Annotated in this window: 81 protein-coding genes, 1 tRNA gene and 2 pseudogenes; 45 read left to right on the forward strand and 39 right to left on the reverse strand. The window is 71.1% G+C overall.

The genetic code is table 11. From position 1 onward, the window contains the following. The 3 genes from ABZT93_RS31395 to ABZT93_RS31405 all read left to right on the forward strand — a co-directional run. Positions 1-796, forward strand: a 796-nt coding sequence (locus ABZT93_RS31395) for a CoA transferase (protein WP_356111055.1), incomplete at its 5' end; no start/stop codon positions are given. A 29-nt stretch (positions 797-825) separates the two neighbouring features. Beyond that, positions 826-1,347, forward strand: coding sequence for a carbonic anhydrase (locus tag ABZT93_RS31400; RefSeq protein ID WP_356111057.1), 522 nt, complete (start codon positions 826-828; stop codon positions 1,345-1,347). A 574-nt stretch (positions 1,348-1,921) separates the two neighbouring features. Next, positions 1,922-2,743 carry an acyl-CoA dehydrogenase family protein gene (locus ABZT93_RS31405; protein WP_356111060.1) on the forward strand — a complete coding sequence of 274 codons (822 nt, stop codon included), beginning with the start codon at positions 1,922-1,924 and terminating at the stop codon, positions 2,741-2,743. 18 nt (positions 2,744-2,761) lie between these two features. Here ABZT93_RS31405 and ABZT93_RS31410 read toward each other — a convergent pair whose 3' ends face one another. Beyond that, positions 2,762-3,451: a GntR family transcriptional regulator gene (locus ABZT93_RS31410; RefSeq protein ID WP_356111062.1), complete on the reverse strand. Its 690-nt coding sequence runs from the start codon at positions 3,449-3,451 to the stop codon at positions 2,762-2,764. A 278-nt stretch (positions 3,452-3,729) separates the two neighbouring features. Between ABZT93_RS31410 and ABZT93_RS31415 the strand changes: the two genes are divergently transcribed. From ABZT93_RS31415 to ABZT93_RS31435, 5 genes are all read left to right on the forward strand, one after another. Beyond that, positions 3,730-4,230, forward strand: coding sequence for an NAD(P)H-dependent oxidoreductase subunit E (locus ABZT93_RS31415; protein WP_356111064.1), 501 nt, complete (start codon positions 3,730-3,732; stop codon positions 4,228-4,230). An 8-nt stretch (positions 4,231-4,238) separates the two neighbouring features. Next, positions 4,239-5,852, forward strand: a complete 1,614-nt coding sequence (locus ABZT93_RS31420) for an NADH-quinone oxidoreductase subunit NuoF (RefSeq protein ID WP_356111065.1) — start codon at positions 4,239-4,241, stop codon at positions 5,850-5,852. Further along, complete coding sequence (gene fdhF / locus ABZT93_RS31425; RefSeq protein ID WP_356111067.1) at positions 5,849-8,665, forward strand: formate dehydrogenase subunit alpha; 2,817 nt, start codon at positions 5,849-5,851, stop codon at positions 8,663-8,665. Before ABZT93_RS31420 ends, fdhF begins: the two co-directional genes overlap by 4 nt. Before the next feature lies 1 nt (position 8,666). Further along, positions 8,667-8,879, forward strand: a complete 213-nt coding sequence (locus tag ABZT93_RS31430; protein ID WP_356111069.1) for a formate dehydrogenase subunit delta — start codon at positions 8,667-8,669, stop codon at positions 8,877-8,879. An 83-nt stretch (positions 8,880-8,962) separates the two neighbouring features. Next, entirely contained in the window at positions 8,963-9,895 is a 933-nt protein-coding gene (locus ABZT93_RS31435; protein WP_356111071.1) for a LysR family transcriptional regulator, read from the forward strand. Between the two features lie 633 nt (positions 9,896-10,528). On the opposite strand, the gene ABZT93_RS31440 is transcribed toward ABZT93_RS31435, so the two are convergent. Next, positions 10,529-12,115: a FadD7 family fatty acid--CoA ligase gene (locus ABZT93_RS31440; protein WP_356111073.1), complete on the reverse strand. Its 1,587-nt coding sequence runs from the start codon at positions 12,113-12,115 to the stop codon at positions 10,529-10,531. A gap of 254 nt (positions 12,116-12,369) precedes the next feature. Between ABZT93_RS31440 and oxc the strand changes: the two genes are divergently transcribed. Next, on the forward strand, positions 12,370-14,118 hold the full coding sequence (gene oxc / locus ABZT93_RS31445) for an oxalyl-CoA decarboxylase (RefSeq protein WP_356111075.1): 1,749 nt from the start codon (positions 12,370-12,372) through the stop codon (positions 14,116-14,118). Between the two features lie 56 nt (positions 14,119-14,174). Continuing rightward, positions 14,175-15,431: a formyl-CoA transferase gene (frc, locus tag ABZT93_RS31450; protein ID WP_356111077.1), complete on the forward strand. Its 1,257-nt coding sequence runs from the start codon at positions 14,175-14,177 to the stop codon at positions 15,429-15,431. Positions 15,432-15,490: 59 nt separating this feature from the next. Here the strand turns inward: frc and ABZT93_RS31455 are convergent, their stop codons facing one another. Further along, a complete protein-coding gene (locus ABZT93_RS31455) occupies positions 15,491-15,916 on the reverse strand; it encodes a PAS domain S-box protein (RefSeq protein ID WP_020123843.1) in 426 nt (141 codons plus the stop codon). Between the two features lie 160 nt (positions 15,917-16,076). On the opposite strand from ABZT93_RS31455, the gene ABZT93_RS31460 reads away from it, so the two are divergent. Further along, positions 16,077-16,161, forward strand: a tRNA-Leu gene (locus tag ABZT93_RS31460). A 145-nt stretch (positions 16,162-16,306) separates the two neighbouring features. Here ABZT93_RS31460 and ABZT93_RS31465 read toward each other — a convergent pair. Continuing rightward, positions 16,307-16,435, reverse strand: coding sequence for a hypothetical protein (locus ABZT93_RS31465; RefSeq protein ID WP_356111079.1), 129 nt, complete (start codon positions 16,433-16,435; stop codon positions 16,307-16,309). Positions 16,436-16,526: 91 nt separating this feature from the next. Further along, complete coding sequence (locus ABZT93_RS31470) at positions 16,527-19,595, reverse strand: BTAD domain-containing putative transcriptional regulator (protein WP_356111081.1); 3,069 nt, start codon at positions 19,593-19,595, stop codon at positions 16,527-16,529. Positions 19,596-19,888: 293 nt separating this feature from the next. Here ABZT93_RS31470 and ABZT93_RS31475 point away from each other — a divergent pair, with 293 nt between their 5' ends. Next, positions 19,889-22,261: a tetratricopeptide repeat protein gene (locus ABZT93_RS31475; RefSeq protein WP_356111083.1), complete on the forward strand. Its 2,373-nt coding sequence runs from the start codon at positions 19,889-19,891 to the stop codon at positions 22,259-22,261. Here ABZT93_RS31475 and ABZT93_RS31480 read toward each other — a convergent pair. After that, positions 22,209-22,499, reverse strand: coding sequence for a hypothetical protein (locus ABZT93_RS31480; protein ID WP_356111084.1), 291 nt, complete (start codon positions 22,497-22,499; stop codon positions 22,209-22,211). The two genes, ABZT93_RS31475 and ABZT93_RS31480, sit on opposite strands and share 53 nt — an antisense overlap. Beyond that, positions 22,496-23,758, reverse strand: coding sequence for a hypothetical protein (locus tag ABZT93_RS31485; RefSeq protein WP_356111086.1), 1,263 nt, complete (start codon positions 23,756-23,758; stop codon positions 22,496-22,498). The genes ABZT93_RS31480 and ABZT93_RS31485 overlap by 4 nt, the downstream gene beginning before the upstream one ends. Before the next feature lie 185 nt (positions 23,759-23,943). Here ABZT93_RS31485 and ABZT93_RS31490 point away from each other — a divergent pair, with 185 nt between their 5' ends. Together ABZT93_RS31490 and fusA are read left to right on the forward strand one after the other, a co-directional pair. Continuing rightward, positions 23,944-25,056: a serine hydrolase domain-containing protein gene (locus tag ABZT93_RS31490; protein WP_356111087.1), complete on the forward strand. Its 1,113-nt coding sequence runs from the start codon at positions 23,944-23,946 to the stop codon at positions 25,054-25,056. A 301-nt stretch (positions 25,057-25,357) separates the two neighbouring features. After that, positions 25,358-27,394 carry an elongation factor G gene (fusA, locus tag ABZT93_RS31495; protein WP_356111089.1) on the forward strand — a complete coding sequence of 679 codons (2,037 nt, stop codon included), beginning with the start codon at positions 25,358-25,360 and terminating at the stop codon, positions 27,392-27,394. Positions 27,395-27,478: 84 nt separating this feature from the next. Here fusA and ABZT93_RS31500 read toward each other — a convergent pair whose 3' ends face one another. Continuing rightward, complete coding sequence (locus ABZT93_RS31500; RefSeq protein ID WP_356111091.1) at positions 27,479-27,871, reverse strand: SCO5389 family protein; 393 nt, start codon at positions 27,869-27,871, stop codon at positions 27,479-27,481. Positions 27,872-27,913: 42 nt separating this feature from the next. Next, a complete protein-coding gene (locus ABZT93_RS31505; RefSeq protein ID WP_356111093.1) occupies positions 27,914-28,873 on the reverse strand; it encodes an AAA family ATPase in 960 nt (319 codons plus the stop codon). A 117-nt stretch (positions 28,874-28,990) separates the two neighbouring features. On the opposite strand from ABZT93_RS31505, the gene ABZT93_RS31510 reads away from it, so the two are divergent. From ABZT93_RS31510 to ABZT93_RS31530, 5 genes are all read left to right on the forward strand, one after another. Continuing rightward, positions 28,991-29,527 (forward strand): GNAT family N-acetyltransferase, encoded by a 537-nt coding sequence (locus ABZT93_RS31510; protein ID WP_356111094.1) that lies wholly within the window; start codon positions 28,991-28,993, stop codon positions 29,525-29,527. A gap of 5 nt (positions 29,528-29,532) precedes the next feature. Then, complete coding sequence (locus ABZT93_RS31515) at positions 29,533-31,014, forward strand: ABC transporter substrate-binding protein (protein ID WP_356111095.1); 1,482 nt, start codon at positions 29,533-29,535, stop codon at positions 31,012-31,014. A gap of 3 nt (positions 31,015-31,017) precedes the next feature. Then, a complete protein-coding gene (locus ABZT93_RS31520) occupies positions 31,018-32,805 on the forward strand; it encodes an ABC transporter permease subunit (protein WP_356111096.1) in 1,788 nt (595 codons plus the stop codon). Continuing rightward, a complete protein-coding gene (locus tag ABZT93_RS31525) occupies positions 32,805-34,019 on the forward strand; it encodes an MFS transporter (RefSeq protein WP_356111098.1) in 1,215 nt (404 codons plus the stop codon). The genes ABZT93_RS31520 and ABZT93_RS31525 overlap by 1 nt, the downstream gene beginning before the upstream one ends. Positions 34,020-34,355: 336 nt before the next feature. Continuing rightward, entirely contained in the window at positions 34,356-34,805 is a 450-nt protein-coding gene (locus tag ABZT93_RS31530) for a GNAT family N-acetyltransferase (protein WP_356111100.1), read from the forward strand. A gap of 5 nt (positions 34,806-34,810) precedes the next feature. Here ABZT93_RS31530 and ABZT93_RS31535 read toward each other — a convergent pair whose 3' ends face one another. Then, positions 34,811-35,593, reverse strand: coding sequence for a CDP-alcohol phosphatidyltransferase family protein (locus ABZT93_RS31535; protein ID WP_356111192.1), 783 nt, complete (start codon positions 35,591-35,593; stop codon positions 34,811-34,813). 120 nt (positions 35,594-35,713) lie between these two features. On the opposite strand from ABZT93_RS31535, the gene ABZT93_RS31540 reads away from it, so the two are divergent. The 5 genes and pseudogenes from ABZT93_RS31540 to ABZT93_RS31560 form a co-directional block, all read left to right on the forward strand. Further along, a complete protein-coding gene (locus ABZT93_RS31540; protein ID WP_356111101.1) occupies positions 35,714-36,694 on the forward strand; it encodes a zinc-binding alcohol dehydrogenase in 981 nt (326 codons plus the stop codon). A 115-nt stretch (positions 36,695-36,809) separates the two neighbouring features. Then, positions 36,810-37,208 (forward strand): 6-carboxytetrahydropterin synthase, encoded by a 399-nt coding sequence (locus ABZT93_RS31545; protein ID WP_356111103.1) that lies wholly within the window; start codon positions 36,810-36,812, stop codon positions 37,206-37,208. Beyond that, positions 37,205-38,389, forward strand: coding sequence for a glycosyltransferase family 4 protein (locus tag ABZT93_RS31550; protein WP_356111105.1), 1,185 nt, complete (start codon positions 37,205-37,207; stop codon positions 38,387-38,389). Before ABZT93_RS31545 ends, ABZT93_RS31550 begins: the two co-directional genes overlap by 4 nt. After that, on the forward strand, positions 38,386-39,393 hold the full coding sequence (locus ABZT93_RS31555; protein ID WP_356111107.1) for a class I SAM-dependent methyltransferase: 1,008 nt from the start codon (positions 38,386-38,388) through the stop codon (positions 39,391-39,393). The genes ABZT93_RS31550 and ABZT93_RS31555 overlap by 4 nt, the downstream gene beginning before the upstream one ends. Next, positions 39,390-40,562, forward strand: a pseudogene (locus ABZT93_RS31560) (lysylphosphatidylglycerol synthase transmembrane domain-containing protein); the annotation flags it as partial. The gene ABZT93_RS31555 and the pseudogene ABZT93_RS31560, both read left to right, overlap by 4 nt. 113 nt (positions 40,563-40,675) lie before the next feature. Here the strand turns inward: ABZT93_RS31560 and ABZT93_RS31565 are convergent. Further along, positions 40,676-41,437 (reverse strand): creatininase family protein, encoded by a 762-nt coding sequence (locus tag ABZT93_RS31565; RefSeq protein WP_356111109.1) that lies wholly within the window; start codon positions 41,435-41,437, stop codon positions 40,676-40,678. A 38-nt stretch (positions 41,438-41,475) separates the two neighbouring features. On the opposite strand from ABZT93_RS31565, the gene ribA reads away from it, so the two are divergent. From ribA to ABZT93_RS31585, 4 genes and pseudogenes are all read left to right on the forward strand, one after another. After that, entirely contained in the window at positions 41,476-42,135 is a 660-nt protein-coding gene (ribA, locus tag ABZT93_RS31570) for a GTP cyclohydrolase II (protein ID WP_356111111.1), read from the forward strand. 110 nt (positions 42,136-42,245) lie between these two features. After that, positions 42,246-42,383: pseudogene (locus tag ABZT93_RS31575) on the forward strand (sarcosine oxidase subunit beta); the annotation flags it as partial. Further along, positions 42,380-43,444 carry a saccharopine dehydrogenase gene (locus ABZT93_RS31580; RefSeq protein WP_356111113.1) on the forward strand — a complete coding sequence of 355 codons (1,065 nt, stop codon included), beginning with the start codon at positions 42,380-42,382 and terminating at the stop codon, positions 43,442-43,444. The pseudogene ABZT93_RS31575 and the gene ABZT93_RS31580, both read left to right, overlap by 4 nt. Beyond that, positions 43,437-44,591 carry a saccharopine dehydrogenase family protein gene (locus ABZT93_RS31585; RefSeq protein WP_356111114.1) on the forward strand — a complete coding sequence of 385 codons (1,155 nt, stop codon included), beginning with the start codon at positions 43,437-43,439 and terminating at the stop codon, positions 44,589-44,591. The genes ABZT93_RS31580 and ABZT93_RS31585 overlap by 8 nt, the downstream gene beginning before the upstream one ends. A 15-nt stretch (positions 44,592-44,606) precedes the next feature. Here ABZT93_RS31585 and ABZT93_RS31590 read toward each other — a convergent pair whose 3' ends face one another. Continuing rightward, positions 44,607-45,833 (reverse strand): serine hydrolase domain-containing protein, encoded by a 1,227-nt coding sequence (locus ABZT93_RS31590; protein WP_356111116.1) that lies wholly within the window; start codon positions 45,831-45,833, stop codon positions 44,607-44,609. Positions 45,834-45,991: 158 nt separating this feature from the next. Between ABZT93_RS31590 and ABZT93_RS31595 the strand changes: the two genes are divergently transcribed. Both ABZT93_RS31595 and ABZT93_RS31600 read left to right on the forward strand, forming a co-directional pair. Further along, positions 45,992-46,441, forward strand: a complete 450-nt coding sequence (locus ABZT93_RS31595) for a PPOX class F420-dependent oxidoreductase (protein WP_356111118.1) — start codon at positions 45,992-45,994, stop codon at positions 46,439-46,441. Positions 46,442-46,754: 313 nt separating this feature from the next. Continuing rightward, the gene (locus ABZT93_RS31600) at positions 46,755-47,165 is read left to right on the forward strand and encodes a VOC family protein (RefSeq protein ID WP_356111120.1); all 411 of its coding nucleotides are present in this window, start codon (positions 46,755-46,757) and stop codon (positions 47,163-47,165) included. Between the two features lie 25 nt (positions 47,166-47,190). Here ABZT93_RS31600 and ABZT93_RS31605 read toward each other — a convergent pair whose 3' ends face one another. Together ABZT93_RS31605 and ABZT93_RS31610 are read right to left on the reverse strand one after the other, a co-directional pair. Further along, a complete protein-coding gene (locus tag ABZT93_RS31605; protein ID WP_356111122.1) occupies positions 47,191-48,549 on the reverse strand; it encodes an MFS transporter in 1,359 nt (452 codons plus the stop codon). Positions 48,550-48,674: 125 nt separating this feature from the next. Continuing rightward, positions 48,675-49,340 carry a TetR/AcrR family transcriptional regulator gene (locus ABZT93_RS31610; RefSeq protein ID WP_356111124.1) on the reverse strand — a complete coding sequence of 222 codons (666 nt, stop codon included), beginning with the start codon at positions 49,338-49,340 and terminating at the stop codon, positions 48,675-48,677. A 129-nt stretch (positions 49,341-49,469) separates the two neighbouring features. Here ABZT93_RS31610 and ABZT93_RS31615 point away from each other — a divergent pair, with 129 nt between their 5' ends. Continuing rightward, positions 49,470-50,345 (forward strand): shikimate dehydrogenase, encoded by an 876-nt coding sequence (locus ABZT93_RS31615; RefSeq protein WP_356111125.1) that lies wholly within the window; start codon positions 49,470-49,472, stop codon positions 50,343-50,345. A 7-nt stretch (positions 50,346-50,352) separates the two neighbouring features. Here ABZT93_RS31615 and ABZT93_RS31620 read toward each other — a convergent pair whose 3' ends face one another. The 8 genes from ABZT93_RS31620 to tkt form a co-directional block, all read right to left on the reverse strand. After that, on the reverse strand, positions 50,353-51,816 hold the full coding sequence (locus ABZT93_RS31620) for a membrane-associated oxidoreductase (RefSeq protein WP_356111127.1): 1,464 nt from the start codon (positions 51,814-51,816) through the stop codon (positions 50,353-50,355). A gap of 99 nt (positions 51,817-51,915) precedes the next feature. Then, positions 51,916-52,503, reverse strand: coding sequence for a histidine phosphatase family protein (locus ABZT93_RS31625; protein WP_356111128.1), 588 nt, complete (start codon positions 52,501-52,503; stop codon positions 51,916-51,918). Between the two features lie 7 nt (positions 52,504-52,510). Beyond that, entirely contained in the window at positions 52,511-53,389 is an 879-nt protein-coding gene (gnd, locus tag ABZT93_RS31630) for a phosphogluconate dehydrogenase (NAD(+)-dependent, decarboxylating) (RefSeq protein ID WP_356111130.1), read from the reverse strand. A gap of 1 nt (position 53,390) precedes the next feature. After that, positions 53,391-55,043: a glucose-6-phosphate isomerase gene (gene pgi / locus ABZT93_RS31635; RefSeq protein ID WP_356111132.1), complete on the reverse strand. Its 1,653-nt coding sequence runs from the start codon at positions 55,041-55,043 to the stop codon at positions 53,391-53,393. Then, positions 55,036-55,971: a glucose-6-phosphate dehydrogenase assembly protein OpcA gene (gene opcA, locus ABZT93_RS31640; RefSeq protein ID WP_356111134.1), complete on the reverse strand. Its 936-nt coding sequence runs from the start codon at positions 55,969-55,971 to the stop codon at positions 55,036-55,038. Before opcA ends, pgi begins: the two co-directional genes overlap by 8 nt. After that, complete coding sequence (gene zwf, locus ABZT93_RS31645) at positions 55,968-57,503, reverse strand: glucose-6-phosphate dehydrogenase (protein ID WP_356111136.1); 1,536 nt, start codon at positions 57,501-57,503, stop codon at positions 55,968-55,970. Before zwf ends, opcA begins: the two co-directional genes overlap by 4 nt. Further along, the gene (gene tal / locus ABZT93_RS31650) at positions 57,500-58,645 is read right to left on the reverse strand and encodes a transaldolase (RefSeq protein ID WP_356111137.1); all 1,146 of its coding nucleotides are present in this window, start codon (positions 58,643-58,645) and stop codon (positions 57,500-57,502) included. Before tal ends, zwf begins: the two co-directional genes overlap by 4 nt. Before the next feature lie 19 nt (positions 58,646-58,664). After that, a complete protein-coding gene (gene tkt / locus ABZT93_RS31655; protein WP_356111139.1) occupies positions 58,665-60,740 on the reverse strand; it encodes a transketolase in 2,076 nt (691 codons plus the stop codon). A gap of 146 nt (positions 60,741-60,886) precedes the next feature. Here tkt and ABZT93_RS31660 point away from each other — a divergent pair, with 146 nt between their 5' ends. From ABZT93_RS31660 to ABZT93_RS31675, 4 genes are all read left to right on the forward strand, one after another. Then, a complete protein-coding gene (locus ABZT93_RS31660; protein WP_356111140.1) occupies positions 60,887-61,801 on the forward strand; it encodes an AraC family transcriptional regulator in 915 nt (304 codons plus the stop codon). Positions 61,802-62,063: 262 nt separating this feature from the next. After that, positions 62,064-62,954, forward strand: a complete 891-nt coding sequence (locus tag ABZT93_RS31665; protein WP_356111142.1) for an alkaline phosphatase family protein — start codon at positions 62,064-62,066, stop codon at positions 62,952-62,954. 5 nt (positions 62,955-62,959) lie between these two features. Further along, the gene (locus ABZT93_RS31670; protein ID WP_356111144.1) at positions 62,960-64,252 is read left to right on the forward strand and encodes an MFS transporter; all 1,293 of its coding nucleotides are present in this window, start codon (positions 62,960-62,962) and stop codon (positions 64,250-64,252) included. Next, on the forward strand, positions 64,249-65,271 hold the full coding sequence (locus ABZT93_RS31675; RefSeq protein WP_356111146.1) for a TolB-like translocation protein: 1,023 nt from the start codon (positions 64,249-64,251) through the stop codon (positions 65,269-65,271). The genes ABZT93_RS31670 and ABZT93_RS31675 overlap by 4 nt, the downstream gene beginning before the upstream one ends. 55 nt (positions 65,272-65,326) lie before the next feature. Here ABZT93_RS31675 and ABZT93_RS31680 read toward each other — a convergent pair whose 3' ends face one another. Together ABZT93_RS31680 and ABZT93_RS31685 are read right to left on the reverse strand one after the other, a co-directional pair. After that, positions 65,327-66,712: a glycoside hydrolase family 16 protein gene (locus ABZT93_RS31680; RefSeq protein ID WP_356111148.1), complete on the reverse strand. Its 1,386-nt coding sequence runs from the start codon at positions 66,710-66,712 to the stop codon at positions 65,327-65,329. Positions 66,713-67,848: 1,136 nt separating this feature from the next. Further along, on the reverse strand, positions 67,849-68,658 hold the full coding sequence (locus ABZT93_RS31685) for an SDR family oxidoreductase (RefSeq protein WP_356111150.1): 810 nt from the start codon (positions 68,656-68,658) through the stop codon (positions 67,849-67,851). A gap of 64 nt (positions 68,659-68,722) precedes the next feature. Here ABZT93_RS31685 and ABZT93_RS31690 point away from each other — a divergent pair, with 64 nt between their 5' ends. Then, positions 68,723-69,508 carry a helix-turn-helix transcriptional regulator gene (locus ABZT93_RS31690; protein WP_356111152.1) on the forward strand — a complete coding sequence of 262 codons (786 nt, stop codon included), beginning with the start codon at positions 68,723-68,725 and terminating at the stop codon, positions 69,506-69,508. A gap of 3 nt (positions 69,509-69,511) precedes the next feature. Here the strand turns inward: ABZT93_RS31690 and ABZT93_RS31695 are convergent, their stop codons facing one another. Beyond that, positions 69,512-70,747, reverse strand: a complete 1,236-nt coding sequence (locus tag ABZT93_RS31695) for an Ig-like domain-containing protein (protein ID WP_356111154.1) — start codon at positions 70,745-70,747, stop codon at positions 69,512-69,514. A 230-nt stretch (positions 70,748-70,977) separates the two neighbouring features. Continuing rightward, the gene (locus ABZT93_RS31700; protein WP_356111156.1) at positions 70,978-73,080 is read right to left on the reverse strand and encodes an MMPL family transporter; all 2,103 of its coding nucleotides are present in this window, start codon (positions 73,078-73,080) and stop codon (positions 70,978-70,980) included. A gap of 197 nt (positions 73,081-73,277) precedes the next feature. On the opposite strand from ABZT93_RS31700, the gene ABZT93_RS31705 reads away from it, so the two are divergent. Next, the gene (locus ABZT93_RS31705; protein ID WP_356111158.1) at positions 73,278-73,697 is read left to right on the forward strand and encodes a VOC family protein; all 420 of its coding nucleotides are present in this window, start codon (positions 73,278-73,280) and stop codon (positions 73,695-73,697) included. Here the strand turns inward: ABZT93_RS31705 and ABZT93_RS31710 are convergent. From ABZT93_RS31710 to ABZT93_RS31725, 4 genes are read right to left on the reverse strand one after another with little or no spacing between them, the layout of a single operon-like run. Beyond that, a complete protein-coding gene (locus tag ABZT93_RS31710; protein ID WP_356111160.1) occupies positions 73,694-74,362 on the reverse strand; it encodes a response regulator transcription factor in 669 nt (222 codons plus the stop codon). The genes ABZT93_RS31705 and ABZT93_RS31710 overlap by 4 nt on opposite strands. Further along, on the reverse strand, positions 74,359-75,555 hold the full coding sequence (locus tag ABZT93_RS31715) for a sensor histidine kinase (RefSeq protein WP_356111162.1): 1,197 nt from the start codon (positions 75,553-75,555) through the stop codon (positions 74,359-74,361). The genes ABZT93_RS31710 and ABZT93_RS31715 overlap by 4 nt, the downstream gene beginning before the upstream one ends. A 58-nt stretch (positions 75,556-75,613) precedes the next feature. Next, positions 75,614-76,399, reverse strand: a complete 786-nt coding sequence (locus ABZT93_RS31720) for an IclR family transcriptional regulator (protein ID WP_356111164.1) — start codon at positions 76,397-76,399, stop codon at positions 75,614-75,616. Next, positions 76,396-76,815, reverse strand: a complete 420-nt coding sequence (locus ABZT93_RS31725; RefSeq protein ID WP_356111167.1) for a MarR family transcriptional regulator — start codon at positions 76,813-76,815, stop codon at positions 76,396-76,398. Before ABZT93_RS31725 ends, ABZT93_RS31720 begins: the two co-directional genes overlap by 4 nt. Positions 76,816-77,012: 197 nt before the next feature. Between ABZT93_RS31725 and ABZT93_RS31730 the strand changes: the two genes are divergently transcribed. From ABZT93_RS31730 to ABZT93_RS31745, 4 genes are read left to right on the forward strand one after another with little or no spacing between them, the layout of a single operon-like run. Next, positions 77,013-77,930, forward strand: coding sequence for an SDR family oxidoreductase (locus tag ABZT93_RS31730; RefSeq protein WP_356111168.1), 918 nt, complete (start codon positions 77,013-77,015; stop codon positions 77,928-77,930). Next, complete coding sequence (locus tag ABZT93_RS31735; protein WP_356111170.1) at positions 77,930-78,805, forward strand: amidohydrolase family protein; 876 nt, start codon at positions 77,930-77,932, stop codon at positions 78,803-78,805. Before ABZT93_RS31730 ends, ABZT93_RS31735 begins: the two co-directional genes overlap by 1 nt. 10 nt (positions 78,806-78,815) lie before the next feature. Beyond that, entirely contained in the window at positions 78,816-80,321 is a 1,506-nt protein-coding gene (locus ABZT93_RS31740) for a long-chain fatty acid--CoA ligase (RefSeq protein ID WP_356111172.1), read from the forward strand. A gap of 14 nt (positions 80,322-80,335) precedes the next feature. Beyond that, positions 80,336-80,791, forward strand: a complete 456-nt coding sequence (locus tag ABZT93_RS31745; RefSeq protein ID WP_356111174.1) for a MaoC family dehydratase — start codon at positions 80,336-80,338, stop codon at positions 80,789-80,791. An 86-nt stretch (positions 80,792-80,877) separates the two neighbouring features. On the opposite strand, the gene ABZT93_RS31750 is transcribed toward ABZT93_RS31745, so the two are convergent. From ABZT93_RS31750 to ABZT93_RS31790, 9 genes are all read right to left on the reverse strand, one after another. Next, on the reverse strand, positions 80,878-82,548 hold the full coding sequence (locus ABZT93_RS31750) for a histidinol-phosphatase (RefSeq protein WP_356111175.1): 1,671 nt from the start codon (positions 82,546-82,548) through the stop codon (positions 80,878-80,880). A 24-nt stretch (positions 82,549-82,572) separates the two neighbouring features. Beyond that, the gene (locus ABZT93_RS31755) at positions 82,573-84,399 is read right to left on the reverse strand and encodes a LamG-like jellyroll fold domain-containing protein (RefSeq protein WP_356111176.1); all 1,827 of its coding nucleotides are present in this window, start codon (positions 84,397-84,399) and stop codon (positions 82,573-82,575) included. 39 nt (positions 84,400-84,438) lie between these two features. Next, entirely contained in the window at positions 84,439-87,387 is a 2,949-nt protein-coding gene (locus tag ABZT93_RS31760) for a glycoside hydrolase family 2 TIM barrel-domain containing protein (protein ID WP_356111178.1), read from the reverse strand. Next, positions 87,384-88,334 (reverse strand): alkaline phosphatase family protein, encoded by a 951-nt coding sequence (locus ABZT93_RS31765; protein WP_356111179.1) that lies wholly within the window; start codon positions 88,332-88,334, stop codon positions 87,384-87,386. Before ABZT93_RS31765 ends, ABZT93_RS31760 begins: the two co-directional genes overlap by 4 nt. Next, on the reverse strand, positions 88,331-88,552 hold the full coding sequence (locus ABZT93_RS31770; RefSeq protein ID WP_356111180.1) for a hypothetical protein: 222 nt from the start codon (positions 88,550-88,552) through the stop codon (positions 88,331-88,333). The genes ABZT93_RS31765 and ABZT93_RS31770 overlap by 4 nt, the downstream gene beginning before the upstream one ends. Positions 88,553-88,579: 27 nt before the next feature. Further along, on the reverse strand, positions 88,580-89,449 hold the full coding sequence (locus ABZT93_RS31775) for a carbohydrate ABC transporter permease (RefSeq protein ID WP_356111182.1): 870 nt from the start codon (positions 89,447-89,449) through the stop codon (positions 88,580-88,582). Next, positions 89,446-90,420, reverse strand: a complete 975-nt coding sequence (locus ABZT93_RS31780) for a sugar ABC transporter permease (RefSeq protein ID WP_356111194.1) — start codon at positions 90,418-90,420, stop codon at positions 89,446-89,448. Before ABZT93_RS31780 ends, ABZT93_RS31775 begins: the two co-directional genes overlap by 4 nt. Positions 90,421-90,454: 34 nt before the next feature. Further along, positions 90,455-91,732 (reverse strand): extracellular solute-binding protein, encoded by a 1,278-nt coding sequence (locus ABZT93_RS31785; protein ID WP_356111183.1) that lies wholly within the window; start codon positions 91,730-91,732, stop codon positions 90,455-90,457. Between the two features lie 65 nt (positions 91,733-91,797). Then, a complete protein-coding gene (locus ABZT93_RS31790; protein ID WP_356111185.1) occupies positions 91,798-92,814 on the reverse strand; it encodes a carbohydrate kinase family protein in 1,017 nt (338 codons plus the stop codon). Between the two features lie 128 nt (positions 92,815-92,942). Between ABZT93_RS31790 and ABZT93_RS31795 the strand changes: the two genes are divergently transcribed. The 4 genes from ABZT93_RS31795 to ABZT93_RS31810 all read left to right on the forward strand — a co-directional run bounded on the left by ABZT93_RS31795 (position 92,943) and on the right by ABZT93_RS31810 (position 99,419). Next, positions 92,943-93,707, forward strand: coding sequence for a DeoR/GlpR family DNA-binding transcription regulator (locus ABZT93_RS31795; RefSeq protein WP_356111195.1), 765 nt, complete (start codon positions 92,943-92,945; stop codon positions 93,705-93,707). Then, positions 93,704-95,041, forward strand: coding sequence for a 6-phospho-beta-glucosidase (locus ABZT93_RS31800; protein ID WP_356111187.1), 1,338 nt, complete (start codon positions 93,704-93,706; stop codon positions 95,039-95,041). Before ABZT93_RS31795 ends, ABZT93_RS31800 begins: the two co-directional genes overlap by 4 nt. Before the next feature lie 76 nt (positions 95,042-95,117). Further along, positions 95,118-98,165 (forward strand): glycoside hydrolase family 38 C-terminal domain-containing protein, encoded by a 3,048-nt coding sequence (locus ABZT93_RS31805; protein WP_356111189.1) that lies wholly within the window; start codon positions 95,118-95,120, stop codon positions 98,163-98,165. A 3-nt stretch (positions 98,166-98,168) separates the two neighbouring features. Continuing rightward, the gene (locus tag ABZT93_RS31810) at positions 98,169-99,419 is read left to right on the forward strand and encodes an alpha-L-fucosidase (RefSeq protein ID WP_356111191.1); all 1,251 of its coding nucleotides are present in this window, start codon (positions 98,169-98,171) and stop codon (positions 99,417-99,419) included. Positions 99,420-99,457: the final 38 nt, after the last annotated feature.

Consider the following 99,457-nt stretch of genomic DNA (forward strand, 5'->3'; position numbering starts at 1 on the left):
CGGTTCGATGGCCACGACCGGGTTCGAGGACGGGCCGCCGCTGGCGACCGGAGCGCAGATCGGTGATTCGGGCACCGGGATCCATGCGGTCGCCGCGATCCTGGCCGCGCTCTACCAGCGGGAGAGGAGCGGGCGCGGGCAGCGGGTGAACGTGGCGATGCAGCACGCAGTGCTCAACCTGTGCCGGGTCAAGCTCCGTGACCAGCAGCGCCTGGCCCGCGGGCCGCTGGCCGAGTACCCCAACAACGACTTCGGTGACGAGGTGCCGCGCTCCGGGAACGCCTCCGGCGGCGGCCAGCCCGGCTGGGCCGTCCGCTGTGCGCCCGGCGGGCCCAACGACTACGTGTACGTCATCGTCCAGCCCGCCGGCTGGACCCCTCTGGCCGCGCTGATCGGCCGCCCCGAACTCGCCGAGGACGCGGAGTGGTCCACTCCCGAGGCGCGGCTGCCGAAGCTGGCGAAGATGTTCCAGCTGATCGAGGAATGGACCGCGACCCTGCCCAAGTGGCGGGTCCTGGAACAGCTCAACGCCCACAACATCCCCTGCGGGCCGATCCTGTCCCCCAAAGAGATCATCGAAGACGCCTCTCTCGCCGACAACGACATGATCGTTGAGGTCCCGCATCCCCACCGCGGCACCTTCACCACCGTCGGCAACCCCCTCAAACTCTCCGACTCCCCCACCACCATCACCACCCCACCCCTCCTCGGCCAACACAACGAAGAGATCTACGTCCAGGAACTCGGGCTGTCCCGAGCCGAGTTGCCGCAGCTCAAGGAGCAGGGCGTCATCTGACCGACCCGACCGGAGTGAGGTAGCCCCACATGTCGACTTCCGTACCCCGAACCGCGACGGTCACCGACCGGCTCGTGGAAGCCAACCGCGCCTACGCCGCCCGATTCACCGACCCCGGCATGGGCGCCCGACCCGTTCTGCGCGTCGCCGTCGTGGCGTGCATGGACGCCCGCCTCGACCTGCACGCCGCGCTCGGCCTGGAACTCGGCGACTGCCACACCATCCGCAACGCGGGCGGTGTGGTCACCGACGACACGATCCGCTCTCTGACGATCAGTCAGCGTGCCCTCGGCACCCGTAGTGTGGCGCTCATCCACCACACAGGCTGCGGTCTGCAGACCCTGACCGAGGACTTCCGGCACGAACTGGAGCTGGAGGTCGGTCAGCGTCCCGCGTGGGCGGTGGAGGCGTTCCTCGACGTCGACCAGGACGTCCGGCAGTCCATGCAGCGGGTGCGCACCTCGCCGTTCCTGCCGCACACCGACGACGTGCGCGGCTTCGTCTTCGACGTCATGACGGGGCTGTTGCGGGAGATTACGCCGAACTCCTGAGCGAGCCCGACCCGTTGGCGGGGATCGGCGGTCGGCCGGGGTCGGTCGCCCCGGCCGACCACCGCGCCGATCTGCCGGCAGTGGAAGTCGGTGGTGCTGTGGGTATGCCGACCCATCAGCTCCTCCGCGCGGTCGGGTGAGCCCTCGCCGATTGCCTCGATGATCCTCGCGTGCTCGTTCCAGGCGATCTGCGCGTCCTTGCCGCGAGGTCTGTCGATGGGCATGGGGTACCAGCGCACACCCGTCGGTCGACCTGGGGATGAGTTCGGCGAGGACCGCTTTGCGGGACAGCAGGGTGATGTGACCGTGGAGGGCGGCGTTCGCCTCCACGATGGCCCGGGCGTCTCCGGCCGCCAGGGCGGTCGGACCGGTCTGCTGCGGCTCCCACAGACGGGCCCCGTCTCCGTGAACCGACTGGTGGGTCGAGCCGTCCCTCAATTTCCGTGTCTCACACAGTGCCGAGTTCCGGAAATTGCCCCGCTTGACCCCTGGCGCGGGTACCTTTCCATGCAGAATACTGTATGCAATCATCGTTCGACAGTGGACCAGCAGCCACGCCCGAGGGGGATGCCCCGTGTCGTACCGCACCGCTCTCTCCGAAGTCCTGACCGGCCTTGCAGGACCCGTCGCCGAAGCGGCGGCCGTCCGGGGCCGGTTCCCTCGCGGCGCCGTGACGGCCCTCGGTCGCGCCGGACTCCTGGGACTCTCCGTCTCCACCGAATTCGGCGGCGGGGGACGGGGGTTGCCGGAAGCCGTCGACGTGGTCGCGCGGACCGCACGCGTCTGCCCGGCGACCGCGGCCGTGCTCCGGTCCCACTATGCGGCCGTCGCCGTCGTCGAGGCGCACGGCGGCCCCTGGCTGCGCGCCGAGATCGCCGCCGGACGCCATCTCGCCAGCCTCGCCCTCGCGGAGTCGGAGGAAGAGAGGGTGGGGGAGGGGCCGAGGGCGGACTCCGAGTTCCTCGTGCCGCGCTCGGTTGCCACCCGTTCCGGTGAGGTGGTGGCACTGCGGGCCCGAAAACAGCGGGTGGTCGCGGCGGGGGAGGCCGACCTCTACGTCTGGTCCTCCCGGCCCCTCGCCGCCCCCGAAGGGCTGACGCTCTGGGCGGTCCCGGCACACGCCCCGGACCTGTTCGTCCCCGCACGGCCCGGCACCTCCGGACCCCGGGGCAGCGCCACATCCACGGTGTTCGCCGACCCCGTACTGGTGCCCGCCGAGGTGATGCTCGGCGCGGACGGCGCCGGACTCGACGTCGTGCTGCGCACGGTCCTGCCGTGGCTGCTCGAACTGCGGGCCGCCGAGACCCGCCGCCCAACACTCCTCGACCCGGCCATGGACCCGGCCCTCGATCCCGGGAGCTCCCGGCGGCCCGCCGGGTCCCTCGCCGCGTCCTGAACCATGCCCGGTCGGATGTCAGTCCTGGTTCGCCCTGGCCGCGATCTGCTTGCGGTAGAAGTCGGTCGTACGCTCGGTGTGCTTGCGCATGACCTCGCCCGCCTGGTCCGCGTCGCCCTTGGCGATGGCCCTGATGAGCTGGGTGTGCTCGTTCCAGGCCTCCTTGCCACGGGGCTTGGCGATGGGCGTGTAGTACCAGCGGACCTTCTGGCCCACCTGGGCGATCAGTTCGGCCAGCACGGCGTTGTCGGCGACAGCGGTGATGAAGTCGTGCAGCGCGGTGTTGGCGGAGACCAGCCGCTCGACGTCGCCGTCGGCGAGGGCGGCGATGCCTTCGAGCTGGAGCTCGTCGAGATGCGCGATGTCCTCGGGCTTCGCGTTCTTGGCGGCGAGCTGGGCCGAGTAGGTCTCCAGGACCGCCCGGACGCCGAGGAGTTGAGCGGCCTCCTCCTCGGTGGGGGAGTGGACGAAGGCCCCCTGGGCCGGCCGCAGATCCACCCAGCCGGCGGTCTGGAGCCGCTGGAGGGCCTCGCGGACCGGCTGGCGGCTGACGCCGAGGTGTTCGGCGAGCTCGGCCTCGACCAGATGCTGGCCGGGCTTGAGGGAGCCGTTGATGATCAGCTCGGTCAGGGCGTCGTACACGGCCTGACGCAGCGGTGCCGGGCGGGTGACGCGCCGGGACGCTGCGGCCGTGAGTGCCTCGCGCATGGTTGTCCCGTTCTGCCGCCGGTGTCGACGGGCGGCGGCTTTGCCGAGTGGGGGCCGTGCGGAGGGTCGCCGACGGCCGCGTCAGCATACAGGTTTTGGTATGCAACATGGCGGGCGTCGACGTCGACTCGGCCCTGGTCCGGGCCCGCGGTGTCGGGGTTCCGTGACTCCGCCCTTCATGCATGGCAGGACTCCGCCCCCGTGCGGCAGGGTTGTGTATACAGAAGTCTGTATGGAGTATTGTCCGAGTCTCCTGCACCTCTCGCCGGGGACTCCGCGTGACGGAAGGCGAAGCGATCATGACGACCAGCGGGAATGACGTGACGGTCGAGAGCGTGGTCCGGAGGGTGGTGGCCCGTCACCGGGGCGAGCGCGGGACGCTGCTGCCCGTACTGCACGCCGTCCAGGCCGAGTTGGGACATGTGCCGCAGGAGGCCGTGCCGGTGCTCGCCGAGGAGCTCAACCTCTCCCGGGCGGACGTCCACGGAGTGGTGACCTTCTACCACGACTTCCGTCGCGAGCCCGCTGGCCGCACCACCGTGCGCATCTGCCGCGCCGAGGCCTGCCAGGCGCTGGGCGCCGACCAACTGGTCCGCTACGCAAGCGAGTCCGGGCTGACCCTGGGGGAGACGACGGCGGACGGCTCGGTCACCGTCGAGCAGGTCTTCTGCCTCGGCAACTGCGCGCTCGGACCTTCTGTGGAGGCGAACGGGCGGCTCTACGGTCGCGTCGGCCCGGCCCGGCTGGGCTCGATCCTCAACGGGACGGTCTCCTCATGAACAACCTCATGAGCAACCCAGCGCACTCCACGGCCACCGTCTACGTTCCACGCGACTCCGCGGCCAGGTCCGTCGGCGCGGACGAGGTCGCGCAGGCCCTCCAACACGCCTCCAGCCGCGGCGACTTCGCCCTCGACGTCGTACGCAACGGATCGCGCGGCATGCTGTGGCTGGAGCCCCTGGTCGAGGTGGTGACCCCCCAAGGGCGCGTCGGCTACGGCCCGGTGGCCCCCGAGGACATCGACGGCCTCCTCGCCGCCGGGATGCTCGACGGCGCGGACCACCCCCTGCGGCTCGGCATCGTCGACGAACTGCCCTGGCTGGCGAGCCAGAACCGTGTCACCTTCGCCCGGGTCGGCGTGACCGACCCCCTGTCCGCCGAGGACTACGAAGCCCACGGCGGCCTCGCCGGACTGCGCGCCGCGCTGGAACTGGCCCCCGCGGACGTGGTCGCCGAGGTCACCGCGTCCGGACTGCGCGGCCGCGGCGGCGCCGGATTCCCGGCCGGCATCAAGTGGAAGACCGTGCTCGACTGCGCCGACGAGCTGAAGTTCGTCTGCTGCAACGCGGACGAGGGCGACAGCGGGACCTTCGCCGACCGCATGGTCATGGAGGGCGACCCGTTCATGCTCATCGAGGGCATGACCATCGCCGCCCACGCGGTCGGCGCGAGCGAGGGCTACATATACATCCGCTCGGAGTACCCGGACGCGGTGGCCACGATGCGCCGGGCGATCGGCATCGCGCGCGAGCACGGCTGGCTCGGCAGCAACATCCTCGGCTCCGCCCTCGACTTCGACCTGCATGTCCGCGTCGGCGCCGGCGCGTACATCTGCGGCGAGGAGACCTCCATGCTGGAGAGCCTGGAGGGCAAGCGCGGCATGGTCCGCGCGAAACCGCCCATCCCGGCGATCGAGGGCCTGTTCGGCAGGCCGACCGTGGTGAACAACGTCCTCACCCTCGCCACCGTGCCCGTCGTCATGGCCGAGGGCGCGCAGGCGTACGAGCGACTCGGCGTCGAACGCTCCCGCGGCACCCAGGTGTTCCAGCTCGGCGGCAACATCGCCCAGGGTGGCATCGTGGAGACCGCGTTCGGCATCACCCTGCGCGAACTCATCGAGGGGTACGGCGGCGGCACCCACTCGGGACGCCCGGTGCGCACCGCGCAGGTCGGCGGCCCGCTCGGGGCCTACCTGCCGGAGTCGATGTTCGACCTGCCCATGGACTACGAGGCGTTCGCGGCCGCCGGGGCGATGGTCGGCCACGGTGGCGTGGTCGTGTTCGACGACAGCGTCGACATGGCCGCCCAGGCCCGCTTCGCGATGGAGTTCTGCGCCGAGGAGTCCTGCGGCAAGTGCACACCGTGCCGGGTCGGCGCGGTACGCGGCGTCGAGGTGATCGACAAGATCGTCGCCGGCACCCACCGGGACGAGAACCTGGCCCTGCTCGAAGACCTCTGCGACCTGATGACCGAGGGCTCCCTGTGCGCGATGGGCGGGCTGACCCCGCTGCCCGTGCGCAGCGCCCTCACCCACTTCCCCGACGACTTCCTCGGTGGCCGTCGACTCCTGGACATCCAACCCGTACAGGCGACTGGCCCGAAGACGGAGGGCACGGCATGACACTCCTCAAGGAACCCGACTTCGGAACCCCCGAGAGGCCAGGACCGGCGACGGTGTCCGTGGAGGTGGACGGTCTGCCGGTGACCGTCCCCGAGGGCACCTCGGTGATGCGCGCCGCCGCACAGGCCGGTGTCGACATACCCAAACTCTGCGCCACCGACAGCCTGGAGGCGTTCGGCTCCTGCCGGCTGTGCGTGGTGGAGATCGACGGCCGACGCGGCACCCCCGCGTCCTGCACCACCCCATGCGCCGACGGCATGAAGGTCAGCACCCAGACCCCGAAGGTGGAGAAGCTCCGCCAGGGCGTCATGGAGCTCTACATCTCCGACCACCCCCTGGACTGCCTGACCTGCCCGGCCAACGGGGACTGCGAACTCCAGGACATGGCAGGGGTGGTGGGCCTGCGCCAGGTCCGCTACGGCTACGAGGGCGAGAACCACCTAGACGCCGAGAAGGACACCTCCAACCCCTACTTCGACTTCGACCCGTCCAAGTGCATCGCCTGCTCTCGCTGCGTCCGCGCCTGCGGCGAGGTCCAGGGCACCTTCGCGCTCACCATCGAGGGACGGGGCTTCGACTCGAAGGTCTCGCCGGGCGCGGGGGAGTCCTTCATGGACTCCGAGTGCGTCTCCTGCGGAGCCTGCGTCCAGGCCTGCCCGACCTCCACGCTCCAGGAACGCTCGGTCGTCGAACTCGGCATGCCCACCAGGTCCGTTGTGACCACGTGCGCGTATTGCGGGGTCGGATGCTCCTTCAAGGCCGAACTGCGCGGCGACGAACTCGTCCGTATGGTCCCCTACAAGGACGGCGGCGCCAACGAGGGCCACTCCTGCGTGAAGGGCCGCTTCGCCTTCGGCTACGCCACCCACCCCGACCGGCAGCTCAAGCCCATGGTGCGCGACCGGATCACCGGCCCCTGGCGCGAGGTCGAGTGGGACGAGGCGATCGGCACGGTGGCCCGGCGGATGCGCGAGATCCAGGACCGGCACGGTTCCAGCGCGATCGGCGCCATCACCTCCTCGCGGTGCACCAACGAAGAGGTCTACGTCGTACAGAAGATGGTCCGCGCGGCCTTCGGCAACAACAACGTCGACACCTGCGCCCGCGTCTGCCACTCCCCGACGGGGTACGGCCTCAAGCAGACCTTCGGCGAGTCCGCCGGCACCCAGGACTTCCGCTCGGTCGCCGAGGCCGACGTCATCATGGTGATCGGCGCCAATCCCACCGACGGGCACCCGGTGTTCGCCTCCCGGATGAAGCGACGGCTGCGCGAGGGCGCCAAGTTGATCGTCGTGGACCCGCGCCGCATCGACCTCGTACGCTCCCCGCACATCGAGGCCCAGCACCACCTTCAGCTGAGGCCCAGCACCAACGTGGCCGTCGTCAACGCCATGGCGCACGTGGTCGTCACCGAGGGCCTGGTGGACCGGTCCTTCGTGGACCAGCGCTGCGAGGGCTTCGACGAGTGGGCCGAGTTCATCGCCCGCCCGGAGAACAGCCCGGAGGCCGTCGAGGAGATCACCGGCGTCCCGGCCGCCGAACTCTGGGCCGCCGCACGCCTGTACGCCGAGGCCCCCAACGGAGCCATCTACTACGGCCTCGGCGTCACCGAGCACAGCCAGGGCTCGACCATGGTCATGGGAATGGCCAACCTCGCGATGGCGTGCGGGAACATCGGCCGCGACGGCGTCGGCGTGAACCCCCTGCGCGGCCAGAACAACGTGCAGGGCTCCTGCGACATGGGCTCCTTCCCGCACGAACTCCCCGGTTACCGGCACGTCTCCGACGACGCGGTCCGGACCGTCTTCGAGAACCTGTGGGGCGGAACCCTCCTCGCCGAACCGGGACTTCGCATCCCCAACATGTTCGACGCGGCCATCGACGGCACCTTCCGCGGCCTGTTCGTGCACGGCGAGGACATCGCCCAGTCCGACCCCAACCTCAAGCACGTCACCGCCGCCCTCGAAGCCATGGAACTGGTCGTCGTCCAGGACCTGTTCCTCAACGAGACGGCCAAGTTCGCCCACGTCTTCCTGCCCGGCGCCTCCTTCCTGGAGAAGGACGGCACCTTCACCAACGCCGAACGCCGCATCAACCGAGTGCGCTCGGTGATGAAAACGAAGACCGGCAAGCACGAGTGGCAGATCGTCAGCGAGATCGCCACCGCCATGGGCTACGAGATGTCCTACGACCACCCCGGCCAGATCATGGACGAGATCGCCTCGGTCACGCCGACGTTCACCGGGGTCTCCTTCGACCTCCTCGACAAGCTCGGCAGCGTCCAGTGGCCGTGCAACGAGGAGGCACCCGAGGGCACGCCCATCATGCACGTGGACGAATTCGTGCGCGGCAAGGGCAAGTTCGTCGTCACCTCCTACGTGCCGACCACCGAGCGCAGCACCCGGCGCTTCCCGCTGGTCCTCACCACGGGCCGCATCCTCAGCCAGTACAACGTCGGCGCCCAGACCCGCCGTACCGGCAACGTCGCCTGGCACCCCGAGGACATCCTGGAGCTGCACCCGCACGACGCCGAGGTCCGCGGCATCAACCACGGCGACATGGTCACCCTGGCCAGCCGTGTCGGACAGACCACCCTGCGTGCGGAGATCTCCGACCGCATGCCGACCGGGGTCGTCTACACCACGTTCCACCACCCCGTGACCGGGGCCAACGTGGTGACCACGGAGAACTCCGACTGGGCGACCAACTGCCCCGAGTACAAGGTGACCGCCGTACAGGTCGCGCTCGCCCGCCCGGACCGGTCGAGCGGGGCCGAGGCCACCGGGAACGACCTCGTGACGGTGGTGGACTGAGATGACAGCGACCGTGCCGGCCGAGTGCAGGATGGCCAACGACATCGCCAGGAACCTCGGACACCTGCCGGGGGAGGAGGCGGCCGAGGCGATCGCGGGCCACATCGGGAAGTTCTGGGACCCCCGCATGCGCACGCGCCTCTACGAGTTCGTCGACGCCGGAGTGGAGGGGCTGGACCCGCTGGTGGTGGCCGCGGTGAAGCATCTGCGCTGACCTGTGCGGTCTCCTCCCTGTACATCGCTCCACACTGCATACAGTATGGAGTCAGTGATCCCGCGGGCAGGGAGGAGTCGCTCATGCTGTTCCGGCAGCTCGAATACTTCGTGGCGGTGGCGAGGGAACGGCACTTCGCCCGGGCGGCGGAATCCTGCTACGTCTCCCAGCCCGCGCTCTCGGCGGCGATCGCCAAGCTGGAGCGTGAGCTGAACGTCACGCTGATCAACCGCGGCCACAACTACCAGGGCCTCACCCCCGAGGGCGAGCGGCTCGTCGTATGGGCCAAGCGGATCCTCGCCGAACAGGACGCCTTCAAGGCCGAGGTGGCCGCCGTGCAGTCCGGCATCACCGGCACCCTCCGCCTCGGCACCGACCCCACCGCGTCCACGACCCTCGCCCTCCCCGTGGCCGCCTTCTGCGCGGCACACCCGCTGGCCAAGGTCCAGGTCCGCTCAAGACTGTCGACCAAGGAACTCCACCGCCAACTCCGCGACTACGAACTCGACGTGGCAATCGCGCACTTCGACCCGGACGACCAGGAGGGCCTCCAGATCGTGCCCCTCTACCAGGAGAGGTACATGCTGCTGGTCTCCGACGAACACCTGGTGGCCCAGTCCGCCACCGTGTCCTGGGCGGAAGCGGCCCAGTTGCCGCTCGCGCTGCTGACACCGGACATGCGGATCCGGCAGATCGTCGACACCGTGTTCGCGGAGAAGGGGTACATGGTGACTCCGCAGGTCGAGACGGACTCCATCGCCTCCCTCTACGCACACGTGGGCGGCGGCGGCTGGGCGAGCATCGTGCCGCACACCTGGCTGCGCGCCATGCCGGTGGTCGGCCGGACCCGGGCCTTGCCCCTGGTCGACCCCGAGGCCGGCGCCCAGGTCTCGGTGGCCATCCACGCGGCGACCCCCGGCTCGGTCGCCGCCCGCGCTTTCGTCAACGCGGCGACGGGCCTGTCCCTGGACGACTTCTTCGCCCGCCCCCTCCCGGCGGGACAGGGCGTGCGCTGAACCTGCGGACGGCTGCGGTGAGGACGTGGCGCTGGGCTTGGCATTCTGGCCGGGCCCCTCGCACGCAGGGGCGCGTGCCGAACCCGTACCCCCTTCTGGTCCGGCCGCTCCTGGCGGTGTGTCCCAAGATGGTGTCCGGCCTGTCGATGGACGGCTCCTTCGTGGCCCCGCCCCCGTCCTACGACCGCCGCGCTGCGCGAAGTCTGCCGGGAGCTCCCGTGCCCGGTCCGTTCCGGTCCCGTACCGTCTCCCGGTCCGGCTTGCCGTGGAGCGACTTCCTGGCCGGGCACCGTTCGCCCGAGCACCCAGAGCCCCGAGCCTGCGGGCAGGTCTCGTCGCGGCGGCGTGCGAGGGCCCCTTCTCGATCCTGCCGCTCCTGGTGGTCCAGGCCATCGTGGCGGCCGGGCTGTCGTCGGACTTCCTCGGCGCCCGCCACTTGGCGGCCCCGCCCCCGTTACCGCGCCTCCCGCCCCCGTCGAGGTGCGTACCGCGCGCCTGTGGTGGTCCAGGGCATCGTGGCGGCCGCCCGGCCGTCGGTCCACCTCCGCGCCCGCCACCCGGCCCCGCCCCAGACACCTCGCCCGCGCCCCAGACACCTCGCCCGCGCCCCAGACACCTCGCCCCCGCCCCCGGTCAGGGTGCGTACCGTGCCTGTACCGCCTTCCGGTCCAGGCCCCCCTTCGCGGTGTACGGCAGCGCGGTGACCAGTTCGAGCCGGTCCGGTATCTCGAAGGGGGCCAAGTGGTCGCGGCAGTACCGCAGGATCTCCTCTCGCCCGAGGCCGTCAGGCTCACGCAGCACCACCGCGGCACCGACCCGCTGCCCGTACACCACGTCGGGCACCGCGAACACGGCTGCGTCCGCGACCCCCGGGCACCCGGCGAGGACGTCCTCGACGTGTTCGGGCGAGATCTTCTCCCCGCCCCGGTTGATGAGGTTCTTGATCCGACCGGTCAGCGACAGGTATCCGTCCTCGTCCAGCGCGCCCAGATCACCGGTGCGCAGCCACCCGTCGACGAAGGTCCGCGCCGACGCGTCCCCGTCGGCCAGGTAGCCCCGGGCGACGGTGGGCCCCTGCACCCACACCTCGCCCTCCACGCCCACCGGACAGGCACGTCCGTCGCGGTCCACGACCCTCACCTGGACCCCGGTGGGCCGGCCGACCGACCCCTGCCGGAGGGCTCCCCGTTGCGGCAGCGGTTCACTGGTCGCCTGGTGCGAGGACTCTGTCATCCCGTACGCGGACAGCAGCGGGGCGCCGAACGTGCGCTCGAGCGCCCGCTGGGTCGCCGTGTTGAGGGGCGCGCTGCAACTGCGGACGAACTTCAGCGGCGGTGCCTGCGGGCCCGGATACTCCCGCTCCGAGCGGTCCAGAAGGATCTCGTGGATGGCCGGCACCGCCGTGAACCACGTGGCGTTCACGGCCCGCATGTCGTCCCAGAACGTGCCCGCCGAGAACCGCCCCCGCTCGGGCAGCAGTACGCAGCCCCCGCTCGCCAGGGAGGACAGCAGTGCCGCGAACAGCCCGTGGCCGTGGAAGAACGGCATCACCGCGACCGTCGCGTCCTCGGGGCCCAACTCGTAGGTGACGCAGATGTTGCGAAGGGAGGCGGCCACATTGGCGTGGGTCAGCGGGACCATCTTCGCCCGGTCCGTGGTGCCGGCGGTGAACAGGACGAGAGCGTCCAGCTCCGACAACCCCCCTGCGGCACCCCGTAGTTGGTGCGGTTCGCAGACGTCGGGTTCGAGTGACACCGCAGCCGTCCCCGCCGCCGCGACGTCCACCCGCACCGACCACGCGGGTACCGCATGCGCGACGCCACCACCGGACGCCGACGCATCGAGAAGTACCGCCCGAGCTCCCAACGCCGCGAGCCGCGCGGAGAGTTGTGACGCCGGGAGTGCGGGATCCAGCGGAGCCGTGACCAGCCCGGCCCGCGCCGCGCCGAGCAACCCGACCACGAACTCCGCCGTGTTGGCACAGATCAGACCGACCGCGTCACCGCGCCGCAGACCCGCCCCACCGAGCCGGGCGGCCACCTGGTCGGCGAGGGAAGCCAGCGCCCGGTACGACAGCTGCACCCGCTCGCCGGTCACCACCAGGGCGCGGGCGTACGGGCGTTCACGCACCTGCCGGTCGAGGAGGTCGACCAGACCTGTGACCTGCGGAGGCCGGTAGCGGTTCGCGTCACGCACGGATGCCGCGGCCGGAACGGCCATGACCCCACCCCCTCGCACAGGCCCGATGAAACATCCTCTGCGAGCGTGCGACGGCGCCCGGTGGACGTCCAATACCCGCTGGCGAACGGCCGATAGCAGCTGTCTATCAAGGGAGTTGCCGGGCCGCTGACCAGCCCTCGATAGACACCGTTTATCGGCTGGTCGCCGATGGGTCTTGGACGCGGACGAGCGCGCTGCGGATGGTGAGAGAAGTAGCCGCTCCGGCAGGACCTGCCCAAGGAGGACCTCGGACCATGACCGCTCCCTCGACCCTGGAGACCGCGGCAGCAGCCGACGTTCCGACCGAGCTCACCGACGGGTACCACCTGGTCGTCGACGCGCTCAAAATGAACGACGTCGACACCATCTACGGGGTGGTCGGCATCCCGATCACCGATCTGGCCCGGCTCGCCCAGGCGCAGGGCATCCGCTACATCGGCTTCCGCCACGAGAGCAACGCCGGACACGCGGCCGCCATCGCCGGCTACCTCAACAAGAAGCCCGGCGTGGCCCTCACGGTCTCGGCCCCGGGCTTCCTCAACGGCCTGGTCGCGCTGGCGAACGCGACCACCAACTGCTTCCCCATGGTCCAGATCTCCGGCTCCAGCGAGCGCCACCTCGTCGACCTCAGGCAGGGCGACTACGAGGAGATGGACCAACTGGCCGCCGCGCAGCCGTTCGTTAAGGCCGCCTACCGGGTCAGCCGGGTGGAGGACATCGGCCGCGGCATCGCCCGAGCCCTGCGCACCGCGATCTCCGGGCGCCCCGGCGGTGTCTATCTCGACATCCCCGCCGCGGTGCTCGGCGCCATCATGCCCAAGGCGGAGGGCGACCGGACGCTGAGCCGCCTGGTCGACCCCGCCCCGCGCCAGCTCCCGGCGCCGGAGGCCGTGGACCGGGCGATCGAGCTCCTGGCGTCCGCCGAACGCCCTCTGGTGGTGCTGGGCAAGGGAGCCGCCTACGCCCAGGCGGACGCCAAGGTACGGCAGTTCATCGAGTCGACCGGCATCCCCTACGTACCGATGTCGATGGCGAAGGGCCTGCTGCCCGACGACCACCCCCAGTCGGCCGCCACCGCACGCTCGCTCGCGCTGAAGAAGGCCGACGTCGTGATGCTGATCGGCGCCCGCCTCAACTGGCTCCTGGGACACGGCCAGACGGGCTGGAACCCCGACGCCAAGTTCATCCAGATCGACATCGACCCCAAGGAGATGGACAGCAACCAGCCCATCTCCGCGCCGCTCGTCGGAGACATCGAGTCGGTGCTCGACGCGCTCGCCGAACGCACCAAGCCCGGCCAGATCACGGCCCCTTCGGCCTGGCGCGAGGAACTCGGGGCGCGCTCGGCGCAGAACGTCGCCAAGATGGCCGAGCGGCTGGAGGCCGACCCGCACCCCATGCAGTTCATGGGCGCCCTGAAGGCCGTACGGGACGTCGTGCACGCGCACCCGGAGACGTACATCGTCAACGAGGGCGCCAACGCCCTGGACATCGCGCGCAACGTCATCGACATGCACGTGCCGCGCCACCGCCTCGACAGCGGCACCTGGGGCGTCATGGGCATCGGCATGGGCTACGCCATCGCCGCCGCCGTCGAGAGCGGCGCCCCGGTCGTGGCCATCGAGGGCGACAGCGCCTTCGGGTTCAGCGGCATCGAGATCGAGACGATCTGCCGCTACAAGCTGCCCGTCGTCACCGTGATCATGAACAACGGCGGTGTCTACCGCGGCGACGACACCAACCCGTACGACGACGCGCCCTCGCCCACGACCCTCATGTCGGCGGCCCGCCACGACCTGCTCATCGAGGCGTTCGGCGGCAAGGGCTACCGGGCCACCACACCCGCCGAGGTCACCGCCGCCCTCACCGAGGCCCTCGCCGCCGGCGGCCCGGCACTCATCGACTGTGTGATCGACCCCTCCGCCGGCACCGAGAGCGGCCACATCTCGCACCTGAACCCCAAGGGCATCACCGTCGGCAACATCACGCCGGCCAAGAAGTGAACGCCTAGACCTCCTGTACCTCCTAGACCGCGCACCTTCACGAAAAGGAAGCACACATGAGTGAAAAGCCGCTCGCCGGAATCAAGGTGATCGACTTCACCGGGGTCCAGGCCGGTCCCGCCTGCACGCAGATGCTCGCCTGGTTCGGCGCCGACGTCCTGAAGGTGGAGCGCCCCAACGGCGGCGACGTGACGCGCCGTCAGCTGAGGGACATCGAGGAGCTGGACGCGCTCTACTTCACGATGCTCAACAGCAACAAGCGCTCCCTCGCCATCAACACCAAGACCGCCGAGGGCAAGGAGGTCCTGGAGAAGCTCATCAAGGACGCCGACGTCCTGGTGGAGAACTTCGCGCCGGGCGCCCTGGACCGCATGGGCTTCACCTGGGAGCGCATCCAGGAGCTCAACCCGCGCCTGATCTTCGGCTCGGTGAAGGGCTTCAACGACCAGTCGTCCTGGAACGACCTCAAGGTCTACGAGAACGTCGCCCAGTGCGCGGGCGGCGCCGCCTCCACCACCGGCTTCTGGGACGGCCCGCCCACCATCTCCGGCGCCGCCATCGGCGACACCAACACCGGGATGCACCTGGCGATCGGCATCCTCACCGCGATCATCGACCGCGGGAAGACCGGCCGGGGCCAGAAGGTCTCCGTCTCCATGCAGGACGCCGTGCTCAACCTCTGCCGCGTCAAGCTGCGCGACCAGCAGCGCCTGGAGCGGGTCGGCTACCTGGAGGAGTACCCGCAGTACCCGAACGGCGAGTTCACCGACGTGGTGCCGCGCGGCGGCAACGCGGGCGGCGGCGGCCAGCCCGGCTGGGTGCTCAAGTGCAAGGGCTGGGAGGACGACCCGAACGCGTACATCTACTTCACCGTCCAGGAGCAGAACTGGAAGCGCACCGCCGAGGTCATCGGTCGTCCCGAGTGGGCCGAGGACCCGGAGTACGCCACCGCGCGCGCCCGCCAGTCGCACATCTTCGAGATCTTCGAGGAGATCGAGAAGTGGCTCGCGGACAAGACGAAGTACGAGGCGGTGAACATCCTGCGGGAGTGGGAGGTGCCCTGTGCCCCGGTGATGAGCATGAAGGAGATCGCCTACGACGAGGACCTGCGCAAGAGCGGCACGGTCGTCGAGGTCGAGCAGAAGGGCCGCGGCACCTATCTGACGGTCGGCAGCCCGGTGAAGTTCTCCTCCTTCAAGCCGGAGGTCGTCGGCGCCCCGCTCCTCGGTGAGCACAGCTCCGAGGTCCTGGTGGAGCTGGGCTACGACGAGGAGACCATCGGCCGGCTGAAGGAGAGCGGGGTCATCGTCTGAGCGCTGCGCGGAAGGGGCCGTGACCTCGCGGGTCACGGCCCCTCGGTGTGTTCCGGGGTTCAGACCGAAGCCTCGGCCCGGCGCCGCATCAGCTCCCGCTCCCGCTCGCGCCGCGCGGTGACGTCCCGGACGACCGCGCCGCAGTAGGGGCTGCCGTCGGGGCCCGACAGCAGGACCACGCTGAACTCGATGGACAGCTTGCGGCCGTCCGCCGCCAGCGCGGGCACGTTCAGCAGATCCGCGTCGCCGTACTTGCTGGACCCCCGCTCCATGGCCGCGTCGAAGCCTTCCTGGTGCCGCTTGCGGTGCCGCTCGGGAATGATGACGTCCAGGCTTCGCCCCGTCACGTCGGCCGCCGCGAACCCGAAGATGCGCTCCGCACCCCGGTTCCAGTAGCGGATGAGCCCTTCCCTGTCGGTGATCACTATGCCGTCGGGTGCCTGGTCTGCCATGCCCAGCACCACCGCGGAATCCAGATCTTCCATGTCGCCTCCGAGCCGGGGCCATTGGGGTGACGACAGTATACAGAATACTGTCGTCACGGCCTCGCTGCGGAGGGATATGCAGGTGAAGGGCACTCCGAAAGCTTGGTATTGTTGTGCGTGTCGCCCCGGGGAACACCCCCGTCAAGGCGGCAGACACCTGGTCCGGGTGGCGGAATGGCAGACGCGCTAGCTTGAGGTGCTAGTGCCCTTTATCGGGCGTGGGGGTTCAAGTCCCCCCTCGGACACACAGCTGAGACCCCACGTCCCGTGGGGTCTTTCGCGTTGTGCGGCGACGTACGTCGATCGTGGCCGGACCTGTCGCCCGGCGTCCCCCTCGGGTCGGAGAGGGGTGGTGCGGCGATAGAAAGCACATCGCCGCACCGGACTTGCTCAGGCGGGAGAGGTCGCGGCGGCGACGCTCGGAATGCAGATGGTCGTTCCGAGCGCGAAGGTGGAGAAGCCGATGAGTACTGCGGCCGCACCCGCGAGGGCGACCTTGAGGGTCTTGCCTTGGGGCATTTTGCTTCCTGCTCTATTTACTCGTGAGTAGACAGACTATGCCGTCTGTCCTGGCAGGAAGTGAATACATGTCGGCTGTCGATTACGCAAATCACGAGGCTTTCTCGCGCGAGGGGCTATTCGGCGGGCCCTCGGTCTGATAGACGGTCTGTACCGACCGCAGGCTCTCCCGTGCTTGTGCCGCTTCGTGTGCCGCGCCCACGCGGTCGGCTATCTCGACGGCCTCGCTGAGGTGTGCGAGAGCCGAGGCCCGACGGCCGAGCCGGTGTTCGGCGAGCCCCAGCGCGTGCAGCGCCTGTCCCTCCTCATGGGCGGCGCCCACGCTTCTTGCGAGGTCCAGGGCGTGCTGCTCACGGGCGGCCGCCTCCCCGAAGCGCCCCGCCGCGTACAGCGCCCTGCCCATGGCGTGCAGAGTCTCCGAGGCGTTGCGACGGTCGCCGAGCCGACGGAAGGTCGCGAGGGAGTCGTTGAACAGGTCCAGCATGTGAGCCAGATCGTCGGGTGATTTCATCGTGCTGGCCAGATTCACCTGGGTGATGGCCCGCTCCGACGGAACTCCCGTTTCCGTGAGGACTTCGAGGCCGTTCTCGAGCAGATGGCGTGCGCGTTGTGGATCGCCCTTGCGGAGAAAAAGGTCGGAGAGGTTATTGAGGACATGTGCGTATTCACGTCTGTCCGCGACGGTCTGGAAATCCGTGAGCGCCGTGTCGAAATACTGTTGGGACTCCTCGAAATTTCCCAGATACAGGTGGGTGATTCCGAGGTTGTTCCGCGCGCGGCCCAGCTGCCACGGATCTCCCGACAGGAGGCGTTTGCGCAGGGTCTCCCGCTGGAATTCGAGTGCCTCGGAAAGCCGGCCTAGATTCCAGTGCAGTACACCGAGCCGGTGCAGGGCCTCGGCCTCCGCTTCGGCCGCACCGAGCTCCCCGGCGTCGACGAGCGCCCGGCGCAGAGCGCTGTGCGCCTCCTCGTAGCGGCCCGCGTGTGACAGTGCGTTGCCGAGGTCGATCGACGCGAGGACCGCGCGGTGCCGTGCCCGGGTGTCATGCCAGTACTGGACCGCGCCTGCGTGCAGGCGTTGGGCCTCGCCGGAGTGGCCTTCGTCGTCGAGGAAGGCGGCCAGCGCGCTCGCGAGCAGTGCGGCAGGCTGTGGGTGCCCGCTCGTGCGGCAGTGACGTTCGGCGGCCAGGAGCGCCGAGCACTCCGCCGACAGCCACCTTCGGGCCGCGGGCGCGTCCTCCCATGGAGGCAGTGGGTGCCGGGAAGGGGCGACGGGACGGTCCAGCCGCAGACGCCGTGGATAGATCATCCGGTCTGCCGCCTCGGATGCCTGTACATAGAAATCGATCAGTCGGCCGACCGCCCGGCCGCGTACCGGTTCCGGATCTTCGGACAGCGTGAGGGCACGCGCGTATTCGCCGAGGAGATCATGCAGGGCGAAACGTTCGGGCGCTGGTTCTCTGATCAGGTGCGCATCAAGCAGGCCCTCCAGTGCGTCCTCCGCGGCGGCCACCGGAAGACCGGCCAGGGCCGCGACGCCGTACACGTCGATATCGGCTCCGAACCGCAGTCCCAGGAATCGGAAAACTGTTTGTTCCTCGATCTTGAGTGTGCGGTACGACACGTCGAAAGCCCGGCCGATCTCTCCGCGGGTACCGTCCCGTATTTCTTTCAACCGGCCCTGGCCATGCGTGAGTCTGCGCAGGAGATGGGCCGTCGTCCAGGAGGGCCGGGAGGCCAGCCGGCCTGCGGCGAGCTCCACGGCGAGGGGCAGATGGCCGGCCAACCGGACGATGTCCGCCACCTCGTTGTGCCGGCGGGTGCGCTCCTCTCCCGCCACGGTCCGGAACAGCGCGATGGCGTCCTGCGGCGGGAGGATGTCCAGCTGGATCGAGCGGATGCCGGGCAGGCCCGTGAGCCTGCGGCGGCTGGTCACGATGATCAGGGACCGGGAGGCGCCCGGCAGGAGGGGCCGCAGTTGTTCGGGGCCGGCGACGTCGTCGATGACGACGACGGCGCGGCGGTTGGCGAGAAGGCCGCGCCACAGTCCGACGAGGCCCTCACGGTCGTGGGGGAGAGCGGACGCGGGAACCCCGAAGGCGCGGATCAGCGCGGTGAGCGCGGCCTCGGGAGTGAGCGGGGACGACTCGAAGGCATGAGTGCCCAGGTCGAGATGGACGGCACCGTCCGGAAAGTGCGGCGCCAGGCGCCTGGCGGCGTGCAACGCGATCAACGTCTTGCCCACTCCGGCCATGCCCGACACGCTCTGGAGCGCGATCACCGACGTCGCCGACCCGGCAACGGCGTTGTGCAGGATGGCGGCCAACTCGTCCTTTCGGCCCACCAGTTCGGCATGACCGGGCAGGGTCTGCGGGGCGGACACCGCGGACTCCGCGCGGGGGAGCAGGGCCTGGACGGGGGCGCCGTCGAGGATGAGGCGCTGTAAGCGGGTCAGTTCCTCGCCGGGGTCGGCGCCGAGGTCCGCTCGCAGGCGGCGCCGTACCGAGTCGTAGACGCGCAGTGCGTCCGCCTGGCGGCCGCAGCCGTAGGAGGCGGTCATGAGCAGGCCGGCGATCAGTTCGTCGGTGGGGCGTTCCGCCAGGAGGGCGGTGAGGTCGGGCACGAGGTCGGCGAAGTGCCCGTTGCGTAGTTCGGCGGCGGTGCGGATCAGCTGGGTCGGCAGCCGTCGCTCCGTGAGGCGGCCACGGATGTGCTCCGCCCACTGTCCGGGCAGTCCCGCCAGAGGTTCTCCCCGCCAGAGCTCCTCCGCCTCGGCCAGGAGCCGGAGGGCCTCGGTGTCGTTGCCGCCGTGACTCAGGGAGCGGGCCTGGGCGGTCAGGTTCTGGAAGCGGTGGCAGTCCACGCGGTCGGCGTCGAGGTCGAGTGTGTAGGTGTGGGCCTGCTGGACGAGCGGTTCACCGGCTCCGAGGAGGCGCAGCCGGCGGCGGATCCTGGCGACGTAGGCGTGCAGACTCGCACCTGGCCGACTGGGCGGGGTGTCGTCCCAGAGCCGGTGGATCAGGGTGTCGAGGGAGACCGGACGGCCCACGTCGAGTGCGAGGGCTGCGAGGAGCAGGCGTTCCTTGGCCGAACCGAGCGCGTCGACGTGCCGTCCTGCGCGCAGTTGGACCGGCCCGAGTACGCGAATCTCCCACTCCACCAGTGCCTCCGTCCAGCGGTCGGCCTGTGCCCGGTGAAAGCAAGAGTCGCATGCGGTCAATAAGCGTTCAAATATGGAATCTACTTGAACTTAATATTGGCCAATTCTCTCTGATCGGGACGCCGGCTGTGCTCAATCGGTCTGGTTCCGGGAGGTGCCGGGTAGGACGCGGGACACCGGCGCCGGGACGAGGGGGAGTGTCGCGCATGGATGAGCTGACGGGCGCGGAATTGTCGGCGGCTTTGGCAGTGGCTTTCCGACGGCCCGAGGCGCGGCGGGCGCTCGTGCGGCTCGTGGAGCACGGGTTACCGCCCGCGCTCGCCGACTCGGTCCGGGACCGGATCGTCCGGTACGCCTCGGACCCGCAGGACGGGACGCGGGTGCCGGAGTTGACCGACCTCCTGGTGCGGCAGGCGGAACTCCGGCCCGACTTCGCCGAACGATTGGGCGGCTGGGCCGCGGCTGCCCTCGGTGTCGCGACCTCCGAACGGCACGACCACGTGGCGAACACCGTCGGAGCGTCGGCCGGGGTGGATGGCCCGGTGGTCCAGGCGCGCGACATCACCGGCGGGGTGCACTTCCACCCCGCGCCCCGTCCACCCTCCGGTGAAACCGCGGTCGTGCCACGCCAACTACCGCCGGTCCCGCGCCACTTCACCAACCGGCACGACGAACTGGCGCGACTGGACCGCCTGGTGGGCGCAGCGCCGGACAGCCCTGTCGTCGCCGTCGTCAGCGGACCCGCGGGCGTCGGGAAGACCACCCTGGCCAGGCGCTGGCTGCTGGCGCGAGCCGACTCCTTCCCCGACGGGCAGTTGTACGCGGACCTGCGAGGCCACTCTCCCGACGGCCCCGCCCGCCCCGGCGAACTGCTCGGGCACCTCCTGCGCTCCCTGGGCCGCACCGAGGTACCCGCGGAACTGAACGAACGGGCCGCCCTATGGCGTTCGGTCACCGCCGACGCGCGGATCGCCCTCCTCCTCGACAACGCCCTCAGCGCCGCCCAGGTACGTCCCCTGCTGCCCGGCTCGGTCGCCGCCGTCACCGCGGTGACCAGCCGCAACCGGCTGACCGGTCTCGGGCTGGAGGGCGCCGCGTTCGTCCCCCTGGACGTCCTGGCGACCCGGGACGCCGTGGAACTGCTCAGCCGCAGACTCGGCGCCGAGCGGGTACGCCGGGAACCCGAGGCCGCGCGGGCCATGGCGCGTGCCTGTGCGAACCTGCCGCTCGCCGTGTGCGTGGCGGGCGCTCGCCTGGCCGCACGGCCACGTCAGCCACTGGCGGCGATGGCGAGGGCGCTGAGCGACGGAGAGGGAACCGGCCCGCTGGACGCACTCCGCGTGGGGCGTGAGTCCGCCGTGCGCGCCGCCCTCCAGGAGTCGTACCGCCTTCTCGCTCCCGAACCGGCCGCCGCCTACCGCCGGTTGAGCCTTCTGCCGTTCACCGCGTTCACGCCGCCGGTCGCGGCGGCCGTCTGCGGCACGGAGCCCGACGAGGCGGACCGTCTGCTGGACGAGCTCGCCGAGGCGAATCTGGTGGAGGACCTGGGACCCGACCCACGGACCGGGCTCGACCGCTACCGTTTCCACGACCTGCTCCGGGCACACGCCAGGGAGTGCGCGGCCGGGACCGAGACGGACACAGCCGTCTCCAGTGCCCTGCGCAGGGTCGTCGACTTCCATCTGCGCGCCGCCACCGCTGCCGAGGCCCTGCTGACCCCCAGCCACCGCACCCTGAACCGCGACTACACCGGTCCGCCGGTCCCCCCGCCGTTCACCGACGCCACCGGGGCGCTGCGCTGGCTCGACGCGGAACGCGACCACCTGATGGCCGTCCTGCGCACCGCCGCGGACCGCGGCTGGCACCCCTGCGCCTGGCAACTCGCCGACGCCATGTGGCCGTTGTTCCTGCGCCTGCGCCCCTACGAGCTCTGGGTCGAGGCCCACGAGATCGGCCTGGCGTCGGCCCGCCGCGCGGGTGACCGGGACGGTGTCAGCCGCATGCTGACCTCGGGCGGCACCGGTCTGCGCAACGTGGGCCGCCTGGAGGAGGCCCTGTCGTGGTTCCGGCAGGCACGGGAGCTGGCCCGCGAGGAGGTGGCCCACCGCCCCGCGGGCGAGGCTCTGACGGCGGCCCGCCGCAACGAGGCCCAGGCGCTGCACGGCCTGGGCCAGACCTACCGGCTGGCGGGGCGGCTGGAGGAGGCGGGCACCCACTTCACCGCGGCCCTGGCCCTGCGCGAGGAGATCGGCTACCGGCGGGGAGCGGCACTGACCCGGCTCAGCCTCGGCGACACGGCCCTGGCGGCCGGCCGGCCCGACGAAGCCGTACGCCAACTCGAGCGTGCCCGCGCCGAGTTGCGCGAGGCGAACGATCCCTACGACGCCGCCCGGGCACTGGCTCTGCTCGGCCGGGCGCTGGCCCGCCGCGACGGCACCCGGCACGAGGCCGCCGACCGAGTACTCCTGCGGGCTCTGGCCGAGTTCGAGGAGGCCGGTTCGGCGCACTGGCAGGGGCACGTCCTGGAGATGCTCGGCGAGGCGGCCCAGGAGCGGGGTGACCTCGAACGGGCCAGGGACTGGTACGCCCGGTCCCTGGCCCGCTACCGCCCGGTCAGCGACCGGGACCGGGACCGGCTGGAGAACCGCCTGCGAGTCCTTGGCTGAGCCCGGTTCGTGGCGCGGTCGGCGTCGCCGCAGGAGTGCTCCGCACCAGGGCGACGAATCCGCCGCCCAGCCGGGGGACCAGTACCAGGACGGCGCCCGGATAGCGCCGCAGCACCAGCGCGGACAACCGCAGCGCTGCCGTGGCGGGCAGGGGACGGGTGCCGTACAGCACGTCGGCGCACTCCCGCCAGACCTCGGCCGCACCGCCGTCCAGTGCGACGACGAGGAGGTCACTCATGCCGACACCCGGTTCCGGCCCGTGTCCCACAGTGGCGCCGGGAGCGGGACCACGGGCAGCGACGGCTCACAGGCGGGCTCGCCCAGTCCGAGCAGCCGGTACATGAGCCGACGGGTGTTGTGCCCGGCGCGCCCGGGTTCGGAGGAGATGCGGCGCGCGATCCGGTCGTACCGTGTGGCCGGACCGGCGGTGCGGGCGTACGCGAGCTGCTCGGGCAGCGTGTGGGAGGGGCTCAACGCCGGTGCCAGTGAGGCCAGTTCGGCACCGGGTGAGGCCGGGTCGACGTCGTCCGCGGGAAATCGCGCGAGCAGGAGTGCCGCCCGGGTGAGGGTCGAGTAGAGCGTCACGGATCCGTGGTCGCCGAGGACCCAGTCCGCGGCGATGATCAAGGAACGCCAGTCCGTGTCGGGCGGTACGACCGCGATGCCCCGCTGCTCGGCCGCCGCCAGCCAGGACCGTACCTGCCAGATGCCGTGCCAGGACCAGACGTTGGGGTGGACCAGGACGGCGATCCGGTACTCGTCTCCCGGGAGTTCGGTGAGGAGCCTGGGCAGCAGGGTGTCGAGCCGGTTGAAGGCCGAGCCGGTGCCCCAGGTGGAGGAGACCACCACGAGCTTCTGGCCGCGTCGCACCCCCAGCGCAGCCCGGTACCGGTGGCGCAACGGCAGGCTCGCGACGATCCGGTCGTACGTCGCGTCGCCGACCACCTCCGCGACCGGCAGCGCCTCCGGACAGCAGCGGCGCAGCCTGGCCAGCTCGTCCCGGTGGGCCAGCGCCAGCGCCCGGGGGACCACCCGTCCGTCACGCACGAGGTAGCGCCTGCCCAGCCCGCCCACCGTGCGTGCCGCTCCCGGATCCCGGCCGTCGGCGAGCCGCGACAGCTTCATGTGGCCCGCTCCGTGCGGCAGCCGCAGCAGCGGGCCGCGCAGCCTGTGCACCCCCTGGGAGCCCGCGGCCAGCACCAGGTCGAACCGCATGCCGAGCGCCTGCTCCCAGGGCAGCACACTGCCGTCGGGCAGGGGCCCGGGCACGGCACGGGCGGCACCCGCGTTGAACGCGTGCGGTGCGATGGTGAAGTACACCTGGAGCCGCAGGTCGGCGGTGAGCAGCGGCAGCACGTCCCCCAGCCGCCGGCCGTACACCTCGGTGTGGACGACGACCAGGACGCGCTTGCAGCCGGGCAGTGTCAGCCACTGGGCCCTGTCGTCCCCGTGGCCGGCCGCGACGGTTCTCGGCGTGTTCTCGGTGTCGTGCAGCATCGGTACCCCCGTTGTCGAGTGATCGCGGATCGCGGAATCGTTTCGGTGCGGGGGTGCCCCTGCGTCGCGTCAAAAGCCTTGCCGCGGCCTTGAAGAATCCTTGCAGCCCTGGTGAGGGCCCATCCGGGGGACCGGCGGCGAAATCCGGTTGACCCGGCCCGCCCGCCAGGTGCTCAATACCCGGCATGGCCGACATCCAGGGCACGTACGACGATCTGTTCTCCGCGGTACCCAACGGGCTGGCGGCGCTGCTGGACGAAGGGGATGTCGGCGGCTCGGTGGCCGTCTTCGTGGACGGTGAACCGGTGGTGGACGTCTGGGGCGGCTTCGCCGACGCCGACCGGACCGCCCCGTGGGAGCGGGACACCATCACCAACGTCTTCTCCACCACCAAGACGATGACGGCGCTGTGCGCGCTGATCCTCGCCGACCGCGGCGATCTCGACACGGATGCCCCGGTCGCCCGGTACTGGCCGGAGTTCGCCGCCGCCGGCAAGGACAAGGTGCTGGTACGGCACCTGCTGTCGCACACCGCCGGTCTGCCCCACTGGGAAGGCCCGGTCGAGGAGCTCTACGACTGGCCGGCCGCCACCGCCCGGCTCGCCGCCCAGCCACCGCTGTGGGAACCCGGCACCGCGGCCGGCTACCACTCGCTCACCCAGGGCTTCCTGGTCGGCGAGGTCCTGCGCCGGATCACCGGCCGCACCGTCGGCGAGTTCCTGGCCCAGGAGGTGACCGGGCCCCTCGGAGCCGACTTCCACATCGGGCTCTCCGCCGAGCACGATCACCGGGTCGCCCTCACGGTCCCGCCGCCCGGCCGGGACGAGGACTACACCGCGGGCGCCGCCAACCCGGGTCCTGACGCGACACCGTCCACCGGGACCGCCCTCCGTGTCCGGGACGGCAACAGCGTGTCGTGGCGGCGCGCCCAGATCCCCGCCGCCGGCGGCTTCGGCAACGCCCGCTCCATCGCGCTCGTCCAGTCCGCGCTCGCCTGCGAAGGCACGGTGAGGGGCGTACGCCTGCTGTCCGCCGCCGGCGCCGCTCGGGCCCGCGAGGAGCAGTTCAGCGGCGAGGATCGCGTGATCGGCATGACGCAGCGGTACGGCCTCGGCTTCGGCCTCTTCGGGACCTCCTTCGGCTGGGGCGGCTGGGGCGGCTCCCTGGTCGTGATCGACCCCGAGGCCCGCATGGTGGTCGCGTACGCGACCGACCAGATGCGTGAACCCGCCGAGGACACCCGTGGCATGGACCTCGTCATGTCCGCCTACGACGGCCTCCAGGGCCTGCGCCGCTGACCGCGGAAAACCCGGTGCACCGACCCCGGCCGGCTCCCTACACTCGCCATCACCAAGGACGACGAGTGAGGGGAGTACGGCCATGTGCGTGCGCACAGCTGTCGCCGTTCCCCGGACGTCGTACGACGTGATCCTCGTGTCCTCGACCCTCCGGTGCCCGCTGCGCGCCCGGCACCGGATGCCCGCGACGACTGTCTGAACGGTCAAGCACCGCCGCGGCACGCGTATGTGACGTGCCGTCATGTCGTCGTACGGGCCATCGCGCAGCCCTGTCATCACAGCACCTGAAAGGCCATGGGCCATGCGCACCCACCACCCCGACCCGCTCGCCGTCGTCCGCAACCTCGGCATCCTCGCCCACGTCGACGCCGGCAAGACCACCGTCACCGAGCGGATCCTGTTCGCCACCGGAACCACGCACAAGCGCGGCGAGGTCCACGACGGCACCACCGTCACCGACTTCGACCCGCAGGAACGGGACCGCGGGATCACCATCTTCGCGGCGGCCGTGAGCTGCGCGTGGGACGGGCACCGCCTCAATCTGATCGACACCCCGGGGCACGTCGACTTCGCCGACGAGGTGGAACGCTCGCTCCGGGTGCTCGACGGAGCGGTCGCGGTGTTCGACGCGGTCGCCGGTGTGGAGCCGCAGAGCGAGTCGGTGTGGCGGCAGGCGGACCGGCACGGTGTGCCGAGGATCGCGTTCGTCAACAAGCTTGACCGCGCGGGCGCCGACCTCGACGCGGCCGTCGAGTCCGTCCGACGGCGGCTGCACCCGGCGCCGCTGGTCGTGCAGTTGCCCATCGGCAGCGAGGACGCCTTCACCGGCGTCGTCGACCTGATCGGGATGCGCGCGCTGACCTGGGCCGACTCCGGTGAGACGGCGCAGGACGGACCGGTGCCCGCCGCTCTGCGCGAGGAAGCGCGCAGGCGACGCCGGCTCCTGGAGGAGGCAGTCGCCGAACGCCACCCCGCGGCCCTGGAGGAGTTCTGCGACCGGGAGACCCTCTCGGCCCACACCCTCACCGCCGCCCTGCGGGACCTCACCCACAGCGGCGACGGGGTCGTCGTCCTGTGCGGCTCGGCCTACCGCAACCGCGGCATCGAGCCGCTGCTGGACGCTGTCGTGGCGTACCTGCCGTCGCCGCTCGACGTGCCCGCCGTACGCGGTGGGAACGGTGAGGAGAGGCCCGCCGACCCGGCGGCGCCCCTCGCGGCGCTGGCGTTCAAGGTGAACGCCACGGCCACGGGACGGCTGACCTACGTACGCGTGTACTCGGGAACGATCGAGAAGGGAGCCACCGTGTGGGACGCGGGCGCAGGCCGCACCGAACGCATCGGACGGATCCTGCGCGTACAGGCCGACCGGCACGCCCCGTTGGAGCGGGCGGTCGCCGGCGACATCGTCGCCGTCGTCGGACTGAAGTCGGCCCGCGCGGGCTCGACCCTGTGCGCGCCGGACGCCCCGCTCGTGCTCGAACCGCCCAGCGCGGCCGAGCCCGTCGTGTCCGTGGTGGTCGAACCCCAACGGTCCGTCGACACCGACCGGTTGGCCTCCTCGCTCGCCCGGCTGACCGAGGAGGACCCCTCGCTCGTCGTCCGCACGGACGCCGAGACGGGCCAGACTCTGCTGTCCGGCATGGGTGAACTGCATCTGGAGGTCGCGGTGGAGAAGGTACGGCGTGAGCACGGCCTCGCGCTCAACATCGGTCGGCCCAGGGTGAGTCACCGCGAGACGGTCGGGCGCGGGGTGTCCGGGCTGGTCCACCGGCACGTCAAACAGGACGGCGGGGCGGGGCAGTTCGCCCATGTCGTGCTCGATGTCGAACCAGCCGAGCAGGGCTTCGAGTTCCGCTCGACGGTCGTCGGCGGGCGCGTCCCGCAGGAGTACGTCCGCGCGGTCGAGGCCGGCTGCCGGGACGCCCTGACCGAGGGCCCCCTCGGCGGCCACCCGGTGACCGGGCTGCGCGTGACCCTCACCGACGGGTCGACCCATGTGAAGGACTCGTCGGACACGGCGTTCCGTACGGCGGGTCGGTTCGGCCTCCGGGAGGCACTGCGCGCCTGCGCGATGGTTCTCCTGGAACCGGTCGCCGAGGTCACGGTCACCGTGCCCGAGGAATCCGTCGGCGCGGTGCTCGGCGACCTCGCCGCCCGCCGCGGCCGGGTCTCGGGCTCGGTCACGCGCGGCGGCTCGGCGGTCGTCACGGCGACCGTGCCGCTGGCCGAACTCTTCGGCTACGCCACGAGGTTGCGCAGCCGGACCCAGGGCCGCGGCACGTTCACGGCCCGGCCGACGGGGTATGCGCCGGCGCCGGCGGTGACCTCGGCTCGGTGACGGCCGGGACGGAAGTCCCTGGTAAGGGAACCAAGGGCCGGGCGGTAGCACCGCCCGGCCCTTCGTCACGCGCACGAGGTCTGCTCAGCAGTCCCTGAACTCAGGTGACTGGTTCAGCACCTGAGAGCGCACCGACGTGAAGCGGGCGTACGTCTCGCCGTCCAGCGACTCGGGGCGGAACGCCGCCACCCGGTGGCAGTTCTGGAAGGCCAGGGCCACGCCGAAGTGGCGTTCCAGGCTGCCGCGGATGGCGTCGCTCGCCAGGGCGCGCAGCAGCTGGCCGCGTTCCCGCTCCGACGGGGGAGGGGTCTGGTTGTCGGCGAACTCCACCTGGCCGGAGCGCAGTTCGGCGGCGAGGGAGGCGATCAGGTCGTAGGCGTAGGGGAGGGACGTGCGGACCGTGGCCACGAAGTCCTCCTCGCGGACGGTGCCCTGTTCGGCTTCGGCGAGGAGCTTCGGGGAGACGTCGAGAGACATGTGAGGGGGTTCCTGTCCTGTTGTCGGGCACTGAGAGAGAGGTCAGACGACGGCAGTCGGGCCCGGTACGAAGTCCGGGTCCACCTGGGCGGCAAGGTCGAGGCCGGTCGCCTCGTTCGCCCAGGAGCGGGCGTTGCGCAGGTGGAACTCGACCGCGTGGTGGTGGAGCTTCGTCCAGTCGCGGGGGTGGGAGTCGACCGCCTCGCGCAGGATCGTCAGCGCGTGCCGGTTGTGAGGCTCCAGCGCGTCCAGGTCACCGTCGGCGCGGCCCTGTTCGGCGGCGCGTACCCAGGGCGACTGGACCAGGTGGGTCAACAGGTCGTCGCCCACGTGTTCCTTGAGGAAGAGCAGGTCGTCCTCGCCGGCCACCTTGTTGCCGATCACGGCGATCCGGATTCCGAACTCCCGTGCGTGGTCGCGGTACTGGCGGTAGACCGACACGCCCTTGCGAGTGGGTTCGGCCACCAGGAAGGTCAGGTCGAAGCGGGTGAACAGACCCGAGGCGAACGCGTCCGCGCCGGCCGTCATGTCGACGACGACGTATTCGCCGGGTCCGTCGACCAGGTGGTTGAGGTACAGCTCCACTCCGCCCAGCTTGGAGTGGTAGCAGGCCACGCCGAGGTCGCTCTCCTCGAACTCGCCCGTCACCATCAGCGGGACGTCGCCCACGCGCCGGACGTGTCCGGAGTGCAGTTCGTCGTCGCCCAGCAGCCGCAGCAGTCGTGAGCCGCGGCCCGGCGGAGTGGTCTTGAGCATCGCCTCGCGTGAGGCGATGCGCGGGTTGGTGCCGCGCAGGTAGTCCTTGATCTCGGCCGTATGAGCGCCCAACGGCTGGGCGTCCAGGGCCTCGTCCCCGTGGTGGCCCAGCGCCTCGGCGAGATGCTGGTTGATGTCTGCGTCCACGGCCAGCACCGGTGCGCCGGAACGTGCCAGATGGCGGGAGAAGAGGGCGGACAGGGTGGTCTTGCCGCTGCCGCCCTTGCCGACGAACGCGATGCGCACTACCGCTCCGTCTTTTTGAAAATGGATGTCATGTTGGTAGGTTCTATGGCGTGCGTTCGATCACTGTCAAATCGCCCCCGCGATCATGTCGAAAGGCTTAATGCATATGATGTGCAAGTGCGTGAATACAGCATCAGGGCGGCGAGCCCGGACGACCTCGACGGTGCGCGAGCCGTGATGCTCGACACCGTCTACCGCGACTTCGGAACCGGATACGTGCCCCGCTGGCACGGCGACATCATCGACCCGGCCGCCGCCTATCTCGTCCCGCCCCGCCACACCCTCCTCGTCGGGCTCGACCCGGAGGACGGGACCGTCGTGGCCACCGGCGCCCTCGACTCCCGCGGCCCCGCCCACCCGCCGAACCCGCGCGAGCTGGCCGAGCGCTACCCCTGCGGCGAGACCGCCCAGTTGCGCCGCATCTACGTCCGCCCCGAGCACCGCAGGCGCGGCCTCGCCCGCCGCCTGGTCGACGAACTGCTCGCCTTCGCGGCCGCCGACGGCGGCTACCGCTCCGTGTATCTGCACACCGACCCGGCGGTCCCGGGCGCCGAACCCTTCTGGCACTCGCTCGGCAAGGTCGTGCACGACGAGCGCGAGACCACAGGCGGCGCGAGCAGCGTCGTCCACTTCGAGATACCGATGGGACGGTGACCGGAATGCGCCGCCGTCACACACTCGGCTCCCTCCTGCTCGCCCCGCTGCTCACCGCCTGCTTCGCCTCCCAGGGCGGCGACTTGGCAGGTGACGCGAGCGACGGCTCCCGCCTCCGGGTCGCCCTCGCCTTCCCGCCCGCCGAGAACCTCTCGCCGTACGGCGCCGACGCCACCCTCCTCAGCCGCCTCGGCGTCACCGAGGGCCTGACCGCCCTCGACGCCAACGGCGCAGCGGCCCCCGCGCTCGCCGAATCCTGGCGCCGCGAGAACGACCGCACCTGGCTGTTCACCCTGCGCGAGGCCACCTTCCAGGACGGTTCCGAGGTCACCCCGGCCGCGGTCGTCGCCGCCCTCACCCACGCCACCGAGGCCAGGCCCCTCCCGGCCGCCCTGTCCGGCGTCACCCTGACGGCCGAGGCGGCGGGCGACGCCGTACGCATCACCACCAGGACCTCCGACCCCGTCCTGCCGCTCCGGCTGTCCAGCCCCGGCCTCGCCGTATTCGCCCCCAAGGCCTATGCCCCGGGCGAAGTGGACCCGGTCGGCACCGCCTCCGGCCCCTTCGAGCTGACGAAGGTCACCGGCTCGACCTCCGCCACCCTCGACCGCTACGACGACTACTGGGGAGGCCTCGCCCAGGCCTCCGGCATCGACGCCCGCTTCATCGCCGACGGCACCGCGCGCGCCAACGCCGTGCGCAGCGGCCAGGTCGACATCGCCGAGGCGATCCCCGTCGCCCAGGCGGCCACCCTCGACAAGGCCACCCTCGAGGAAACCGCCACCACCCGCACCACCAGCCTCCAACTCAACACTCGGTCCGGCCCGTTCAGGGACCCGAAGCTGCGCGCCGCCGCCCGGGAGGCCGTCGACAGCCTCGCCCTCGTCAAGGGCGTCTTCGAGGAGTACGCCGATCCCGGCGCCGGCATCTACGGACCCGCTGTGACCTGGGCCGAGGGCAGACGCGTACCGCCCACCGGACGCGCGACCGCCGCCAAGCCCCACGGCACCTCCGTCACCCTCGCCACCTACGACAACCGGCCCGAACTCCCCGAGGTCGCCCAGGTCCTCCAACAGCAGCTCCAGAAGGCCGGGTTCAAGGTCACCCTGGTCGTACGTGAGTACTCTCGGCTCGAGAGCGACGCGCTCGCGGGGAAGTTCGACGCCTTCGTGGGCGCCCGCAACAGCCTCGTCGACACCGGCGACCCCGTCGGCGTCCTCGCGAGCGACTACACCTGCGACGGCGGCTACAACCTCGCCCGGCTGTGCGACGGCAAGGTCGACCGGGCGGTCGCACAGGCCGAGGCCGTGACCGACACCGGTGAGCGGCAGGACGCGGCCCTGCGCGCCGAGGCGGCGATCCTCGGCACCGACGCAGTGGTCCCACTGGCCCACCAGGCGATCATCGCCGGGGTCGCCACCGACGTCCGGGGCGTGCTGCTCGACCCGTACGAGCGGACCCTGGTCGGCACCGGAACGCGACGCTGATCGATGGGGCACCGAGTGGCCACCCTGCTGTGGCGGGTCCTGCTCGCGGCGGCCCTGGTGTGCGGGATCGGCCTGCTGCCGTGGCTGTCCCGCACCGACCCGGCGCTCACCGTCCTCAAGGCGCGTTCCGCGGACCGTGACCCGACGCCGCGGGTACTGGCCGACATCCGGGCCCAACTCGGCCTGGACCAAGGCCCCCTGCACCTGCTCGGCCAATGGCTCGGCGGGCTGCCCCGCGGCGACGCCGGCCGGTCGTGGCTGAACGGCACCGAGGTCACCCCGACCGTGGTCCAGGCGCTCGGGGTCTCCCTGCTGCTGGTGGCGGTGGCGCTCGTGATCGCCGCCGCGACCGCCGCCCTGGTGTGCGCCCGCACGCTGTGGCTCGGCGCCCGCCGAGGCCTCGACGGGCGACGGGCCGGGGGCGGAGCCTCGGCGATGCTCGCCGCGCTGCCCGAGTTCCTCACCGCCTCCGTGCTCGCCACCGTCGTCGGCGTACAGCTCGGCTGGCTGCCCGCCCTCGGCTGGTACGGCCCCCGGTGGACGGTGCTGCCCGCCCTCGCCCTCGGTCTGCCCGCCGGGGCCGTGCTAGGGCGCCTCCTCGACGACCTGCTGCCCGGCGCCTTCGCCGAACCCTGGGCGCAGGCGGCGGAGGCCCGCGGACTGCGCGGCCGTACCGTCGCCGCCAAGGCGGTCCGCCGCTGCATCCCGGCGCTGCTGCCCAACCTGGGCCTGTTCGTCGTGGGCCTCACGGCCGGTTCCGTCGCCGTGGAGCAGATCTACGACATCCCGGGCCTCGGCCGCACCACCCTCCAAGCGGCCCTCGCGCAGGACCTGCCCGTCCTCCAGGCGGGCACCCTCGCCCTCCTGCTCCTCGCCGTCACCGCCACCCGGCTCGCCGCCCTCGCCGTCCGCCACCTGGCCGGCCCGGCCCTGCGCGACGGCGCCCTGGACTCCCTGCACCGACCGCGCCGGACCACTCGAAGCACCCTGCCCCTCGTGTACGGCGGCCTCCTGGCCGGCGTCGTCGCGTTCGGCCTGTTCCGCGACCCGCTCGCACTCGACACCGGAGCCCGCCTCCGACCCCCTTCCCGGGCGCACCCGTTCGGCACCGACGCGCTCGGCCGGGACCTGCTCGCCCGGGTGGCGCACGGGGCCCTCGACACCCTGCTGGTCGCCCTCGCCATCAGTGTCACCGCACTGGTGGTCGGCGTCCTGCTCGGGCTGCTGCCGAGGCTGTCCGGGCCGCTCGTCGACACCGTCAACGCCGTACCGCCGGTGCTCGCCGCGTTGCTCGTGACCGCCGTCGCCGGGAGCGGGGCCGCCACGCCCGCGCTCGCCGTGGCCGCCGTCTCCTGGGCGGCGCTCGCCGCGCACACCTCCTCGCTGCTCCGGCAGGAACACGCCACCCCGCATCTGACGGCCACCCGAGGTCTGGGCGCGAGCCGCTGGTACCTCCTGCGGTACGAACTGCTGCCCGCGATCCTGCCGCCCGTCACCCGGCACGCCCTGCTGCGGCTGCCCGGTGTCGCGCTGGCCCTCGCCTCGCTCGGCTTCCTCGGCCTCGGCGCCCAGCCGCCGGCCCCGGAGTGGGGCCTGCTCCTGGCGGAGAACCAGCCCTACGCCGAACGCGCCCCCTGGGCCGTCCTCGCCCCCGCTGCCGCACTCGCCCTGCTGGGCGCGCTGGCGGTGAGCGCGGCGGGCGGGGTGCGGTGGCCGCGACGGCGCGCAGGTCGCCGTACCGCTACGAGGACTGAACAACCCAGTTCCGCACGGGCGTTGGTGGAGGCCTGATGACATCGACGCCCCTGGCTCCGCCGAGGACCGCCGCCAGGCTTTCCCCGCTGCTGCGGCTGCTGATCCTCACCCAACTCGCCTTCAACATCGGCTTCTTCGCCGTGCTGCCCTTTCTGTCCGAACACCTGGGGCAGGCCGTCGGGATGGCGGGCTGGCTGGTCGGGTTCGTACTGGGGCTCAGGACCTTCAGCCAGCAAGGGCTGTTCGTGGTGGGCGGGGCGCTCGCCGACCGGTACGGGATCCGGCCGGTCGTCCTCGCCGGATGCGTGCTGCGGATCGCCGGGTTCGCCTGGCTCGGGTACGCCGAACAGCCGGGGGCGGTCATCGGGGCCGTCCTGCTCATCGGGTTCGCCGCCGCGCTGTTCTCGCCGGCGGTGGAGTCCGAGGTCGCCCGGCAGGCCGTCGTCCACGAGGCGGCGGGCGGTCAACGCACCCGTGTTCTGGCGCTGTTCACGGTCGCCGGGCAGGCCGGTGCCTTCGTCGGGCCGTTGCTCGGCGCGCTGTTGCTGTCGGTGGACTTCCGAACGGTGTGTCTGGCGGGGGCCGGGATCTTCGTCCTCGTCCTCGCCGGGCACGCGTGGATGCTGCCGCAGCGCATACCGGGGCGCCAACGGGTGGGGCTGAAAGGAGGATTGGGAGCGCTGGTCCGCAACCGCCGCTTTCTCGCGCTGTGTTGCGCGTACGGCGCCTACCTGCTCGCCTACAACCAGCTCTACCTCGCCCTTCCCGACGAGGTGGAGCGTGCGACCGGTTCGCAGTCGGCGCTGGCCTGGCTGTTCGCGCTGTCCTCGCTGCTGGTGGTGACCGCGCAGCTGCCCGTCACCCGCTGGGTCGGCTCCAGCCTCTCGCTGCGCCGGTCCATGGTGGCCGGACTGCTGCTGATCGGCACCGGATTCGCGGTCGTGGCGCTGTCCCGTCCGGCCGACTGGACCGGTACGGCTGGCCTGTTGCCCTCGGTGGGATTCGTCGTCCTGCTCACCTTCGGGCAGATGCTCGTCGCACCCGTGGCCCGGGCCTGGGTCCCCGACCTGGCGGAGGAGGGCCGGCTCGGCCTCTACACCGGGGCACTCTCCTCGGTCTCCGGCCTGATCGTCCTGGTCGGCAGCTCCGTCACCGGTTCACTGCTGGACAGCGGACTGCCGGCCGCGGTGCCATGGCTGCTGCTGGCGGCGATGCCGGTCGCGGCGGTGGGGTTGGTGCCGCGGAGGTAAGTACGAGCGAGTCGAGCCAGGGCGGCTCGGCTCCGGCCAAGCCCGCAACCCCTCCGGGCGTCGGCCCTGCCCCAGCCCCAGCCCCAGCCCCAGGACCGGGGCCACGGGCGCGGCGGGATGGCTCGGATGCCGGCCGCGAACTCGCCGGACGGTTCAGGTGGTCGAGCCGGGAGCGCCCGTACCGAGTCGGGGAAACCCGACGGACGGCCAGGTCGCCTGGCCAGGAACCCCGCCAGAAGCCTCCAGCCGCCTCGCTGCGACGCGCCGGACGGCTTACGCGCCCCGGCGCATCGGATCTGCCGTAGCTCCCGCGATCGCGGCGATAGGGTCCACCCCATGGAGACTCAGGACATTCGGGTGGAGATCGCCCGGGAGGCGGACCAGGAGCTCGTCGACGCCTTCGCGCGGATGCTGCCGCAGTTGTCCTCGGCGGCGGAGGCCCTCGACCTCGCCGCGCTCGACCGCATCCTGGCCTGTGACGTCAACACCATGCTGATCGCCAGGTCGGCGGCCGGCTCGGTGGTGGGCACGCTCACCCTCGTCATGTTCCCCGCGCCCGCGGGCCTGCGGGCCCGTATCGAGGACGTGATCGTCGACCACGCGGCTCGCGGTCAGGGCATCGCGGGACTGCTGATCAGGGAGGCCATCCGGCTCGCCCGGGAGGCCGGGGCCCGTACCGTCGACCTGACCTCCCGCCCGGACCGGGCGGCGGCCAACCGGCTGTACGAGCGGCAGGGTTTCCGGCAGCGCGAGTCGACGGTGTACCGGGTGCCGCTGAAGGGCTGAGCCGCTCAGGAGGCGACAGCCTGCGGCGCGGTCGCCGGGACCAGGTCCAGGAGTTCCTCCACCGCCGCCTGGTCCGCCCGGTGGGTGCGCCACAGCCACAGGATGTCCCGGCCGAACGACCACACCAGGGTGCCCAGCGCCAGAGCCACCACCCCGAAGGTCGCCGTGTACGGCAGGTACCCGGACGCGGCCACCAGCAGCAGGATGCCCTGGAGCGCGGCCACCGTCTTGCGGGCCATGCTCGGCGGCAGCGGGGCGTTCAGCCACGACCAGACGCGGGCCGCCGCGACGAAGCCGTAGCGCATGGCGCCGATCAGCAGCACCCACGGGCCCTGCGACATCGACACGTACACGCTGAGCACCAGGATCAGGAACGCGTCGACCTCCATGTCGAACCGGGCGCCCAGCGGGGTCGAGGTGCCCGTCGCGCGGGCCACCTTTCCGTCGACACCGTCGAGGATCAGGGCCACCGCCGTCAGGCCGACGAAAAGGGTGACCGGCGGGGAGTCCTGGAAGGAGTCCGCGACCAGCGCCGTGACCCCGCCCACCAGGGTCGCGCGGCCGAGGGTCACTCGGTTGGCCGGACCGAACGAGCGCGGCCGGGTGCGGTGCAGTGCCCTGGAGAGCACGGCCCAGGTGGCGACGGCGAAGGCGAGGCCGGTCAGCCAGCCCGCCGGCCCCATGCCGATCGCCGTGCCGAGCAGAGCCAGCAACAGGATCTGCAGACCCGCTCCCACCGCGGTCTCCTGCTGGACCAGCCTTGCTTCGTAAGTGTTGTTCAGGGCCACCGCACATTCCTCCGGCCAGATGACAGAGTCGATCAAGGCCGCGTACTGTGCGCGGCCTGTGCACATCTCGGTACGTGACGAGGTACGTGCACGGGTTGCCGATCGTTCAGGAGGTTCTCGATGAAGGCCGCCGCACGCGCGTTCTGGCTCCGCTCTCCCGGCGAGGGCGAGATACGGGAGGTCGCCCTCGGGGCCCCCGGCGAGGACGAGGTGCTGGTCCGCTCGCTGTACTCGGGAGTCAGCCGGGGCACGGAGACACTCGTGTTCCGTGGCCAGGTGCCCGAGAGTCAGCACGCGGCCATGCGGGCCCCGTTCCAGGAGGGCGACTTCCCGGGACCCGTGAAGTACGGCTACCTCAGCGTGGGGTTGGTGGAGGAGGGGCCCGCCGCGCTGAAGGGCAGGACCGTCTTCTGTCTGTACCCGCATCAGACGCGGTACGTGGTTCCCGCGAGCGCCGTGACGGTCGTACCCGACGACGTGCCCGCCCGCCGGGCCGTGCTCGCCGGCACCGTCGAGACCGCCGTGAACGCCCTCTGGGACGCGGCGCCCCTGGTAGGGGACCGGATCGCGGTGGTCGGCGGCGGCATGGTCGGCAGCTCGGTCGCCGCACTCCTCGCCCGCTTCCCCGGCGTACGGGTGCAGTTGGTGGACGCCGACCCCGCCCGCGCCCGGACCGCAGAGGCCCTCGGGGTCGGTTTCGCGTCCCCCGCGGACGCCCTCGGCGACTGCGACCTCGTCGTCCACGCCAGCGCCACCGAACAGGGCCTCACCCGCTCACTGGAACTCCTCAGCGCCGAGGGCACCGTCCTCGAACTGAGCTGGTACGGCGACCGGAAGGTGAGTCTGCCGCTCGGCGAGGCCTTCCACTCCCGGCGCCTCGTCATCCGCAGCAGCCAGGTCGGCACCGTCTCCCCGGCCCGCGCCAACCGCAGCTACGGCGACCGGCTCGGCCTCGCGCTGAAGCTGCTCGCCGATCCGGCGCTCGACGCCCTCATCACGGGGGAAAGCGCGTTCGAAGAACTACCGGAGGTGATGCCCGGGCTGGCCAGTGGGGAAATTCCGGCCCTCTGTCACCTCGTGAGGTACGGCAAGAGCGCCTGACCTGAGAAAAGAGTGAGATACGGCTGAACACGGGGAAGCGGAGAGCCGTACTACACGGCATCCCCCGGCCGGGATCAGCCGGGGACCAGACGCGCCGCACCTGGAGGGTCGTCCGTTGTTCAGCATCACCGTCCGCGATCACATCATGATCGCCCACAGCTTCCGCGGCGAGGTCTTCGGGCCCGCGCAGCGTCTGCACGGAGCAACGTTCCTGGTGGACGCCACGTTCCGGCGCGAACAGCTGGACGACGACAACATCGTCGTCGACATCGGACTGGCCACCCAGGAACTCGGTGCCGTCGTCAGCGAGTTGAACTACAGAAACCTCGACAACGAACCCGACTTCGCCGGAGTCAACACCTCCACGGAGTATCTGGCGAAGGTCATCGCGGACCGGCTCGCCGAGCGCATCGAGAAGGGTGCGATGGGCGAGGGCGCCAAGGGGCTCGCGGGACTGACCGTCACCCTGCACGAGTCGCATGTCGCCTGGGCGAGTTACGAGCGTGCGCTGTGACCGACATGACGACCGGGCGGGCGGCCACACTCGACTACGTGCCCGTACAGCACACGGCTCTCAAGAAGGCCGAGATCATCCCGATGTCCCTCCGGACCGTGCACTTCCTGATGCCGGGCGGCGTGGACGACCCGACCGCGCCGAGCGGCGGCAACGCCTACGACCGGCGGGTCTGTCTGGACCTGCCCGGCTTCGGCTGGCAGGTCGAGCGGCACGCCGTGGCCGGCAGCTGGCCCAGGCCGGGAGCACCGGCCCGTACCGAGCTGGCCCGCACCCTGCGGGACCTGCCCGACGACACCGTCGTCCTCATCGACGGCCTGGTCGCCTGCGGGGTCCCGGAGATCATCGTCCCCGAGGCGGAACGGCTGAGCATCGCCGTCCTGGTCCACCTGCCGCTCGGCGACGAGACCGGCCTCGAACCCGGGCTCGCCCTCGAACTCGACGCCAGGGAGCGCGAGGTGCTGCGGGCCGTGCCCGCCGTCATCGCCACCAGCGACTGGGCCGTACGCCGGCTCGTCTCCCACCACGGCCTCGCCCCCGAGCGGGTCCACGTCGCCACCCCGGGCGCCGACATCGCCCCCCTCGCCTCCGGCACCGACGGCCTCTCCCGGCTGCTGTGCGTGGCCGCGGTGACGCCCCGCAAGGGACAGCACCGGCTCATCGAGGCCCTGGCCGGCGCGCAGGACCTGCCGTGGAGCTGCGTGTGCGTCGGCGGGATCACCCAGGATCCCGAGTACGTCGCGCATCTGCGGATGCTCATCAAGAAGTACGGCCTCCAGGACCGCCTGCACCTCGCGGGACCCAAGGCCGGGGCCGAGCTCGACGCCAGCTACAACGCCGCCGACCTGATGGTCCTCACCTCCTACGCCGAGACCTACGGCATGGCGGTCACCGAGGCCCTCGCACGCGGCATCCCGGTGCTCGCCACCGACGTCGGCGGAGTCGCCGAGGCGGTCGGCCGCGCCCCCGACGGCGGGGTGCCCGGCATCCTCGTCCCGCCGGAGGACCCCGCCGCCCTCGCCGCCGAACTGCGCGGCTGGTTCGGCGAGGCGGACGTACGACGCCGGCTCAAGGCGGCTGCCCGGGGGCGGCGGGCCGCCCTGGACGGCTGGGCCACCACAGCACGCAGCCTGGCCGGAGTACTCGGCCGACTCCCGAGCGAGCCCAGGAGGGCGGCATGAGGAAGACGGCGACCAAGCAGAGCGGGAAGATCCCGGCACAGCCCGGGCCCCGGGAGGTTCCCTCGGTGAAGCCCACAGTCCCTTCCGACACGGAGTCGGTCATCCCCGGTGCCGGTCCCAGCACCCGCCCCGGCGAGCGTCCCACCGTACGGCTCAGGGACGCCGGACCCGACGACGCTCCGCGTTACGCCCCCGAGTGGCTGGAGCTGCGGGAAGGGCCCGACGCGGCCGCACGGGCGGGCGATCTGCTCGACCCGCTGCGGATCCGGCTGGCCAACCTGCCGGGCAAGGCCGGACTGGTCATCCACGACCTGGGCTGCGGCACCGGCTCGATGGGCCGCTGGCTCGCGTCCCGCCTGGACGGCCCCCAGCACTGGATCCTGCACGACCGGGACCCCTACCTGCTGCACTTCGCGGCCGTCGCCTCCCCGCGCTCCGCCGCCGACGGCAGCCGCGTCACCGTCGAGACGCGCCGCGGTGACGTCGGCCTGCTCACCCCGGACGCCCTCGCCGGCGCCTCCCTGGTGACGGCCTCCGCGCTCCTGGACGTCCTCACCCGCGAGGAGATCGACACCCTCGCCGCGGCCTGCACGGGCGCCGGCTGCCCCGCCCTGCTCACCCTCTCCGTGGCCGGCCGGGTCGAACTCAGCCCCTCCGACCCGCTGGACGAGGAGATCGCCGCCGCGTTCAACGCCCACCAGCGGCGCGGCGGACTGCTCGGCCCGGACGCGGTCACCGTCGCCTGCGAGGCGTTCTCCGAACGCGGCGCGACGGTACGGCTGCACCCCAGCGCCTGGCGCCTGGGCCCCGCCGAGTCCGCGCTCACCGCGCAGTGGCTGCGCGGCTGGGTCGGTGCGGCCGTCGAGGAGCGCCCCGAGCTGAAGGAGCGCGCCGAGCGCTACCTCCAGGACCGCCTGGAGGCCTGCCGCGCGGGCGAGCTGAAGGTCGTCGTCCACCACAGCGACCTGCTCGCGCTGTCCCGCCCGACGGGCGGAGCGTCATGAGCGTGGAGACGGTGCGGCCGGACACGGACCTCCCGGCCCGCGGCACCGGCCGCGCCAAGGCGCCGCTGCCCGTACGGCGACCCGCGGACCCGGCCGGGCCGGGCACGCTCTCCCACCGGGCCCGCACCCTGCGGGCCGAGGTGGTCCAGACCCGGGACGAGCTGCTCACGGCACGGACCGAGGCTCTCGTGGCCCGGGCCGAGATCCTCGAAGCCGCCGGCGTGCCCGCCAGGGACCTGACCGAAGCCGCCGTCTCCCATGACCGGATCGGCGTGATCGTGACCGAGGCCCGGCCCGAGCCCGCTCACCCGGCAGCCCCCCGGTGGCGTACCGCCCTGCGCGCCGTCCTCAACTCGCGCGCCCTGCGCACCCACTTCGGCACCGTCGCCGGTGTCACCATCCTCGCTCTCCTGCTGTGGCGCCTCGGCACCGGCGTCTTCCTGGACGGACTGCGCCGCATCGACGCCGTCGCCCTGCTGGCGGCGCTCGCGATCGGCGTGCTGACCACCGTGTTCAGCGCCTGGCGCTGGCAGTTGGTGGCCCGCGGGCTGCGCATCCGGCTGCCGCTCGGCGGGGCCGTGTCCGACTACTACCGGGCCCTGTTCCTGAACGCGGCGCTGCCCGGTGGCGTGCTCGGCGACGTGCACCGCGCGGTGCGGCACGGGCAGAGCGCCGGTGACATGGGCCGTGGGGTGCGAACGGTCGTCCTCGAACGTGTCGCCGGTCAGATCGCGTTGGCGGTCTTCGGCGGTGCCGTACTGCTCACCATGGACTCCCCGGTGCTGGCCGAGGCCCGCCACCTCGCCCCCGTCGTCGGCCTCGCCGCCCTCGGTGCGCTCGCCGTCGCCGTGGCCCTGCGGATGAACCGGGCCCCCTCCTCGCGCCGGGGCAGGCTCCTGCGCGCGACCCTCGCCGAGGCACGCGAGGCACTGCTGTCCCGCCGCAACTGGCCCGGCGTCACGCTCTCCTCGGCCGTCGTCCTCGCCGGCCACCTCGGGATGTTCGTGCTCGCCGCCCGCATCGCGGGCTCCGACGCCTCCGTTGCCGCCCTGCTGCCGCTGGCCGTGCTCGCCCTGCTCGCTATGGGACTGCCCCTGAACATCGGCGGGTTCGGCCCCCGTGAGGGAGTCACCGCCTGGGCGTTCGCCGCCATGGGCCTCGGCGCCGGTGCCGGCCTCGCGACCGCGATCGTGTACGGCGTCCTCAGCTTCGTGGCGAGCCTGCCGGGCGCCGCCGTTCTGGTCGTCCGCTGGTACGAAGGTCTGCGGCGCCCGGCGGAGCCCTACTCGGCGCCGGATTCGGTCAGCATCGAGAAATACGTCCCGAAGGATGCCGCGAGGTTCTCCAGCAACGCTTTCCCTTTTTCCGCCGAGCCCAGCGAAGGGCGCCCGATGACACCGGAATCGGTGTAACCGGACATACCGAGGGTGAGGAGATGACGACGGTCGTCCGCGACGAAATCGGAGGCCTCGTAACCGGGGCGGAGACATTCCGGGTGCGTGTGCAGAAGAATGGAGGTCTCGATTTCTCCCGCGTGCATGTCGGTGAGCAGCGAGGTGACCACTCCCGCCTCCGTACGGGCGGCCTCCCAGTCCTCCGCGGCCGGGAAGAGCGCCATCCGCTCCCCGCGGGCGGAGGCCTCCTGGACGACGTTGCCCAGCACGTAGTTGCCCCCGTGTCCGTTGACCACGACCAGCGCCTCGACGCCCGAGCGGCGCAGCGAGGCGGCTATGTCCCGCACCACCGCGTGAAGGGTGACGGAGGAGATGCTGACGGTACCCGGCCAGGCCGCGTGCTCGTGCGAGCAGGAGATCGTCACCGGGGGGAGGAGGTGCACCGGGTACGCCGCGGCGATCTGCCGCGCGACGGCACAGGCGACGAGGGTGTCGGTCGCCAGGGGAAGGTACGGGCCGTGTTGTTCGAAGCTCCCGACCGGAAGGACGGCGACCTGTGTTGAGACGCCCGCCCCCCGCGTCCGTACGTCTTCCGTAGTGTCCGTCGGCAACAGACCGTATGCCGTCGACCGTTCTCCCGAACCGCTCATCTTTTCACGGCCTTTCGTCTCTGCTTAGGAAACAGATCATGACAGATAACGTTGGCGTCCTCGGCAAGAAGGCACCACAGCGCACCGGCGTGGAACGCGTGGTCAATGCCCCGCTGCCCACCGTGTACGGGAAATTCCAGGCGGTCGGCTACCTCGATCACGACCGCGGCGACGAACAAGTCGCCCTGGTCTACGGGGACATAGGTTCCGACGACGTCCTCGTACGGTTGCATTCCGAGTGCCTGACCGGTGACGCGTTCGGCTCCCAGCACTGCGAGTGCGGCGACCAGCTGGATGCCGCGCTGCGGGCCGTGGTCAAGGAGGGCAGCGGCATCGTCGTCTACCTGCGGGGCCACGAGGGCCGGGGCATCGGGCTGCTCGCCAAGCTGCGGGCGATGGCGCTCCAGGCCGAGGGCCTGGACACGGTCGAGGCGAACCTCGCGCTCGGTCTGCCGGTGGACTCCCGGGACTACGGCGTCGCCGCCGGGATCTTCCATGACCTGGGCGTGAACTCGGTCCGTCTGATGTCCAACAACCCGCGCAAGCGCGAGGCGCTGGTGCGGCACGGCATCGAGGTCACCGAGACGGTGCCGCTGCTGATCACGCCGTGCGAGAGCAACATCACCTACCTGCGCACCAAGCGGGAGCGGCTGGACCACCACCTGCCCCATCTGGACGCGGTGGCCCACCTGTCCTGACCGTCGGGCGGATTTCGGGAGGGCGGATCCGGACAGGAAGAGGGAAGGACCGACGGCGTCCTCTTCCTCTCCGGACAGCGGACAACCCGCCCGCACCGGCTCTCCGGTGCGGTTGCCTCCGGGGACCGGCCGTCGGCGAGGTCGTCCGCGACCCGTACCTCGGCCGCGTACCCTTCGTGGACATCAGCCCGCTCAGCGCCGGCCGGTTCGCGGCCGACGCCCCGCGCCCGGAGGCCCACCGCGTATGACCGAGCTCCATCTGTGGCTGCGCCACGAGGTCCGCTCCACCGAGCGGCGCACGCCCGTCGTGCCGTCCGACGCCCGGCGGCTCGTCGACAGCGGCGTGACGCTGACCGTCGAGGAGTCCCCGCAGCGGATCTTCCCGATCGAGCAGTACGAGGCGGTCGGCTGCGGTGTCGCGCCCGCCGGTTCGTGGGCCGCCCGGGCGCCGCGGGACGCCGTGGTCGTAGGCCTGAAGGAACTCCCCGACGAACCCCCCGCGTTGAAGCACCGGCACGTCTTCTTCGGGCACGCCTACAAGGAGCAGCCGGGCGCCCTGGACCTGCTGCGCCGGTTCGCCGCCGGGGGAGGGGCCCTCCTGGACCTGGAGTACCTGGTCGACGACCACGGCCGCAGGCTCGCCGCGTTCGGGTACTGGGCGGGTTACCTGGGTGCGGCCCTGGCCGTGCTCCAGCACCGGGGCAGACTCGTCGCGCCCCTCACGCCCACCTCGCAGGAGGAACTGGAGGAGGTGCTGCGGCCGGTCGCCGGGGACGAGGAGTTCACCGCGCTGGTGATCGGAGCGCTGGGCCGCAGCGGCCGGGGCGCCCGCGTCGCGCTCCGGGCCGCCGGGATCGAGCCGACCTGCTGGGACCTCGACGAGACCCGTGACCTGGACCGCCCCGCCCTGCTCGCCCACGACGTGCTGGTGAACTGCGTCCTCGCCACCAGCCCGATCCCGCCCTTCGTCCGCGAGACGGACCTGGACGACCCGGCCCGCCGCCTGCGCACCCTCTCCGACGTCACCTGCGACGTCGGCTCGCCCCTGAACGTCCTGCCGGTCTACGACCGCACCACCGAGTGGGCCGAGCCGGTCCGCCGACTGCACAAGGAACCCCCGCTCGACCTGATCGCCATCGACAACCTGCCGTCCCTGCTCCCGGAGGAGTCCAGCGTCGGGTTCTCGGGGTTCCTGCTGCCCCTGCTGCTGGAGTTCGGGGTCGGTGGACCGTGGGGGCGCTGTCTGGACCGGTTCCACCAGGCGTGCCGTGAACTCGGTATCGAAGAAGGGGAGTCGCGCCGTGGCTGACCTGGTTCCCGCGACCGGCACCGTCCACTGGATCGGTGCGGGGCTCTCCACCGGCAGCGGTCTGGCCGCACTGTGCGACGCGGCCGACCGCGTGCTGCTGTGGCACCGCACCGAGGAGCGGGCGGAAGCGGCCCTCGAAGCGCTGCGGCTCAACGGACGGGCGGCGCCCCGGGCGTACACCCTGTCCGAGCTCGCGGCCGAACTGGTGCCCGGCGACGTCGTCGTGTCGATGCTGCCCGCCCCCGAGCACGCCGGGATCCTCACCGCCTGCGTCCGCGAGAACGCCCACTTCGCGTGCTCCAGCTATGTGTCCGAGGCCGTCCTCGAACAGGTCCCGGCGGCTCGGAAGGCCGGGATCGTCGTCCTCACCGAGGCCGGCCTCGACCCGGGCATCGACCATCTCTTCGCGCACAGCCTCGTCGCCGGGGCCCGTGAGGCGATCGGCGACGCGACACCGGCGTCGTACGGCCTCACCTCCTACTGCGGCGGTGTCCCCGCCGTCCCGAACGACTTCAGGTACCGCTTCAGCTGGGCCCCCGCCGGAGTCCTGAACGCCCTGCGCTCGCCCGCCCGTTACATCGACCAGGGCACCCCGGTCACCGCCGACCGTCCCTGGGAGGCGACCCGGCGCCATGTCGTGGACGGCGAGACCTTCGAGGTCTACCCCAACCGTGACAGCGTCCCCTTCGTCGAGCAGTACGGACTGCCGGCCGCCTGGACCCCGCGGACCTTCGTGCGCGGCACCCTGCGGCTGGACGGCTGGCTGCGGGCCTGGGAGCCGGTCTTCGAGGAGCTGAGGACCGGCGACGACACCCGGATCGCCGCCCTGGCCCAGGAGTTGGCGGCCAGGTATCCCACGACGGACGCCGACCGCGACCGGGTCGTCCTCGCCGTCTCCCTCGACGTGCGCGCGGAGGACGGTCGTACCTGGTCCGGCGGCTATCTCCTCGACCTGGTGGGCGACGAGGAGGACAGCGCCATGGCCCGCTGCGTCTCCCGGACGCTCGCCCTGGGCGTCGGCCACATCCTGGACGGCTCCCTCCCGGCAGGACTGAACCGGGCGGCGGAGACGGCGGCCCGGTCCGAGCAGTGGCTGGGCGAACTCGCCCGCGACGGCGTCCACTTCACCCTCCGGGTCGATCACTAGGCGACCCGGGTCCCCTCAGTCCACCACCGCCTCGTGGACCAGCCGCTTGAGGTCGGGGAAGAGCTTCAGCGTCCTCGGCCGGACCTGGGTGAAGAACTGCACGGTCAGATCGCGGACCGGGTCGACCCAGAAGGTGGTGGAGGCCGCCCCGCTCCAGCCGTGGGTACCGAGGGTCGAGGGGGCGACGGTGCGGGCGGGGTCGATCACCACGGAGACGCCGAGCCCGAAGCCGACGCCGTCGTTGCCGGGTTCGTCGTGGGCCGGTTTGGTGCCGAACGTGCGCAGGTCGGCGCCGCCCGGCAAGTGGTTGGAGGTCATCAGGTCCACCGTCTCGGCGGACAGCAGGCGGGTGCCGTCCAGTTCGCCGCGGCGGCGCAGCAGTTCGGCGAAGCGGTGGACGTCGTACGCGGATGCCGCCATGCCGCCGCTGCCGGACAGCAGGCGGGGGCGGCCCCGCAGCGGCAGTCCGGGGACCGGCTCGATGGTGCCGTCGTCCTTCTCGCCGTACAACTCCGCGAGCCGGTCCGCCTGTTCGTCGCTCACCCAGAAGCCGGCGTCGGTCATCCCGAGCGGTCCGAGGACGCGCTCGGCGAAGAACGCGTCGAGGGTCTGGCCGGACGCGATCTCGATGACCCGGCCCAGGACGTTGGAGGCGACCGAGTAGTTCCACTGCGTGCCCGGCTCGAACTGGAGGGGCAGGCTCGCGTACACGTCGACCGTCGTGGCGAGGTCCGAACCCGGCAGCACGGACGACTCCAGTCCGGCCTCGCGGTACAGGGCGTCGACCGGGTGGGAGTGGTAGAAGGCGAAGGTCAGGCCCGCGGTGTGGGTCATCAGATGCCGGACGAGGATCGGACCGTCCGCCGGGCGGGTCGTGAGGCTGTCCCCGGAACCGTCCACATAGACCCGGGGCTCCGCGAACGCCGGCAGGTACTCGGCGACCGGGTCGTCCAGCGACAGCCGACCCTCCTCCACCAGGATCAGGGCGGCCACCGCGGTGACCGGCTTGGTCATCGAGTAGATCCGCCACAGGGTGTCGGCCTCGACCGGCAGGCCGGCCGCGAGGTCACGGTGGCCGTGCGTGGTGAGGTGGGCGACGCGTCCGCCGCGGGCGACGGACACCAGGAAGCCGGGCATCCGGCCCTCGTCGACGTAGTGGGCGAAGTGCTGGTCTAGGCGGTCGAGTGCCTTCGCGTCCAGACCCACCTCACCGGGATCGACCTCTTGTCGAAGCTGTGCCATCGCTCTCCTCCGTCGCATCCGTCGAGGTGCGGATCGACATACCCGGCCCGGACCACCTCAGACATCATCTTCGCTCAGGAAACCGCGTCGAGCTGCGGGTGGGCCGGGATCCGGCGGTCGCGGGAATGCCGGACGCGGCCGGGCCCGTTGACCGTGGTATGACTCAGGACGCGACGCAGGACGCACTGCTCCGGCTGCTCTCGGAGAGCCACGGCGGGGTGCTGGTCACCCTCAAGCGCGACGGCCGGCCCCAGCTGTCGAACGTCAGCCACGCCTACGACCCCGACGAGCGGATCATCAGGGTCTCCCTCACCGACGACCGCGCCAAGACCCGCAATCTGCGCCGGGATCCCCGTGCCTCGTACCACGTGACGACCTCGGACCGGTGGGCCTACACGGTCGCCGAGGGCACGGCCGAGCTCACCCCCGTGGCGAAGGACCCGCAGGACGACACGGTCGACGAACTCGTCCGCCTGTACCGGGACGTCCAGGGCGAACATCCCGACTGGGACGAGTACCGGTCGGCGATGGTCCGGGACCGGCGGCTGGTGCTGCGGTTGCGGGTGGAGCGGGCGTACGGGATCCCCACCGCGACGGACCGCGGCTGACGGACGCGGCGGCGACCCGGGCCGACCGATCGAGTGCGAGACACCGTCCGGACACGGGATGCCCGCTCTCGCATGTCCCGGCGCCGACGCGGGTGTCGGGGCCCGGTGGGCGGCCGTTCCTGATGGCCGGGGCGAACCGCGCGCCCACGAGTCGTGCCGCACCGCCCGAGCGGCATCCCGCCGCGTTCCTCCGCCCACGACCACGGCCGACGCGGTCCGCCGGTCCTAGGCCCGGGGGCGCAGGGCCGATGGCCGATGTGGCGGGGATCGACCGCTGCCTACGCTGACCGGCACACCGAGGAAAGAGGCCACCATGCCGGTCGACGGCCGCAGCCACATCCGCATCGCCCGCCCCTCCCGGGACCTGGCCGCCGCCGAACGGTTCTGGGTCGAGGGGCTCGGCCTCGGCGTGGTGTGGCGTGCCGAGGGCGGCCCCGAACCCGGCGAGCACGACCTCCTGATGCTCGGGTGGCCGGACGCCGGCTGGCACCTGGAGCTGGTTCACGAGCAGGGCCACCCCGTGGAACCCCGCCCCACCGAGGAGGACCTGCTGGTGATCTACGTCGACGGTCCGGTCCCGGAGGATCTCGTCGCCCGCCTGGAGGCACACGGCGGCAGACAGGTGCCCTCGCCCAACCCGTACTGGAACCAGTGGGGTGTCACCGTGGAGGACCCGGACGGCTACCGGCTCGTGCTGTGCACGCGGGGCTGGTCGAACCGGTAGGCGCGACGGCCGGGCAGGCCCGGGGTCAGGCCGTCACCGTCTCCGGGCGGGGCGCCTCCCGGGGGGTACGTGAGCCGAGGTCCTCCGTGGGGACCTTGTGGGTCTCGCGTGCCGTCACGGCGGCGATCAGCGGCGGGACGCACAGGGCCGCGGTGAACAGGGCCACCGAGGACCAGTCGGTGCCGTCGGGACCAGCGATCTGTGCCGCGAAGGTGACCGCGAAACCGGCCACCGCGAATCCGATCTGGGTGCCGATCGCCATGCCCGACAGCCGGACCCGGGTGGAGAACATCTCGCCGTAGAAGGACGGCCAGACCCCGTTCGCGGCGCTGTAGACGACACCGAAGGCGACGATGCCCAGCAACAGTGTCAGCGGGTAGTTGCCCGTGGAGATCGCCCAGAGGTAGAGGAACATCGTCACCGCGCTGCCCGCCGCGCCGATCAGGAAGACCGGCCGTCGGCCGATGCGGTCCGACAGCGTGGCCCACAGGGGGATCGCGGCGAGCGCGACGAGGTTGGCCAGCGCGCCCACCCACAGCATCGAGGAACGGCTCATCCCGACCGCGTCGCTCGTCGCGTACGCCAGCGCCCACACCGTGAAGATCGTGGAGACCGAGGCGATCAGCGCGCCCCCGATCACCCGCAGCACGTCCGCCCAGTGCTCCCGCAGCAGCACCGCGAGCGGCATCTTCGGAACGCCCTCGGAGGCGGCCTGTCGCTCGAACGCCGGTGTCTCGTCCAGCTTGCGACGGATCACGAAGCCGACCGCGGCGACCACCACGCTCAGCCAGAACGGCACCCGCCAGCCCCAGGACAGCAGCTGGTCCTCGGGCAGCGCGGCGACCGGCAGGAAGACCAGGGTGGCGAGCAGTTGCCCGCCCTGGGTGCCGCTGAGCGTGAAGCTCGTGAAGAAGCCCCGCCGGTGCGCCGGCGCGTGTTCCAGGCTCATGGAGTTGGCGCTGGCCTGCTCGCCGGCCGCCGAGATGCCCTGCAGGACCCGGCACAGCACCAGCAGGACCGGGGCGAGGGTGCCGACCTGGTGGCGGGTGGGCAGACAGCCGATGAGGAAGGTCGACAGGCCCATCAGGATCAGCGTGAAGACCATGATCTTCTTGCGGCCGACCCGGTCGCCGAAATGGCCGAGGAAGAGCGCGCCGACCGGCCGGGCCGCGTAGGCGACGCCGAACGTGGCCAGCGACAGCAGGGTCGCGGTGGCCGGGTCGGACTCGTCGAAGAACACCTTCGGGAAGATCAGGGCTGCGGCGCTGCCGTAGATGAAGAAGTCGTAGTACTCCAGGGCGCTGCCGATCCAGGCGGCGATGGCGGCCTTTTTCGGTTGCCCGACGGCTTCGGCAGGGCCGCGGGGTGCGACGGTGGGCGACACGGGGTGCTCCTTCGGGGGGACTCCGGGAGCTATCCAGGTAATTAACCCACTGGATAGTTAGTAGCGGTTGCGGAGGATGTTGCGCCCGCATGTCCCGCGTGTCAAGGGGTCGTGTCGGGCGCGGATCAGTCCGCCGCGCGCTCCGCCGTCAGGTAGGCGATCACCATGTCGCCCAGCATGGCCCGGTAGTGCGCGCGCTGCTCCGGGGCGACGAGGTCCCGGCCGAAGAGGGCGCCGAAGGTGTGCCGGTTGGCCACCCGGAAGAAGCAGAACGAGCTGATCATGGCGTGCAGATCCACCGCGTCCACGTCGGCCGTGAACAGCCCGGACTCCCGCCCCGAGGCCAGGATGCGGCCGATCACGTCGAGTGCGGGGGAGCCGATCCTGCCGAGCTTCTCGGAGGCGGCGATGTGCTCGGCCCCGTGGATGTTCTCGATGCTGACCAGGCGGATGAAGTCGGGATGCTGCTCATGGTGGTCGAAGGTCAGCTCCGCGAGGCGCCGGATCGCCGCGACCGGGTCCAGGTGCTCGACGTCCAGCTCCTGCTCGGCCTCGCGGATCACGCCGTAGGCCCGCTCCAGGACGGCCGTGAACAACTGCTCCTTGCCGCCGAAGTAGTAGTAGATCATCCGCTTGGTGGTGCGGGTGCGAGCGGCGATCTCGTCCACCCGGGCGCCGTCGTAGCCGGCCCGCGCGAACTCCTGGGTCGCCACGTCGAGGATCTCGGCCTGGGTGCGGGCGGAGTCGCGGATCCGCCCGCCTTGTCGTGCCGGTTCGTCGACGCTGGTCATCGGGTTCCTTCGGGAGTGCGGCCGGTGCCGCAGATTCTAGAAGGCTCCGCCGAGCCCTTCCCCGTCGGCTGCCCGGCTGATATAGCTAACGTACTGGTTCGTACATTAACGCTCGGCTTGGAGGTCCGTGTGGCCAAGGACTCGTTTCTCGTCGGCCTGATCGGCGCCGGTGTCGGCCCCTCACTGAGCCCGGCGCTGCACGAGCGGGAGGCCGACCGGCAGGGACTGCGCTATCTCTACCGGCTCATCGACATCGATGTGCTCGGTGTGCGCCCCGAGGCGGTCGGCGAGCTGGTGCGGGCCGCCCGTGACCTGGGCTTCGACGGACTGAACATCACCCACCCCTGCAAGCAGCAGGTCATCGGGCACCTGGACGCGCTCGCCCCGCAGGCCGAGGCGCTCGGCGCGGTCAACACCGTCGTCTTCGAGAACGGCCGGGCGACCGGCCACAACACCGACGTCACCGGTTTCGCCGCGTCCTTCGCGCGCGGGCTGCCCGACGCGCCCCTGGAGCGAGTCGTACAGCTGGGCGCGGGCGGTGCGGGCGCGGCCGTCGCGCACGCCACGCTCACCCTGGGCGCCGGGCGGGTCACCGTCGTCGACGCGCTCGCCGACCGGGCCGCGGACCTCGCCGCCTCCCTGAACCGGCACTTCGGTGACGGACGCGCGGCCGCGGCCACCCCGGACCGGCTGTCCCCCCTGCTCGCCGACGCCGACGGCCTCGTGCACGCCACCCCCACCGGCATGGCCGCCCACCCCGGCCTGCCCCTCCCGGCCGGCCTGCTCCGCCCCGAGCTGTGGGTCGCCGAGGTGGTCTACCGCCCTCTGGAGACGGAACTGCTGCGGACCGCCCGCGCACTGGGCTGCGCCACGCTCGACGGGGGAGGGATGGCCGTCTTCCAGGCCGTGGACGCGTTCCGGCTGTTCACGGGGCGGGAGCCGGACGCGGCGCGCATGCTCGCGGACATCGGGGAGCTGGCGGGCGCGGTCGGCACCTCCAAGTAACCCCGGATCACTGGCGGTTGACGGTCCGGGTCACACCGGCGAAGACCGTCGTCGCCAGGACCCAGCCCGCGATGACCAGCGCGTACGACAGCGACTGGTACCAGCCGCGCGGGGCGAAGGCGCCCTCCTGGCCGAAGGAGATCACCGGCAGCAGGAGATCGAGGGTGTAGAACAGCGCGTTGAAGCGCGGGGCCTCGTCCGCCTTGAGCGGCGGCGGGTGGTGCAGGCCGTAGGCGACCGTGCCGACGGCGAGCAGGGAGACCAGCCAGACGCAGGCCCGCAGGGGGTGGAAGCCGTAGCCGACGGTGGCGTCCTGGATGTGGCCCCACAGGCGCCCGTACCAGGCGAGCGTGGCGCGGTGGCGGCGCTGCTTGGCGAGTTGGACCAGTCGGGCCGCGCGGTCGTCGCCGATGCGGCGGTAGGCGGCGGTCAACTGCTCGTAGGCGTGGGGGACATAGCCCTCGCGGTCGCGCTCCAGCATGGGCAGGCGGCGCTCGGCGGGCTCCTGCGGGGTGAGCGAGGTGTAGACGAGCTTGTTGAACTGGACCTCCTCCGGCACCACTTCGGGTTCCAGGAACAGATCGTCGATCTGGGCGCGGCGCAGGCTGAGGGTGCCCTGAATGGGCGGCCCCTTGCGCAACCACAGCTCCCCGATGGTGGAACTGTTCGCCCTCAGGGCCGCGTCGCCCGGGTTCGACAGGTGCGCGTACGAGAAGTCGAGCCGGCCCGCGATCCGTGCGCCCCGCAGACCGATCCAGCCGAAGGTGTGCACCCGGCGCAGATGGACGTCGCCCTCCACGACGAGGGTCTGCGCGTCGAGGACGATGTCGCCGGGGTGGCTGAGCCGGGCGTCGATGAGGTTGACGGAGCCGGCGACGGTGGCGCCGTTGAGGCGGACCTCGCCGTGGGCGCGAAGTCCCGGTGCCCACAGGTCGTCGCCGATGGTCATGTGGTTGAGCTGGAGCGCGGGTTCGCCGGCGCCGACCGCGGTGATCTCGGCGCGGTCCATGAACAGCGCTCCGGCGATCTGTGCCCCGCCCAGCCGCACCGGGCCGTTCACCTTGCAGTCCGTCATCCGCAGCACGGCCTCCACCCGCACCGTCGCGGCGGTCAGTCCGGGCAGCACGGAGTTGCTGAGGTTCAACTGGCGCAGCCGGCAGCCGTACAGCACCGGTACGTCGTCGAAGTGGCAGTGGCTGAGACGTACGGCGTGGTCGACCGTCCCGTACTGGAGCCCGAGCACACCGGTGATCCGGGCGCCGGCCAGTTTGAGTGCGGGTATCTCCCCGTCCTCCAGCGGCCCGTTGAGCATCAGCGCCCGCAACACCGAGGCCCGCACGGTACGTTCGGCACCCCACCCGGCGCCGTCCGCCACGTCCTCGTCCTCCGCCGTGCGGAAGTCCACGGCCTCTCCGCGGGGAAAGGCACGCCACACCCGCAGTTCGGCCGGGGTCAGGTTGTTGATCTCCATCAACCGTGACTCTCCAACGCACGCGCCACGGTGTCAACAGGCCCTTCGGGACGACGACGGCCCGGGAGCGTTTGCTCCCGGGCCGTCCTGACCGCCGTTCTAGACCCTGGTGTTCCACTCCGCGATCACCGGACGGTCGTGTTCCGTCGACAGCCGGCTCACCGTGCCGGTCGCCAGCTGGAACAGTCTGCCGTCCGCGGGGGCGAGTCCCAGCCGACGGGCCGTCAGGACCCGCAGGAAGTGGGCGTGGGCCACGAGGACCACGTCACCGTCGGGGAGCGCGGCGTCGACCCGGGCGAGGACCCGGTCGGCGCGGCGGCCGACCTCCTCGGGTGATTCACCGGGGTGTCCGTCCGGGCCGGGCGGGACCCCGTCGGTCCACAGGTTCCAGTCGGGCCGGGTGCGGTGGATGTCGACGGTGGTGACGCCCTCGTAGGCGCCGTAGTCCCACTCGTGGAGGTCGGGGTCGGTCAGGGCCCCGGTGATGCCCGCCAGTTCGGCGGTGCGTATCGCGCGGCCCAGTCGACTGGTCAGCGCGAGCGAGAAGGTCCGGGCCGAGAGGAGCGGAGCGAGTGACTTGGCCTGTTCCTCGCCGTGCTGGGTGAGGGGCAGGTCGGTCCAGCTGGTGTGCTGGCCCGACACGCTCCACTCCGTCTCGCCGTGGCGGACCAGAAGGAGATCCCCCACGGCGCGCCTACTTCTTCGCTTCGACGGCGTGCCCGCCGAACTGGTTGCGCAGCGCCGCGATCATCTTCATCTGCGGGGAGTCGTCCTGGCGGGACGCGAACCGCGCGAACAGCGACGCCGTGATGGTGGGCAGCGGCACCGCGTTGTCGACGGCCGCCTCCACGGTCCAGCGGCCCTCGCCGGAGTCCTGCGCGTAGCCCTTGAGCTTGTCCAGGTGCTCGTCCTCGTCGAGGGCGTTGACCGCGAGGTCAAGCAGCCAGGAACGGATGACGGTCCCCTCCTGCCAGGAGCGGAACACCTCCCGGACGCTGTCCACCGACTCGACCTTCTCCAGCAGCTCCCAGCCCTCGGCGTACGCCTGCATCATGGCGTACTCGATGCCGTTGTGGACCATCTTGGAGAAGTGCCCGGCGCCGACCTTGCCCGCGTGGACATAGCCGTACGGCCCCTCGGGCTTGAGCGCCTCGAAGATCGGCTGGAGCCGCTCGACGTGCTCCTTGTCGCCGCCGACCATCAGGGCATAGCCGTTCTGCAGGCCCCACACGCCGCCGGAGACACCGGCGTCGACGAAGCCGATGCCCTTGGCGCCCAGCTCCTCGGCGTGCTTCTCGTCGTCCGTGTAGCGGGAGTTGCCCCCGTCGACCACGGTGTCACCGGGCGACAGGAGACCGCCGAGCTCGTCCACGACGGACTGGGTGGCGGCGCCGGCCGGGACCATCACCCACACCGTGCGCGGCGCTTCGAGCTTGTCGACCAGCTCGGACAGGCTCGCCACGTCGGAGACTTCGGGGTTGCGGTCGTAGCCGATGACGGTGTGGCCGGCGCGGCGGATGCGCTCGCGCATGTTGCCGCCCATCTTGCCCAGGCCGATGAGTCCCAACTGCATGTCAGTGCACTTCCTTCAGTTCACGGTAGGCGGCCACGAGGGCGGTGGTGGAGGGGTCGAGGCCGGGGACGTCGGCACCTTCGGTCAGGGCGGGCTCGACGCGCTTGGCGAGGACCTTGCCGAGCTCGACGCCCCACTGGTCGAAGGAGTCGATGTTCCAGACCGCGCCCTGGACGAACACCTTGTGCTCGTAGAGGGCGATGAGCTGACCGAGGACCGAGGGGGTCAGCGCGCGCGCCAGGATGGTCGTGGTCGGGTGGTTGCCCTGGAAGGTGCGGTGGGCCACCTGCTCCTCGGCCACGCCCTCCGCGCGCACCTCCTCGGCGGTCTTGCCGAAGGCGAGCGCCTGTCCCTGCGCGAACAGGTTGGCCATCAACAGGTCGTGCTGCGCCTTGAGTTCGTCGCTCAGCTCGTCGACCGGGCGGGCGAAGCCGATCAGATCGGCGGGGATGAGCTTGGTCCCCTGGTGGATCAACTGGTAGTAGGCGTGCTGCCCGTTGGTGCCGGGGGTGCCCCACACCACCGGGCCGGTCTGCCACTCCACCGGGTTGCCGTCCCGGTCCACCGACTTGCCGTTGGACTCCATGTCCAGCTGCTGGAGATAGGCGGTGAACTTCGACAGATAGTGGGAGTAGGGCAGTACGGCGTGCGACTGGGCGTCGTGGAAGTTGCCGTACCAGATGCCCAACAGGCCCAGGATCAGCGGGGCGTTGGCCTCGGCGGGCGCGTTCTGGAAGTGCTCGTCGACGATCCGGAAGCCGTCGAGCATCTCCCGGAACCGGTCCGGGCCGATGGCGATCATCAGGGACAGGCCGATCGCCGAGTCGTAGGAGTAGCGGCCGCCGACCCAGTCCCAGAACTCGAACATGTTGTCCGGGTCGATGCCGAAGTCCGTGACCTTCTCGGCGTTGGTCGACAGGGCGACGAAGTGCTTGGCGACGGCCTTGTCGTCGTGGAGTCCGGCGGGGCCGTCGAGCAGCCAGGTGCGGGCCGAGGTGGCGTTGGTGATCGTCTCGATCGTGGTGAACGTCTTGGACGCGACGATGAACAGGGTCTCCGCCGGGTCCAGGTCGCGGACCGCCTCGTGCAGGTCGGCGCCGTCCACGTTGGACACGAACCGGAAGGTCAACTCCCGTGCCGTGAAGGCCCGCAGTGCCTCGTAGGCCATCGCGGGACCGAGGTCGGAGCCGCCGATGCCGATGTTGACGACGTTCTTGATGCGCTTGCCGGTGTGGCCGGTCCACTCGCCGGAGCGGACCCGGTTCGTGAAGTCGCTCATCTTGTCGAGTACGGCGTGCACGCGGGGCACGATGTTCTCGCCGTCGACCTCGATCACCGCGTCGCGCGGGGCGCGCAGCGCGGTGTGCAGCACCGCCCGGTCCTCGGTGAGGTTGATCCGCTCACCGCGGAACATGGCGTCGCGGAGCCCGAACACGTCGGTGGCGGTGGCCAGTTCCTGGAGCAGGGCCAGGGTCTCGTCGGTGATCAGGTGCTTGGAGTAGTCGATGCGCAGATCGCCGACGCGCACGACGTACCGCTCCGCGCGCCCGGGGTCCGTCGCGAACAGCTCACGCAGATGGGGGGCGCCCGCGGCGCGGTGGTCCTCCAGCGCGGTCCACTCGGGACGGCGCGTCAGCTTGGGGGAGTCAGACATGAGAGGGGGTCTCCTTGGTGGCCTCGCCCCGGAGAGCGACGGCGTACATCTCGTCGGCGTCGAGGCGGCGGAGCTCCTCGGCGATGAGTTCGGAGGTGGTGCGGACCTTCAGCGCGAGGGTGCGGGAGGGCTGGCCCGGCAGGGACAGCGTGGCCAGCGGGCCCTCGGGGCGGTCGATGACGATCTCGCCGTTCGCGGTGCCGAGACGGACGGCCGTGACGACCGGACCGGCGGTGACCACGCGGTCGATCTTCACCTTCAGCCGCGCCTCCAGCCAGCGCGCGAGCAGTTCGGCGGCCGGGTTGTCGGCCTCGGCCTCCACGGCCCCGGAGATGACCTGCGCGCGGGCCTGGTCGAGGGCCGCCGCCAGCATCGAGCGCCACGGAGTCAGCCGGGTCCACGCGAGGTCGGTGTCGCCGGGCGCGTAGGAGCGGACGCGGTCCGCCATGACGTCGAGGGGGTTCTCGACGGCGTACAGGTCGGTGATGCGGCGCTGGGCCAGTGCGCCCAGCGGGTCCTTCGCGGGGTTCTGCGGCGCGTCCACCGGCCACCACACGACGACCGGGGCGTCGGGCAGCAGCAGCGGCAGCACCACGGAGTCGGCGTGGTCGGAGACCTCGCCGTAGGTGCGCAGGATGACCGTCTCGCCGGTGCCGGCGTCGGCGCCCACCCGGACCTCGGCGTCCAGCTTGGACGCCATCCGGTCGCGGGCGGTGCGGGCGTGCCGCTTGATGACGACCAGGGTGCGCGAGGGGTGCTCGTGCGAGGCCTCCTCGGCCGCCTTGATCGCGTCGTAGGCGTTCTCCTCGTCCGTGACGATCACCATCGTCAGGACCATGCCCACGGCCGGTGTGCCGATGGCGCGGCGACCCTGCACCAGCGCCTTGTTGATCTTGCTTGCCGTGGTGTCGGTCAGGTCGATCTTCATGGCCTGCGCCAGCTCCGTCCGTCTCGTGCGAGCATCTCGTCGGCTTCCTCGGGTCCCCAGGTACCCGACGCGTACTGCGCCGGACGGCCGTGGTTCGCCCAGTGCTCCTCGATCGGGTCGAGGATCTTCCAGGACTCTTCCACTTCCTGGTGACGCGGGAACAGGTTGGCGTCTCCCAGAAGGACATCCAGGATGAGCCGCTCGTACGCCTCCGGGCTGGACTCCGTGAACGACTCGCCGTAGGCGAAGTCCATCGTCACGTCCCGGATCTCCATCGAGGTGCCCGGCACCTTCGACCCGAACCGGACCGTCATGCCCTCGTCCGGCTGCACCCGGATGACGATGGCGTTGGAGCCGAGCTCCTCGGTGGCCGTGGAGTCGAAGGGGGAGTGCGGGGCCGTCTGGAAGACGACCGCGATCTCGGTGACCCGGCGGCCCAGCCGCTTGCCGGTACGCAGGTAGAAGGGGACACCCGCCCAGCGTCGGTTGTCGACGTTCAGCCTGATGGCCGCGTATGTGTCCGTGGTGGAGGTCCGGTCGATGCCGTCCTCCTCCAGGTACCCGAGCACCTTCTCGCCGCCCTGCCAGGCGGCCGCGTACTGCCCGCGCACGGCGTGCTCGCCGATGTCCTCCGGCAGCTTCACGGCCCTGAGGACCTTCAGCTTCTCGGTGAGCAGCGACTCGGCGTCGAAGGCGGCCGGCTCCTCCATGGCGGTGAGCGCCATCAGCTGGAGCAGGTGGTTCTGGATGACGTCACGGGCGGCGCCGATGCCGTCGTAGTAGCCCGCCCGGCCGCCGATGCCGATGTCCTCGGCCATCGTGATCTGCACGTGGTCGACGTACGACCGGTTCCAGATGGGCTCGTACATCTGGTTGGCGAAGCGCAGCGCCAGGATGTTCTGGACGGTCTCCTTGCCCAGGTAGTGGTCGATGCGGAACACCTGGTCCGGCTCGAACACGTCGTGGACGAGGGCGTTGAGCTCGCGGGCGCTCTTGAGATCGCGGCCGAACGGCTTCTCGATGACCGCCCGCCGCCAGGACCCCTCGGGCGCGTTGGCCAGCCCGTGCTTCTTGAGCTGCTGGACGACCTTGGGGAAGAACTTCGGCGGTACGGAGAGGTAGAAGGCGTAGTTGCCGCTGGTGCCGCGGGCCTTGTCGAGGTCCTCGACGGTCTGGCGCAGCTGCTTGAACGCCGTGTCGTCGTCGAAGTCGCCGGGGATGAACCGCATCCCCTCGGCGAGCTGCTGCCAGACCTCCTCACGGAACTCGGTCCGCGCGTGCTCACGCACGGAGTCGTGCACGATCTGCGCGAAGTCCTCGTCCTCCCAGTCCCGGCGGGCGAACCCGACGAGCGAGAAGCCCGGCGGCAGCATGCCGCGGTTGGCGAGGTCGTAGACGGCCGGCATCAGCTTCTTGCGGGACAGATCGCCGGTGACGCCGAAGATGACGAGCCCGGACGGTCCCGCGATCCGGGGAAGACGCCGGTCGCGCTCGTCGCGCAGGGGGTTCTCCCAGTCGGCGGTGATGGTCATTCCGCGTCAACTCCCTTGCTGTTCAGCGACTTGGTGACGGCGTCCAGCAGGTCCTGCCAGGCCGCCTCGAACTTGGCGACGCCCTCGTCCTCCAGCTGCTGCACGACCTCGTCGTAGGAGATCCCGAGCGCCTCCACGGCGGCCAGGTCGGCGCGGGCCTGCGGGTAGCCGCCGGTCACCGTGTCGCCGGTGATCACGCCGTGGTCGGCGGTGGCGTTCAGCGTGGCCTCCGGCATGGTGTTGACCGTGCCGGGCGCGACCAGGTCGTCGACGTAGAGGGTGTCCTTGTAGGACGGGTCCTTCACGCCGGTCGAGGCCCACAGCGGGCGCTGCTTGTTGGCGCGGGCGCCGCCGAGGGAGTCCCAGCGCGCACTGCCGAACACCTCCTCGTACGCCTGGTAGGCGAGCCGCGCGTTGGCGAGCGCCGCCCTGCCCTTGAGCGCGAGGGCCTTCTCCGTGCCCAGGACGGTGAGCCGCTTGTCGATCTCGGAGTCGACGCGGGAGACGAAGAAGGAGGCGACGGAGTGGATCGTGGAGAGGTCGAGGCCCTTCCTCGCGGCCTGCTCCAGACCGGCGAGGTACGCGTCCATGACCTCGCGGTAGCGCTCCAGCGAGAAGATCAGCGTGACGTTGACGCTGATCCCGAGGCCGATGACCTCGGTGATCGCCGGGAGGCCTGCCTCGGTGGCGGGGATCTTGATCATGACGTTCGGGCGGTCCACCAGCCAGGCGAGCTGCTTGGCCTCGGCGACGGTCGCCCGGGTGTCGTGCGCGAGGCGCGGGTCGACCTCGATGGAGACCCGGCCGTCCCGGCCGCCGGTCGCGTCGTACACCGGACGCAGCACGTCGGCGGCGGCGCGGACATCGGCCGTGGTCATCATCCGTACGGCCTCGTCGACCGTCACGCCCCGGGTGGCGAGGTCGCTCAGCTGCTCCTCGTAGCCCGCTCCGGAGCCGATGGCGGCCTGGAAGATGGACGGGTTGGTGGTCACGCCGACGACGTGCTTCGTGGCGACGAGCTCGGCGAGGTTCCCCGACTCGATCCGCCCCCGCGACAGGTCGTCCAGCCAGATGGAGACGCCCTCGTCGGAGAGGCGCTTGAGTGCTCCCGCGGTCGCGGTCGCTTCGGTCACAGTGATCATCTTCTTTCTGGCGGTCGGATCAACCACGCGCGGCGGTCAGTGATTCCCTGGCTGCTGCGGCGACGTTCTCGGCGGTGAAGCCGTACTCGGCGAACAAGGTCTTGGCGTCGGCGGAGGCGCCGAAGTGTTCGAGGGAGACGATGCGTCCTGCGTCACCTACGAAGCGGTACCACGTGAGACCGATACCGGCCTCGATCGCGACGCGGGCTCGCACGGACGGCGGAAGGACGCTCTCCCGGTACTCCCGCGGCTGCTCCTCGAACCACTCCACGGACGGCATCGACACCACCCGGGTGCCGATCCCCTCCGCCTCCAGCTGCTCCCGCGCGGCCACGGCGAGCTGGACCTCGGAGCCGGTGGCGATGAGGACGACGTCCGGGCTCCCGGTGGAGGAGTCCCGGAGCACGTACCCGCCCTTGGCCGCGTCCGGGTTCGGGGCGTACGTCGGGACACCCTGGCGGGTGAGTGCGAGGCCGTGCGGGGCCGGGTCGGTTGCGTGCCGCTTCAGGATCTCGGCCCAGGCGATCGCGGTCTCGTTGGCGTCGGCCGGACGGACGACGTTCAGGCCCGGGATGGCACGCAGGGAGGCGAGATGCTCGACCGGCTGGTGGGTCGGGCCGTCCTCGCCGAGGCCGATGGAGTCGTGCGTCCAGACGTAGGTGACGGGCAGCTGCATCAGCGCGGACAGGCGTACCGCGTTGCGCATGTAGTCGGAGAACACCAGGAAGGTGCCGCCGTAGATCCGCGTGTTGCCGTGCAGCGCGATGCCGTTCATCTCGGCGGCCATCGAGTGCTCGCGGATGCCGAAGTGGACGGTACGGCCGTACGGGTCGGCCTCCGGCAGCGCGTTGCCCTTCGGCAGGAAGGAGCTGGTCTTGTCGATGGTGGTGTTGTTCGAGCCGGCGAGGTCGGCGGAACCGCCCCACAGCTCGGGAAGGACCGGGCCCAGCGCCTGGAGGACCTTGCCGGAGGCGGCTCGGGTGGCGACGGACGTGCCCTCCTCGAAGACCGGGATCGCGGATTCCCAGCCCTCGGGGAGCTGCCCTGCCACGATCCGGTCGAAGAGCCGGGCCCGCTCGGGCTGCTCACCGCGCCACACGGAGATCTGCTTGTCCCAGGCCGCGTGCGCGTCGGCGCCCCGGTCCAGGGCCAGCCGGGTGTGCCGGATGACCTCGTCCGGGACCTCGAAGCTCTTGTCCGGGTCGAACCCGAGGACCCGCTTGGTGGCGGCGACCTCGTCGGCGCCGAGCGCGGAGCCGTGGGCGGCCTCGGTGTTCTGGGCGTTCGGGGCGGGCCAGGCGATGATCGTGCGCATCGCGATGATCGAGGGCCGCCCGGTCTCGGCCTGGGCCGCCTTCAGGGCGCCGTACAGGGCGTGGACGTCGATGTCGCCGTCGGCGCCGGGCTCGATGCGCTGGGTGTGCCAGCCGTAGGCCTCGTACCGCTTCAGCACGTCCTCGGAGAACGCGGTGGCGGTGTCGCCCTCGATGGAGATGTGGTTGTCGTCGTAGACGAAGACCAGGTTGCCGAGCTTCTGGTGGCCCGCGAGGGAGGAGGCCTCGGCGGAGATGCCCTCCTCCAGGTCGCCGTCGGACACGATCGCCCAGATGGTGTGGTCGAAGGGGGACTCGCCCTCGGGGGCCTCGGGGTCGAACAGGCCGCGCTCGTAGCGGGCGGCCATCGCCATGCCGACGGCGTTGGCGACGCCCTGGCCGAGCGGCCCGGTCGTGGTCTCGACGCCGGCGGTGTGCCCGTACTCGGGGTGACCGGGCGTCTTGGAGCCATGGGTCCGGAAGGCCTTCAGGTCGTCCAGCTCCAGCTCGTACCCGGAGAGGTAGAGCTGGGTGTAGAGCGTCAGCGAGGTGTGCCCGGGGGAGAGGACGAAGCGGTCACGTCCGGTCCACTCGGGGTCCGCCGGATCGTGACGCATCACCTTCTGAAAGATCGTGTACGCCGCGGGGGCCAGGGCCATCGCGGTGCCCGGGTGGCCGTTGCCGACCTGCTGCACGGCATCCGCCGCCAGCAGGCGGGCGGTGTCGACGGCACGCCGGTCGAGTTCGGTCCATTCGAAGGTGTCCGGTGTCTGCGTGCTCATCTTCAAGAAATCCTCGATCGGAGCGGGAAAGCTGGTCTGACGTGTTCAAACTTAAAAGTCTGACTTTTACGGGGGAAGGTCGCGGTGTGTCAGCCTGTGGTGAAAGTGGGACACGGATCGCTCCAGGCAGGCGGCACGAGCAGGACATGGCGGACAGAACATCCCAAGGCTCCATCCAAGGTGGAGACGGTGACGGCACAGTGGACGGGATCAGAACGTTCCCCTTCCCCAGCGAGCTGAGTGTGTGCGGAGTCGGCATGCAGGTCGGCCCCATGGGAGAGGGCCGCACCTGGCACGCGGATGCCCCGTTGGAGCGCGTCCACCGCATCGACTTCCATGTGGTGATGCTCTTCGACAGCGGCCCGGTGCGCCACATGATCGACTTCGCCGAGTACGAGGCGACGGCGGGCGACCTGTTGTGGATCCGCCCGGGCCAGGTCCACCGCTTCTCACCGACGAGCGAGTACCGCGGAACCGTGCTCACCATGCAACCGGGCTTCCTGCCGCGGGCGACGGTGGAGGCGACCGGGCTCTACCGCTACGACCTGCCGCCGCTACTGCGGCCCTCCGACGCCCAGTTGGCGGGCCTCACGGCCGCTCTGGCCCAGCTGCAGCGGGAGTACGAGGACACGTCGACCCTTCCGCTGAGCCTGCACACCTCGGTGCTGCGGCACTCGTTGACGGCGTTCCTGTTGCGGCTGGCCCACCTCGCGGCGAGTTCGGCGGAGGCCGGGCGGCGGGCCGAGTCGACGTTCACCCTGTTCCGGGACGCGGTCGAGAAGGGCTTCGCCACGAACCACAGTGTCAGCGCGTACGCCGACACCCTGGGCTACTCCCGCAGGACCCTGGTGCGTGCGGTGCGCGCCGCCACGGGGGAGACGCCCAAGGGGTTCATCGACAAGCGGGTCGTGCTGGAGGCCAAGCGGTTGCTGGCCCACACCGACCTGCCGATCGGGCGGGTGGGGGCCGCGGTGGGGTTTCCCGACGCCGCGAACTTCTCCAAGTTCTTCCAGCAGCACACCGACATGACACCGGCGGTGTTCCGGGCGGAACTGCGGTGAGGGACTTGCGGCGAGGGACCTGCGGTGACGGGAGGCCCGGTGACGGAATCCCGGGGCTGACGTCCGCCGATGACGTCCCGTCAAACCGCGCCCGCCCGATGGCCACTTGACCCGCGCTTTACTGTGCATGACCTGTGCGTGGGGTGATCTTTGCCTGGCGTGGCCCGCGGTTCGCCCTGGCTTCACGCGGACCCGGCCGGGGGCCCCTAGGGTTGCGGCGCCGCTCCCCCCGAACGTCCGTCACTCTGTCCGGAGGACAGTCATGGCCGCCGTCAAGGCACCGCAGCGCAACCGACGTTCCCTCTCCGCACTGGCCGGAGCCCTCGCCCTCACCGCCACCTCGGTCGGCGTGTGGGCCGCCACCGCCTCCACCGCCGAGGCAGCCGCCCTCCCCACCCCCGACCACGTCGTGGTCGTGGTGCTGGAGAACCACGCCTACTCGCAGGTCATCGGCAGCTCCAGCGCCCCCTACCTCAACAACACCCTCAAGGCGGGTGGCGCCACCCTCACCCAGTCCTACGGCCTCACCCACCCCAGTGAGCCGAACTACTACATGCTCTTCTCCGGCTCCAACCAGGGCCGCACCGACGACAGTTGTGTCTCCGTCGGCTCCCTCTCCGCGCCCAACCTCGCCTCCGAGCTCATCGCCGCGGGCAAGACCTGGAAGAGCTACAACGAGTCGCTGCCCAGCCAGGGTTCGACGACCTGCAGCAGCGGCAACTACGCCCAGAAGCACAACCCGTGGTTCGGCTTCTCCAACGTGCCGACGAACACCGCGATGACCTTCGCGCAGTTCCCGACCGACTACACGACCCTGCCCAAGGTGTCCTTCGTCGTCCCGAACCTGTGCAGCGACATGCACGACTGCTCGGTCTCCACGGGCGACACCTGGATCAAGAACAACCTGGGCGCCTACGCCACCTGGGCCACGACCCACAACAGCATCCTCGCCGTCACCTTCGACGAGGACAACAAGCTCTCCGGCAACCGCATCCCGACTCTGTTCTACGGGCAGCACGTCGCCCCCGGAAGCTCCAGCTCCACCACCTACAACCACTACAACGTGCTGCGCACCGTGGAGGACCTGGCCGGCCTGAGCGCCCACGCGGGCAACGCCGCCTCCGCCTCCGACATCACCGGCATCTGGAACTGACGCCGGTGTACCTCGCGGACTCCCGGAGCACGGGTTCCCGCGGCACCGAGGCCGCCGCCGTCCCGGACACCCGTCCCGGACGGCGGCCGGCCGCCGTGCCCGCCACCGTGCTGGCCCTGGGCGCGGTCAGCCTGATCACGGACGTCTCCTCGGAGATGGTGACAGCCGTGCTGCCGCTGTACGTGGTCGCGGGCCTCGGCCTGTCGCCCCTCGGCTTCGGCCTCCTCGACGGCGTCAACAACGGCGTCGGCGCCCTGGTCCGGCTGGCCGGCGGCCACCTCGCCGACCGGGGAGGCCGCCGCCACAAGATCGTCGCGGGCCTCGGCTACGGCCTGTCGGCGCTGTGCAAGCCGCTGTTGCTCCTCGCCCACACCCTCCCCGTGCTCGGTGCCGTGCTCGCCGTCGACCGCACCGGCAAGGGACTGCGCACCGCCCCGCGGGACGCGATGATCTCGCTGGCGACCGAACCAGCGCACCGGGGAAGGGCGTTCGGCGTCCACCGGGCGATGGACACCACCGGCGCGCTCCTCGGCCCGCTCCTCGCCTTCGCCGTCCTGCGGGCCACCGTCGACGGTTATGACGCGGTCTTCGCGGTCAGCGGCTGCGTCGCCGTGCTCGGGGTCCTGGTGCTGGTTCTCTTCGTGCCCCGTCACATCACCCCGGCAGGGGCCGTACAACCGCCGGAGCGGGAACGGCCGTCGCTCCGCGACGCCCTCGGGCTGCTGCGCCGTCCCGAGCTGCGGCGGCTCACCTTCTGCGCGGCCCTGCTCGGTCTGACCACCGTCAGCGACTCCTTCCTCTATCTGCTGCTCCAGCGCGAGGGGAACCTCCCCGCCCATCTGTTCCCGCTGCTGCCGCTGGGCACCGCCGCGTTCTTCCTGCTGCTCGCCGTGCCGCTCGGCGCGCTCGCCGACCGCGTCAGCCGCCGCCGGCTCTTCCTGGCGGGCCACGGCGTCCTGCTGCTCGGCTACGGTCTGGTGCTCTCCCCGTGGCACGGCGTCCCGGCCGTCGTCGCCGTCCTCGTCCTGCACGGCACCTTCTACGCGGCCACCGACGGAGTCCTCGCGGCCGCTACCGCCGCGGTCGTCCCCGCCCGGCACCAGGGGGCGGGGCAGGCACTGGTGGGCACCGGGCAGGCGCTGGCCCGGTTCACCTGCTCGCTCGCCTTCGGCGCGGCCTGGAGCCTGTGGGGCGGCCGGACCGCGCTCGCCGTCACCGCGGCCGCACTGGCCGTCAGCGCGTCCGTGGCCGCGTTCGTCCTGCGCGACACCGCAACCACCGATGAGGTGCCCGCATGACCCGAACGACCCGTCTGGTGACCCTGCTCGTCGCCGTCGTGCTGCTCGGCGCGGTCGGCACCGGGTCGGTGCTGTACGCCGCCCACCGCTCGGGCATGAGGGACCAGCAGCAGGCCGACGGACCGACCGTGCGGGCCGGCACCGTCTCGCTGCGGCCGACGGACGGACGCCGCCTGCTGGTACGCAACCTGGCCTGGGGCCCGCACCGCGACGAGATCGCCACCGTCCCCGCCGACGATCCGCAGGGCCCGCGCACCGCCTCCGGCGTGAAGTGCCTGCGCTTCCACGCGGCGGCCGGCACCGGCATCTGCCTCCAGGCCGTGCACGGCGCGTTGGAGGACACCTACCGCGCGGTGGTGCTCGACGCGCACCTGCGTGAACGGCACCGCTTCCCGGCGGCCGGCATCCCCACCCGGGCCCGGGTCTCGCCCTCCGGGCATCTGGTCGCCTGGACGGTGTTCGTCAGCGGGGACTCGTACGCCGGAACGAACTTCTCCACCCGCACGGCCGTCGTCGACACCCGTACCTGGGCGATCGACGACAACCTGGAGACCTTCCACGTCATCAAGGACGGCCGGACCTACCACGCGGCGGACACCAACATCTGGGGCGTCACCTTCGCCGACGACGACCGCTTCTACGCCACGCTGGCGACCGGCGGCCGGACGTATCTCGTGCGAGGAGATGTCACCGCACGCACCCTCACCACCCTGCACCGCAACGTCGAATGCCCCTCCCTCTCACCCGACGGCACCCGCATCGCCTACAAGAAACGCGTCAAGGGGGCCTCGCCCGACGCCCCTTGGCGTCTGTACGTCCTGAACCTGCGGACTATGAAAGAGACCGCGACGGCCGAGTCCCGCAACATCGACGACCAGGCGCTGTGGGCCGACGACGGCACCCTGGTCTACGCCCTGCCCGGCGACTACGGCTCCGACCTGTGGACCGTACCCGCCGACGGCACCGGCACGGCCCGCCGCCTGATGACCTCCGCGGTCGCCCCCGCCTATCTGGGGTGACACGGCACCGCCCCGCGAGACCGCACAGGCGGCCTCGCGGGGCTCAACCAGCCTTTCAGTGACGGAAGTTGAACCAGTTCACGTTCACGAAGTCGGCCGGCTGGCCGCTGGTGAAGGTCAGATAGACGTTGTGGGTGCCGGTGACGGAGCTCATGTTCGCCGGGACCGTTCTCCAGGACTGCCAGCCACCGGTGTTGGCGAGGGCGAAGCTGCCGATCGGTGTGGCGGTACGGCTGTCCAGGCGCACCTCGACCAGACCGCTGACCCCGCCCGCCGCGCCGCTCGCCACCCGCGCGACGAACTGAGTGGCCGCCGTGGAGCCGAAGTTGACGTTCTGGTACAGCGCCCAGTCACCGTTGGCCAGGGAGGCGATGTTCTGGCCGCCGCCGGTGTCGGTCGTGGTCTCGGTACCGACACCGCTCTGGCCGTTGTAGGACTCCGCCTGGATGGTGCCATAGGCGTCGACACCACCCGAGGGCGGCGGCGTGGTACCGCTCCCACTCGCCGACAGCACCTGGACGTAGTCCACGACCATGGGCACGCCGGACTGGGTCCCGGAGTCGAGCCCACCGCCGAACGCGTCCGGGAAGGCGCCGCCCATCGCCACGTTGAGGATGATGAAGAACCCGTGCTGGGTGGCGTTGGCCCAGGTCGTCGCGTCCACCTGGCTCGCGTTGACCGAGTGGAACTGGGTGCCGTCCACCAGGAAGCGGATCGTCTCGGGGCTCACCGAGCGGTCCCACTCCATCGTGTAGGTGTGAAAGGCCGACTGGCAGGTCGAGCCGGGACACGCGACGTTGTTGCCGATACCCGTCGTCTCGTTGCAGGGGCCGCCCGGGTTGGTGCCGCAGTGCATCGTGGCCCACACCCGGTTCATGCCCTGGACGTTCTCCATGATGTCCAGCTCGCCGACGCCCGGCCAGTTCTGGTAGTTGCCGCGGTAGGGCGCGCCCAGCATCCAGAAGGCGGGCCAGTAGCCCTCGGCCGCGGTGCCGGTGACGTTGGGCATCTGGATGCGTGCCTCGACGCGCAGCTTGCCGCCGGACGGGGGCTGGAAGTCGGTGCGGTTGGTCTCGATGCGGCCCGAGGTCCAGTTGCCGGCCGAGTCGCGCAGCGGGGTGATGCGCAGGTTGCCGTTGCCGTCGAGGGCGACGTTGCTGGTGCTGTTGGTCATCCTCTCGACCTCGCCGGTGCCCCAGTTGGCGGGGCCGCCGGGGTAGGAGGTCCCGGTGGCGTACTGCCAGTTGGAGGTGGAGACGCCGGTCCCGGCGGAGCCGTTGAAGTCGTCCAGGAAGACCTGCGACCAGCCCGTGGGAGGCGTGGGTGCGGAGGCGTCGGCGGGGAGGGTGGCGGCCGTCGCGAGGGCGGCGGCCAGACCGAGGGTGCTGAGTACGGCGACGAGGGCCCGTCGCCGTCTGGGTATGCCGGAGGTTTCACTCATGGGGGTGCCTCTCGGGTACGGGGTGGGGTGCGGGGTTGCGTGCGGGGTTGCGTGATCTTCGAGCGCACTGTCTGAGAGCGCTCTCAAAGTGCGCCCAATGTGCTCTCGGCCACTCCGGGCGTCAAGAGGTGAAACAGTGAAAGTCGCCGCGCCCCAGGTGAGTTCACCCCGTGAATCCGACTCCACGGTCCCGGCGCGCGGGATTCGACGCGGTGCCCGGTGCAGGTCGTCGGGTCGGTCTCCGGCGTGGGTCCGATCCGCTCGAGGTCCAGTGGGGGCGCTGAGACGCGGGCCTCGCGTGGGCCCGGTCGGTGAGCGTGGGCAGGGCGAGTGCAGCGGTGGTCGGATGGTTCGCGTCGACCGGGGCCCGGCCCGGATGCCGTTTGCAGTCAGGTCTCGGCTCGGGGGACACGCGACGCTTTCGATCGAGCCGGCGCCCCGTGCGAAACCACCGCGCCCCCGGGCGCCTGCCCGGGGGCGCACTGGCAGTGTGCTTGCTGAACTGCCGTGTGGTGGGGTCGCATTCGGCGGTGGGCTTCCGTGGTGAGTGGGTGTCAGGTGTTCGGGGTGTCCAGGCGGGGTGCCAACCCTGGGGGCCGCCCTGGCGATGTGCTCGCCGGACTGCCGTGTTCCGACGTCGCGACAGGTGGTCAGGCACTTATCGCGAGTGGGCGCCAGACGCTCCAGTGTCCAGCGCGGCGCCCGCCCCGGGGCCGTCCTGTCAATGCGTCAGCCCAACTGCCGCGTGTTGGCGTCGGGTTCAACGGTCGGGCCTTCGTGGCGGGTGGGTGTCAGGTGTTCCAGCTGTCCAGGCGGGGCGCCCGCCCTAGGGGCCGCCCCGTCGGTGTGTCGGCCCAACTGCCGTGTGTTGGCGTCGGGTTCGACGGTCGGGCCTTCGTGACGGGTGGGTGTCAGGTGTTCCAGCTGTCCAGGCCGGGCGCCCGCCCTGGGGGTCGTCCGGTCGGTGTGTCGGACCAACGGCCGCGTGCGGCGTCGCGTTCGACGGCAGACCTTCGTGGCGGGTCGGTGTCAGGTGTTCCAGCCGTCCTGGCGGGCCGCCCGCCCCGGGGCCACCCCTGGGCCCGCCCGGTCGATGTGTCCGCCCAACTCCCGTGTGTCGGCGTCGCGACCGGCCGTCAGGCCTTTGTGGCGAGTGGGCGCCAGGCGTTCCAGGTGTCGAGTCGTTGCCGGTAGGCGGCCTCGACGACGGGATAGGGGTACGTGCCGAGAAAAAGTCGCAGGGGTGGCTCGTCCGTGTCGGCCAGTTCGAGGATGACTTCGGCGGTGGCCGCGGGGTCCTGGGGTGCGCGGGCCGCGGCCCCGGCCCGGCGTGCCTCGCGGATCGGCTCGTAGGCGGCGAGGGGTTCGGTGTGCACCGCGGAGGAGCCGGACCAGTCGGTGCCGTACGGGCCGGGTTCGACGATCGTGACGCGGACGCCGAGCGGGCCGACCTCCTGGGCGAGCGCCTCGCTCATGCCCTCCAGTGCCCACTTGGAGGCGTTGTAGAGGCCCAGGGAGGGGAACGCGGCCAGGCCGCCGATGCTGGACACCTGAAGGATGTGTCCGGCGCCCTGGGCGCGCAGGACCGGCAGAGCGGCCTGGGTCACCCACAGCGGGCCGAGCACGTTCGTGTCCAGCTGGGCGCGGGCCTGTTCCTCGGTGGTCTCCTCGACCATGCCGAACAGGCCGTAGCCCGCGTTGTTGACGACCACGTCGAGGCGGCCGAAGGTGTCGGCGGCCCGCTGCACGGTGGTGAAGGCGGCCGCTCGGTCGGTGACGTCGAGGGTGAGGGGCAGGACGCTGTCGCCGTAGGTGTCGGCGAGGGGCTTCAGGGACTCGATGCGGCGGGCGGTGGCGGCCACGCGGTCGCCTCGGGACAGTGCGGCCTCGGCCCAGATCCGGCCGAAGCCGCGGGACGCGCCGGTGATGAACCAGGTCTTTTCCATGCCCTCGACCCTGCGCCCTCCACCCGACGGCAGCCAGCACCCCCGGAGGGTTACCCTTCCCGGCATGGCCGCCGACAACGCGTTCGGAGAGTTCCTCAAAGCCCGTCGGGGACGGATCCCGCCCTCGCGTGCGGACCTGCCCGCGCACGGCAGGCGCCGGGTCGCGGGACTGCGTCGCGACGAACTGGCCCGGCTGGCCGGCATCAGCGAGCCGTATCTGACCCGTCTGGAACAGGGCGTCGACCAGCATCCGTCACCGCAGGTGCTGCGGGCGCTCGCCCGGGCGCTGGAGCTGGACACAGACGCCTCGGCGCACCTGTTCGCGCTCGCCGCGCCCGGTCCCGTACGGCCGACGGAGACCGAAGTGGCCCCGGACCTGCACCAGTTGATCGACGCGTGGGCGGGCACCCCGGCGTATGTGCGCGACCGGCGGTTCGACGTGCTGGTCGCCAACAAGTGGGCCCGCGCGCTCGCCCCGATGTACGAGCCCGGGCGCAACCTGGCCCGGGACATGTTCCTCGACCCGGCGGCCCGCCGGCTGTTCCCGGACTGGCCCGGGATCGCCGCGCAGACGGCCGCCGCCCTGCGCGCCGAGGCCGACCCGCGCGATCCCGGGGTCGCGCGGCTCGTCGCCGAACTGGAGGCGGACGGGGACTTCCGTGGCCTGTGGGCGCGGCACGACGCGCGGCCCTCCCGAGACGAGCTCAAACGCTTCGCGCATCCGGTCGTGGGTGAGCTCGCCCTGCGGCGGCAGGCACTCACCGTCGGGGGCGCCGAGCAGCAGGTGATCATCGTCTACCAGGCGGTGCCGGGAAGCCCCTCCGAGGCCGCGCTGGCCAGGCTCCTGTGACCTCTAGACCGCGCTGCCGGCCTTCCAGTCCGACCACGACAGGTTCCAGCCGTTGAGTCCGTTCGACGGCTCCACCGTCTTCTCGCCGGAGTTCTTCACGATGACGACGTCGCCGAGCATCGAGCTCTCGTAGAACTTGTAACCGTCCACGGAGCTGTCGTTCGCGCCCTTCGCGTCGTGCAGGCCGACGCAGCCGTGGCTGGTGTTCCGGCTGCCGAACACCGAGCCGGCCGCCCAGTAGTTGCCGTGCACGAAGGTCCCGGACGTGGTCAGGCGCTGGGCGTGCGGGACGTCGGAGATGTCGTACTCGTCGCCGAGTCCGACCGTGGAGGACTCCATGCGGGTCTGCTTGAACCGCTCGCTGATCACCATGATCCCGGACCAGGTGGTGTGGTCCGGGTCGCCGCCGCTGACCGGGTAGGTGGCGATCTTCTCGCCGCCCCGCTTGACGACCATCTCCTTGGCGGCCAGGTCGACCGTGCTGATCTGCTCGCGGCCCATGTGGAAGGTGACGTCCTTCGACTGCACGCCGTAGACGCCGTCCGAGCCCTGCACGTCCTTGAGCCGCAGACCGAGCGTGATCGTCGTGCCGGGCGCCCAGTAGGTCTCGGGCCGGAAGTCGACCCGGGTGTCGCTGAACCAGTGGCCCACGATCTCCACCGCGGGCTCCGCGGTCACGGTGATCGCCTTCTGGACGGCGGCCCTGTCGGACACGGCATGGGTGAAGTTGATCGACACGGGCATGCCGACACCGGAGGTGGAACCCGCCTCGGGGGTGAAGTAACCCACGAACGTCTCGCCTGGAGACCTGGTGGTGAAGTTCGTCGTCTCCTCGGTGCCGCCCGCCGTGGTGACCGTGACCGTGTACCTGGTGCCCGAGTACGGGTTCCTCGACGAGGTCCATCTGGTCTTCGTGTCGTTGTAGGACCCGGTCAGCGTGGAGCCGTCGTTGCCCGTGACCTGCACCGAGGCGAGGGTGCCGTCGGTGACCGCGACCTCGACGGGGGCGGCGAAGTCGGCCTTCGTGGTGCCGTCCACCGGGGTGACCGAGACGACCGCCTTCTTGGTCGCCGCCCGCACGGACGCGGTCGCCCCGGACCCCTGGGAGGCGTCCGCCGAACCGCCGCCGCACCCCGTCAGCAGGGTCGCGGCCGGTACGGCGCCGAGCGCGACCAGGATCCCGCGCCGGGACCACCGCTCCGACTGCTCGGACCGGTTCGTTATGTGCGAGTCACCCACTGCAGGCCTTCCTGAGACATCCGCCATTGCAGCTGCATCGTGCGCCTCGCACCTTGGGTGATCCTTTGAATCGCCGGGCCACTGGCTGAGATTCCGATGAGGAGACCCTGAGGAGAGGCCTCAACCGGTACGCGGACACCCGCGGAGGCACACGGTGGCAGCGCGGGCCTCCGGGGCCAGGCCTGCTCCGGCGCTCGACGTGAGCGCCGGAGCACCGCCGTCCGTCGCCGTCAGACGTTCGTCGACACGGCCCCCTCGGGCGTGGCCGTCTCCCGCAGCCCGAACCATTCATGCGCCCTGCGCAGCGGCTTCGGCGCCCACCAGGCATGCCTGCCGAGCAGCGCCATGGTCGCCGGGACCAGCAGCATCCGTACGACCGTCGCGTCGATCAGCACCGCCAGGGTCAGGCCGAGACCGATCTGGAGGATCGGGGAGAACCCGCCGGTCATGAACGCGCCGAAGACCACCGCGAGGAGCAGCGCGGCACAGGTGACGACCCGCCCGGAGCGGCGCAGCCCGGTCACCACGGCTTCCTGGTCGTCCCCGGTGCGCTGCCGGGACTCCCGCATCCGGGCCAGGATGAACAGTTCGTAGTCCATGGCGAGCCCGAAGGCGATCGACACGATCAGGGGCGGGGCGGTCAGGCTCAGCGCGCCCAGGCCCTCGCCGCCGATCAGCCCGGCCCCGTGGCCGTCCTGGAAGACCCACACCACCACGCTGAGCGCGGCGCCCAGGCTCAGCACGGTGGTGGCGATCGTGCGCAGCGGGATCAGCACCGAACCGGTGAAGGCGAACAGCAGCACGAAGACGGCTGCCAGGACGGTCAGCGCCGCCCAGGGTGCCCGATCGGCGAGCATGGCGCGGAAGTCGACCAGCCGGGCCGCGACCCCGGTGACCTCGACGGGCTCGTCACCGCGCACCTCCCGCACCCGCTCGACCAGGCCGGTGGCCGCCGTGCCGTCCACCGTGCCGGGCGGTTGCAGTTCCACGACGGTGTTGCCGCCCGGCAGATCACGGGACTCGGCGTTCGGCACCAGGGCGCGGATGCGGTCCGCGGTCGCGGGGTCGGTGCCGGGCTTGAGGACGACGACCACGGGAGAGACCCCGGTGCCCTTCGGGAAGTGCGCGTCGACGGTGTCGTACAACTGCCGTGCCTCGGTGCTGGACGGCAGCTGCCGGGCGTCCCCGATGGCGATCCGCATGCCGGTCACGGGCAGGGCAAGGAGCAGCAGGATCGGGACGAGAGCGACCAGGACGGCGGCCCGGCGGCGCTGTGCGAAGCGGGCGAGGCGGGCGAAGACACGGCCCTCCTCGTCCTCGGAGCGTGTCTTCGGGGGCCGGATCCCGCCCCCGAACTTCGTGAGCAGCGCGGGCAGCAGTGTGACCGCGGCCAGCATGTCGACCACCACGACGGCGGCGACGGCCAGGCCCATGCTGCGCAGGAACACACTCGGGAAGACCAGCAGTCCGGTCAGGCTGACGGCCACGGTGAGCCCGGAGAACAGGACGGTCCGCCCTGCCGCGCCGACCGTGCGCTGCACGGCCTCGACGACGTCGTCCGTGTGCCGGCGTTCCTCCCGGAAGCGGACCAGCATCAACAGGGCGTAGTCGACGGCGAGTCCGAGACCGAGCATGGTGGTGACCTGGATCGCGTACACCGAGATGTCGGTGACCTGGCTGAAGGCGAACAGTCCGAGGAACGCGCCCGCGATCCCGCTCACCGCGATCACCAGTGGCAGCGCGGCGGCGCGCAGGCCCCCGAACACGACCAGCAGCAGGGCGAGTACGACCGGAAGGGAGATCAACTCGGCGTTCTTCACATCCTCCTGGGCCCGTTCGCCGAGCTGTCGGCCGAGCAGTTCGCCGCCGCTGACGTGGACGTCGGGCGCGTCGATCCGCTTGATCGTCTCGACGGCCGTGTCGGTCGCCTTCTCCTCGGCCTCGTCGCTGAGGCCGCCCTCGAAGGTGACGGGGATGATGAGCGCCTGTCCGTCACGGGCGGTGAGACCGTGAGTGGTGTACGGGTTCGGTACGGCGGCCACCCCGGCGATCTTCCGGACCTCGGCGACGGTCCGCTCGACCTGGGCGCGCAGGGCCCTGTCGGAGACGGCCTCGCCCGCGACGACCGCGGTGACGGACTCACCGGACGGGTCCACGCCGGAGAGGTAGTCGTCGGCCAGGTCGGACTCGGTACCCGGCACGTCGGGCACGTCGTCGGAGAGATCGGCGAAGACGCCCGTCCCGAGGCCGAAGCCCAGCAGCAGGAAGGCGGCCCAGAGGCCGATGACGGTCAGCGGGCGGCGGGTCGCCGCCCGGGCGAGGGTGGAGAGCACGGGGGCCTCCCGGCGGGTTGGCGGTGGTCGATGGCACCCTCAGACTGCTGCGGTGGCGTGCTCACCGGATCGCCGGGGCGGGCGGTTTCGGGGCATCCGTCATACGGGTGAGGCGGGGTGGCTCCTCACTCCCGCGGGGGAGGAATCTTCGGTACCGGTCGGGGAGTTGAGCTGGGGGACACCATCGAGGAGGCCGTATGTCCGAGGTACCACCCGCCGTCCGTGAACTCCGTCTCGTCGTCACGGCGGATGACTACGACGAGGCGCTGCGTTTCTACCGGGACGTCCTCGGGCTGCCGGAGCGCGCCGCGTTCTCGTCGCCCGACGGGCGGGTGACCATTCTGGAGGCGGGGCGGGCGACGCTGGAGCTGACCGATCCGAACCATGCCGCGTTCATCGACCAGGTCGAGGTCGGCAGGCGGGTCGCCGGGCACATCAGGGTCGCCTTCGAGGTCGACGACTCGACCGCCACCACGGCCCGGCTGGCGCAGGCGGGGGCGGAGGTGGTCGCCGAGCCGACCCGTACGCCGTGGAACTCCCTCAACTCCCGCCTGGAGGCGCCCGGTTCGCTTCAGCTGACCCTGTTCACCGAACTCGGGGACCAGCCCGGGGACTAGGGCGCGCCCGGCGTCACCAGTCCCGTCTCGTAGGCGCGGATCACGGCCTGCACTCGATCTCTCAGCCCCAGCTTGCTCAGGACATTGCTGACATGGGTCTTCACCGTGTGCTCGCTCACGAACAGGGTCGTGGCGATCTCCGCGTTGGACAGGCCCCGGGCCAGCATCCGCAGGGTCTCCACCTCGCGGGCCGTCAGGACGTCCAGGCGGTCCGGGGTGGCCCCGGTGGCGGCCTCCTCGCGGCGGCGGCGCACGATGTCCGCCACCAGGCGGCGGGTGACGGTCGGCGCGAGCAGCGAGTCACCGCCGGCGACCACGCGGACCGCGTGCACGAGGTCGTCCCGGCGCACGTCCTTGAGGAGGAAGCCGCTGGCTCCGGCGTACAGCGCGTCGTACACGTACTCGTCGAGGTCGAACGTGGTCAGCATGACCACCTTGCAGCTCGACTCGGAGCACACCCGCCGGGCCGCTTCCAGACCGTCCATGACGGGCATCCGGATGTCGAGGAGCAGTACGTCCGGGGTGTGGCTCCGCACCGCGGCCACCGCCTCGGCGCCGTCCCCGGCCTCGGCGACCACCTCGATGTCCTGCTGCGCCTCCAGGATCATGGTGAAGCCGCTGCGGACCAGCTCCTGGTCGTCGGCGACGACCACCCGGATGCTCACCCGAGGGCCGCTTCCCGGTCCGCGCCGGCGGGCAGCCGTACGACGACCCGGAAGCCCCCCTCCGGGCCGGGACCGGCCTCCGCGCTGCCCCCGCAGGCGGCCGCGCGCTCCCTGAGACCGATCAGACCGTGGCCGCCCGCCGGGTCTGCGTGGCCCCTGCCGTCGTCGGTCACCGTGAGGGTCAACTCGTCCTCCGCCCAGTCGAGTTCCACCTGTGCGCAGGAAGCGTACGCGTGCTTCACCGTGTTGGTCAGGGCTTCCTGTACGGCTCGGTAGGCGGCGACCTCGGTGTCCGGAGGCAGAGGGCGCGGCCTGCCCCGGGTGGTCGACTCGACCCGCAGTCCCGTCGACTCGGAGACCTGCCGGACCAGGGACGGGAGCCCGGCGAGATCCGGTTGCGGCAGCCGGGTAGCGCCACTCCGGCGCTCCTCCTCCTTCAACACGCCGAGAATTCGCCGGAGTTGGGTCATCGCGTCCCGCCCGCTGGCCGCGATCGCGTCGAACGCGGCCTCGGCGCGGGCCGGATCACTGCGCACCACGACGGGTCCTGCCTCCGCCTGGACGACCATCAGGCTGACCGCGTGCGCGAGGATGTCGTGCATGTCCCGGGCGATCCGGGAGCGTTCCTGGGCGATCGCCCGCGCGGTCTCCGCGGCCCGCTCCCGTTCCAGCCGGCGCGCCCGGTCCTCGACGGCGGCGGTGTACGCGCGCTGGACGCGGGCCAGTACGCCGAGCCCGTAGGCGCAGATCATGCCGGTGATGTGGAAGGCGTACTCGAAGGGCTCGGAGTGCTCCTTGTGCTGCATGGTGACCACGGCCCCGATCAGCCAGCTCGCCAGCATCGTGCGGCGCTGCCAGGGCAGGCCCTGGGCGGCCATGGTGTAGAGGACGACGAGCCCGCCGTAGAGCACGTCCGGCGGTGGCGCGTGGTAGTAGGCCATCGCCGTGGTGGCCGCCGAGACGGCCAGGGCGCACGCGTAGGGGAAGCGGCGGCGCCAGACCAGGGGGACGGCGGTGGCGGCCCCCAGCAGCCAGCCCACCAGGCTCAGCGGGTCGTCGCCCTCGTCCGGGAACATCCACTGCAGGGACGCGGCGAACAGCACCAGCACGGCGAGCGCGCTGTCGACGACGTACGGATTCGTCGTCCTCAGACGGGTCACGACGGGGGCGTACCAGGACCGGGCGGCGGACATGAGCGGCTCCTCGGGGCCGGGGCCGTTCCAGTATCACGACGCCGGTGGGGCCGGGGCCTCACCGGTGAGAGGGATATCCGGCGCTCGAACGAGGCGCGTCCGTGGGCTGCCAGCCCAGCGCCCGTGAGATCCCGAGCGCGGCGAGCCGGACCGCCGGGATCAACGCCGGCACCTGGGCGTCGGCCTGGGGCACGACGACCGACACGGCCGCGACCACCGTCCCGTCGGGTCCGCACACGGGGGCGGCCACCGACAGGGCGTCGTCGGTGACCTGGCGGCTGCTCACCGCGACGCCGGTGCGCCGGACCTCGGCCAGTACCCGGCGCAGCTTCGCCGGTTCGGCGATGGTGTACGGCGTGAAGATCGCGAGCGGTGCCGTGCAGTACTCCTCCTGCTCCCGCGGCTCGCCATGCGCCAGCAGCACCAGGCCGACCCCGGTGGCGTGCAGCGGCCAGCGCGCGCCCACCCGGATGTGCACCCCGACGGACGAGCGCCCCGAGATCCACTCGATGTAGACGACGTCCGAGCCGTCGCGCACCGCCAGCTGCACGTTCTCGTGGGTGGCTTCGTACAGGTCCTCCAGGTACGGCAGCGCCAGCTGTCTGAGCCCGACGCCGCGCGGGGCGAGCGCGGCGACCTCCCACAGGCGCAGTCCGACGTGGTAGATCCCGGCGTCGTCCCGCTCCAGCGCGCCCCAGTCGGTCAGCGCGCCCACCAGCCGGTGCGTGGTCGTCAGCGTCAGCCCGGCCCGCCGGCTGATGTCGGTCAGGGACAGCGCCGGGTGGTCGTGGTCGAACGCGGCCAGCACGGACAGCAGCCGGTCGGGGGCGGAGCGGACGGTCATGGCTGGTCGGCGACTCTCAGCAGGAGGGCCTGGAGGGTGTCCCGCTCGGCGGGGTCCAGCGGCGCGAGCAGGTCGTTGGTCACCCGACGGCCCGCCTCGTCGGTGCCGCGCAGGAAGGCCCGGCCGTTCTCGGTGAGGACGACGATCTTGCTGCGGCGGTCGTCGGGGGAGGGGCGGCGCTCGGTCATTCCCAGTTTCTCCAGGTCGTCGACCAGGCCGACGATCGCGCTGGGGTCGTAGCCGAGCTGTGAGCTCAGCTCCCGCTGGAGGGCGCCCTCGGAGCCGGCGAGATAGCGCAGCACCGCGTAGTGCCGCAGTCGCAGCCCCGACTCCTGGAGGAACGTGTTGAACAACTGGCCCGAGCGCAGACCCAGGCGGTACAGCAGGTAACCGGTGTCCGCGTGCAGCCCGCGCATCCACGGCTCCTCCGAGTCGATGGGCTTCGGGGTGACGTGCTGGCGTGTGATGGCGGGCTCCTCGTGCTCGGCGGGTCAGGGAGATTCCAGCATGACGTACCCGAAGGTCTCCAACAACTATTGACGTCACCAATTATTGCTCTTAGCTTCGATCTCGTAGCCGCACCCCAAGCATCAGCTCGTGAAGGGACCCGCTCGTGCCCAGCATCGATCTCTCCGGCAAGGTCGCCGTAGTCACCGGCAGCGGCCGGGGCCTCGGCCTCGCCTATGCGCACGCCCTCGCCGCCCACGGCGCCTCCGTGGTCGTCAACGACGTCGACGAGGCCGTGGCCGAGGCAGCCGTGAAGTCCATCGCCGAGGCGGGCGGCACCGCCGTCGCCGAGGTCGTCCCGGTCGGCACCACCGAGGCCGCGGAACGCCTGGTCAACCGGGCCGTGGAGGAGTTCGGGCGGATCGACATCCTGGTCACCAACGCCGGCATCCTGCGCGACAAGGTGCTGTGGAAGATGACCGACGACGACTTCGACGCGGTGATCACCACCCACCTCAAGGGCACCTTCACCTGCGCCCGCGCCGCCGCGGTCCGGATGCGCGAGCAGGGCGAGGGCGGCACCCTGATCCTGGTCGGCTCCCCGGCCGGGCAGCGCGGCAACTTCGGCCAGACGAACTACGCCGCCGCCAAGGCCGGCATCGCCGCCTTCGCCCGCACCTGGTCGATGGAGCTGGGCCGCGCGAACATCACCGTCAACGCGATCGTGCCCGTCGCAGCCACCGCGATGACCGAGACCATCCCCGCCTTCGCCCCGTACATCGAGGCCATGAAGAACGGTGAGCCGCTCCCGGACTTCCTCCGCAAGGGCGAGGGCTTCGGCACCCCCGAGGACTGCGCGGCCCTCGTCCCCTTCCTCGCCTCCGAGGCCGCCCGCTCCATCACCGGCCAGGCCATCGGCATCGGCGGCGACAAGGTGGCACTCTGGTCCCATCCGCAGGAGATCAAGACGGCGTACGCGGACGGCGGCTGGACCCCCGACACCCTGGCCGACGCCTTCCCCACGTCGGTCGGCGCCGAGCTCCAGACGGTCGGCATCCCGGCACCGAAGCTTCCGGAGGCCTGATGGACATCGACGAGCTGGTCGCCATCGACGTACACACCCACGCGGAGGTCTCCTCCAAGGGCCACTCCTCGCTGGACGACGACCTGCACGACGCCTCCTCCGCCTACTTCAAGGTGGAGGGCAAGCGGAAGCCGACTCTTCAGGAGACCGCCGCCTACTACCGTGAGCGGAAGATGGCCGCCGTGATCTTCACGGTGGACGCCGAGTCCGCGACCGGCACCGCGCCGGTCCCGAACGAGGAGGTCGCCGAGGCCGCGGCCGCCAACTCCGACGTGCTGATCCCCTTCGCCTCCATCGACCCCTTCCGCGGGAAGGCGGGCGTCAAGCAGGCCCGCCGTCTGGTCGAGGAGTACGGGGTGAAGGGCTTCAAGTTCCACCCCAGCATCCAGGGCTTCTTCCCCAACGACCGCTCGGTGGCGTACGACCTCTACGAGGTCATCGAGGAGACCGGCACGATCGCCCTCTTCCACACCGGCCAGACGGGCATCGGCGCGGGCGTCCCGGGCGGCGGTGGCATCCGCCTCAAGTACTCCAACCCCCTCCACGTGGACGACGTGGCGGCCGACTTCCCGCACCTGAAGATCATCCTGGCGCACCCGTCGTTCCCCTGGCAGGACGAGGCCCTCGCGGTCGCCACCCACAAGCCGGGCGTGCACATCGACCTGTCCGGCTGGTCGCCGAAGTACTTCCCGCCGCAGCTCGTGCAGTACGCGAACACGCTGCTCAAGGACAAGGTCCTCTTCGGCTCCGACTTCCCCGTCCTCACCCCCGACCGCTGGCTCGCCGACTTCGCGAAGCTGTCGATCAAGGACGAGGTGAAGCCGAAGATCCTCAAGGAGAACGCCGCCCGTCTGCTCGGGCTGACCAAGCCGTAAGGGGCCCCAGATGCGCAACGAGGGACTGGGTTCGTGGCCCGCACGCCGGGCCCGCAAGACCCCGCACCGCACCGCCCTGATCCACGGCGACACGACGGTCACCTACGCCGAGCTGCACACCCGCGTCACCCGCCTCGCGCACGCCCTGCGCGCCCGGGGCATCCGGCGCGGCGACCGGATCGCCTACCTCGGCCCGAACCACCCCTCCTACCTGGAGACGCTGTTCGCGGCCGGCACCCTCGGCGCGGTCTTCGTCCCCCTCAACACCCGCCTCGCCGGACCGGAGATCGGCTACCAGCTCTCCGACTCCGGAGCCAGGGCGCTGGTCTACGGCCCCTCGCACGCGGGGCTCGTCGCCGGGCTGCCGGGCAGCACCGACGTGCGCACGTACGTCGAAGTCGGCGCCGAGTACGAGCAGTTGCTCGCCGAGTCGCCGGCCGAGCCGATCGACGAGCCGGTCGCGCCCGACGACACCTGCATCATCATGTACACCTCGGGCACAACAGGGCGTCCCAAGGGCGCCATGCTCACCCACGGCAACCTGACGTGGAACGCGATCAACGTCCTCGTCGACACCGACCTGATCGCCGACGAACGCGCCCTGGTCTCCGCCCCGTTGTTCCACACCGCGGGCCTGAACATGCTCACGCTCCCGGTGCTGCTCAAGGGCGGAACCTGCGTCCTGGTCGAGGCCTTCGACCCCAGCGCCACCTTCGACCTGATCGAACGGCATCGGATCACCTTCATGTTCGGGGTGCCGACGATGTTCGAGCAGGTGGCGAGGCACCCGCGCTGGGCGGACGCGGACCTGTCCTCCCTGCGCATCCTGACCTGCGGCGGCTCCCCGGTGTCGACGCCCCTCATCGCCGCCTACCAGGAGCGCGGGCTGACCTTCCTCCAGGGCTACGGCATGACCGAGGCCTCGCCCGGAACCCTGTTCCTGGACGCCGAACACGCCATCAGCAAGGCGGGTTCGGCGGGTGTGCCGCACTTCTTCAGTGACGTCCGGGTGGTACGGCCGGACCTGGCGCCGGTCGACATCGACGAGACCGGCGAGGTCGTGCTCCGCGGCCCGCACGTCATGCCCGGCTACTGGGGGCTGCCCGAGGAGACCGCCGCCTCCTTCGCGGACGGCTGGTTCCGCAGCGGGGACGCGGCCCGGGTCGACGCGGACGGATACGTCTTCATCGTCGACCGCATCAAGGACATGATCATCTCGGGCGGCGAGAACATCTACCCCGCCGAGATCGAGGACCTGCTCCTCGGCCACCCGGACATCGCCGAGTGCGCGGTCATCGGCGTCCCGGACGACAAGTGGGGCGAGGTGCCGCGCGCGGTCGTCGTCCCCCGTGAGGGCGCCCTGCCCGATCCCGACGAGGTCCTGGCCTCCCTGGCCGGCCGACTCGCCAAGTACAAGATCCCCAAGTCGGTGGTGGTCGCGGACGAACTCCCGCGCACCGCCTCCGGAAAGCTCCTCAAGTCCCGGGTGCGCAAGCGCTACGGCTCCGACTCCTGAGTAAGGACAGCTACATGAGCGTCACCGTGAACGGCATCGACGAACTGAAGAAGCTCGCCGGCAGCGACCTCGGCACCAGCGAGTGGATCGAGGTCACCCAGGAGCGCATCAACACCTTCGCCGACGCCACCGGCGACCACCAGTGGATCCACGTGGACCCCGAGAAGGCGGCGGCGGGCCCCTTCGGCGCCCCCATCGCCCACGGCTACCTGACCCTGTCCCTGTTCATCCCGCTCTTCACCGAGCTGCTGGACGTCCAGGGCGTCACCACCAAGGTCAACTACGGCCTGAACAAGGTCCGTTTCCCCTCGCCGGTGAAGGTGGGCTCCCGCATCCGCCTCGTCGCCAAGCTCACGGACGTCGAGGAGGTGCCCGGCGGAGTCCAGATCACCGTCGACGGGGCCATAGAGATCGAGGGCGGCGCCAAGCCGGCGGCGGTGCTGCAGAGCCTGTCGCGGTTCTACGCCTAGGAAGTTCCTCGCGGAGGCAGGCCGTGGGGAACCGCGGGACCGTTGACTGGTCGCGCAGTTCCCCGCGCCCCTGCGGGGCGCCGACCTCAGCCGGTGACGTCGACGAAGACGGGGTTCGAATAGAACCACGTGTCCGCCCACGGGTCACCGTCCCCGGGCGCGTGCGGAATCGGGCCGTGCGGGTCGACGGCGGCACCGAGGTAGCCCGTGCCGTGCCGCTTGCCGTCGCTGCCGCGCAGCCGGACGTAGAAGGACTCGTCTCCGGCGGTCAGCGGGATGCGCAGGGTGTACGTCCCCTTCCGGCCGGACACGTCCTTCGTCAGTACGACCTTGGTGTCGGGAGCCTTCCAGCCGTCCCGGTCGCTCACCGGACCGCGCACCGCGCCCCGGATCACGTCCACGTGCGCCAACTCCGGGAGGATTCCCTGGGGGTTGGGGCGCGAGGCGCTCGTGACGGTGACGTACAGCGTGATCTTCTCGCCCTTGCGGACCCGCAGCCGGCCGCCCAGCGTGACACCGCGCCCGAAGTCGCAGTCCCGCTTCACACGGACGTCGAGTCCGTCGAGCAGATGCCCGTGGTCCACCCAGACCCGGCCCGCGCGCAGGCCCGACATGACCGAGCGGTAGCCGTAGCGGGTCACGCCGACGTGGGTGCGGCTGAACTGGCCCGGCCAGAAGTCGCTGCCGGGCTGCGGGGTGTCGGTGTTCACCGGGTCGGGCAGCTTGCCGGTGTTGTCGAAGTTCTGGCCGGCCGGCCAGTCGCCGTTCTTCCAGGTGTCGAAGACGGTGCGGTGGTTGTCGGAGTTGGTGGTGATCGAGAACAGGCTGCCCTCGGCCAGCATCGAGTCCCACAGCCCGCCGACGGTCGCCGTCGCCCAGTCGAAGCCGCCGTACGTCAGATACGCGTCCGCCGGATAGCCCGACCAGGACTGCGCCGACGGCTTGTTCTCGTACTCGCCGCGGATCGACGTGGCGCTGCGCCAGCCGGGGATCGCCGCGCCCTGGGCGCCCGGTGCGCCCTCCATACCGATCATGATCTCGGGGGCCGCGTCCCGCCAGCCCCGCATCTCGTGCGGGGAGTCGATGCCGAGCCGCAGCGGGTGGTTGGCGAGGACGAGGACGTCGTCCACGTAACCCGAACGGCGCTGCTCGGCCAGCCACTTGATCGCCTTGACGGCGTGGGCCTCGTTGCGGGCGGTGTCGGCGGCGCCCGCGGAGCCCTCGGTGTAGCCGAGGAGCTTTCCGTCGTAGGCCAGTTCGAACTGTGTGAGCAGGTCGGTCTCGTGCGGGCCGGGGGCGGCGAACACCGTGCAGTGCTCGGCGGCCGGGATGTACCACTCCAGGCCCTGGAAGATGAGCTGGCGCGGGTTCTCCGCGCGGGCCCTGACGATCTCCGCGTGCTCCAGCTTGGCGCCGTAGGAGGCGTGTCCGAAGTTGGAGTGCTCGTTGAAGACCATCCAGTCGAGGCCGTACTTCGCGGCGGCCTTCGCCTGCTGGGAGAAGGTGTACTTGGCGTCGTGGCTGTACACCGAGTGCACATGGTGGTCGCCCACCAGGTAGGCGAGGCGGGGGTCCTCGCCGCCGAAGTGCCGCTGGTCGGAGGAGGCGAAGGCGGGGGTCGCCGCAGAGCCCAGGGCGAACGCGGCCCCGAACAGGCCGGCGCGGCGCAGGAGTCCACGTCTCGACACGCCCTGCGCGTCGAGGTCGGCGGGGTTGACGGACGGGTCGGCCCAGGAGGGCAGTTGCTGCTCGGTCATGGTGATCCCAGTCGGTGAGTCGGGTCAGTGCGTCATGAAGGAGGTGACGGGCAGCGCCCGCGACACGATCCGGACGTCGCCGAGCCGTCCGTGGAAGATCTGGTCGATCTTGTCGGCGTAGGTGTAGCCGCCCAGCAGCCAGGGCTCGCCGACCGAGGTGATCCCGACGGCGGACGCCTTCGGGTTGCGGACCACCGGGCAGCCCTGGACGTACAGCGTGGTGTGCTTTCCGTCGTTGACGACGGCGAGGTGCCACCAGGTCTCCAGCGGAGTCTCCTGGCCCCAGTTGGTGGCGATGCCCTCCTGGTTGAGCGGCCGCATCGCCCACTGAGGTTCACGGTCGTTGGACAGCGAGAGTGTCGCGAGCGGTTCGTCGGGGTCGTCCGCGGTCTTGCCCGCCGCGCCGCCCGTGCCCCGCCGGCTGACCAGCCCCGCCCAGGCGTTGTGGTCCGGGTCCCAGTCGGCGGGCATGCGGTAGAACACCTCGATGGTGTAACCGCCCTTGAACTCCGCCGAGTTGAGCGGCGCCCTGTCGACCGTCTGCAGGTAGGCGCCCTTCAGCGGCGACTTGTAGCCCTGGAACTCCAGGCTGCCGTGACCGGGCTGGTCGGGGTGATGGTCTGCGGACCAGCCCAGCGAGCCGCCGCCCACCGACACGACGGTGAGGTCGTTGCCGCGGCCGGAGAGGTCGCGGACCGTGCCGGAGACCGCCGAATCGAAGCGCCAGTACGCCGCCGTCCCCGGTATCAGCATCTTCGACGCCGGTCGCGCCGCCCGCGCGGGCACCGGGTCGAAGCCGGCGAACCGCGAGGCGAAGTCGATGTCGACGGTGAACCGGTCGGCGTCGCCGCTGAGTTCGATCTCCTGCCGCTCCAGCTCGTTGAGGCCCTTCCCGGCGCGGCCGAGGATCCACGGGGAGACCGTCTCCACGTCGATCACCCCGCGGTCGAGGTCGAAGCGGTACAGGCGGATCATGGCCGCGCCGCCGAAGTACCGGTTCTGGTAGTTCGTCAGGTGCAGGTGGACGTCGTTGCCCGCCGTGTTCTTGCGGACCGCCCGACCGGCGGGCCAGTAGTGGCCGTTGAGGGTGAGGAAGATCTGGTCGTGGTCCTTGACCAGCTGGTCCCACAGCTGCTGCCCGTACGCCGACAGGCTGTCGTCCTCGACGACCAGCTCGTGCGTGGTCAGGACGACCGGGGTCCTCGGGTGGGCGGCCAGGACGCTCTTCGCCCAGGCGTACCCCTTGTCCGATAGCCGCCAGTCCAGGGCGAGCACCATCCACTCGCGGCCCGCGGCCCGGAAGAGGTGGTACGTGTTGTAGCCGTCGGGCGAGGCACCCCCGAACGTCCTGTGGCCCTTGAAGCGGTCGGGACCGAACACGTCCAGGTACGGTGTCGCGCCGCGCTGGTCGGTGGTGGAGGACCTCACGTCGTGGTTGCCCGCCAGGACGCTGTAGCCGACCCCGCGCCGGTCGAGCAGCCGGAACGCGTCACCGATCGCGGCGAACTCGGCCGCCGCCCCGTTCTGGGTGAGGTCGCCGAGGTGGGACAGGAAGACGATGTTCTCGTCCTTCCCGTGCTCCAGCAGATACCGCAGCGAGGCCTCCACGGGCGCCTTGTCGATGCTCGGCCCGTCGAAGAGGTACTGCGTGTCGGGCATGACGGCGAGCGTGAACCGCCGGCTCTCGGTGTCCGGGCGCCAGGACGAACCCGAGGCGGCCTCGGCCACCGCGGGCAGTGCGACCCCGGCCGTGGCGGCCGCGCCCAGCAGTGCCGTCGCCCGCAGGAAACCGCGCCGTCCGGCACCGGCCTGCGCGGCCTCGCCCTGATCGTGCTCATGCGAAGTACACACGTGTGCTCCGTAACAAGGGAAGTGAGGAAGAAGGGGGACTCAGAGCGCGCGCAGGGTCCAGCTCCAGCGATGGACGCCCGGCGCGACGAGATAGGAGGCGAAGGTGTCAGGGCCGCACGAGGCGGTGCCGAGGCCACGGTGGGCCGCGTCGATGTGCACCACACAGCCCGCCCTCGGGACGAGTTCGTCGTGGTGCGTCACGTCGGTCAGGTCCGTGGCGCGGTACCGGCTCACGCCGACCTGGCGCGGTTCGTCCAGGACGACCGAGAGGCCGGTGGCGTCCGGAGCGGAGAGCGTGAAATGCCGTACACCGTGCCGGCCGCCGCTCTCCTGCGGGCGCAGATAGGGGGTGAACAACTCGTCCACGGGCACCGAGTGATGGCCGACCGGCGCCCCGAAGCTCCGGTCCGGATACGACTCCCAGGGGCCCTGTCCGTACCACTCCATCAGGTCGAGCCCGGGGATCGTCTCGAAGACGGAGCCCACCCGTGCCACGTCGTCGAGCTCCTCCGGCAGCTCCGCCGACTCCTCCACATGGATCCCGCCCTCGACGGCGGTGAGGACCTGCACATGGCGGACGACACCGGCCTCACAGGCGTACTCGGCGCGGACGGTGACCCGTCCGGAGGTCTGCCGTATGTGCGCGACCTTGCGCACCAGCGCGTCGAGGCCCCAGCCGCGCCAGCGCGGTGCCATGCCGCCGAGCTCGTCGTTGTCGGTGGGCGCCCGCCACAGGGAGAGCGTGGGGGCCGAGGTGAGCAGCGGGTGGACCAGGAGTCCGTCGTCATCGACCTTGACGGAACGATTCCGCACGACCGCGGGAGCCTGCGGCACCGCCTCCCGCAGCCGGACCTGCGGCACACACACCACCGTGCCGCGCGGCGCCCACGGTTCGTCCCCGGCGGTCGTCACCCGCAGCGTCAGCCACGCCTCGCCGCCGTCCTCGGGCAGCTCGAACGGCAGCGGCACGGCCGCCGTCTCACCGGGCCGCAGATCGGGCAGCTCGGCGAGCGCGGTCAGGGTGCGGCCGTCGGCCAGGGACAGCTCCCACTCGGCGGCCAGCCAGGCCAGGCTCCGGAAGTGCTGGTGGTTGCCGAGGACGATGCCCTCGTGCCGGAAGCACTCGATGCGCACCGGCGCCGCGATCTCCCGGTGCTCGTACATCACCGGCTTGGGCGTGCGGTCGGGGAAGACCACGCCGTCCGCGATGAAGGCGCCGTCGTGGTTCGTCTCGCCGAAGTCGCCGCCGTACGCCCAGCGGTGGCCGGGCGCGGCGACAGCGTTGTCATAGAGTCCGGCGCCCCCACGCCCGACCGGTCTGCCGTCGTTCACACGTTGCAGAATGCCGTGGTCCCAGAACTCCCAGATGAACCCGCCCTGAAGACCCGGCGTTGACTCGATGGCCGCCCAATGGTCCGCGAGCGTGCCGTTGCTGTTGCCCATGGCGTGCGAGTACTCGCACCAGATGAGCGGCTTGGTCTGCCGCCCGGAGAGCGCGTGCTCCACGCACTCCTCCAGCGAGGCGTACATGGGACAGGCGACGTCGGTGGCATCGTCGGGGGCCGCCCAGTCGAGCTTGGCGGCCCCCTCGTACTGGACCGGCCGGGTCGGATCGTGCCGCCGTACCCAGCCGGCGGCCGCGTCGTGGTTGGCGCCGTAGTCGGACTCGTTGCCCAGCGACCAGACGATGACCGAGGGGTGGTTCTTGTCCCGCAGCACCATCCGCGAGACCCGGTCCACGAAGGCGTTCAGATAACGCGGGTCGTCGGCGATCTCGTGGGCGTGGTCGTGCGACTCGATGTCTGCCTCGTCGACGACGTAGAAGCCGAGCTCGTCGGCGAGGTCGTACAGCGCCGGGTCGTTCGGGTAGTGGGAGGTGCGGACCGCGTTGAACCCGAAGCGCTTCAGCGTGACCAGGTCCGCGCGCATGTCGTCGTACGACACCGTCCGCCCGGTCAGCGGGTGGAAGTCGTGCCGGTTGACGCCCCGGATGAACACCCGCTCGCCGTTGACCAGCAGATCCCGGCCGGTGATCTCGACGTCCCGGAATCCGATCCGGTGGTGTGAGGTGTCGGCGACCGTGCCGTCGGCGCGGTGCAGGCGGACGGTCAGCGCGTACAGCTCGGGCGTCTCGGCGTTCCAGGTGCGCACGTCCGTGACGCTCGTGCGGATCCTGGCCTCGCCGAGGAAGTCGGAGACCCGCTCGTCCTCGGCGTTGAACCGGTCGAACTCCGCGTCCTGGGTGAGGAGTTGACCTTCAAGCTCGCCGCTCACGTACCACCCCTCGGGCAACGCGCCCCCCGCGTCCCGCACCCTGCAGTCGACCCCCAACGAGCCGTCGAAGGAGGCCCGCACGGTCACGTCGGACAGATGCAGCGGATCCGTCGCGTACAGCAGCACGGACCGGGTGATCCCGCCGTGCCACCACTGGTCCTGGTCCTCGATGTGCGAGGCGTCCGACCACTTGACGACAGTCAGCCGTACGACGCTGCGCGCGCCGGCGCGCACCAGTCCGGTCAGGTCGAACTCGGCCGCCAGGTGGGAGTCCTTGGAGACGCCCACGGGCCGCCCGTCCACGTGCACGAGGAGCACGCTCTCCGCGGCCCCCACCCGGAGCACGATCCGGTGTCCGGCCCACTCGGCGGGGACGTCCACCTCACGCTCGTAGACCCCTGTCGGGTTGGCGGCGGGGGAGTGGGGCGGGAACTCGGGGAACGGCATGCGGACATTGAGGTACTGCGGCAGGTCGTCCGTGCCCTGCATCGTCCAGACGCCGGGGACCTGCGCCGAGGACCAGGCACCGCCGACCGGCGCGTCCGGAGCTGGCAGCAACTGGAAACGCCAGTCACCGTCCAGGGGGAGTGCTCCGGAGCGCCGGTCGACGGCGTTCATGGGCAGCCGCCCCCAGGAGGTCACCTCGGGTGCCTCCCAGGGGCGCAGGGCGATGAGGGGATCGGTGGGGCGGGGGCCGCGGGGTGCGTCGGTCATGACCGTTCCGAAGTCGGTGGTGAGGTGGGTGGTGCCGGGGCGTGGCAGGACCGTCCGAGGCCGTGCAGGACCCGGCCCTGCAGGCCCCAGGCCGGGTCGACGGGGATGCCGAGCCGGTCCAGCACGGTGGGAGCGATGTCGATGAGACGCGGTGTGTCGAGCCGGGTGCCGCCGGGCATGCCGGGCTCGGCCAGGACGACGAACACCTCGCGCTCGGCGTGGGTGTCACCGCCGTGGCCGCCGGAGTCGAGGTGCCCGTGGTCCGTGGTGACCAGCACGGTCCAGCGCTCCCGCGCGCGGGCGGGGTCGGAGCGCCGGGACGCGATGGCCGCCAGCAGCCACCCGAGGTGGGTGTCCTGGGTGAGCAGGGCACGGTCGTAGGCGAGGCTGTGCGGGCCCACGGCGTGGGCGGCCTCGTCGGTGGCGCCGAAGTACACGAACACGGCGTCGGGATCGTCCTGGCCGATCCAGCGTTCGGCGGTGCGGGCGACGAGACGGTCCGCAGTGCCGTAGCCGTCCGACTCGCCGTCGTAGCGCACCCGGCGTCCGACGGCGGGCCCGAGGGTGCCGCGCCGGATCAGCTCCGGCCAGGACACCGCGGCCGCGGTGTGCAGCCGGCGCCGGGCGGTGACGGCCCGGCTGAGGAAATCGGGGTAGCGGCCGTAGTCGGCCCCGGCGAAGTCGTTGCCGCGTACTCCGTGCCGGTCGGGCCACACCCCGGTCAGCACACTCGACCAGCCGGGCCCGGAGTCGGTGTAGGCCATGCTGGTGGACGGCCCGTCCGGGGCCTGGCCGTCCACCTCGCCGTAGGGCAGCAGGCTGGTGCCGTGGGCACCCTCCGCCATGAGCCCGTGCAGCACGGGTGCCACGGCCGGGGAGCGGGTGAGCAGGTCGTAGCGCAGCCCGTCCATGCCCACGACGAGCACTTTGCCGTTGTCGTGGTTCACGGTCTGCCCCTTTCTCCCGGTAGCGGGTCGGCCGGCCTGGACTTGGTGTGGGCCGGGGTTTGGCCGTCCACTTCGCCGTGGGGGAGCAGGCTGGTGCCGTGGGCGCCCGCGGCCATGAGCCCGTGGAGGACGGGCGCCGCGGCCGGCGAGCGGGTCAGCAGGTCGTAGCGCAGCCCGTCCATGCCCACGACGAGCACCTTGCCGACGTCGTGGCTCATCGCCCACCCCTTTCTCCCGGCAGCGGGTCAGCTGCCCTGGACCGCTCCCTCGGTGGCGCCCGCGATGAACCCGCGGGCGAAGATGCTGAAGACGATGACCAGCGGGAGCGCCGCCATCAGGACACCGGCCATGACCATGCTGTAGTCGGTGGTGTGGCCGACGTTGAGCTGGGCGAGCTCCACCTGGAGGGTGACGTGGCCCGGGTCGGTGAGCACGACGAGCGGCCAGATGTAGTCGTTCCAGCAGTTGACGAAGGCGTAGATGGCGAGGAACGACAGCGCGGGCCTGATCATCGGCAGCGCGATGTTCCAGTACTGCCGGAAGAACCCGGCGCCGTCGATGCGCGCGGCGTCCAGGAGTTCGTCGGGCACGCCGTTCTGGATGTACTGGTGCAGCCAGAAGATGCCGAAGGCGTTGGCGAGGGAGGGCAGGGCGAGTGCCTTGAGCATCCCGACCCAGCCGATCTTCGACATCAGGATGAACTGCGGCAGGATCGCCAGCTGGAGCGGCAGCATCATGAACAGCAGCAGCGTGCCGAAGAGCAGCTTGCGCCCGGGGAAGTCGAACTTGGCGAAGGTGAAGGCCGCCAGGGAGTCGATGAACAGCACCAGGACGGTGGTGACGGTCGCGACCAGCACCGTGTTGAGCATCGACCCGAAGAAATCGATGGTGTTCAGCACGTGCCGGATGTTCTCCAGCAGGTGGGAGCCGAAGGTGAACTTCGGCGGGCTCTTGTAGATGTCCTGCGTGGTGTTGGTCGCCATGATGATCGTCCACGCGAACGGGAAGACCGAGATCAGGACGGCCACGATGAGCATGATGTGCGCGGTGAGGCCCTTGGGGCGGCGCAGCCTCCTGCCGCCCGTGGCCGGCCGCGAGGTGTCCACGGCGGTCATGCCTTCCTCCCTCGTGTGGTGATGCGCCAGTTGACGGCGACGAGGATGATGATCAGTACGAAGAAGGCCCACACGATGGCCGCGCCGTAGCCGTAGTCGTTGTTGAGGAAGGCCGACTGGTAGAAGTACAGCAAGGTCGTCAGACCCGCCTGGCCCGGGCCGCCGAGGTTGGCGTTGGCGGCGTTGCTGGCGAACAGGACCTGCGGTTCGCTGAAGCTCTGCAGGCCGTTGATGGTCGAGATGATGACGGTGAACAGGATGATCGGCCGCATGATCGGGATGGTGATCTGGAAGAACGTGCGGATCGGTCCCGCACCGTCCATCTTCGCCGCCTCGTAGATCGAGTTCGGGATCGCCTGCAGGCCGGCCAGATAGATGATCATGTTGTAGCCGGTCCACTGCCAGGTCATCAGCAGCGAGATGACCACCTTGATCAGCCACGGGTTGCTCAGCCACGGAACCGGCGAGATGCCGACCACGCCGAGAATCGCGTTGACCAGACCGAAGTTGTTGCTGAACACCGCACCGAAGAAGATCGCCACGGCGACGATCGAGGTCACGTTCGGCACGTACAGCGCGATGCGGTAGAAGCCCTTGAAGCGGCGCACCGAGTGCAGCAGCGTCGCCAGCGTCAGGGCGCCGAAGAGGGTCGGCACGGTGGACAGCACCCAGATCACCAGGGTGTTGCGGATCGACAGCCAGAAGACCGGGTCGTTCCACAGGAACCTGAACTGCTGCAGGCCCACGAACTGCATGGTGCCCAGGCCGTCCCAGCGCTGGAAGGCCAGGTACAGGGAGTAGAAGACGGGGAAGAAGGAGAACGCGGCGAAGATCAGGTAGAACGGCGAGATCGCCAAGTACTGCCGCCAGTACGCCAGCGGTCCGCGCCGCTTGGGCCGAGCGGCACCCGCGGGCGTGGCGCGCCGCGGGCGGAACCGGGCCGGGCCCGGCCCGCCGAGGCGCTGCGGCACCTCGGCGGAACCGATGACCGGAGGTGACGTCACCTCAGCTCACCCCCTGCCGCCGGGCGATCTGCTTGGCCTGGCTGACCGCGTCCTTCCAGGCGTCGTCGGGCTTCTTGCCCTTGGCCTCGATGTTGGTCAGTTCCGTCTTGTAGGGGGCCATGACAGCGGCGTCGGCCGGGGCCTCGTAGGCGAGCGGAACGGCCTTGGCGGCAGGACCGAAGACCTCGATGATCTTCTGTCCGCCGAAGAAGGCGTCGGGGCCCGTCATGGCCGGCGTCGTGTAGGCGGCCGGGGCGGCGGGGAAGATGGCGGCGTCGGTGAAGCCGCGGGCGTCGTTGGCGGGGCTGAGGATCCAGCTGATGATCTTGAACGCCTCTTCGGGGTTGCGGCACTGCTTGGGCAGGGCCAGGTAGGAGCCGCCCTGGTTGGCCGGTCCGACGGGCATCGGGCACACCCGCCACTTGCCCTTGGTCTGCGGGGCGGCCTGCTCGATGTCCAGCGCGTGCCAGGCCGCGCCGAGCTCGGTGAGGAGGGTCTTGCCGACGGCGGCGTTCCAGGTGTTGTCGTTGATCTTGGCGTCGAGGCCGAGGGTGTAGGGGCGCACCGAGGTGGTCCACGCGGCGCGGATGTGGTCGCCGTCGCCGATGAAGTGGTTGTCCTTGTCGATGAACCGCTGGGTGCCCTGGCCGACGGTCATGTCGAACATGGTGCCGAGGTTGTTGACGAGGTAGGTGCCGGGGTTCTTCTTCTGCAGCTCGGTGCCCAGCTGGAAGTAGTCCTCCCAGGTCTTGACCAGCGCGGCGACCTTGGCGGGGTCGGTGTCCACCCCGGCCTTGGCGAAGAAGTCCTCGCGGTAGTACATCGCGGTGGGGCCGATGTCGATCGGGAAGCCGATCTGCTTGCCGTCCTCGGTCTGGGCGAGCTTGGTCTTCCAGTCCAGGTACTGCGGCGCGAGCTTCTTGAAGCCGAGGTCGTTCAGGTCGAGGAAGCGGTTGGCGTTGGGCAGGAAGGACGCGATGTCCTCGCCCTTGATGCCGGTGATGTCGGGCACGGAGCTGCCCGCCGCGAGGGTGGTGGTGAGCTTCTGCTTGAAGTCGCCCCCTATGGACGCCGTGGTCAGCTTGATCTGGCTGCTGAAGTGGGTCTTCGCCTCCGCGACCACCTTGTCGCTGAGCGCGCCGCCCCAGTACCACAGGGTGAGGTTCTTGCCGTTCTTGGTGCCGCCCGAGCCCGAGCTGCCGCCGCAGGCGACGGTCAGTCCGGACGCGGCCGCGGTGAGCGCGGCGGCCTGGAGGAAGCCTCTACGTGAAAGGTCCACGGGTCACTCCTGTTGTTCCTGTTCGTGGTGCTGAGGGGCGTTGGACTGTGGGGGCGTGGTGAGGGTCAGTGCTGCCGCGGCGGGGTGACCGGGGCGTGGCGCACCGGCGGTCCGACGTCCGCCGGCAGCCGGTCGGCGAGGAAGCCGTAGGTTCTGCGCAGGTCGGGGTCGGTGAGGGAGCGCCACCAGCGGTCGACGCCGTACCAGCCGGGCGCCGCGAGAGCGCCACCGTGGTGCTGGACGGACAGGCCGGCCGCGAGGACGGCGAACCGCAGCCGTTCCTCCAGCGGCCAGCCGCCGAGCGAGGCCGCGACGAAGCTCGCGCCGAAGACGTCACCGGCGCCCGTCGCGTCCAGGACGTCGACGTGGAGGGCCGGGACCTCCGCGTACTCCCCGGTGGTCTGGTCGACGGCCACCGCTCCGTCCCCGCCGCGGGTGACGACCGCGACCGGCACCAGCTCGGAGAGCGTGCCGAGCGCGGCGACGGCGCTGTCGGTTCGGGTGTAGGCCATCGCCTCGGTCTCGTTCGGGACGAAGGCGTGGCACAGGGCCAGCTGGTCCAGGAGGTCCTTCGACCACTCCTGGGTGGGATCCCAGCCGACGTCGGCGTAGATGTGGGTGCCGTTCGCGGCGGCCTTGGCGAGCCAGGCGCGCGGCTCGGCCTCCAGGTGGACGAGGGCCGTACGCGCCTCGGGCGGGTCGCCCATCAAAGCGTCCTGGGAGTACGGCGGTTCCTGCCCGTGGGTGACAAGGGCCCGGTCGTGACCGCTGGCGAGTGCGACGGTGACGGGGGTGTGCCAGCCGTTCGCGACCTGGGAGAGCGAGACGTCGACGCCTTCCTGGGCTGCGAGGACCTCCTGGCAGTAGGCACCGTAGAAGTCGTCGCCGAAGACCGTGGCCAGTGAGGTCCTGAGGCCGAAGCGGGACGCGGCGACCGCCAGGTTGGCGATGCCGCCGGGGCCGCAGCCCATGCCGGCCGTCCAGATCTCCTCGCCGGGCGTCGGCGGCTTCCCGAGCCCGGTGAGGACGAGGTCGTAGAAGAGCAGCCCGGTCAGGAGCACGTCGGGCCTGTCGTCGTCCACGCGATGAGCCTCTCGTCAAAACTCGTCAATTTCGATGACCGGAATCGTGCGCTGATCCGAGAGATTGGTCAATACCCGAGCAGAACTGAGCATGGATTTGATTGAAGATGACGAGTAGTGTTCACGCCGTGCTGGCAGAACGACGACACCAACTCATCCTGCGGGCCCTGCGCTCCGGCGGCCCCGCATCCGTGACCGATCTCTCCGAGCAGCTGGGTGTGAGCCCCGCCACGATCAGGCGCGACCTGGTCAAACTCGAGGAGGACGGGCTGCTCACGCGTGTCCACGGCGGCGCCGTCGTGGACGAGGGCGACCAGCCCTTCGCCGAGGTCGCCGAGGTGCGGGTGTCCGAGAAGGACGCCATAGCCGAGCGCGCCGCCGCCATGGTCGCCGACGGCCAGTCGGTGCTGCTGGACATCGGCACCACCGCCTTCCGGCTGGCCCGGCAGCTGCACGGCCGCCGCCTCACGGTGATCACCAGCAACCTGGTGGTCTACGAGGAGCTCGCCGACGACGAGGGCATCGAGCTGGTGCTGCTCGGCGGCATGCTCCGCCGTGAGTACCGCTCCCTGGTCGGCTTCCTCACCGAGGACAATCTGCGCCAGCTGCACGCCGACTGGCTCTTCCTCGGCACCAGTGGAGTGCGTCCGGGTGGGCAGGTGATGGACACGACGGTCGTCGAGGTGCCGGTGAAGCGAGCCATGATCAAGGCCGGCGACAAGGTCGTCCTGCTCGCCGACGCCGCCAAGTTCCCGGGTACGGGCATGGCGAAGGTCTGTGGTCCCGAGGACCTGGACGTGGTGATCACGAACGCCCCGGCCGACCCGGTGACCCGCTCCTCGCTGGAGGAGGCGGGCGTCGAGGTGGTCGAGGCAGGAAAGGTGCAAGAGTGAAGCTGACGATTCTGGGCGGCGGCGGGTTCCGCGTGCCGCTCGTGTACGGCGCCCTCCTCGGGGACCGCGGCGAGGGCAGGGTCAGCGAGGTCGTGCTGCACGACCTGGACGCCGGACGGCTGTCCGCGGTGACCCGGGTCCTCGCCGAGCAGGCCGCCCGGGTCGAGGACGCCCCACGGGTGAGCGCCACGACCGACCTCGACGAGGCCCTGCGCGGCGCCGACTTCGTTTTCTCCGCCATCCGCGTCGGCGGCCTTGAGGGCCGTGCCGACGACGAGCGGGTGGCCCTCGCGGAAGGCGTCCTCGGGCAGGAGACGGTCGGCGCGGGCGGCATCGCCTACGGCCTGCGCACGGTCCCCGTGGCCGTGGACATCGCCCGGCGTGTGGCCCGCCTCGCCCCCGACGCCTGGGTCATCAACTTCACCAACCCGGCGGGCCTGGTCACCGAGGCCATGTCCCGCCACCTCGGCGACCGCGTCATCGGCATCTGTGACTCCCCGGTCGGCCTCGGCCGCCGTATCGCCCGGGTGCTCGGCGCCGACCCGAACGAGGCGTGGATCGACTACGTCGGCCTCAACCACCTCGGCTGGGTCCGCGGCCTGAAGATCGCCGGCCGGGACGAGCTGCCCCGCCTGCTCGCCGACCCCGACCTGCTCGGCTCCTTCGAGGAGGGCAAGCTCTTCGGCGTCGACTGGCTCCAGTCGCTCGGCGCGATCCCCAACGAGTACCTGCACTACTACTACTTCAACCGCGAGGCCGTCCGCGCCTACCAGCAGGCTGAGAAGACCCGCGGCGCCTTCCTCGCCGACCAGCAGGGACGGTTCTACGACGAGGTCGGCGCCCCCGGTGTCAAGGCGCTGGACGTCTGGGACCGCACCCGCGCCGAGCGCGAGGCCACCTACATGTCCGAGAACCGGGAGACGGCCGGCGCCGGCGAGCGCGACGCCGACGACCTCTCCGGCGGCTACGAGAAGGTCGCCCTCGCCCTGATGCGGGCCATCGCGCGCGACGAGCGCACCACCCTGATCCTCAACGTCCGCAACCAGAACACGCTCTCCGTGCTCGACCACGACGCCGTCATCGAGGTGCCCTGCCTGGTCGACGCCAACGGTGCCCACCCGGTCTCCGTCGCCCCGCTGCCCGACCACGCCACCGGTCTGGTCTGCTCGGTGAAGGCGGTCGAGCGCGAGGTGCTGGCCGCCGCCGAGTCCGCCTCGCGCGCGACCGCGGTGAAGGCCTTCGCGCTGCACCCGCTGGTCGACTCCGTCAATGTCGCCCGCAAACTGGTCGAGGGCTACACCTCGGTGCACCCAGGGCTCGCGTACCTTAAGTAGCGCCCGTCTTTGGAAAGCGCTTTCCTCTCGTTCCGCAGCCCCACCAGCTGGCCCTCTCCCTCCCTGGAGACCCTTCATGCACGACGAACGCCGCCGCATCGAGGAGCGCGTCCAGCGCGCCCACGACCAGCGCATCAAGCCCGCGATCCACGCGGCCACCGTCCCCTTCGAGGTCGAGGCCTGGCAGGCGCCGGGCGAGCCGGTCTCCTTCGAGGAGGCCGTGGCCGCCCGCTACACGCCCTTCGCGATGGACACCCCGTGGGGTCCGCCCTGGGGCACCACCTGGTTCCGGATGCGCGGCCAGGTGCCCGCCGAGTGGGCCGGAAAGCGCGTCGAGGCCGTCATCGACCTCGGCTTCGTCGGCGACTGGCCCGGCAACCAGGCCGAGGCCCTGGTCCACCTGGCCGACGGCCGCCCCCTGAAGGCCGTCAATCCCCTCAACCAGTACGTCCCGATCGCCAACCCGGCGAACGGCGGCGAGCAGATCGACTACATGGTCGAGGCCGCCTCCAACCCGGACATCCTCAAGGACAACTTCTCGAAGATCACGCCGATGGGCGACAAGCTCACGGCCGGCTCCGCGCCCCTCTACACCTTCCAGCGCGCCGATCTCGCGATCCTCGACGAGGAGGTCTTCCACCTCGACCTGGACCTCCAGGTGCTGCGCGAGCTGATGGTCCACCTCCCCGAGCACGAGCCCCGCCGTCACGAGATCCTGCACGCCCTGGACCGGGCCATGGACGCCCTCGACCTGGACGACGTCTCCGGCAGCGCCGCCGCCGTCCGCGAGGTGCTCGCACCGGTGCTGGCCAAGCCCGCCCACGCGAGCGCGCACACCGTCTCCGGGGTCGGCCACGCCCACATCGACTCCGCCTGGCTGTGGCCGATCCGCGAGACCAAGCGCAAGACGTCCCGCACCTTCTCCAACGTCACCGCGCTCGCCGACGAGTACGACGACTTCATCTTCGCCTGCTCCCAGGCCCAGCAGTACGAGTGGGTGCGCGACAACTACCCGCACGTGTGGGCCCGCATCCAGGAGTCCGTGAAGAAGGGCCAGTGGGCCCCGGTGGGCGGCATGTGGGTCGAGGCGGACGGCAACCTGCCCGGCGGCGAGGCCATCGCCCGCCAGCTCATCCACGGCAAGCGGTTCTTCATCGAGCACTTCGGCGTCGAGACCAAGGGCGTGTGGCTGCCGGACTCCTTCGGCTACACGGCCGCCTACCCGCAGCTCGCCAAACTCGCCGGCAACGACTGGTTCCTCACCCAGAAGATCTCCTGGAACCAGACCAACAAGTTCCCCCACCACACCTTCTGGTGGGAGGGCATCGACGGCACCCGCATCTTCACCCACTTCCCGCCCGTCGACACCTACAACGCCCGCTTCAGCGGCGAGGAGATGGACCGCGCGGTCCGCAACTACTCGGAGAAGGGCGGCGGGCAGCGCTCCCTGGCCCCCTTCGGCTGGGGCGACGGCGGTGGCGGCCCCACCCGCGAGATCATGGAGCGGGCCCGCCGCCTCGCCGACCTGGAGGGCTCCCCGAAGGTCGTCGTCGAGCACCCCGACGAGTTCTTCGCCAAGGCCCGCGAGGAGTACCCCGACGCCCCGGTCTGGGTCGGCGAGCTCTACCTGGAGCTGCACCGCGCCACCTACACCTCCCAGGCCCGAACCAAGCAGGGCAACCGCCGCTCCGAGCACAAGCTGCGCGAGGCGGAGCTGTGGGCGACGACGGCCGCGCTGCACGCGCCGGGCTACTCCTACCCGTACGAGAAGCTCGACCGGCTGTGGAAGACGGTCCTGCTCCACCAGTTCCACGACATCCTGCCGGGCTCCTCGATCGCCTGGGTGCACCGCGAGGCAGAGGCCGAATACGCCCGGGTGGCCGAGGAGTTGGAGGCGCTGACCGCCGAGGCCGTGGCCGCGCTGGGGGCCGGCGGCACCCGGGTCTTCAACACCAGCCCGTTCGACCGGGCCGAGGTGGTCCGCACGTCCGAGGGCGCTCTGGCGTACGTCGAGGTGCCCGCGAACGGCAGCGCGCCGCTGGCGGACGCGGAGCCCGCCCGGTCCGTGAAGACCGAGGGCCGGATCCTCGACAACGGCCTGGTGCGCGTGGAGGTCGCGGAGGACGGCACGCTCTCGTCCGTCCGGGATCTGCGCTGTGACCGGGAGGTGCTGGGCGACAAGGGCAACCTGCTCCGCCTGCACACCGACCTCCCGAACTACTGGGACGCCTGGGACATCGACAAGCACTACAAGAACCGGTACACGGACCTCCTGGAGCCCACCTCGGTCGAGGTCGTCTCCGAGGACCCGCTGCTCGGCGCGATCCGCGTGACGCGGTCCTTCGGCAAGGGCTCGACGATCACCCAGACCATCACCCTGCGCGCCGACAGCCCCCGCATCGACTTCGAGACCGACATCGACTGGCACGAGGCCGAGAAGATCCTCAAGGCCGCCTTCCCGGTGGACGTCAGGGCCGCGCACTCCTCCGCGGAGATCCAGTTCGGCCACGTCCAGCGCCCCACGCACACCAACACCAGCTGGGAGGCGGCCCGTTTCGAGGTCTCCGGGCACCGCTGGGTGCACGTCGGCGAACCGGGCTACGGCGTCGCCGTGCTGAACGACTCCACCTACGGCCACGACGTCTCCCGTACGGTCCGTGAGGACGGCGGTACGACGACCACGGTCCGGCTCAGCCTGGTCCGCGCCCCGCGCATCCCGGACCCGGAGGCCGACCAGGGCAGGCACCGCTTCACCTACTCGCTGCTGCCCGGCGCGAGCATCGAGGACACCGTCGCCGAGGGCTACTCCCTCAACCTCCCGCTCCGGGTGGCGGACGCGGCCGGAGCCCCCGAGCCGGTCGTCTCGGTCGACGGCCACGGCGTCACCGTCGAGGCGGTCAAGCTCGCCGACGACGGCTCCGGTGATGTGGTGGTCCGTCTCTACGAGTCGGGCGGCGGCCGCGCCCAGGGTGTGCTGCGCACCGGCTTTCCGCTGGCCGGCGCTCGGATCACCGACCTGCTGGAGCGCCCGTTGGAGGACGAGACGGCCGAGGTCACCGACGGCGGCGTGCGGGTCTCGCTGCGGCCCTTCCAGGTGCTGACGCTCCGGCTGCGGAGGAGCTGACCCGTGCCGATGCAACCCTGGTTCACCGACGCCAAGTTGGGGATCTTCATCCACTGGGGCATCTATGCCGTGGACGGCGTCCAGGAGTCCTGGTCGTTCTACGACGACATCGTCCCGCACGACCGGTACATGTCCCAGCTGGAGCGCTTCACGGGAGCCAAGTACGACCCCCGCGCGTGGGCCGACCTGTTCGCGCGGGCCGGTGCCAAGTACGCGGTGCTGACGAGCCGTCACCACGACGGCGTGGCCCTGTGGGACACCGAGTACGGCGACCTCAACCTCGGCAAGGACTACGTCGGCCCGTACGCCGAGGCCCTGCGCGAGAAGGACCTGAAGGTCGGCCTCTACTACTCGCACTCCGACTGGAACCACCCCGACTACGCCTCCACGCGCAAGCCGGGCCGCCCGCCGGAGCAGGAGGACAACCGCTACTCCGAGGTCGCCGCCGAGGACGAGGACCTGGCGGCCTGGGAACGGTTCATCGCCTACCGGGACGGTCAGATCCGGGAGCTCGCCTCCCGGTACCGGCCCGACCTGCTGTGGTTCGACGGCGAGTGGGAGCGCAGCGAGGAACAGTGGCGCATCCCCGAACTCGCCGCGCTCATACGGTCGTACGTGCCGGACGTCGTCTTCAACGCGCGCATGCTCTCCGAGGGCGACTACGCCACCCCCGAACAGGGCGCTCCCATCGAACCGCCCGCAGGGCCCTGGGAGTTGTGTCTGACGATCAACGACTCGTGGGGCTTCCAGCACCAGGACCACAACCACAAGTCACTCGCCCAGCTGATCCGCTACTTCACCGAGACCATCGGCGGGGGCGGCAACCTGCTGCTGGACGTCGGCCCGAGGGAGGACGGGACCATCCCCGAGCCCCAGGTCGAGCGCCTGGAGGGGCTGGGGGAGTGGATCCGCAAGCACTCCGAGGCGGTGTACGGGACCGTGCGCGGGCTGCCCGCCGGGCACCACTACGGGCCCAGCACCCTGTCCGCGGACGGCCGGACGCTCTACCTGGTGCTCTTCGACGCGCCGCGCGCCGAGATCGGGCTGCGGGGGCTGGTCACCCCGGTCCGCAAGGTCACCGTCCTCGGCACCGGTCAGGAACTGGGCCACCGGCTGGTCGGCGGTCTCCACGAGGCCGTGGGCATCGTGTGGATCGACCCGCCGGCCGAGGCGGACCTCGATCCGTACGCCACGGTGCTCAAGGTCGAGCTGGACGGGGAAGTGGAGCTGTACCGGGGGGCGGGCCGGTTCTGACCCCCGGACGGTGCCCGCCGACCTCTCGGTCGGCGGGC

This window comes from Streptomyces sp. NPDC005303, from assembly GCF_040607335.1.
Classification (GTDB): Bacteria; Actinomycetota; Actinomycetes; order Streptomycetales; family Streptomycetaceae; genus Streptomyces.

Excerpts from the sequence above, each read along its gene's own strand:
- tkt (WP_356111139.1), bottom strand. The coding sequence starts at position 60,740 with ATGAGCACGCAGACACCGGACACCTTCGAATGGACCGAACTCGACCGG.
- ABZT93_RS31555 (WP_356111107.1), top strand. The coding sequence starts at position 38,386 with ATGAGGAAGACGGCGACCAAGCAGAGCGGGAAGATCCCGGCACAGCCC.
- ABZT93_RS31805 (WP_356111189.1), top strand. The coding sequence starts at position 95,118 with ATGCACGACGAACGCCGCCGCATCGAGGAGCGCGTCCAGCGCGCCCAC.
- ABZT93_RS31565 (WP_356111109.1), bottom strand. The coding sequence starts at position 41,437 with ATGAGCGGTTCGGGAGAACGGTCGACGGCATACGGTCTGTTGCCGACG.
- ABZT93_RS31590 (WP_356111116.1), bottom strand. The coding sequence starts at position 45,833 with ATGGCACAGCTTCGACAAGAGGTCGATCCCGGTGAGGTGGGTCTGGAC.
- ABZT93_RS31770 (WP_356111180.1), bottom strand. The coding sequence starts at position 88,552 with ATGAGCCACGACGTCGGCAAGGTGCTCGTCGTGGGCATGGACGGGCTG.
- ABZT93_RS31660 (WP_356111140.1), top strand. The coding sequence starts at position 60,887 with ATGGCGGACAGAACATCCCAAGGCTCCATCCAAGGTGGAGACGGTGAC.
- ABZT93_RS31620 (WP_356111127.1), bottom strand. The coding sequence starts at position 51,816 with ATGGAGATCAACAACCTGACCCCGGCCGAACTGCGGGTGTGGCGTGCC.
- ABZT93_RS31430 (WP_356111069.1), top strand. The coding sequence starts at position 8,667 with ATGACAGCGACCGTGCCGGCCGAGTGCAGGATGGCCAACGACATCGCC.
- ABZT93_RS31540 (WP_356111101.1), top strand. The coding sequence starts at position 35,714 with ATGAAGGCCGCCGCACGCGCGTTCTGGCTCCGCTCTCCCGGCGAGGGC.
- ABZT93_RS31400 (WP_356111057.1), top strand. The coding sequence starts at position 826 with ATGTCGACTTCCGTACCCCGAACCGCGACGGTCACCGACCGGCTCGTG.
- ABZT93_RS31675 (WP_356111146.1), top strand. The coding sequence starts at position 64,249 with ATGACCCGAACGACCCGTCTGGTGACCCTGCTCGTCGCCGTCGTGCTG.
- frc (WP_356111077.1), top strand. The coding sequence starts at position 14,175 with ATGAGTGAAAAGCCGCTCGCCGGAATCAAGGTGATCGACTTCACCGGG.
- fusA (WP_356111089.1), top strand. The coding sequence starts at position 25,358 with ATGCGCACCCACCACCCCGACCCGCTCGCCGTCGTCCGCAACCTCGGC.
- ABZT93_RS31480 (WP_356111084.1), bottom strand. The coding sequence starts at position 22,499 with ATGAGTGACCTCCTCGTCGTCGCACTGGACGGCGGTGCGGCCGAGGTC.
- ABZT93_RS31455 (WP_020123843.1), bottom strand. The coding sequence starts at position 15,916 with ATGGAAGATCTGGATTCCGCGGTGGTGCTGGGCATGGCAGACCAGGCA.
- oxc (WP_356111075.1), top strand. The coding sequence starts at position 12,370 with ATGACCGCTCCCTCGACCCTGGAGACCGCGGCAGCAGCCGACGTTCCG.
- ABZT93_RS31680 (WP_356111148.1), bottom strand. The coding sequence starts at position 66,712 with ATGAGTGAAACCTCCGGCATACCCAGACGGCGACGGGCCCTCGTCGCC.
- pgi (WP_356111132.1), bottom strand. The coding sequence starts at position 55,043 with ATGTCTGACTCCCCCAAGCTGACGCGCCGTCCCGAGTGGACCGCGCTG.
- ABZT93_RS31435 (WP_356111071.1), top strand. The coding sequence starts at position 8,963 with ATGCTGTTCCGGCAGCTCGAATACTTCGTGGCGGTGGCGAGGGAACGG.
- ABZT93_RS31530 (WP_356111100.1), top strand. The coding sequence starts at position 34,356 with ATGGAGACTCAGGACATTCGGGTGGAGATCGCCCGGGAGGCGGACCAG.
- ABZT93_RS31705 (WP_356111158.1), top strand. The coding sequence starts at position 73,278 with ATGTCCGAGGTACCACCCGCCGTCCGTGAACTCCGTCTCGTCGTCACG.
- tal (WP_356111137.1), bottom strand. The coding sequence starts at position 58,645 with ATGATCACTGTGACCGAAGCGACCGCGACCGCGGGAGCACTCAAGCGC.
- ABZT93_RS31515 (WP_356111095.1), top strand. The coding sequence starts at position 29,533 with ATGCGCCGCCGTCACACACTCGGCTCCCTCCTGCTCGCCCCGCTGCTC.
- gnd (WP_356111130.1), bottom strand. The coding sequence starts at position 53,389 with ATGCAGTTGGGACTCATCGGCCTGGGCAAGATGGGCGGCAACATGCGC.
- ABZT93_RS31465 (WP_356111079.1), bottom strand. The coding sequence starts at position 16,435 with ATGCCCCAAGGCAAGACCCTCAAGGTCGCCCTCGCGGGTGCGGCCGCA.
- ABZT93_RS31740 (WP_356111172.1), top strand. The coding sequence starts at position 78,816 with ATGCGCAACGAGGGACTGGGTTCGTGGCCCGCACGCCGGGCCCGCAAG.
- opcA (WP_356111134.1), bottom strand. The coding sequence starts at position 55,971 with ATGAAGATCGACCTGACCGACACCACGGCAAGCAAGATCAACAAGGCG.
- ABZT93_RS31725 (WP_356111167.1), bottom strand. The coding sequence starts at position 76,815 with ATGCGCGGGCTGCACGCGGACACCGGTTACCTGCTGTACCGCCTGGGT.
- ABZT93_RS31600 (WP_356111120.1), top strand. The coding sequence starts at position 46,755 with ATGCCGGTCGACGGCCGCAGCCACATCCGCATCGCCCGCCCCTCCCGG.
- ABZT93_RS31525 (WP_356111098.1), top strand. The coding sequence starts at position 32,805 with ATGACATCGACGCCCCTGGCTCCGCCGAGGACCGCCGCCAGGCTTTCC.
- fdhF (WP_356111067.1), top strand. The coding sequence starts at position 5,849 with ATGACACTCCTCAAGGAACCCGACTTCGGAACCCCCGAGAGGCCAGGA.
- ABZT93_RS31720 (WP_356111164.1), bottom strand. The coding sequence starts at position 76,399 with ATGACCGTCCGCTCCGCCCCCGACCGGCTGCTGTCCGTGCTGGCCGCG.
- ABZT93_RS31685 (WP_356111150.1), bottom strand. The coding sequence starts at position 68,658 with ATGGAAAAGACCTGGTTCATCACCGGCGCGTCCCGCGGCTTCGGCCGG.
- ABZT93_RS31610 (WP_356111124.1), bottom strand. The coding sequence starts at position 49,340 with ATGACCAGCGTCGACGAACCGGCACGACAAGGCGGGCGGATCCGCGAC.
- ABZT93_RS31715 (WP_356111162.1), bottom strand. The coding sequence starts at position 75,555 with ATGTCCGCCGCCCGGTCCTGGTACGCCCCCGTCGTGACCCGTCTGAGG.
- ABZT93_RS31595 (WP_356111118.1), top strand. The coding sequence starts at position 45,992 with ATGACTCAGGACGCGACGCAGGACGCACTGCTCCGGCTGCTCTCGGAG.
- ABZT93_RS31580 (WP_356111113.1), top strand. The coding sequence starts at position 42,380 with ATGACCGAGCTCCATCTGTGGCTGCGCCACGAGGTCCGCTCCACCGAG.
- ABZT93_RS31490 (WP_356111087.1), top strand. The coding sequence starts at position 23,944 with ATGGCCGACATCCAGGGCACGTACGACGATCTGTTCTCCGCGGTACCC.
- ABZT93_RS31420 (WP_356111065.1), top strand. The coding sequence starts at position 4,239 with ATGAGCAACCCAGCGCACTCCACGGCCACCGTCTACGTTCCACGCGAC.
- ABZT93_RS31690 (WP_356111152.1), top strand. The coding sequence starts at position 68,723 with ATGGCCGCCGACAACGCGTTCGGAGAGTTCCTCAAAGCCCGTCGGGGA.
- ABZT93_RS31760 (WP_356111178.1), bottom strand. The coding sequence starts at position 87,387 with ATGACCGACGCACCCCGCGGCCCCCGCCCCACCGATCCCCTCATCGCC.
- ABZT93_RS31750 (WP_356111175.1), bottom strand. The coding sequence starts at position 82,548 with ATGACCGAGCAGCAACTGCCCTCCTGGGCCGACCCGTCCGTCAACCCC.
- ABZT93_RS31500 (WP_356111091.1), bottom strand. The coding sequence starts at position 27,871 with ATGTCTCTCGACGTCTCCCCGAAGCTCCTCGCCGAAGCCGAACAGGGC.
- ribA (WP_356111111.1), top strand. The coding sequence starts at position 41,476 with ATGACAGATAACGTTGGCGTCCTCGGCAAGAAGGCACCACAGCGCACC.
- ABZT93_RS31775 (WP_356111182.1), bottom strand. The coding sequence starts at position 89,449 with ATGACCGCCGTGGACACCTCGCGGCCGGCCACGGGCGGCAGGAGGCTG.
- ABZT93_RS31410 (WP_356111062.1), bottom strand. The coding sequence starts at position 3,451 with ATGCGCGAGGCACTCACGGCCGCAGCGTCCCGGCGCGTCACCCGCCCG.
- ABZT93_RS31440 (WP_356111073.1), bottom strand. The coding sequence starts at position 12,115 with ATGGCCGTTCCGGCCGCGGCATCCGTGCGTGACGCGAACCGCTACCGG.
- ABZT93_RS31745 (WP_356111174.1), top strand. The coding sequence starts at position 80,336 with ATGAGCGTCACCGTGAACGGCATCGACGAACTGAAGAAGCTCGCCGGC.
- ABZT93_RS31520 (WP_356111096.1), top strand. The coding sequence starts at position 31,018 with ATGGGGCACCGAGTGGCCACCCTGCTGTGGCGGGTCCTGCTCGCGGCG.
- ABZT93_RS31735 (WP_356111170.1), top strand. The coding sequence starts at position 77,930 with ATGGACATCGACGAGCTGGTCGCCATCGACGTACACACCCACGCGGAG.
- zwf (WP_356111136.1), bottom strand. The coding sequence starts at position 57,503 with ATGACCATCACCGCCGACTGGGAGAACCCCCTGCGCGACGAGCGCGAC.
- ABZT93_RS31665 (WP_356111142.1), top strand. The coding sequence starts at position 62,064 with ATGGCCGCCGTCAAGGCACCGCAGCGCAACCGACGTTCCCTCTCCGCA.
- ABZT93_RS31485 (WP_356111086.1), bottom strand. The coding sequence starts at position 23,758 with ATGCTGCACGACACCGAGAACACGCCGAGAACCGTCGCGGCCGGCCAC.